The following is a 112957-nucleotide window of genomic DNA, read 5'->3' as shown; positions in this document are numbered from 1 at the left end:
CGCTGGCGTGGCCACCGACCGGCCGGTGCGCGAGGTGGCCACCGCCAACCCGCTGACGATCGGGCTCGAGGCGCTGACCTTCGAGGCGTTGCTGCTGATGGCGCGCAACAACGTGCACCACGTTCCGGTGATGGACGGCCAGCGCGTGGCGGGCATGATCACCTCGAGCGACCTGACCGAGCACCGCAGCGCATCGCCGGTCTTCCTCGTCAGCGAGATCCACGAGCAGCGGGACTTCGAGGGCCTGGCCCGCGTAAGCGCAAGAGTGCGCGACCTGCAGCGAAACCTCGCCGCCGCGGACGCCACCGCGCATGCCACCGGGCAGGTGATCACCGCGATCACCGACGCGGTCACGGTCCGGCTGCTGCAGCTCGGCGAGCAGCGGCTCGGCCCGCCGCCCGTCGGCTATGCCTGGGTTGCCGCGGGCTCGCAGGCGCGCTGCGAACAGACCGCGAAGACCGACCAGGACAATTTCATGATCCTGGACGACGCCTACGACGCGGCCCGCCATGGCGAGTACTTCGAGGCGCTGGCGCGCTTCGTCTGCACCGGCCTGGACGCCTGCGGCTACGTGTTCTGCCCGGGCGGAATCATGGGGATGACCGACACCTGGCGCCAGCCGCTGCGCATCTGGAAGCAGTACTTCCGGCAGTGGATCGGCGAGCCGGAGCCCAAGGCGCTGATGCTGACCTGCGTGTTCTTCGACCTTCGCCACATCCATGGCAGCACCGGGCTTGCGGACGCGCTGCAGGAGGACTTCCTCGCACGTGCGAAGGGCAACGGGATCTTCCTTGCCTTCATGGTCGGCAACGCGCTCGGCTTCCGGCCGCCGCTGAACCTGTTCGGCAACATCGCCCCCGCCCGCAAGGGCGAGCATCGCGGAACGATCGATCTCAAGCACCAGGGCATCGTGCCGGTGGTCCAGCTTGCCCGGGTCTCCGCGCTCGCCGAAGGCCAGCCCCAGGCGAACACCCAGGAACGGCTGGAGCTCGCGACCGCCGGCGGCGAGATCAGCGAACAGAGCGCGCGCGACCTGCGCGACGCGTTCGAGTTCCTGTCGGTGACGCGGATCCGCCACCAGGCGCGGCAGATCGCCGCCGGGCAGCCGCCCGACAACTACATGGCGCCCCGGGATCTGTCCAACTTCGAGCGCATCCAGCTGCGCCAGGCGTTCGCGGTGGTGCAGTCGATGCAGAGCGTGCTCGGGCAGCGGCACCAGTCTGGGCGATTCTGACCCCGGCGGCGGGGCCCGCGGGCCAGGTGGAGGGACTCGCTACTCAGCCTGCCGTCACCGGCAGCCCGTGCGCGTGCCACAGCCCGATGCCGCCTGCCAGGTTGGTCACGCGCGAGTAGCCGTGGTGGATCAGGTACTGCACCGCCTGGAAGCTGCGTCCGCCGCTGGCGCAGGCGAGGATCAGGTCCTGGTCGCGCGGCAGTTCGTCGCGGCGGCGCTCGAACTCGGACAGCGGGATCACGACAACGTTGGGGGCGTCGAAGGCGGCGCGCGCGATCTCCGCGCGCTCGCGCACGTCCACCAGCCAGGCGGTGCCGGCGTTCAGGCGCTCCAGCGCGCTGGGCGGATCCAGCTGCAGCGGTGCATGGCTCATCTCGATGCTTCCTTGTTCGGGGACTGGCGCAGCGCCGGGCGGCGCGGCGCCCGGCGGCTCAGGCCGTCCCTCAGGCCTTCTTCTCGCGGGGCACGCGCCCCATCAGGTAGAACTCGGCGTTGGGCATCATGCCGCTGAAATTTGCCATCCGGTTCGACAGCGCGAAGAAGGCGGCAATCGCGCCCACGTCCCAGATGTCCTCGTCGTCCAGGCCGTGCGCGGCCAGGCGCTCGAAATCGGCCTCGTCGACGGTGGCCGACGCGGTGGCAACCTTCATCGCGAAGTCGAGGATGGCGCGCTGGCGCGGCGATAGCTGGGCCTTGCGGTAGTTGGTGGCGAGCTGGTCGGCGATCAGCGGGTTCTTCTCGTAGATGCGCAGGATGGCGCCGTGCGCGACCACGCAGTAAAGGCAGCCGTTGGCGCCGCTGGTGGCCACCACGATCATCTCCTTCTCGCCCTTGGTGAGCGCGCCCTGGCGCAGCATCAGCGCGTCGTGGTACGCGAAGAAGGCGCGGAACTCGGCCGGCCGGCGCGCGAGCTTGAGGAACACGTTGGGCACGAAGCCCGACTTCTCCTGCACCGCCAGCAGCTGGCTGCGGATGTCCTCGGGCAGGTCGTCGAGCGGGGGAAGCGGATAGCGGTCGGCGGTGGCGCTCATGCTCGGTCTCTCGTGGAATCGGCGGCGCCAGTGCGCTCGCCAGGGTTGGCCGCCGGCGCGGGCATGCCCGCGAGCCGGTAGCGAAGGAAGGTGCCGCGCGCGTTCAGCGCCGCGATGGTCAGGCCGGCGCGGCCGTCGAGGAAGCCCAGCCGCAGCAGGTAGCCGCGCAGGAAGGTCCAGGCGCCATGCACCAGCGCCGAGACCGGCCCGCCGCGGCCGCGCGCGCGCAGCTTCTCGGCGCCGAGCCGCGCGTAGCGCTCGGTCTTCTCGACGGCGTCCTGCATCGAATCGACGCTGTCGTGCAGCAGCAGGCCGGCGAGCTCGCCGTGCGGCGGCGGGCAGTCCACCCGCTCATGGACCGCATCGTCGGTGAAGCGCGCATGCGCGCGCCTGAACAGGCGCAGCACCCGGTCGTTGCGCCAGTCGCCGTGGCGGATCTCGCGGCCGCAGAACGAGGAGCTGCGCGTGACCCAGTAGGCGTGCGGACCAGCGGGAGCCCGCACCGCGGCGAGGACGGCGTCGCGCAGCGCAGGGGTGACCTCCTCGTCGGCATCGATCGAGAAGACCCACTCGCCCCTGGCGAAATCCAGCGCGCGGTTCTTCTGCGGACCGAAGCCCGGCCAGTCGGAACTTGTCTCGACGCGCGCGCCGAGCCGGCGCGCGATCTCGACCGTGGCGTCGGTGCTGCCCGAGTCGAGCACGATGCGTTCGTCGGCGAACTCGACCGAGCGCAGGCAGCGCTCGATGCGATGCGCTTCGTTCTTCGTGATGACCGTGACCGACAGGAGAGGCGATGGCACGTTCGCAAGCCGCGGGATGGCGCGCAGGGCGCGGGCGGCGCTCTGCTATGCTTTTCATTTTAGCGTTTTCCCCAATGGGCCCTACCGTCCTGGTCACCGGCGCCGCCGGGTTCATCGGCATGCACGTCAGCCGCCGCCTGCTCGCGGACGGCCATCGCGTCGTCGGTGTCGACAACCTCAACGACTACTACGATCCCGCGCTCAAGAAGGCGCGGCTGGCGCAGCTCGAGTCGGCCGCGGGCTTTCGCTTCGTGCGTCTGGACATCGCCGACGCCGCCGCCGTCGACGCCCTGTTCCGCGAGGAGCGGCCCGGCCACGTCGTGCACCTGGCCGCGCAGGCCGGGGTGCGCTACGCGCTGACCAGGCCCTTCGCCTACGTCGACAGCAACCTGATGGGCAGCACCGTCATTCTCGAGGCCTGCCGGCACCATGACGTGCGCCACCTGGTGTTCGCCAGCAGCTCCAGCGTCTACGGCGGCAACTTCAAGGTGCCCTTCTCGGAGGCAGACCCGGTCGACCACCCGGTGAGCTTCTACGCGGCCACCAAGCGCGCCAACGAACTGATGGCGCACAGCTATGCGCATCTGTTCGGGCTGCCGGTGACCATGCTGCGCTACTTCACCGTGTACGGCCCCTGGGGCCGCCCGGACATGGCGATCTGGAAGTTCACCGAGGGCCTGCTCGCCGGCACCCCGATCGACGTCTACGCCGGCGGCGGACTGTCGCGCGACTTCACCTTCGTCGAGGACGCCGCCGATGCCACGGTGCGACTGCTCTGGCAGCCCCCCGTGCGTAATGGGCACCCCGGGGACGGCAGCCCCCGCGAAGGCGAAGCCGGCTCGACCGGCGCCCAGGCGGGAACCGACCCGGATCCGGCACGGGCAGGCCGCCCGGACACCAGCTGGGCGCCCTTCGAGGTCTACAACATCGGGCGCTCCGACCCGAGCACGGTCAACGAACTGCTGGCGCTTCTCGAGCAGCGCACCGGGGCGCGGGCACGGCGGCGCGAACTGCCGATGCAGCCTGGCGACGTGGTACGCACCTGCGCGGATCCGTCGAAGCTTCGCGCAGCCGCCGGATTCGAACCGAAGGTGCCGCTTGCCGAGGGGCTCGGCGCCTTCGTCGACTGGTATCGGGGCTGGCGGGAGCGGCGGGCTTGAACGCTGCCGGCGGGGCGCCTGCGCTCCGCGGGCTCGCAAGCCTGCTGGTCGTGGCGGCGCTGCCCGCCGCGGTGATCGAGTCCAGCCTGGGGGGCGCGGCCTTCTACCTGCTCGCCCTGCTGGGCCTGGGCCTGGCCCTGCGCGATCCGGCCGGTGCCCTCGCCAGGCTGCGCGCGATGCCCGAACTGGCGATCGCGGCGCTGCTGCTGGCCGGACTCAACCTCTCCTCGGTGCTGGCCTTCGGGCTCCCGGCCCGGGCCTTCTCCTGGACACCGCTGCTGCTGATGCCGCTGCTGGCGCTGGTGGCCGGCCACGGCCTGGTGGGCCCGCGCGCCCTGTTCGCCGGCGGGGCGCTTGGCGCGGCGGCGGCCCTCGGGGTGTCGGTCGTGGACCTGCTCGCGATCGGGCAGGAGCGCCCCACGGGCACGCTCAACGCCATCGTCTTCGGGCAGATCTCGGTGCTGTGTGCGATGTACGCGCTGGCCGGCCTGCTGCGCGACCCCGGCCGGCTGCGCAGCCTGGCCTACCTGGCGGCGGTCGGCGCCGGCATCGCCGCCACGGTGGCCTCCGGGACCCGCGGCGCCCTGCTCGCGCTGCCGCTGCTCGCTGCGCTGGCCTGGCGGGCGCCGGCGCTTGCCGGTGCAGCGCACCCGCCGCCGGGCGGAGGCCACCGCCGCGCGCTCGTCGCGGTCGCGCTGTGCCTGTCGCTGGGCGTCGCCGCGCTCGGCCATCGCCTCGACCTGTGGGACCGGCTGACCCTGATCGACGACGAGGTCGCTGCCTACCAGGAGGGCGAGGTCGGCGCCCGGTCGGTCGCGCTGCGGCTGGCGATGTGGCAGGCCACGCTCGACATCGTCGCCGAGCACCCGCTGTTCGGCGCCGGAGCGCACCGCTTCAAGCCCGAGGTGGAACGGCTGCAGGCGCAGGGGCGCTACCCGGCCGATGCGGTGGTCTACTCGCATCCGCACAGCCTGCCGATGTCGATCCTCGCCCAGTACGGGGCGATCGGCCTCGCGGTGGCGGCGCTCGCGGCCTGGCTGGCCTGGCGCGGCCTGGCGCGCAGTCCCCCCGCGCTGCGTCGGGTCGGACGCGTGAGCCTGGCGATGTGGCTGGTGCTGGGGCTCACCAACGACGTCTTCGCGCACCAGAACACGCTGCGCGTGCTGGCCTTCGGCCTTGCGCTGTGCGCGGCGATGCGCGAACACCGGCCGGAGCGGCCGGGACTGCCGGCCTGAACGCGCTGTCGCAGCGCCGAAGCCTGCGGCGCCGCAGCCCGCGGCCCGCCCAAGCTCAGCCCGGCTTGACGAACCGGAAGCCGATGTTGCGCGCGAACAGGCGCGGAAAGCGGGAGCGGAAGGAACCCCCGCCCTCGATCACCCGGATCTCCTCGAGCTTCAGCCCGTAGCGGGTCATCCGCGCGATGAAGTCGTCATAGGCGAGGAATTTCACGTGGGTGGGATCCTTGGCCGACAGCAGCGGGCGCCCTCGGAGGACTCGCCAACGATCGTTCAGGTGATAGGCGAGCGGGATGGTGCCCAGGAACAGGCCGCCGGGGCGCAGCACCCTGGCCATCTCGCGCACGCTGATGTCCCAGTAGGGCAGGTGCTCGAGCACCTCGCATGCGACCACCACGTCGAATTCGCCGTCGGCGAAGTCCAGCGGCTGGTTCAGGTCGGTGGACCGGGCGTCGATGCCCCGCTCGCGCGCCCGCGCGATCGCCTCGGGGTCGATCTCGCAGCCGACCACCTCGTTGCCCGGCAGGTAGTGGCGCGTGAGCTGTCCGTCGCGGCAGCCGAAATCGCACAGGCGCCGCCCCTGCCCGATCCATCGGCTGAGCAGTTGCGCGCGCTCCTCCTCGCGAACGGCGAAATCGGGGCGGCGGTTCGCGGCGTGGTGGCTGCGGTAGAGCTTCTCGAGGGATTCGTTCTGCATGACTGGCATTGTCCCGGAAAGCGTCAGCGAACGGCGCGCGCAGCGGCCGCCCGGCGAAAGACGTCCTCCATCCGGTCGAGCATCGACTCTCGGGTGAAGCCATCCAGGCAGTGCGCGCGCGCAGCGGCGCCCAGCGAAGCGCGCAGCGCAGGGTCGGCGCGCAGCCGCAGGATGGCCGCGGCCAGCGCGGCGCTGTCCTGCTGTGCCACCACCAGCGCGGTGCGTCCGTCCAGGGCGATCTCGCCGATCGCCCCGGCCGTCGTGGTGATGCTCGGCAGGCCGCACAGCATCGCCTGGATCAGCGCCTGAGGCACGCCCTCGTTGGCGTAGGACGGCAATGCGAAGACGTCGAAGGCCTGCAGCCAGGCTGGCACGTCGGTGCGCTGGCCGACCAGCCTCACGCGGCCCTCGAGGCCGCCGTCGGCCACCTGCCGCGCAAGCGCCTCCTGCTGCGGCCCGTCGCCAACGATCACCAGCAGCAGCTCCGGGTCGGCGAGCGGCGCGACCGCGTCGACCAGGAAGCGATGCCCCTTCCAGCTGCGCAGCGTGGCCACGATGCCCACGATGAAGCGGTCGGCGGGCAGCCCGAGCGCGGCGCGCGCGCTGGCGCGGTCGGCGGGCGCGAAGCGTTCGTGATCGATGCCGGTGGGAATCGAAACCACCCGCTGGGGATCGCTCCCGGTGCGCCGGATCACCTCCTCGCGCAGGCTCTCGCCCGTGGTCACGACGAAGGCGCTGGCGCGCGCGTAGAGCCAGCGGTTGGACGCCGTGCGCGCGATCGGCGCCGAGATGTGCCGGGTGCGCACCAGCGCGGGGGCGTCGCGCAGGCTGGCGCAGGCCAGCGCCGCCAGCCAGCTGTCGGTGGAGCTGTGGGTGTTCACCACGTCGAAGCGGCGCTCCGAGAGCAGCCGGCGCAGCGCGCGCAGGCCGGGCAGGCGCTTCCTGCCGATCGGCAGCGGAATCAGCTCGAGACCGTGCGCCGGCGCCTCCCGCGCGATCGGCGCCTCCGGAGGGCAGGCGAGCGCGACCCGGTGGCCGCGCGCGATCATCCCCGCGGATTCGCTGAGGATGCGGATCTCCTGCCCGCCCCAGCCGCAGGACGCTTCGGTGTGGAGGATGTCCATCTGCGATTCCCTTGAAGCGCCCGCGCTGCCGATGCGCGTCAGGCCTGGCCGGCGGAGGCGTACTGGATGCGGTGCAGCTGCGCGTAGATGCCGCCGCGCGCGATCAGCTCGGCGTGCCGTCCCTGCTCGACGATGCGCCCGCCCTCGAGCACCACGATGCGGTCGGCGCGCTCGATCGTCGACAGCCGGTGCGCGATGACCAGCGTGGTGCGCCCGGCCGTCGTGCGCTCCAGCGCGTTCTGCACCTCCCGCTCGGTGTGCGAATCCAGCGCGGAAGTCGCCTCGTCCAGCAGCAGCACCGGGGCGTCCTTGAGCAGCGCCCGCGCGATCGCGAGCCGCTGCCGCTGGCCGCCGGAGAAGCGCGCGCCGCGCTCACCCGCCGGCGCATCCAGCCCCTGCGGCAGCGCCCGGACGACCTCGTCGAGCGCGGCGGCCCGCAGCGCCTCCCAGATCGCCTCGTCGCTCACGTCCCGCGTCACGCCGAAAGCGACGTTGGCCCGCACGGTGTCGTTGAAGAGCACGATGTCCTGGCTCACCAGCGCGAGCTGGTCGCGCAGGCTTCCAAGCGCCAGCTCCGAAAGCGGCACCCCATCGAGCAGCACGCGTCCCGAGGTGGGCGAGAAGAAGCGCGGCACGAGGTTCACCAGCGTGGTCTTGCCGCCGCCGGAGCTGCCCACCAGCGCGACCAGCTCGCCGGGCTCGATGTCCAGGTCGATCTCCGAGAGCGCGTCCCGGTCGGCGCCCGGATAGCGGAAGCTCACCTTCTCGAAGCGCAGGGCGCCGCGCGCGCGCTCCAGCGTGCGGGTGCCTTCGTCCGGCTCCGCCGCCTGGTCGAGCAGGTGGAACACGCTCTCGGCGGCGGCCAGCCCGCGCTGCAGCGGACCGTTGATGTCGGCCAGGTGCTTGAGCGGCGCCAGCAGCATCAGCATCGCGGTGATGAACGACACGAAGCCGCCCACCGTGGTCTGGTTGTCCATCGACTGCATCAGCGCGATCGACACGACGATGGCCACGGCGATCGCCGCGAAGATCTGCGTGATCGGCACCGTGGCCCCGGCGGCGACCTGGTGGCGCATCGCGAACCCGCGCAGCCGTTCCACGGTGCGCCCGAAGAGCTCGGTCTCGCGGCCGTACGCACCGAAGACCTTGATCGGCTTGTAGCCGTGGACCGCCTCCTCGACCACCCGGGTGAGCTCGCCGGTGTGCTCGAGGCTCTGGCGGTTGAGCCGCCGCATCCGCCTGCTGAAGGACGCCACCACGACGGCGATCACGGGAATCAGCACCAGCGCGACCAGGGTCAGCTGCCAGTTCAGGTAGAACAGCCAGCCCAGCAGCCCGAGGATGACCAGGCTGTCGCGCACGATGGTGGTGAGCACCCGCGTGGCCGCTGCGGTGACGTTGTTGACCTCGAACACGATGCGGGAGATCAGCAGGCCCGAGGCCTCGCGCTCGAACTCCGAGGCCGGCAGCCTGAGCATGTGGCCGAACATCTCGCGGCGCATGTCGGCCAGCACCTTGTTCGCGACCCAGGTGAGCGCGTAGTTGCTGGTGAAGGTGGCGATGCCCCGCACCACGAAGATGCCGATGATGGCGGCAGGCACGTACCACAGCGCGAGCCCCGACTTCCCGACGAAGCCCTCGTCGAGCAGCGGCTTCATCAGCGCCGGGAACAGGGGTTCGGTCGCTGCTGCGATCACCATGCCGGTCAGCGCCAGCGCGAAACCCTTGATGTAGGGCTTCGTGTAGGCCATCAGCCGGCGATAGATGGCGAGACTCTGCTTCACGGAGCCGGTGATTCTATCAGCCGCCGATAGAGGGCGATCAGCTGGGCGCCCAGCGCATCCAGCGACAGCGGCGCGACGCTGGCGCGCGCGGCGGCTGCCCGCGCGCCGCGGCCCTGCGGATCGGCCAGCGCGTCCAGCGCCCGCGCGATGCCGCCGATGTCCAGCGCATCGACCACGAAGCCGTTCTCGCCCGCGCGGATGAACTCGGCCGCGCCGCTCCTGGTGCTGGTCACCGCGGGCAATCCGCAGGCGAGCGCCTCGAGCACCGCGTTCGGGAAGGGGTCGTAGAGCGTGGGCAGCACGAAGGCGTCCGCCGCCCACAGCACCGGGCGCACGTCGTCGACGCCGCCTAGGAAGCGCACCTGCCCGGCGACGCCCAGCCGGCCAGCGAGGGCGCGATGCGCCGCCAGCTTGCGGTCGGCGCCGGCCACGAGAAGCACCGGCGGCAGGGGCTTCGGCGCCGCGGCGATTGCGGCCTCCGCAGCCGCCCTGCCGATGCCGGCGCAGGTCCGAGGGATGGCACCCGCCCCGGCCCCGGCCCCGGCCACGGCCGGATGGCCGACGCCCCGCGCGCCCGGCATCGCCGCCAGCGCGCGGATCGACGCCGCCAGGCCCTTGCGGGCGAAGCCCGAGCCCACGTACGCGAACACGGTGCGCCCTGGCTCGAGGCCCAGGCCCTCGCGGGCCGCGCTGCGCTCGGCCAGCGTCGGTGGCCGGAAGCGCTCGAGGTCCACGCCGTTGCGCACCAGGTGCAGCTTGTCCATCGGCACGCCGAAGCGCGAGTGGATCTCGCCGCGCACCATCTCCGAGTTGCAGATGACCGCGCGCAGCGCCGGGTGCGTGAACATCGCCCGCTCGGCGGCGAGCACGTAGCGGTGGTAGGGGCTCGCCGCGGTGAGCGCGGCGCGCCAGCCCGGCTCGGCGCGCCGGCGCTGCGCGAGGTACTCCGCATGCACGCCGTCGCCCGCCCGGTAGAGCGGCAGCCCGGCGATCCGTTCATGGCTCTGGACGATGTCGAAGCTGCGCCCGGCCAGCACGCGGCGCACGCCGCGCGCGAAGGACCAGTCGCGCCAGAGGCTGCCCAGGTGGAAGGGATCGACGCGCAGCAGCCGCATCGGCACCGCGGCCTCGCCGTCGCGCGGCGGCGTCCAGCGCCGCGCGATCACGGTGACCTCGGCGCCGCCCGAGGCGAGCGCAGCGAGCGCGCGCTGGACGAAGCGCTCCGCACCGCCGTAGGGGTTGTAGCGTGCGCGCACGATGGCCACCTGCAGCGGCCGGGCGTCCATCGATCAGTACTCGACCGAGACGTCCTGCGCGTGCAGCCGGCTGCGCGCCTCGACGATCAGGTCCTCCTGCGGGCGCACCCGCCAGTCGGCGCCGAGCTCCACCGAGCAGCGGGCGTCGGCATTGCCGTATTCGACGACCACCGGCATCGCGGGCGCGTCGCCGGCGCCCTGCGGCCGGTACGGGTGGATCACCTCGCGCAGCAGCCCGGCCTCGGCGAGACCGTTCAAGCGGATCGTCAGCCGCTTGCCGAATTCCTGGCGCGCCTCGGTCAGGCCCAGCACCCGCTCGGCGATCACGCGCTGTCCGCCGCTGTAGTCGTCGCGGCTCACCTTGGCCTGGATCACCAGCAGCTCGTCCTCGCGGATCAGCGTGCGGAAGCGCTCGAAGGTCTCGTTGTAGAGCGTGACCTCGAGCGCACCGGTGCCATCGTCCAGCATCACGATGCTCATCTTTCCGCGCCGGCTCATCTGCGTGCGCTGCGAGGCCACGATGCCGGCGATCCACTGCGGCTGCTGCGCGGGCTGCAGGTCGGCGAGCTTCGTTCGCGCGAAGCGGCGCACCTCGGCCTCGAAGCCGTGGAACAGGTGGCCGGTTAGGAAGAAGCCCAGCGCGCTCTTCTCCTCCTGCAGCCGCTGGCGCTCGCTCCAGGGCGCGACGTTCTCCCAGTCGATGGGCGCGCCGCCCTCGGCGTCGCCGGCGTCGAACAGGCTCACCTGGTCGACCGAGGCGGCCGCGGCGTCGGCCGCCTCCATCGCCTTGCCCACGTTGGCGAGCACCCGGGCACGATCGGGCTCCAGCGAATCGAAGGCGCCGGCGCGCGCCAGCGCCTCGATGGTGCGGCGGTTGACGAGCTTGCGGTCGATGCGGGTGCAGAACTCGAAGAGGTCGGTGAAGGGGCCGGCCTCGCGCGCCTTCAGCACGTTCAGCACCGCGTTCTCGCCGGAGCCCTTTACCGCGCCGAGCCCGTAGCGGATGGCGCGCTCGGACACCGGCTGGAACCGGTAGCCGGAGGCGTTGATGTCGGGCGGCAGCACCTGCACGCCGTTGGCCTTGCAGTCGGCGACGAAGAACTGCAGCTTGTCGGTGTCGTCCATCTCCGACGACAGCGTCGCGGCGAGGAACTCCGACGGGTAGTAGGCCTTCAGCCAGGCGGTGTGATAGGTGACCACCGCATACGCGGCGGTGTGCGACTTGTTGAAGCCGTACTCCGCGAACATCGCCATCAGGTCGAAGAGGCGGTTGGCGAGGTCGACCTCGTAGCCCTTCGTCTTCGCGCCCTCGACGAACAGCCCGCGGTGCTCGGCCATCTCCTCGGGCTTCTTCTTGCCCATCGCACGCCGCAGCAGGTCGGCGCCACCCAGCGTGTAGCCGCCGATGGTCTGCGCGATCTGCATCACCTGTTCCTGGTAGACGATCACCCCGTAGGTGGGCTCCAGGCAGGCCTTCAGGTCCGGGTGGAAGTAGTCGATCCGCTGCTCGCCCTTCTTGCGCAGGATGAAGTCGTCGACCATTCCGGAGCCCAGCGGGCCCGGCCGGTAGAGCGCCAGCGCGGCGATGATGTCCTCGAAGCGGTCGGGCTGCAGCTTCTTCAGCAGCTTCTTCATCCCGTCGCTTTCCACCTGGAAGATCGCGGTGGTGTTCGCGTCCTTCAGCACCTGGTAGGCCCTGGGATCGGTGAAAGCAAGCGTGGAGAGGTCGAGCGGCTTCTCGGGGTGGCGGGCGTTGATGTAATCGACCGCCATCTGCAGGATGGTCAGGTTGCGCAGGCCGAGGAAGTCGAACTTCACCAGGCCCACCGCCTCGACGTCGTCCTTGTCGTACTGGCTGACGACGGAATCGGTGCCCGGCGCCTTGTACAGCGGACAGAAGTCGGTGAGCCTGCCGGGCGCGATCAGCACGCCGCCGGCATGCATGCCGACGTTGCGGGCGAGGTCCTCCAGCGGCTCGGCCAGCGCCAGCAGTTCGCGCACCTCGTCCTCGCGCTCCTCGCGCTCGCGCAGCAGCGGCTCGGCCTCGCGCGCCTTGGCCAGCGACACCGGCTTGTTCTGCACCACCGGGATCAGCTTGGAGAGCTGGTCGCAGAAGTTGTAGCCCATGTCGAGCACGCGGCCGACATCGCGGATCACGGCCTTGGATGCCATGGTGCCGAAGGTGGCGATCTGCGACACCGCCTGCTCGCCGTACTTGCCGCGCACGTACTCGATGACCTTCCAGCGGTTCTCCTGGCAGAAGTCGATGTCGAAGTCGGGCATCGACACCCGTTCCGGGTTCAGGAAGCGCTCGAACAGCAGCGCGTAGGGGATGGGGTCGAGGTCGGTGATGCCCAGCACGTAGGCCACCAGCGAGCCCGCGCCCGAGCCCCGGCCCGGGCCCACCGGCACGCCGTTGGCCTTGGCCCAGTTGATGAAGTCGGCAACGATCAGGAAGTAGCCCGGGAAGCCCATCTGCACGATGGTGTCGCACTCGTACTCGAGCCGGCCCTCGTACTGCTCGCGCTTCGCTTCGCGCTGCGCCTCGTCGGGGAACAGCTTCACCATCCGCTCGCGCAGGCCTTCGCGGGCCTGCTGGCGCATGAAGTCGTCGAGCGTGACGCCCTCGGGGGTGGGGAACTGCGGCAGGCTGGGCTTGCCCAGCGTCATCGGCAGGCTGCAGCGGCGCGCGATCTCCACGCTGTTGGCCAGCGCCGCGGGCAGGTCGGCGAACAGCGCCTCCATCTCGGCCTGGCTCTTGAAGTACTGTTCCTCGGTGAAGCGGCGCTGGCGGCGCGGGTTGGCGAGGATCTCGCCCTCGGCGATGCAGACCCGCGCCTCGTGCGCGCGGAAGCCGTCGCGCTCGATGAACTGAACGGGGTGCGTGGCCACCACCGGCAGCCCCAGCTGCGCGGCCAGCCGCGCAGCCGCCCGGGTGTGGGTTTCGTCCTCGGGGGCGCCGGCGCGCTGCACTTCCAGGTAGTAGCTGCCGGGAAAGCGCGCGGACCAGCGCTGCGCCAGTTCCGCGGCGGCCTCGTCCTGGCCGCCCAGCAGCGCCTGGCCCACGTCGCCCTGGCGCGCGCCCGAGAGCAGGATCAGGCCGTCGTTGCCGCCCTCGTCGAACCAGGCTGGGGAAAGCTCGGCGCGGCCCCGGTACTCGTTCTCGAGCCAGGCGCGGCTGATCAGCTCGCACAGGCGCAGGTAGCCCTGCGGGTTGAGCGCCAGCAGCAGCATGCGCGCGGGCCGGTCGCGATCGGCCTCGTTGGCCAGCCAGCAGTCGGCGCCGAGGACGGGCTTGACGCCCTTGCCGCGCGCCGCCTTGTAGAACTTGATCCAGCCGAAGAGGTTGACCAGGTCGGTGATCGCCACCGCGGGCTGGGCGTCGGCCACAGCGGCATCGACCAGCGCATCCACCCGGACGGTGGAGTCGGTGATCGAGTATTCGGTGTGGACGCGAAGATGGACGAAACCGGGCTGCCGCATCGGTAGAATTCTACCGCCCCGGGCTCCCGGCGCCTGCCCGGGACCGCCCCGCCAGGACCCGAGCCGGCCCCCGCGGACAGAACACGAGGACCGCCGATGATCCTGAACCTCAGCGCCTACCGCTTCGTCGACCTCGACGACCTGCCTGCCCGCCGCGCGCGCCTGCGCCGCGCCGGGGAGGAACTCGGCCTGCGTGGCACGGTGCTGCTCGCGCCCGAGGGCATCAACCTGTTCGCCAGCGGCCCCGAGGACGCGGTCGAAGCCTTCATGCGCCTGCTCGAGGAGGACCCGCCGCTGGCAGGGCTGCAGCCCCGGCGGACCTGGTCGGAGGCGATCGCCTTCGACCGCTGGCGGGTGCGCCTCAAGCGCGAGATCATCACGCTGCGCCAGCCCGCCGTGCGGCCCCGCGCCGGGCGCGCGCCCGCGGTCTCGCCGGCCACGCTGGAGCGCTGGCTGCAGGCAGGCCACGACGACGAAGGCCGCGAGATCGCGCTGGTCGACACCCGCAATCGCTACGAAGTCGAAGCGGGCAGCTTCGCCGGCGCGATCGACCCCGGGCTGAACAACTTCGGCGAGTTCCCTGCCGCGATCGATGCGCTGCGGCCCCGGCTGGCCGGCAGGCGCGTGGTCACCTTCTGCACCGGCGGAATCCGCTGCGAGAAGGCCGCGCTCTGGATGGACGAGGCCGGCTTCGAGCACGTGGTCCAGCTCGACGGCGGCGTGCTCGGCTACTTCGAGGCCGTGGGCGGGCGGCACTGGGAAGGCGGGCTCTTCGTGTTCGACAAGCGCGAAACCGTGGTTCCGGTCGCCTGATGGACGGCCCGGATCGCCGCACCCACCGGCGCGCGGTCGCGCTGCTGTGCTTCTGCTCGCTGTGCTGGAGCATCGCCGGCGTCTTCACCCGGCACCTGGAGCAGGCGCAGGGCTTCGAGATCACCTTCTGGCGCAGCCTGTTCTGCGCCATCGGTGTGCTGCTGGCGCTCACCTGGCAGCAGCGCGGCAACCCGCTGCGGCCGGTCGTCGCGATGGGCCTGCCCGGCCTGCTCGCCGGCACGATGTGGGGCGCGATGTTCGTCTGCTTCATTCTCGCGATCACCCGCACCAGCGTGGCCAACACGCTGCTGGTCAGCAGCATCACGCCGCTGCTCGCCGCGCCGCTGGGCTGGCTGGTGCTGCGCGAGCGGGTCGCCGCGCGGACCTGGCTGGCCATCGGCGCTGCCCTGGGCGGCATCTGGTGGATGGTGCGCGACGGGGTGTCGGCCGAAGGCCTGTCCGGGATGCTGATCGCGCTGGGGGTGCCCACCGCCGCCGCAATCAACATCGTGCTGCTGCGCCGGATGCACGCGACGGTGGATCTGGCGCCGGCCGCGCTGATCGGCGCCGCGCTGTCCTGCCTGGTCACGCTGCCGCTGGCCCTGCCCTTCCAGGCCAACCTGAACGACATCGCGATCCTGGCGCTGCTGGGCTTCGTCCAGCTGGCGCTGCCCTGCATGCTGTTCGTGCGGGCCGCGAAGCACCTGTCCGCGCAGGAAATGGCCCTGATCGCCCTGCTCGAAGTGGTGCTCGGTCCGCTATGGGCCTGGCTGTTCGCCGGCGAGGCAATGGGGGTTGCCACCCTCCAGGGCGGCCTGATGGTGCTGGCGGCCCTGGTGATGAACGAGCTGGCGGGACGGCGCTGGGCGGCGCCCCGGCCGGCCTGATCGACGCTGCGCCCTGCCTGCCAGCTCCTCCGCCCGCCCGATCAGCTCCGCCGCCCGCCCGATCAGCTCCGCCGCCTGCCCGGTCAGCCCCGCCGCCTGCCCGGTCAGCTCCGCCGCCTGCCCGGTCAGCCCCGCAGCCGCCTCGCGAAGCCCGCGATCCGCCGCCCGTAGGCCAGCGCGGAATCGATGTCGCCCCTGGGCGGGCTGATCTCGGGCGGGACGTTGTCCGCCTGCGCCATCACGCCGTACCAGCCGCCCAGCCGGTTGATCTCGTCCGGCGCCCCGGGCCGCTGCGCCGGCATGGTGCCGGTGCCCACCCAGACCATGCCGTGCTGCATCGCCAGCGTGGCCAGGTAGGTCAGCGTCGAGAACTTGTCGCCGCTCATCGACAGCGAGCAGGTGAAGCCGCCGGCGATCTTGTCGCGCCAGAGACCGCTGAACCAGGCATTCGCGGAGGCGTCCGCGAAGGTCTTGAACTGCGCTGACGGGCCGCCCATGTAGGTCGGCGCGCCGAACACGATGGCGTCGGCGGCCTCGAGCGCCAGCCAGCCCTGCGCGTCGATCTCCTCCACCGCCAGCAGCTGCGCTGACGCGCCGGGCACGCCGGCCGCGCCCTCGCCCACCGCCTCAGCGAGCTTCCGTGTGTGGCCGTAGCCGGAGTGGTAGGCGATGACGATCCGGGTCATCGGAGGCGGCTCACGGCAGATCGAAGACCAGGACCTCGGCCTCACGCCCGCCCTCGAGCACCAGCCGCTCCTCGCCCGCTAGCTTCAGTGCGTCGCCGGCCTCCAGCCGCTGGCCGTTGACCATGAGCGCACCGCGTGCCATGTGGACGTAGATGCGGCGCCCCGGCGCGATCGGCAGCTCCGCCCGTTCGTCGCCATCGAACAGCCCCGCATGGACGCTCGCATCCTGGTGGATGGTCACCGATCCATCGCGACCGTCGGACGAGGCGATCAGCGCGAGCCTGCCGCGCTTGGCGTCGGCGTCGAAGCGGCGGTCCTCGTAACCGGGTTCGATGCCGCGCGCCGAGGGCTCGATCCAGATCTGCAGGAAGTGGGTCTGGCCGAGCTTGTCGTGGTTGAACTCCGAATGCTGAACGCCCCGGCCAGCGCTCATGCGCTGCACGTCGCCGGGCCGGATCACCGAGCCGTTGCCCATGTTGTCGCGGTGCGCCAGCGCGCCGTCGAGCACGTAGCTGATGATCTCCATGTCGCGGTGGCCGTGCGCGCCGAAGCCGGTGCCCGGGGCCACGCGGTCCTCGTTGATCACCCGCAGCGGACCGAAGCCCATGTGCCGCGGATCGTGGTAACCGGCGAAGGAAAAACTGTGGAAGGACTGCAGCCAGCCATGGTCGGCATAGCCGCGCTCCTCGCTCCTGCGGATCTCGATCATCGAATTCTCCCTTTCTGCGTTCGTCGTCCGGCAGGGTCCGGCAACGCCGGCCCTTCCGGTGCATGGCCTCCATCTTCGGACATCCATGGGGCCTTGCGGGCGGTATGATTCGCAGACTTCGTTCAAATTAATTGAACATGAGCCTGACGCTGGAAGCCATCTCCGTGGTCGACGCGATCGCCCGGCGCGGCAGCTTCGCTGCGGCGGCGGCCGAGCTCGGCAAGGTCCCCTCGGCGCTCACCTACACGGTGCGCCGCATCGAGGAGGAGCTGGACGTGCTGCTCTTCGACCGCCGGGGCCGCCGCGCCCGGCTCACCCCCGCCGGCGAGGAACTGCTCGGACAGGGCCGCCTGCTGCTGCGCGCCGCCGACGACCTCGCCTGCCGGGTCCGCGAGGTGGCCAGCGGCTGGGAGGTGGAGCTGCGCATCTCGCTCGACGCGCTGGTCTGCTTCGACCGGGTGCGGCCGATGCTCGACGACTTCTACCGGCTCGGCGCACCCACCCGGCTGCGCTTCGGCCAGGAGGTGCTCGACGGCGGCTGGGACGCACTGCTGACCGACCGCGCGGAGCTCGCGATCGGCGTGGTTCACGACGCGCCCGCCGAAGTGCTGGCCGGCGGCCGCTTCGCGATGCGCCCGCTTGGCGAAGTCCCCTTCGTCTGGTGCGTGGCGCCGCACCACCCGCTGGCCGGCGCCGACGAGCCCATTCCCGCCGACACCCTGATCCGGCATCGCGCGGTGGCTGTCGGCAGCACCGCGCGCCACCTGCCGCCGCGCTCCTCTGGCCTGCTGTCGGGACAGGACCTGCTCACCGTCGCCAGCTTCGAGCAGAAGATCGCGGTGCAGGTGGCGGGGCTGGGCGTGGGCTGGGTGCCCGAGCCCTTCGCGCGGCCCTGGCTGGCCTCGGGGCGGCTTGTGGCGAAGGAGGTGGAGCAGCCCCGGCCGACCACCGCGCTGCGCTACGCCTGGCGCAGCGGAGACCGCGGCAAGGCGCTGGCCTGGTGGCTGGAGCGTCTCGAGGTGGCCCGGGTGCGCGAACGCCTGCTGGCGGGGCCGGTGTCGGCGCTGGACGCCGAGCCGACGCCCGGGCGTCGCCGCGTCGATCCGAAGCCTCGAACCAAGGCGGGCGCGCGATGACGCGGGCGCGCTGCTCCTACGTCGGCCGCTTCGCCCCCTCGCCCACCGGCCCGCTGCATGCGGGATCGCTGGTCGCGGCGCTGGCAAGCTGCCTCGACTCCCGCGCCCATGGCGGCCGCTGGCTGCTGCGCATCGAGGACCTCGACCCGCCGCGCGAGCAGCCCGGCGCCGCGCAGTCCATCATCGACACGCTGGCCGCCTACGGCTTCGAGCACGACGGCGCGATCGAATACCAGAGCCGCCGCAATGCGCACTACCAGGCGGCCTTCGATCGACTGCTGGCCGCCGGCCTGGTCTATCCCTGCGCCTGCACGCGCCGCGAGATCGCCGACTCCGTGGCCCGGCAGGGGCAGGACCCGGGGCGCCACGCCGAACTGGTCTACCCCGGCACCTGCCGCAACGGCATTGCCGGCGGCCGTGCGCCGCGTGCCTGGCGGGTGCGGGTCGACGACGCGGTGATCGACTGGACCGACCGCAGCGGAGCCGCCTTCCACGAGCGCCTCGCCAAAGAGGTGGGCGACTTCGTGCTCAGGCGCGCCGACGGGCTGTGGGCCTACCAGCTGGCGGTGGTGGTGGACGACGCGGGCCAGGGCGTGACCGACGTGGTGCGCGGCGCCGACCTGATCGGCTCCACCGCGCGGCAGATCCACCTGCAGCGGCTGCTCGGCCATCCGACCCCACGCTACCTGCATGTGCCGGTGGTCACCGACGCGCACGGCGAGAAGCTGTCGAAGCAGACGGGGGCGGCAGCGCTGGCCCTGCACGATCCACTGCCCGAGCTGGAGCGGGCGCTGGGCCATCTCGGGCTGCGCGGGACCGGAGCGGTCACGCTTGGCGGCTTCTGGCGAGCGGCGGTGTGCCTGTGGCGGGCCGCCTGGGTGGACCCGGCGGCATCGCCCGAGTCGGTGCGCGGCTGAGACGAAATCGACCGCTGGCAGCACCCAGGCGCGCGAGCGCATGCCGCGCTCGCGAAGGCCAGTCGAACGCGCTGGCCTCAGCCCTTCTTGCCGCCCAGCAGCGCCGCCACCGGCCTGGAAGAGCGCTTGCGTCCGGAGGCGGGGGCCGCAGCCGCATCGCCCTCGGCCGGCTGCTTCTCGTCCTCGGGGGACTCGTAGGGCTTGAAGAAGAAGGGGTCGTTGGAATAGCCGGCCAGCGGCGGGCCGGATGGCCGGGGCGTGCGTCGGGCGCCGCCACGGTCCTCGGTGCGCCGGGGGGCGCGCGCTTCTTCGCTCTCGCCGCGCGGACGCTCAGTGCGTTCAGGACGCTCGCCGCGCGGCCGTTCGCTTCGTTCGCTGCGCTCGGGCCGGGCGCCGCGTTCGCGCGGCGGGGTCACCACGGCCAGCGACTCGACCGGGATCTGCCGCTTGATCAGCTTCTCGATCTCGGCGAGGTAGCGCTCCTCGGCAGGCGTCATCAGCGACAGCGCGATGCCGCTCGCGCCCGCCCGGCCGGTGCGGCCGATGCGGTGCACGTAGTCTTCCGGCGAGTACGGCAGGTCGTAGTTGATGACCGCCGGCAGCTCGGCGATGTCCAGGCCGCGGGCGGCGACGTCGGTGGCCACCAGCACGACGATCTCGCCGCGCTTGAAGGAATCCAGCGTGGCCAGGCGCTCCTGCTGGCTCTTGTCACCGTGGATCGCGGCGGCGTTCAGGCCGTCCTGCACCAGCTGGCGGGCAAGCCGCCCGGCGCCGATCTTGGTGTTGCTGAACACGATGACCTGTGAGAGCCCGTTGTCGCGCACCAGCTTGGCCACCGCGGCGCGCTTGGCTTCGGTGCTGTCGACCTTGTACGCCTTCTGCTCGACGTTCTCGGCCGTGGCATTGCGCCTGGCGACCTCGACCGACACCGGGTTCTGCAGGAAGCTCTCGGCGAGCTTGCGGATGTCGCCCGAGAAGGTGGCCGAGAACATGAGGTTCTGGCGCTTCTTCGGCAGCAGGTTGATGATGCGCTGGATGTCAGGCAGGAAGCCCATGTCGAGCATGCGATCGGCCTCGTCCATGACGAAGATCTCGACCTGCGACAGGTTGACCGTCTTCTGCTCGACGTGGTCCAGCAGGCGGCCAGGCGTGCCCACCAGCACCTCGACGCCCTGGCGCACCGCGGCGATCTGCGGCTTGATGTCCACCCCGCCGAACACCACTGCGGAGCGCAGCTGCGAATGTTTGGCGTAGGCAGCCACGTTGACGTGGATCTGGTCGGCGAGCTCGCGCGTGGGCGCGATGATCAGCGCGCGCACCGGATGGCGCAGCGGCGAGGCGCTGGAGCTGGCCTTGGGCAGCAGCAGCTGCAGGATGGGCAGCGCGAAGCCGGCGGTCTTGCCGGTACCGGTCTGGGCGGCGCCCATGACGTCGCGGCCCTGCAGCACCAGGGGGATGGCCTGTGCCTGGATCGGGGTGGGCTCGGTGTAGCCCATCTCGGTGACTGCGCGCAGGATGGGCTCTGCGAGCCCGAAGTCGGCGAAGGCTTTGATTTCTGTAGTCAAATTTGCTCGTTGGCCGGCAGGACGCCGGCAGGGGTGTTCGGACAGGAGGACTCTTGCCAGGAATCCGCCAGAATCCGCTATTGTCCCCTTTTACCGGGCTGCTGAAAACCCTGACCTTCGGCCGGCCCCTGGCCCCGTCCGACGCACCGCCCCCGCGGGCCCCATAATCGCGCCAATGAAGACCGCAAGACCCGTTCCCCGCCTGCGCCGATACGCAGCGGCCGCCGCCCTGAGTGCGCTCCTCGGCCTTGCCGCCGGCTGCCAGTCCCTGCTGCCCGATGCCGCCACCCACACCGACGTCGAATGGCGGAGCTACGAGGAGGCGCAGCGGGCCATCGAGAGCATCGAACCCTACCGGACCACGAAGCAGGATCTCCTCGCGATGGGACTGGACCCCGGCAAGAACGCCGCGATCACCATCCTCAGCTACTCCGAGATCCTGCAGCGCTTCGCCGCCGGCTCGGCGCTGCGCCCGGAGGACTACGACCGCGGCATCCGCGACTGCCTGCTCGCCGGCAAGGCCTGCGTTGCCTACTCGCTGCAGATTCGCCGGGTGCGCAAGGAGCGGGTGGGCAACTTCTGGCTCGACTCGCTGAACTTCCGCCGCGAGACCGACATCACCGGCTGGAGCTTCAACGCGCTGCTCATCCTGGTCAACGACACGGTGGTGTTCACGCTGCACGGAGGCCAGCCGCGCATCCACGAGCAGGAGCGGGTGCGCAATCCGCTCGGCCCGCTGCAGGGCTGGGGCGACCAGGTGCCGAACTTCGTGCGCTGATCCGCAATCCCCGGAACGCCGGCGCCGTCCCGCGAGGTCGCACCGCCGCGCCACAGGCTAGACTCGTCGCACTCCCGGCGCTGCCCGCCCGGCGGCCCGTGCCGCCGGCATCGGCGCCTGCCTTCGACGAACCCCGGGCGGGCCCGCCGCGGCCCGCCCACAGCCCCCGAGCATCCCCATGAGCCTGTCCGCCCCGGCCGCGCGCCGTCACCTGCACACCCGCAGCATCGTCTGCGAAGGCTTCCGCCGCGACGATGGCCTCTGGGACATCGAAGCCCAGATCGTCGACACCAAGACCTACGGCTACGAAGAGCCCGACCGCGGCCTGCGCAATCCCGGCGACCCGGTCCACCACATGGCGGTCCGCCTCACCCTGGACGACCGGATGGTGGTCCAGGGCGTCGAGGTCAGCATGCCGGCCACGCCCTACACCACCTGCCTGACCGCGGCGCCGGCCTATCAGGGACTGATCGGCCGGCAGGTCGGCCTGGGCTGGCGGCGCGCGGTGAACGAGTGCGTCGGCGGAACCCGCGGCTGCACCCATGTGCGCGAGCTGCTGTTCCCGATGGCCACGGTGGCCTTCCAGACCATGGGCGGCTGGAAGGAAAAGGAGACCGGCACTGAGAACCTGGATGACGTGCCGGCCAACGCCAGCGGCCGACCCTACTTCCTCGACGGCTGCAAGTCCTGGGCAGTGGACGGTCCGGTGGTCGCGCGGCTGCACCCGCAGTTCGCGGTGCGCCGCGCGCCGGCTGCCGAGGAGCGCTGAGATGGAGCTCGCTCCCGGCCAGATCCCGATGGGCCTGCTGCCGGCGCACCATGCGCAGGCCGGCCCCGACCGCCCCGCAGTGACGATGGGCGAGGACAGCCTCAGCTGGTCGCAGCTCGAGGCCCGCGCCAACCAGCGGGCCCGCGCCTACCAGTCGCTGGGCGTGCGCGCCGGCGACTTCGTCACCATCGCGCTGCCCAACGGCTTCGAGTTCTACGAAACCGCCTTCGCGATCTGGAAGCTGGGCGCGACGCCGAACGTGGTGTCCTCGAAGCTGCCCCGCGCGGAACTGGACGCCATCCTCGAGCTTGTCCGCCCGAGCCTGCTGGTGGCCGACCTGCCGGAGGCGCCCGCTGGCATCACCATGTACGCGAAGGACTCGCAGGCGCACCTGTCACACCCCGCGGATCCGGTCCGCGTGCAGGTGGCCGCGCACTGGAAGGCGATGACCAGCGGCGGCAGCACCGGCCGCCCCAAGGTCATCGTCGACCACAACCCGGCGGCCTGGGACCCCACGGCCGGCGCGCTGCTGCAGCAACCCGGCAACACGGTGCTCAACCCGGGCCCGCTGTACCACAACGCCCCGTTCAGCGTGATGCATGCCGCGCTGTTCGTCGGCGGGCACGTGGTGGAGATGGGGCGCTTCGACCCGCTGCGCGCGCTGGAACTGATCGAGCGCCACCGGGTCGAGTGGGTGAACCTGGTGCCCACGATGATGAACCGGATCTGGCGGCTTCCCGAGGACCAGCGCAAGGCCTTCGACCTGTCCTCGCTGCGCACCGTATTCCACATGGCGTCGGCCTGCCCGCCCTGGCTCAAGGAGCGCTGGATCGAGTGGCTCGGCCCGGAGCGCATCTGGGAGCTCTACGGCGGCACCGAGCGCCAGGGCAGCACCGTGATCGGCGGCGCCGAGTGGCTGACCCACCGCGGCTCGGTGGGCCGGGTGCAGCCCGGCTCGCGGATGCAGGTGATGAACGAGGCCGGCGAGCCCTGCGCCCCCGGCGAGGTCGGCGAGGTGTTCTTCCTGCCGGACCTGGGCGCGGGCGCAACTTATCACTACGTCGGCGCCGACCCGAAGCGTCAGGGCGAATGGGAATCGATCGGCGACCTGGGCTACCTCGACGAGGAGGGCTACCTCTACCTGGTCGACCGCCGCACCGACATGATCGTCAGCGGCGGCGCCAACGTCTATCCGGCCGAGGTCGAGGCGGCGCTGGACGCGCACCCCGGAATCGCGAGCAGCGCGGTCATCGGCCTGCCCGACGACGACCTGGGCCAGCGGGTGCATGCGATCGTCCAGGCCAGCCCGACGACGGGAGCCCCGGACCTGGAGGAGCTCCGTTCCTTCCTGGCGGAGCGGCTGGTCCGCTACAAGATCCCGCGCAGCTTCGAAATCGTCGAGGAACCGTTGCGCGACGACGCCGGCAAGACGCGGCGGTCGGCGCTGCGCGAGGTGAGGCTGGCCGGCAGCCCCCGGGGCTGATCGATCCGCGGATGGCCGGCCCGGCCTGACCGGCGCACGGCCGATCGTCGGCGCTCGCTGGTCAGCGCCCGATGCGGGTCGGCGCTGCCCGCCCGGTCTGGGCCGCCTACCTCCTCAGCGCCGCGCGAGCGGGTCCGCGATGCAGCGAGTGACCTTGGGTGGCTCGGCACCCAGGTGGAAGGCCAGGCGCCGCTCGCGCAGCGCCTCGTCCGCGGCGGTCAGGCGCCCGAAGCGGCGCCGCTGCTCGAGCCAGGACTCGTCGACCACGTATTCGACGAAGCGCGCGGGATCGGCGGAATCGCGGAACAGCTCCCAGGACAGCGCGCCCTGGGCGAGCCGCCTGCGGCGGGTCTCGCGCATCACCTCGCGGAACTCGCCGGCACGCTCCGGGTCGATACGGTACTCGATCATGACCAGCACCGGCCCGTCGTCCTGCGCCACCGGCCAGGCGGCCTCGGGCGGGCTGCGCGGATGCACCGGGGTGAGGTCCTCGTCCACCGCGTCGTCGAGCAGGCGCTTGCGGGTCAGCCAGAGGATCGCCGTGCCGCTGAGCGCCGCGAGCACGAGGCTGCTGCGCAGGTCGGTGAGCGTGGCCACCTGCCCCCAGAGGGCGGCGCCCAGCGCGCCGCCGCCCATCAGCGACATCTGGTACATCGACATCCCCCGCGCCCGCACCCAGTTGGGCAGCGAGAGCTGCGCGGACACGCCCAGCGTGTTGGCGACGGTGAGCCAGGAGACGCCGCAGATCACCATGAAGGGCACCGCCACCCACAGGTTCGGCGAGAAGCCGACCGCCACCATCATGCCGGCCTGCACCAGGCTGCCGCGCCGCACCAGTTGGTCGCTCGAGAAGCGCTTGCGCCAACCCGGCAGGAACAGCGCCGACATGATCGCGCCGGTGCCCATCGACGCGAGCAGCAGGGTGTAGGTGCCCGCGCCGCCGCCGGGCATCTGCCGCGCGATCAGGGGCAGCAGCGCCAGCAGCGCGGTGGAGTGGGCGAAGAACATCGCGATCCGGAACAGCACGGTGCGCATCCGCGCCGACTGCCGCACGTACTGCACGCCCACGCGCATCGCGCCGATGAAGCGCTCGCCCGGCAGCGCGTTCGCCTTGGGCTCGCGGCGCCAGCGCCAGATGACGAGCACGGCCACCAGCGACAGGACGGCATTCAGCACGAAGACCCATATCGTTCCCGCGCCGGCGATCAGCATGCCGGCGACGATGGGGCCGATGATCCGCGAGCCGTTCATCGCCACGCCGTTGAGCGCCAGCGCCGCCGGCATCTGCGCGCGGGGCACCAGCTCCGGGATCAGCGCTGAGTACACCGGCCAGCGCATCGCGAGCCCGATGCCGTTGACGAAGGTGAGCGCGAGCAGCAGCGGCGCGCTGACCAGTCCCGAGGCGATCGCCAGGCACAGCAGCGTCGCGTTGCCCGCGATCCACAGCTGGGTCGTCATCAGGTAGCGGCGCCGGTCGACGATGTCGGCCAGCGCCCCGCTGGGCAGGCCGAGCAGGAAGACCGGCAGGGTCGATGCGGTCTGCACCAGCGCCACCATCACCGGCGAGGTAGTGAGCGAGGTCATCAGCCAGGCGGCCGCGACGTCGTTCATCCACATGCAGGTGTTGGCGATCAGCCAGACCGACCAGAGCATGCGGAACACCGGCGCCGACAGCGGCGCGAAGGCCGACGTGGACGCCGCCGCGGCGGCGGCTCCGCCGCCGGGCGGAGAAGGAGTGTGCTCGATCAAGCCGGGCCCCGCTGCGCGCGCCTCATTGCCCCAGTGCGTCCCTGAGCACCCGCTTGAGCAGCTTGCCGTTGGCGTTGCGCGGCAGGGGCTTGTCGGTGAGCGTCACCGACTCGGGAACCTTGTAGTCGGCGAGGTGCTTGGCGCACCAGGCGCGCAGCGTGTGTTCGTTGATGCCCGGATCGCTCACGCAGGCGAAGGCATGCACCCGCTCGCCCAGGACCGGGCAGGGCTTGCCGACCACCGCTGCCTCGAGCACCCCCGGGTAGGCCATCAGCAGGTTCTCGACCTCGACGCTGTAGATCTTGAAGCCGCCGCGATTGAGCATGTCCTTCTTGCGGTCGAACACGCGCACGAAGCCCTCCGCATCCACCGAGCCCAGGTCGCCGGAATGCCACCAGCCGGCGGTGAACTCGCTGGCGGTGGCCTCGGGGTTGTTCCAGTAGCCGCGGACCACCATCGGGCCGCCGATCCAGAGTTCGCCCACCTCCCCAGGCGGCAGCTCGAGACCGTCGTCGTCCATCACGACGACGTCGGCGCAGGGCAGCCGGAAGCCCACGCTGTCGCCATGCTCGCGGGTGAAGCGGGAAGGCATCATCGTGACCGGCGAGGTGGTCTCGGTGGCGCCGTAGGCGTTCATCAGCTGCAGGCCGGGCAGCTTGCGCAGCATCGCGTCGATGGTGGCAACCGGCATCGGCGCGCCGCCATAGCCGCCGATCCGCCAGGAAGACAGGTCGGCACGCCCGAAGCCGGCGTGCAGCAGGCACAGGTTGTACATCGCCGGCACGAGGATGGTGGAGGTGGCGCGTTCGCGCTCGACCAGTTCGAGGAAGCTGCCGGCCTTGAACGCCGCCATCAGGATGTTGGCGCCGCCCACCGCCACGGTGGACGCCAGGTTGGCGATCAGCCCGGTGACGTGGCTCGCGGGCACCGCGAGGATGGAGCGGGTGCGCTCGTCCAGCCCCATGCAGTGGACGAAGTGCAGCACCGAGTGCGCGATGCCCAGGTGGGTGAGCATCGCGCCCTTCGGGCGGCCGGTGGTGCCGGAGGTGTAGAGGATCACCGCGCAGTCCTCCTCGGCCACCGGGGCCGCCTGGCCGAGGAAATCGGCGCCCGCCAGGGTCTCCCAGCCGGCGGCGGGCATCGGCGGCGGCGGCGCACCCTCGTCGGCCGGGGCGGCCGCCGAGTGCGACGAGGCCGGCGCGCCGGGGTTGACCGGCAGCCGCACCCAGAGCCTGCAGCCCGGCACCGCGGAGGGATCGGGCAGGCGCTCCTCGAGGTCTGCGTCGAAGAACACCACCTTCGCCCCGCAGTCCCCGAAGATGTACTCGAGCCCGGGCCGCTGCTCCCGGATGCTCACCGGCACTGCGATCGCGCCCAGCCGCTGCGCCGCGTAGAGCGCCACCAGGAACTCGGGACGGTTCGACAGCAGCAGCGCGACCCGGTCGCCTGCCGCCACGCCCGCGGCCTCGAGCCCGCCGGCCAGCCTGCCGACGCGCTCGTCGAGCTCCCGGTACGACCAGCGCAGGCCCTCGAACACCACCGCATCCTCGTCGGGACGCGCGCGCACCGAGCGCTCGAGCATCGCGTGCAGGCTCGGCGGCCGCTCGGCGAAGCAGCGCACGATCCGGTCGCCGAAGTGCACTTCGTGACGTTGCAGGGGCAGGCGGCAGTCCGCCCAGGTGTCCTCGTTCATTCCATCACCTCGTCTGGCCGGCGTCCGCGGGCCGCGCGCCCCGGCGGGGCAGCGCTCCAGCGTCGTCGCCGCATCTCCGGATTGTTCAGGACTTCTTTGCGTAGCGCTCGACCAGCAGGAACTTCTGCACCTTCCCGGTGGGCGTGCGCGGCAGCGGCTCGGACTGGACGATGATCTCCTTGGGAGTCTTGAACCCCGCCAGATGGCTGCGGCAGGCGCGGATCACCGCATCGCCGTCCACCGCGGCGCCCTCGGCAGCGACCACCACCGCCGCGACCCGCTCGCCCCAGAAATCGTCCGGCAGCCCGATCACCGCGCAATCGGCGACCCCCTCGCAGCCCAGCACCGCGCCCTCCACCTCCGAAGCGTGCACGTTCTGGCCGCCGGTGATGATCATGTCCTTCTTGCGGCCGCTGATGAACAGGTAGCCCTCGTCGTCGATGCGGCCGAGGTCGCCGGTGTGGATCCACCCGTCGCGGAAGGTCTCGGCCGATTTCTCCGGGTTCTGCCAGTAGGCAGTGACGCTGTTCGGGCTGCGTCCGATCACCTCGCCGAGCTCGCCGGCGGGCAGCGGCCGCCCGGCGTCGTCGACGACGCGCACCTCCGCGAACAGGATGGCGCGGCCGACCGAGTCGGGCCGGCGGGCGCGGTCCTCGGGCGTGCTGACCGCCAGCGCTCCGGTCTCCTGCATCCCGTAGTACTCGTAGAGGTTCGGGCAGATGCGCTGAATGGTCTCGTTGCGGATCCGCTCGGGCAGCGCCGAGCCGACGAAGGTCGTGCCGCGCAGCGACGAGAGGTCGGTGGCCGCGAGCCGGTCGCAGGACAGCAGCATCGCGGACATCGTCGCGACCAGGTTGACGATGCTCACGCGCTCGGTCTCGATCAGCCGCAGCACCGCTGCCGGCTCGAAGTTCGCGAGCACGTTTCGCACGCCGTACATCGCCGTTGCCATCGCCCAGCCGAAGCCCACGCGCCCGAACATCGGGAACACCGTGAGCGCGACGTCCTTCTCGGTCAGCCCGTGGGCGTGGAACATCGGGAACATGGTGCTCATGTTGTACTGCGTCATCACGTAGGATTTCGGCAGCCCGGTGGTCCCCGAGGTGAGGTTGAAGTAGAAGGGATCGCCCTCGCCGATCTCGACCTGCGGCTCGGCCTCGTGGCTGCCGGCCAGCAGGCGCTCGTAGCCCAGCCCGTGGGCCGGCTCGTCGTCTCCGATCACCACCGTGTGCAGGATTCCCGGCGCGTCCCTGCGCAGCTGCGCCGCGGCCTCGTCGTGGCCCTGCTCGATCAGGATGCCGGTGGCGCCCATGCTGGTGGCGAGTTCCACCATCTCGACCGGGGCAAGCCGGTAGTTCAGCGGCAGGCCGACGATGCCGGTCTTGGCCAGCGCGAAGTAGATCTCGACGACCTCGACGCGGTTGGTGCTCAGGAAGGCGACGACGTCGCCCTTGACCAGCCCGAGCGCGGTCAGCGCATTGGCGAGCCGGTTGACCCGCTCGTTGGTCTGCCGGAAGGTGAAGCGCCGGCCGGTGCCGGAGCAGAAATACGATTCCCGGTCGGGATGGCGCAGCGCCGCCGTCGCCAGGATGTTGCCGACGAGCATTCCGCTCAGCCCGCGTTGTGCCATGGAAATTCCTGCCAGGTGTGATCGGTACGACGAAACGATGACCCCGCGCGGCACGCGCCGCGCGGCGCCCGCGACCCAGACCGCGATGTTACAGACCCGCGACGGGCGCCGCGGAGCCCGCGCGCTTCAGTCGAACAGGATGCCGCCGTTGACCTGGAGGTTCTCGCCGGTGACGAAGCCGGCCAGCGGGGAGCACAGGAAGGCGATCGCACCGGCGACGTCGTCGCCGGTGCCGAAGCGGCCCATCGGCGTGGAGGCCAGCAGCCGCGCGCCGCGGGTCTCCCTGAGCGCTTCGGTCATCCCCGTGGCGATGATCCCCGGCGACACGGTGTTGACCCGGGTGCGGGGCGCCAGCGCCAGCGCCAGGCTGCGCGTGAAACTGAGCACCGCGCCCTTCGATGCGCAGTAGTGCGCGTTGACCGCGCTGCCGCGGCTCGCGGCGATCGACGCGATGGTGACGATCGAACTGTCGTCGCGCAGGTGGGGGAGCACCGCGCGGCAGGCGAGGAAGGTGCCGTCGGAGTTGACGCGCATCAGCTGCTGCCACTGGTCGAGCGTCATCCGCTCGATCGGCACCTCCGGGAACACGCCGGCGGCATGCACCAGGTGGTCGATGCCTCCGAACCGGTCCGAGGCGGCCTGCGCCATCGCGCTGCAGGAGGCCTCGTCGGCGACGTCGACCGTCACGCAGTGCAGGCGCGCCGTGTCGCCGCCCGGAGAGCCGCAGAGGGTGTCGCGCAGGGCCTCGAGCGGCGCAGCCTGCGCGTCCGCGAGCACCAGGCAGGCGCCGTGCGAATGCATCAGGCGGGCCGTGGCGGCGCCGATGCCGCCCGCGGCGCCGGTGATCACCACTGTCTTTCCGGAAAAGGAGATCATCGCGTCCTCGATTGCAGGCTGTCGGCGAAGACTGCCCGAGCGCCGCGCGCGCGGCAATCCACGCGCGCGATCTTCGGAATGCGGCGGGCCGCGTGCCGGTTTTGCGGGCGGCGGGAAATGCCGGACACTTTGCGCCTATCCGCCGCGAGTGGTGCGCATGCCAGGGCGGCCCGCCACGCGCGCGCGCCTCGTGCGCCCGCCCGCCGCTCGCCGGCAGCCAATCCGGCCGCCCGCCCACCACCCGTCCCTGAGTGCCGATGACCAGCCAGAGCTCGCCCCAGTCCACGCCGTCCCGCCCCGCATCCGCTGCCTGGCCGCGCATAGCGGTCTACGGGGCCGGCGCGGTCGGCTGCTTCCATGGCGCCAAGCTGGCCGAGGCCGGCGCCCCGGTGGTGCTGATCGGCCGGCCGGCGCACGTCGAGGCGATCCGCTCGGGCGGCCTGCTCTTCGAGGATGCGGGCACGGGCGCGCAGCGAAGGATCCCGATCGAGGCCACCACCGACCCCGGCGCCGTCGCGGACGCCGATCTCGTCCTGCTTTGCGTCAAGACCGGGGACACCGCGACCGCCGCGGCCGATCTCGCCGGGCGCATGCGCCAGGGGGCGCAGCTGGTGAGCCTGCAGAACGGCGTCGAGAACGTCGCGCTGATCCGCGCGGCCGGCGACCTGGATCCGCTTGCGGCAGTGGTCTACGTGGCGGTGTCGATGCCGGCGCCCGGGCACCTGCGCTACGCCGGGCGGGGCGACCTGGTGCTCGGCGAGTTCGGCCCGCCGCCGCCGGGCGCGCGCCGCAGCGGCAACCGCGCGCTCGAGGTGGCGGCGCTCTTCGAGCGCGCAGGCGTGCCCTGCCCGGTCTCGGAAGACGTGCGGCAGGACCTCTGGGTGAAGCTGGTGGTGAACTGCGCGATGAACCCGGTGTCCGCGCTGGGCGGATCGCGCTACGGCCGGATGATCGACGACGCGCCGACGTGCGAACTGCTGCTGGCGATCGTCCGGGAATGCGTGGAGGTGGCCCGGGCGGATGGAGTCGCCCTGCCGCCGGCCGAGGACCTGCATGGATCGGTGCTGAGGCTCGGCGCCGCGATGCGCGAGGCGAGCTCGTCGACCGACCAGGACATCAGGGCAGGCCGCCAGACCGAGATCGACGCGATCAACGGCTACGTTGCCCGCCGGGCCGACGCGCTCGGGCTTGCAGCGCCGGTCAACCGGACGCTTCACACCCTGGTGAAACTGCTCGAGGCCGGCGCCGCGGCCCGCTGAAGCGGAACGCGGCCCGGCCCCGACAGGCGGCGGACGCCGCCCGGTTCAGGCCCCGTGGATCAGGCCTTCTTCTTGGCGCCGGCAGTCATCGTGGACTCGGCCTTCTCGGCGAACTGGCGCGTGGCGTTGTTCACCTGCTCGTAGGCCTTGGCGGAGGCGGCCAGGGCCTGGCGCACGAAGGCGACCGCGCCCTCGGAGCCTGCCGGCGCGTTCTTCGCCAGTTCCTCGATCGCTGCGGCGAGCTGCGCGTTGCTTTCCTCGACCTGCTTCTCGACCATCGCGCTGAGGTCGGACCCGGTGTCCTTGGAGATCGCCAGCACGGCCTTCGCGTAGGCGGTGAACTTCTCCGGCGAAGGCCGGGTGTAGCTGGTGACCAGCTCGGTCAGCGTCTTGGCGTCCTTGGCGGCCAGCAGCGCGCGGATCTGTTCGGTCGACTGCTCGAGCGAGCTCTTCGCGGTCTCCATGTTCAGCGCGGCCAGCTTCTGGAAACCTTCGAGCGCCTTGGCGGCGGCCTCGCCGGTGATGCGGAAGGCTTCGACCTGCATCTTCATCAGGTCCTGCGGATTGGTCTTCATCATGTTCATGCTCCTGGAATCGGTTCGTCGAATCGCAGCGCTGAACAAGTTCCCGACCGGGATTTGCTGCACTGCACAAATCAATGATGCGCCTCGATCGAGCCCTTGTCAAGAGGTTTTGTTGCAGTGCACCAAATCTTCGTTCCCCGGCGGCTTCATACGAGGCCGCGACGCGCCGCCTCGAGCGCCGCCTCCGCCCGCGAGGAGATGTTGAGCTTCCTGTAGAGCGTCTTCACGTAGCCGGCCACCGTCTGCTCGGCCAGCCCGAGCACCCCCGCGGTCTCGCCCACGCGCAGCCCGCGGCCGATGCACGAGAGCACCTCGGTCTCGCGGGGGGTCAGCGCGGTCTCGGGGGCCCTGGCCACCAGGGGCGCGCTGCGCTGGCGCAGGTGCGCAAGCATGCGCCTGGCGATCGAAGGAGACAGCGGCGGCAGCCCCTCGTCGATCCGGCGCAGGTGGCGCACCAGCGTCTCCTGGTCCTGCTCCTTGAGCAGGTAGCCCTGCGCGCCCGCCTCGATCGCGGGAAACAGGTGCAGGTCGTCGTCGTAGATCGTGGCCACCACCGGCAGCGCCTGCGGAAATTCGTCGGCCACCTGCCGCACCAGCTCCACGCCGGAGCCGTCGGGCAGACCCAGGTCGATCAGTGCGATGCGGAACGCCGCCTGGCGCGGCGGATCGCGCCGCAGCCGCAGCAGCCATTCGCGCCCCTCCGCGACGCTCGACGCCTGCCCCACCTCGATCCCATCGAAGGCAAGTTCCAGCGCACCCGCGAGCCCGCTGCGCACCGCCGCATGATCCTCGACCACCAGCGCAAGCCGGTCCGCGGCGCTCATGCGGCCCTCCCCGACTGGCCGCCCACTGGAACGTCGATCTCCACGACGCAGCCCGGCGCGCCTTCCCGGATCGAGAGCCGGCCGCCCAGCTCCTCGATCCTCATCCGGAGGTTGCGCAGGCCGTGTCCCTGGCCCTGCACCTTTCCCTGCGGCCCGGCATCGGCCAGGCACGGGCCGCCGCCATCGTCGCGCAGCATCATCCGCAGCCAGCCCGCCTTCGCCGCCACGCCCACCGTCATCCGGGCGGCACCCGAGTGCCGGATCACGTTGGACACGATCTCCCGGTGCGCCGAAGCCAGGTGTTTTGCTGTCCTGTAGTCGATCTCCATCTCCTCAACGTCGTCCACCAATGGCCAGTCGAGCTCGATCCCCGTGGCCTCCAGGCGCGAGGCGGTCTCGTGCCTCAGGTTCGCCAGCAGCGGGCCCAGGCCGGCACGGCCGCCGGTCAGCCCCGCGACCACGCCGCGCATTTCCGCAATGGCATCACGGATCGACCCGCGCGTTTCGTCGAGCGTGGGCCGGTTCAGCGCGGTCAGCAGCTGGGCGCCGAGATCGTCATGCAGGTCGCGCGCCACGCGGCGGCGCTCCTCGGCCACGCCGCGCTCGTAGGCAGCCCGGCCCGCGTCCGCCTGCCGCATCAGCTCGACCATCTGCCGTGCCAGCCGCATGTGCGCCGTACCGAAGAGCTCGCGGCCCTGCCAGGGATACCGGACCAGCAGCGCCGGCGAGGAGGCCACCGCCGGCAGCCGCATCTCCAGTCCGTCCGGGGCCAGGTCCGGCGTCGCAGGCAGCTGGCCGCCCTCCGCGGCCGCCGCATCGGCTCCCTCGCCGCGCGCCGGCAGCTCCTCGAGCTCCAGCGGATCGAACACGCGGCGCACGAGCTGCTGCCAGGCGCTCACCCGCTCGCCCTCGGTCGCCTGGAAGGCCACCTCCATGACGGACTGGAACAGCTCGTGGTCAGGAATCCGCCGGCGCTCGACCACCTTGCGCCAGAGCGCGCTCCGCGCCGGCAGGTAGACGAAGCCGGCGATCACGAGCGCGATGCCCAGCGACTCGAAGGGCTCGAGCCGCAGCGCCAGCACCAGCAGGCCGTCGAGCAGCACGAGGCCCACCGCGCCGCCCACCCAGAGGAGGATGCGGTACGCCCACTCGTCGAGCTCGAACAGCCGGTAGCGGCGCAGGCCCAGCGCCAGTCCGCCGTACATGATCAGGAAGAAGCCGAAGGCGTAGCCCTGGCGCAGCGGCGGCAGCCAGCCGAACAGGCTGGACGCAACCGTGGACAGCACGAACAGTCCGCAGCCGAGGATCACCGAGAGGCTCAGCCAGGTGAGCGCGGCACGGGCGCGGGGATCGTCGATCGTCAGCCGCCACTGCATCCAGGCGAACACGATCACCATCAGGATCGCGGCCACGATCGGCAGCCGCACGCCCCAGTTCTGATTCGGCGCCAGCTGCAGCAGGTCGATCGCGAGCCAGGGCAGGAACACCAGCGGCACCAGCAGCATGTAGCGCGGCCGCACGATCCGCCTGGGGTAGCAGAGGAACAGTTCGATCAGGGCGATGCCGAACATCAGCGCGCCGACGTGGTTCAGCGAAGACAGTGCCCGGAAGACCTCGCCGTCGATCGCCAGCTCCCGGCTGCTGTAGACGGCAGCGCTGAACGCCGACAGCGGAAACATCGCCCCGGTCAGCGCGAACATCCCGGTGGCGAGATCGGTGGGCCGCAGCACCCAAACCCATGCCCCCACCAGCAGGCAGGCGCTGCCCGCGAAGAGCTGGAACCAGAAGACCGGCGGCAGGTCCGACACCGGGCGCGTGGCCGCGGGCGTGACTTCATGCACCGTCCGGCGCCCGTCCGGATGACCGACCTCGATCCGGACCGCGTCGGCAGCCAGCAGCGCGGCCAGCCGGCTCTGCCGGTCGAGCATCGCGCACATCTCGTCGTAGGAGTCGATGAAGTCCGGCTCCTCGATGACGTCGTGCGGGACCAGCCCGAGGCCACCGACCGAAAGCAGCCGAAGCCCGGCGCCGCCCGCGCGCTCGAGCTCCCCGGCAAGCGCGGCGGCCGGCCCTGCCGGCGCCACTTCCACGATGCGCACCCCGTCGCCATCGGGCGCCAGGCCCAGCCCGAGCCAGGGCTGGCGCGCAAGGAAGAACACGGCCGCGACGCACGCCCCCAGGCAGAGCAGGGCCACGGCCAGCAGCGCATGCCCGGGCGAGAAGCGTCCGTTGGGGAACAGCATGCGGGGTCGGGATCCTCGGCGATGTCCTGTCGGCGTCCGCCGGCATGGCGGATCGCCCGCATTATCCGTCCCTGGCGGGCGCGGCGCGATACCATCGGTCGCAGAAAACAGGACGGAGAAGGCGATGCTCAGCTACGAAGTGGTCGAACACGGCAAGCCCCTGCAGGCGAAGCTGCGCGAAACTCCGGTGCCCGGCGGAACCGAGGTGCTCGTGCGCATCACCCGCTCCGGCGTCTGCCATTCCGACCTCCACCTGCAGGAAGGCTTCTTCGACCTGGGCGGCGGCAAGCGCGCCAGCATCCGCGACCGCGGCGTGGTGCCGCCCTTCACCGTGGGGCACGAGCCCTACGGCGTGGTCGAGGCCGTCGGTCCGGAGGCCAGCGGCGTGAAGCCGGGCGACCGTCGCCTCGTCTATCCCTGGATCGGCTGCGGAAGCTGCCCGGTCTGCGCCGACGGCAACGACCACTACTGCCTGAGCCCCCGGACAATCGGGGTGGTGCGCCCCGGCGCCTACGCCACCCACGTGCTGGTGCCCGACGCCCGCTACCTGGTCGACGTCGAGGGCATCGACCCGGCCTGGGCGGCGACGCTGGCCTGCTCGGGGCTGACCGCCTGGAGCGCGATCGGCAAGCTGCCGGTGCTCGCGGCGCGCGAGTGGGTGGCGGTGCTGGGCTGCGGCGGCCTTGGAATGGCGGCGATCTCGATGCTGCGGGCCCGGGGCGTCAGCAACGTCGTCGCCTGCGACGTCGAAACCGGCAAGCTCGCCCAGGCCATGGAACAGGGCGCAGCGGCGACCGTCGACAGCGGCGCGCCGGATGCCCTCGCGCGCCTGCAGTCGATCGCCGGCAACGCGGTCGCCGGCGCACTCGATTTCGTCGGCATGCCGGCCACCGCCACGCTGGGCATCGCAGCGCTCGCCAAGGGCGGTCACTACGTGCTGTGCGGCCTGTTCGGCGGCGAGATCACGCTGCCGCTGCCGCCGATCGCGCAGCGGGCGATCGCAGTGCGCGGTTCCTACGTGGGCAGCCTGCGAGAGTTGCGCGAGGTGGTCGAGCTCGCCCGCTCCGGCCGGCTCAGGCCCTCGCCAATCGACCTGCGCCCCGCCGCGGACGTCAACCGCTGCCTCGACGACCTTCGCGCGGGCCGGGTCCTGGGCCGTGCCGTCCTCGATTTCGACGGCGTCGACCCCGACCGTCTCGCCTGAGAGTCTCCGCGGGACCCGAGAACCTGAGAACGGATCCCGCACAAGCGCTCGCCGGATTCATTCGCAGATTCCATGGTCCGGCCCGCATCCTCCGGAGTCCGCCATGAAACGCCTTGCCGCCCTCCTGCTTCCCCTCGCACTCTCGGGCTGTGCCGCCCTTGCCGCCAGCGTCGCCGACGCCCAGGCCGACCAGGCGCTCTGCGAGCGCGCGCGAACGCAGGCGCGCCAGGGCGACCTGGCCGGCGCCGAGGCCAGCATCAGCCGGATGCGTGACCTGCGCGAGGCCTGGTACTGCAGGAACGACCTGATCGAGCAGGACCGGGGCCTGTACCCGCGCGCGACCTGAGTCCGCCTGTGCGTCCGCCTGTGCGTCCGCCTGTGCGTCGGCTTGCCGCTGCCTGCCGGCGCAAGTAGGATCGAAGAACCCAGCCCCCGCCCTGTTTCGCGGGCCAGCCGCTTCGTTGCCGCGAGGCCCCGATGACTGCGCGCAGCAACACCCGCACTCTGACGATCCTGGCCCAGGACCCCGCGGTCCGCCTCGGCGGCCGGCTGGCCTTCGCGCAGGTCGAGGTTCCCTACGAAGACCTCGCTCCCGGCCCCACGGGCCATCGGGTCAAGGTGGTGGACTTCGACGCCAGCGCCGGTGTGCTCTACACAGCGCTCGAGCAGGAACTCGACGCGGACGGCGAGCCGCGCGACGCCTACGTGCCACCGGAGGGGGCAGGCGCCGCGCAGCTGCGCGCCTGGGAGGCGCGCCTGCTCGCCGACCCGCGCTTCCACCAGCAGAACGTCTACGCGATCGTGATGCGCACGCTGGCCCGCTTCGAGCATGCGCTGGGCAGGCGCGTGGCCTGGGCTTTCGACGGCCACCAGCTGCACGTCGCGCCGCACGCCTTCAACGACGCGAATGCCTACTACTCGGAGGCGGACCGCGCGCTGTTCTTCGGCTGGTTCCGCTCCGCGCGGACCGGCCGGCCGGTCTTCACCTGCCTGTCGCATGACATCGTCGCCCACGAGACCACGCATGCGCTGCTCGACGGGCTGCGCGACAGCTTCACCGAGCCCTCGTCGCCCGACCAGGCGGCCTTCCACGAGGGCTTCGCCGACGTGGTCGCGCTGCTCTCGGTGTTCTCGCTTGCGCCGATCGTCGAGGCAGCGCTGGTCAAGGGAGGGCGTCCTGCGCGCGGCCGCGACGGGATGCGGCTGGTCGGCGCTGCGGCGCTCGACGAGCGCGCGCTGGCGGCGTCGATCCTGTTCGGGCTCGGCAAGGAGTTCGGCAGCGAGCTCGAGGGTGCGCGCGCCAACTGTCTGAGGCGCTCCATCTCCCTGCCGCCGGGGCGCCACCTGCAGGAGCCCGGCCGCGAGGAGCCGCACGACCGCGGCGAGGTGTTCGCGGCGGCGATGCTGCGCAGCTTCCTGACGATCTGGACCCGCAGGATCCGCGCGCTCGGCACCTTCGGCCGGGGCCGCTACAACCTCGACATGGTCGTCGAGGAAGGCGCCACTGCCGCCGCCCACCTGCTGACGATGGCGATCCGGGCGCTCGACTACTGCCCGCCCGTCGACCTGGAATTCGGCGACTTCCTCGCCGCGTTGCTCACGGTCGACACCGAGACCGTGCCGGACGACTCGAAGTACGGCTACCGGCCGGTGGTCCGCAGCACCTTCCAGGCCTACGGCATCGACGTCCCCGCCGCCGGCACCGATCCTGCCACCGGCTGCTGGCTGCCCTTCGCGGGCAACGAGGCCATCGTCTACACGCGGACCAACTACGAATCGATGCTGCACGATCCCCAGGAGGTGTTCCGCTTCCTGTGGGAGAACCGGCGGGTGCTGCGGATCGACGACCGCGGCTACATGCGGATCGCCTCGGTTCGGCGCAGCAGCCGCCAGGGACCGGACGGGTTCCAGCTGCGCGAGACGATCTGCGAGTACGTCCAGGTGGCCTCCATCTTCGGCGCCGAGGCGCGCACTGCGCTCGGCATCGAGCGCCCGGAGGGCATGCCCAGCACGCAGCGGATCACCGCCTACGGCGGGGGCACGCTGGTGTTCGACCAGTACGGCCGCATCAAATACCACGTCGAGCATCGGCTGGACGACGGGCCGCGGCAGTCGGCGCGCCTGGCCTGGCTGTGGGAGAACGGCCTGCTGGACCAGCCCAGGGATGCGCGCGGGCAGTTCGCGGCAATCCACCGCCGGCGCGCCGGCGGCTGAGGAGGGACGATGGCGACCAGGCGGGCCCCCGTCGCGGTGACGATCTTCGCCTACCAGGTCGGCTTCGGCGACTGCTTCCTGCTGCGCTTCGAGTACCCGGGCAGCAACCGCCATGTCCTGATCGACTTCGGCACCACGGGCCTGCCGAAGCAGGCTGCCGCCAGCCGCCTGTCGGCGATCGCCAGCGACATCGCCGAGAAGTGCTCGGGGCGCCTCGATGCGGTGGTCGCCACCCACCGGCACGCCGACCACATCAGCGGCTTTGCCACGCGCAGCGACGGCAAGGGCCCGGGCGACCTGATCCGCAGCCTGCAGCCGCGCGTGGTGATCCAGCCCTGGACGGAGCAGCTGGACCTCGATCCCGGCGCGCTGAGCCCGACGCTCGGCTCGCGCAGCGCACTGCAGGCGCGCGCCAGGTCCTTGCGGGACATGCAGGAGGTCGCCAGGCACGCCGTGGAGCTGCTGGACCGGCGGCCCGGGGACTTCCCGAAGGCGGTGGCCGCGCAGCTGCGCTTCATCGGCGAGGACAACCTGGCGAACGCATCCGCGGTGCGTAACCTCGCCACGATGGCGCCCAGGCTGGTCCACACGTGGCACGGCGGCCCGTCCGGGCTGGGAGCGATCCTGCCGGGCGTCCGGACGCACGTGCTGGGCCCGCCCACGCTGCGGCAGACCGAGGCGATCCGCCGCCAGCGCTCGCGCGACCCCGAGGAGTACTGGCAGCTGGATTCCGGCCCGTCCGCCTGGTGGCGGCTGCAGCTGCGCCGCTTCTCAGACCAGGCCCTGGCGCCCGGCGAACGCGAACCGCTGTTTCCCGAATTCGTGGCGCGCCGCGCGAGCAAGCTGCCGATGTCGGCGCGCTGGCTCGCGTGGCGGCTGCAGAACGCCGAGGCGGAACAGACGCTCGAGATCGTCCGCACTCTCGACCGGCAGATGAACAACACCAGCCTGATCCTGCTGTTCGAGACGCCCGCGGGGAAGCTGCTGTTTCCGGGCGACGCGCAGATCGAGAGCTGGCAGTACGCGCTGTCCAACCCGAAGTACCGGGCGCTGCTCGAGGATGTCGGCCTGTACAAGGTCGGCCACCACGGCAGCCTGAACGCCACCCCGCGCAGCCTCTACGCGCAGTTCGCGAGAAGGGGAAACCGGAAGACGCCCGGCCGCCTGAAGACGCTGCTCTCGACGCTGCCCGGAAAGCATGGCAGCGTGGGGGCGCGCACCGAGGTTCCGCGCGCAACGCTGCTGTCGGAACTCTCGGCGAGCAGCGAGCTGCACAGCACCCACACGCTGCCGCCGGATCGCCTCTACGAGGAGATCCGGCTGGAAGCCTGACCGCGCCGCCGCGTGGCGCGCCCAAGCGCACCCAAAGCGCACCCAAAGCGCACCCAAGCGCACCCCATGCGCAACCTGGACGAGGAGACCATCATGCCCTTCGGATCCGAACCACGTCAGCCCGGCGTCGGCCTCGCCCTGTCGGGCGGAGGCTTCCGTGCGGTGCTGTTCCATTGCGGCACGCTGATCCGCCTGAACCAGCTCGGCATCCTGTCGAAGCTGGCGCGCGTCTCCAGCGTGTCCGGCGGCTCGATCGTGGCAGGGGTCCTCGCCACGCGCTGGCCGTCGCTGCAGATCGACCCGCACGACGGCTTCATCGGCAACCTGGAGGACGCGGTGATCGAGCCGCTGCGCGCCTTCACCAGCGAGACGGTCGATGTCGGCGTCGTGCTCGGCGGCGCGATCAACCCGTTCCGCACCGCTGGCGAGGAGCTGATCCGCTGCTACCGCAAGCGCCTCGCGCTGGGCGTGAAGCTGCGCGAGCTCGGCGACCAGGGCCCGCGCTTCGTCTTCAACTCGACCAACTACGCAACCGGCGTGACTTTTCGCTTCTCCAAGCCCTACTGCGGCGACTACCGGATCGGGCTCATGGAGGAGCACGACTTCGACGTCGCGTTCGCAGTGGGATGCTCGAGCGCCTTTCCGCCGGTGCTCGCCCCGATCGTCGTCGAATCCGATCCGTCCCGGTTCAAGAAGACGAAGGGGGCGAACCTCTGGGACGACGAGGACTACCGCCGGCGCCAGCATCTCGCCGACGGCGGCGTCTACGACAACCTCGGCCTGGAGACCGTGTGGGGCCGCTACGAGACCGTGCTGGCGAGCGACGCGGGCAAGCCCTTCGATTTCGACCCCGCCGCCGGCGGCTACCTGGCCGACCAGCTCGGCCGCATTCGCGACATCGGCCTGAACCAGGCACTGGCGCTGCGCAAGCGCATGCTGATCGATGCCTTCCAGCACCAGCACGGCGACGCGAAAGGCGCCTACTGGGGCATCGACACCGAGATCGCGAACTACGGCCTGGCCGACGCGATTCCGGTCAGCGCCCGCACCAGCCACGAGATGGCGCAGATCCGCACGCGCCTGAACCGCTTCAGCGACGCGGAGCAGGACCGCCTGATCAACTGGGGGTATGCGGTCTGCGACGCGGCGATCCGCAAACACGTGCCGCAGCTGGTGACCCGGCCGGGCGCGCCGAAGCAGCCTCGCGAACGCCATCCGGTATCTTGAGACGATTCAGACGAGACGATGACAACGGAGAGACGATGAACCCGACGACGGTCCACGAGGCCTTCGAGGCCTCGGTACGGCGCTGGCCGGACCAGCCGATGATGATGGTGCCGCGCTCGGCCGAGCGGGCCTGGCTGCCCGACGGTCTGACGCTCTCTTATCGCGAGGTGGCCGAGCGGGTCGGCGCGCTGCAGGCGCTCTACGCGCAGGCCGGCTACGGCCATGGCCACCGCGTGGCGATGCTGCTGGAGAACCGTCCCGACCACTTCCTGCACTTGCTCGCGCTCAATGCGCTGGGCGCGTCGATCGTGCCGATCAACCCCGATTACCGGGCCGACGAGGTCCTCTACCTGCTCGACCATTCCGAGGCGCAACTGGTGGTGGCGGTGGCGTCCCGGGTGCGCGATCTCGGCGAGGTGGCGCGCCAGGCCGCCAAGACGCCGCCGGTGGCCTGCGTGGAGCCGCTGCCCGCGCAGCTGCCGCCTGCGCGCTCCGCCGCGATGCCGGGCCGGCCTGGCCGGGCCGCCGAGGCCGCGCTGCTCTACACCTCCGGCACCACCGCGCGGCCCAAGGGCTGCATGCTGAGCAACGACTACCACTTCGCGGTGGGCGAGACCTACCTGAACTACGGGGCGATGGCCGCGATCCGCGAGGCCCGGGAGCGCACCTACAACCCCCTGCCTCTGTTCCACATGAACGCAGGCATCTTTTCGTTCATGGGGATGATGCTGTCCGGCAACTGCGTGGTGATGCCCGACCGCTTCCATCCGCGGACCTTCTGGTCCGAACTCGTCGAAACCGGCACCACCATCGTCCACTACCTTGGCGTCATCCCGCCGATCCTGCTCAAGCAGCCAGCCCATCCCGACGAGCGCCGCCACGGCGTGCGCTTCGCGGTGGGCGCAGGCGTCGAGCCCCAGCTGCACGGAGCCTTCGAGGAACGCTTCGGCTTTCCCCTGCTCGAGCTGTGGGGCATGACCGAGACCGGCGGCGGCTTCATTGCCGCCGAGGAGCCGCGTCACATCGACACGCGGGCCTTCGGCCGGCCGACCGGCGACATGCTGGCCCGGGTGGTCGACGACCAGGATCGCGAGCTTCCCCGCGACACCGAGGGCGAGCTGACGGTGCGCCGGCATCATGACGACCCGCGCCGCGGCTTTTTCTCCGGCTACCTGAAGAACCCCGAGGCCACCGAAGAGGCCTGGCGCGGAGGATGGTTCCACACCGGCGACGTGGTGCGCCAGGACGCTTCCGGGATGCTGTACTTCGTCGATCGCAAGAAGAACATCATCCGGCGCTCCGGCGAGAACATCGCGGCCGCCGAGATCGAGGCGGTGCTCCAGGCGCACGAGCGGGTGGCGCAGGTGGCGGTGATCGCCGTGCCCGATGCGCTGCGCGACGAGGAGGTGATGGCCTGCGTGGTGCCGATGCCGGGCGTCGAGGCCGACGCCGCGCTGGCCCGCGAGCTCTTCGACTGGTGCATGCAGCGGCTCGCCTACTTCAAGGCGCCGGGATGGGTGGTGTTCCTCGACGCGCTGCCCACCACCGGCACGCAGAAGGTTCAGAAGAGCAAGATCTTCCCCGAGGGCGAGGATCCGACCCGGCGGCCGGACGCCTGCGACCTGCGCGAGCTCAAGAAGCGCGACGCGGTCACGGCTCCACGACGTTGAAATTCGGGTCGAATTCCTCCAGCACCCCGAGGAAGGCCTCGAAGCGCTCGCGCGCGCCCTCCACCGGCAGCAGCCCCTCGGCCAGACCCTGCGCCAGGCTCCTGCCCTCGTGGAGCATGCGCACCAGCGTCGAACGATCGACCCGCACCGTGGCGTCGGCCCGTGCGCCATGGCTGCCCCTGGAGTGGTTGAGCACGCCATTGACCAGCGTCAGGCGCCAGGCCTCCCCCACGTCCGGCATCACCCAGTCCAGGCGCACCACGAGATCCTGCGCGCGGATGCCGTCGACGCGGATCGCCAGGAAGTCGAAGAACATCTCCATCGGCAGCACCGACACGACGTTGGCGTTCAGCGCTCCGCCCCCGCCGCTCTGCAGGCGGCGAACCCCCTCGCGCAGCTCGCGCGCGCCGAGCAGGTAGGCGTTGCGCCAGGTCGCAGATTCGCTCTGGTAGCCGAGCTGCTCCATCGCGTCGGCCGCCAGCGACCGCGCCTCGCGATGATCGGGCTGCGCGAAGACCAGATGGTCGAGCACCTGGACCACCCACCGGTAGTCGCCGCGCGCGAAGTCCGCCCGCGCGCGCTCCATGATCGCCGCGGCGCCGCCCATGTACTCGACGTACTTCAGGCCGGCGGGCTGCGGCGGCAGCGGGTTGAGCGAGGCCGGGTTGCCGTCGTACCAGCCGAGGTAGCGCTGATAGATCGCCTTGACGTTGTGCCCGACCGCTCCGTAATAGCCCCGCGCGTGCCAGCGCTTCGACAGCCCGGTGGGCATGAACAGCGTCTCGGCGATCTCGCGCGGCGTGAGGCCGTGCGACATCAGCCGCAGCGTCTGGTCGTGCAGGAAGCGGTACAGATCGCGCTGCTCGGACACGTAGCGCTCGATGCGCTCGCGTCCCCATACCGGCCAGTGATGCTGCGCGAACACCACGTCCGACTGAGGCACGAACTCCTCGAGCGCCTCGTTCAGGTACTTGGACCACGCCAGCGCGTCACGCGCCTGCGCCCCGCGCAGCGGGCAGAGATTGTGCATGTTGTGGGTGGCGTTCTCGGCGAGGTTCAGCGCCCTCAACTGCGGGAAGAAGAAATGCATCTCCGCAGGCGCCTCGCTGTCGGGCGTGAGCTGGAAGACGATCTCGACGCCGTCGATGACGTGCCGCTCGCGCGGCGCGTCGATGGTGCGGGTGGGCGGCACCAGCGAGGTGGTGCCGCGCCCGATGCCCTTGCCCAGGCCGGAGTCCACGTGCGACTGCACGCCCGGCGCCAGCGTGTTGCCGAACTGGAACTGCGCGCGCCTGCGCATCGGCACGCCGGCCAGCACGTTCTCGGAGACCGCCGCCTGCATGAAGCCGCAGGGCGCGATCACCTCGACCTCCCCGGCGGCCACCTGCGCTTCGCTGATCACGCCGAGCACGCCGCCGTAGTGGTCGGTGTGGCTGTGGCTGTAGATCACCGCGACCACCGGTCGGCGCGGGCGATGCGCGTGGTACAGCTCCAGCGCAGCCTGCGCCGACTCCACGAAGGTCAGCGGATCGATCACGATCAGCCCAGAGTCGCCCTCGATGAACGTGACGTTGGCGAGGTCCAGGCCGCGCACCTGCCAGATGCGGTCGCAGACCTGGAACAGCCCGTGCAGCCGGTTCAGGCGCGCCTGCCGCCACAGGCTGGGGTTGACGCTGGCAGGCGCACCCTCGCCCTCCAGGAAGTCGTAGGGCTCCATCGACCAGACCGGCCTGCCCTTCGCGTTGAGCACCTCGCCCCGCGGCACCGTGCCCGCGAAGCCGCGCATCGCGTCCTCGAAGTCTTCGGTGTCGCTGAAGTCCAGCGACCCGAGCACGTCCTGATTGATCCGCCTGGTGAGGTGGGTTGCGTCGGGCATGGCGGCCAGGGCCTTCAGTCGAAGACGATCACGTTCCGCGCGATGCCGCCCTTCTTCATCTCCTCGAAGCCCTCGTTGATGCGCTCGAGCGGCATGCGGCCGGAGACCATCCGGTCGAGATGGAGCTTGCCCTGCAGGTAGAAATCCACCAGCCGCGGCATGTCGACACGGAAGCGGTTCGAGCCCATCGCCGAACCCTGGATGCGCCGTTCGCGCAGGAAGTCGGCCCCGTGCAGTTCCACCTTGGTGCCGAAGGGCACCATGCCGATGATGGTGGCGGTGCCGCCGGGACGGAGCATGCCGAAGGACTGCTCCACCGTCTGCTTGAGCCCCACGCACTCGAATGCGTAGTGGACCCCGCCCGAAGTGAGCTCCAGCACCTGGGCCGCGGGGTCGCCCGCGGAGGCGTCGACCACGTCGGTGGCGCCGAAGGCCCTGGCCATCTCGAGCTTCACCGGATCGCGGTCCACCGCGATGATGCGACCCGCGCCGGCGATCGCCGCGCCGTTGATTGCCGACAGCCCGATACCGCCGCAGCCGATCACGGCCACGGTCTCGCCCGGCGACACCTTGGCGGTGTGCACCACCGCGCCGTAGCCGGTGATGACCCCGCAACCGATCAGCGCCGCGAGGTCCATCGGCATGTCCTCGCGCACCTTCACCAGCGCGTGCTCGTGCACCAGCATCTGCTCGGCGAAGGACGACAGGTTCAGGAACTGGTTGAGCTTCTGCCCCTTCCAGTGCAGGCGCTCGGCCTGCCCCGGCGGCTGCTTGACCTCGGGGGTCTGGCAGATCGACATGTGGCCGGTGAGGCAGTGCTCGCAGTGACCGCAGAACACCGACAGGCAGGTGATGACATGGTCGCCGGGCTTGACGTAGGTGACGTCCGAGCCCACCGCCTCCACCACTCCCGCGGACTCGTGGCCCAGCACCGCGGGCACCGGCCAGGGATACTTCCCCTCGATGAAGTGCAGGTCGCTGTGACAGAGCCCGGCGACGGCCGTGCGGATGAGCACCTCGCGCGGGCCGGGCTTGTCGATCTGGACGTCCTCGATCGTGAGCGGCTGGTTGGGGGCGTGCAGGACGGCTGCCTTCATTCGTGTCTCCTCGTGCTTGTGATGGTGGTGGTGCCGGACGATTCTGCCACCTTGACCGGACGGCGGAGCTTTCCCCGGGTCCGCGCCATCGCGCCCGGGTTCCGTTAAGCCAGGATCATCGAGCACGCGAGCACCGCGCAGCGGGCGATGCGGTCCGCGCCGCCGGGAAGCGCGGCGGGAAGCGGCCTCGGCAAGTAACATCGCTTCACGCGACTAGAATCGCTGACCCGGCACCGCCTCGCCGGGAGCCGGCACATCGGTGCTCCGGCCCCCGCCCGAATCAAGGACATGATGAGGAAGCTCGAGAATCTCGCCGCCCCCCTGGCGATCCTCCTGGTCTCCATCCTGCTCGCGATCGATATCGCAAGCTGGAGCGCGGGCGAAACCCTCGACCGTTACGCGCGCGGCCAGCCGGTGCGGGTGGGCTACGCGCTCGAATCGCCCTTCACCGGACTGGATGCCGGCCGGGTCGTCACCGGCACCGAGCCGGAGCTGCTGCGGCTCGCCCTGGAATCAGCCGGAATCGACCACATCGAGTGGGTGCATGCCGACTTCGCGTCGTTGCTGAACGAGCTTCGCACCGGCCGCATCGACATCATCTGCGCAGGGATGCTCGACACGAAGGAGCGCCGGCAGCTCGCGGCATTCTCTCTCCCCACGTTGCGTGTCTCGGGCGGCCTCGCGATCCGTCCGGGCCTCGAGGTTGGCGCACGTTCGCTGCACGGAATCGCCGCGGACCCGGCTCTCCGGCTGGGCGTTGTGGCCGGGTCGGTCGAACACGATTCGGCGCTGCGCGCGGGCGTCCCCGAACATCGCATCATGATTTTTCCCGACGTGACGAGTGCCGGTTCGGCCCTGAACCGAGGCGAAATCGACACCCTGGCGCTGAGCTACCTGACGCTCGAGCGGTTGCAGCGCGCCGGGACGATCCAGGAGGCCGAACTGGTCGCCGTTCCCCGAGACCCAGAGGGCGGCCTGGAAACCTACACGGCCTTCGCGGTACGGCTTGGCGATGACGAGCTTCTCGCGACGCTGAACCGCTCCCTGGAGGCCATCGTCGGGACCGGGCAGCACCGCGAACTGCTGAAGCGTTTCGGCGTGCCCGACCATAATGTGCCTGAGGAGAGACCATCCCGATGAAGCGATGGTGGCCCCGTTGGCTGGAAGATGGCTTCACCGTCAGGGTTGCGGTGGTGGCGTTTGCCGTTGCGGTGATGTCGATCATGTCGTACTCGGCACACCGCTGGGACGATGCACTGCGCGACGCGATCACCGCCCAGGACCGCCTCCAGGAGTCGCGACGGATGATGGCGGTGGCGGCGATGCACCTGGAGCGCTACCGGAGCGCACCGTCCGACCACAGCATCGCCCTCTTCGAGGCCAGCCTGCAGCGAGCCCTGAACGCGAGCCGGGGCCTGCGGGACGGGTACGGCGCCATCGGCGGCTTCGAAGCCACGCCTTGGCTGGCGCCGTCGGCGAACGGCGACCTGGCCGCATACAACGACGAGATGGAACTGGCCGCGGCCACCTTGCGCCGCTGGCTGAGCGCGCCCGATGCGCTGAGCCACGTCTGGGTCAGGCGCGCTGTCCAGGAGGTGGACCGATCCGCCTCCACCGTCGAACTCCTGCTGTTCGAAGAACTCGGGCGCCGGATCAGGAACCAGCGCCTCCTCGCGGCAGCGATGGTGCTGGTGGCCGGAGGGCTCTCGATAGCGATCCACAGCCTGCTCGTTGCTGTCCGCGCACGGCGCGAGGCGGGAGTGGCTGCCCTGCAGGAGAGCGAAGCGCGCCTGGCAGCTTTTGCGAAGAGCCTCCCTGGCCTGGGCTTCATGTGCAGCCGGGATGGACGCTACCTCGCCATCTATGGGCAGGCGGAGGCCAACCTCCTGATCCCTCGGAGCGAGATCGTCGGCAGACGAATCGACGAGATCCTGCCTGGTCCGGCTGCCGCGCGGATCCTCGATGCGATCGACGAAGCCGTCGAGCTGAACGAGCCCGTCGTGACCAGCTATCGCCTTGCGGTTGGTGGCGGGGAGCGGACCTTCGAAGCTCGGATCGTGGCATTGGGGGACGCCGAGCGTCTGGTGTGCCTGATCTTCGACGTGACCGCAGAGGTGGCGGCGCAGCAGCGCAGCTCGCTTCTCGCGGCAGCGATGGAGAACTCGAGCGAAGGCATCCTGGTCACGGACCCGGAAGGTCGCATCCTCATCGCAAACCGCGCCTTCACCGACATGACCGGCTACGAAGAGCGCGAGCTCGTCGGCCGAACAGCGGAGGAGCTTGGCTTCGCCCATGAAGGAGAGGCCTTCTACCCGATGCTGTCCTCTCGTCTGGATGCCGAGGGCGGCTGGCGGGGCGAGATGCGCCACACGAGCAAGCCCGGCGTAACGCTGCCAGTGTTCATGTCCATCAACCGGGTGCCTGACGCCGCAGGCAGAACCGCGCATTTCGTGGTGGCGGTGAGCGACCTGAGCCGGGTGAAGGAGGCCGAGGAAAGCATCGACCACATGTTGCGGATCGACCGGCTCACGGGTCTTCCGAATGCAACGTCGGTGAGCCGTGCGATCGACGCCGCCCTCGAGAAGGACCGGGGACGAACGCACGCTGTGGCCGTGCTCCTTCTCGACATCGACCGCTTCCAGAGGATCAACGATGCACTCGGCCGCAAGCAGGGCGACGAGCTCCTGCGCCAGGTCGCGGCGCGCCTTCAGTTCGCGCTGCCCCAGCACGCCGGGCACGGACGGATCGGCCACCTCAGCGGCGACGAATTCGTGGTGGTCGAAATGGAGCCCGTCGACGAGATGCAGCTGGCGCGCCTCGCGACCGACATCGGCGACGCCTTCCGGGCCCCGTTCCAGCTGGGCGATGACCAGGTCTCCCTGCAGGTCAAGATAGGCATCGCGATCGGATCGCTTGACGGCAACAGCGCCGTAGAACTGCTGCGCGGCGCCGACATCGGGATCCGCGAGGTCAAGCGTTCTGGCCTGCCAGGATTCGCGTTCAGTTCGCAGGAGCTCTACTCGCTAGCCGCCAGGCGGGTTTCCCTGGAGCGCCGCCTCGCCCGCGCCCTGGAGACGGAGGGATTCACTTTGCACTATCAGCCGCTCGTGGAGTTGTCGAGCGGCCAGGTCATCGGCGCGGAAGCGCTGGTCCGGCTCGCGCCCGACGGCCGCGAACCGATCGGGCCTGCGGAGTTCATCCCGGTGATGGAGGAAAACGGCATGATCCTCGATCTCGGCAGGCTGGTGCAGGCGAAGGCCTGCCGCCAGCTTCGCGCCTGGCTCGACGCCGGCTTGGATCCGGGCTTCGTTGCAGTCAACCTTTCGCCCGCGGAGCTGCGCCAGGAGGGAATCGTCGAGCAGTTGCTGACCTGCCTCGAGGAGAGCGGCATCCTGCCCGACAGGCTGGAGCTGGAGGTGACCGAATCGGGCCTGATGGAACAGGGAGCTGCAGCGAAGGACCTCCTCGATCGGCTGCGCGACCATGGCATGCGGATCGCAATTGACGACTTCGGCACCGGTTACTCGTCGCTCGCGCGCCTGAAGAGCCTGCCCATCACGAAACTGAAGATCGATCGCAGCTTCGTGCGCGACCTTCCGGAGGACCAGGCCGACCGCCAGCTGACGACGACCATCGTCGGCCTGGCCCACAGTCTCGGACTGCGCGTGGTCGCCGAAGGCGTGGAGAACGAGGCGCAACGCGCCTTCCTCGAGCAACTGGGCTGCGATGCAATCCAGGGATACCTGGTCAGCCCGCCGCTTGCCGCGGCCGAGTACGAGGCGAAGTTCCTCTCTGCCGCTCGCGCCGTGCCGACCTCCTCACGGCTCGACGCCGCGCAGGCGGGCGCCCCGCACTGACACCAACGCGCTGCGATCCAGCGCCACACGGAGACCATGAGCATGCGCCGCAAGTTCGTCATCGCCTCGATGCTGCACGAGACCAACACCTTCTCCCCGCTGCCCACCCCGATCACCTCCTTCGGCCCGGGCGGTCCGCTGCGCGGCGAGCAGGCAGTCGCCGAGCTCGCAGACACCAACTACGGAATCGGCGGCTTCATCGGCGTCGCGAGAGAGGCTGGCGCCGAGTTCAGCGTGCCGCTGGCCGCCAATGCGAACCCCTCCGGGCTGGTGACGCGGGAGGCCTACGAGGCGATGGCCGGGGCGATCCTCGACGAGGTGCGCAAGGGCTGCGATGCGGTGATGCTCGACCTGCACGGCGCCATGGTCTGCGAGCACCTGGACGACGGCGAGGGCGAGCTGCTCGCCCGCATCCGCGCGCTGGCGCCCGGACTGCCGGTGGCGGTGGCGCTGGACTTCCACGCGCAGATGACGAACCGGATGGTGGACAACGCCACGGTCATCACCGGCTACCGCACCTATCCGCACATCGACATGCGGCTGACCGGCGAGCGCGCCGGCCGCACGCTGCTGCGCGCGCTCGACGGCCCGTCCAGGCCCGCGATGACCTGGGGCCGCATCCCGATCCTCAGCAGCACCCTCTCGCACACCCCCTCGCGCAATCCGATGAAGGACGTCATGGACCGCGCGATCCTCGCCGAAGCCGGCGGCGAGGTGCTCAATGCCTCGGTGTTCGGCGGCTTCCCGCAGGCGGACATCCCGCACCTCGGGCTGTCCGGGGTGATCGTCTACAACGCCGCGCGCGACGGTGCGCGAGAGCAGGCCCAGGGCCTTCTCGACAGCCTGCTGGACCAGGCCTGGGAGCGGCGCGCCGACTTCATGTACCGCGGCGAGCCGCTGGCGGACTCGATCGCCCGCGCCCGTGCAATGACCGAGGGGCCGGTCATCCTCGTCGACCACGGCGACAACACCGCCTCCGGAGGCACCCAGGACGTGATGAGCGTGCTCGAGGAGGTGGTGCGCCAGCAGCTCGACGACGTCGTCGCCGGCCCCTTCTGCGATCCGCAGGCGGTGGCAAAGATGATCGAGGCCGGCATCGGCGCGAACGTCAGCATCGACGTCGGCGGTCGCATCGACATGCCGGCGCTGAACCTGAAGGGCCGGCCGATGGCGCTTTCCGGGAAGGTGCGAGCGATCACCGACGGCGAGTTCGTCGTCACCGGGCCGATGGCCACCGGGGCGCGCATCCGCATGGGCCGAACCGCGGTGCTCGACACCGGGCGCGTGCAGGTGGTGGTGTCGGAGGGCCGCGTCGAGCCGCACGACCTCGGCGTGTTCACCCATTGCGGCATCGACCCGCGCCGAAAGCGCTACGTGCTGATCAAGTCCCGCCAGCACTTCCGGGCCGGCTTCGAGCCGATCGCGCGGCACATCGTCGAATGCCAGGGGCTCGGCGTGACCGCCTCGGACATCGCGCTGTTCGACTACCGGCGCAGGCCCAAGCCGCTGTATCCCTTCGAGAAGGACACGCGGCCGACGGACTCGCCGCCGGCCTGAGGGCGCCCGGATCGCCGCGGGTCGGCGGTCAGCCCGCCGGGGCCCGGCGACGGCCCCGGCGCTGCAAGCCTCAGCCCGCCTGCAGGAACTCCACCCAGTTGCCGTCCGGGTCGGTGACCATGCCGATGCGCACGCCGGGGCGCACTTCCTTGTCGGCGATGATCACCTTGGCGCCGGCCTTGGCGCAGGCCTCCACCACCTCGGTCAGGTTGCTCACGGTGATCGTCCAGTAGCGATAGCCGTTGGCGCCGGGAATGCCGCCGGGCGCCGCGGGCGCGGCCACCTTGGGAACGACCACCAGCTTGATCAGGCTGTCGCCGCAGAGCATGCGGTGCATGGTGCCGCTGCCGCCAGGCATCGGCGTCGCCTCCTGGTAGCTGAGCCCGACGACGTCGCGGTAGAACGCGAGCATCGCGTCGCCGTTGGTGGTGACGATACCCAGGTCGATCGCCTTCTTCGTGACTGCAACACCCATGCCGTTCTCCTCGTTTGTGGGAGCGTGGATTCTAGCGGCCGCCTCGCAGCAGCCGCCCGAACGCGAGCGCGAAAACGGCCAGCCCACCGCCGACGATGCCGAAGCTGGCGCCGGAATGCCCTGTCTGACCCTGCAGCCAGCCGATCAGCGTGGCGCCCAGCACCACGCCCAGCAGCCGCGTCACGTTGACCAGGCTGCCGGCCACGCCGCGCTCCTCGACCGGCAGCATCGAGGTGGTCGCATCCATGTAGCCCACGCCGAAGACCCCCTGGCCGATGCCGCTCGCCAGCATCCCGACGACCATCAGCGAGGGAAGCGGCCACCAGCTCAGCAGCCCCGCAAGGAGCAGCAGCCCGCCCGACGCCACCCCCAGCCCGATGGCCATCGCGCGGTGGGCCGGCCAGCGGCGCGCCACGCGCCCGAAGAGCAGGCTCCCGACCACCGATCCTGCCGGATAGGCGGACAGCAGCAGCCCGGTCACCGCGATCGACAGGCCTGCCTCGCGCGTCAGCACGTAGGGCAGCAGCAGCAGGTTGGCGAAGCACGCGAAGCTCACCGCCACGGACGCCGCCTGCAGGCCGGAGAAACGCAGCGATCGGAACGGCGCCATGCGCAGTACCGGGTGGGCGGCGCGGGATTCGTGGCGCGCGAAGAGGACGCCGCCCGCGAGGCCCAGCAGCAGCAGCAGCGGTCCGCTCGCGCCGGCGCCCGGCCGGGTCGACTCGGCGATCCCGAGCGCGAGGCAGGCGAACACCGCGGGCAGCCCCAGGGCTCCCGGCCAGTCGAAGGCGGCTCGCCCCGCCGTTCGCTGCGGCATCAGCGACCCCTGCGGCATCAGCGGCATCAGCGCCAGCGCAAGCAGCGAAAGGGGCACGCGGAACCAGAACACCGCCGGCCAGCCGGCCGCCAGCAGCAGGCCGCCCAGCCAGGGGCCCAGCGCCATCCCCAGGCTGAACACCGCGGCGTACAGCGCCAGCACCGCGGCCTTGCGCTCCGCGGGGAAGAGCAGCGTGGCCAGCGCCGGCGCGCAGGCCACGGCAATGCCCACCGCGGCGCCCTGCAGCCCGCGCATCGCCACCAGCGTCGGATAGTCCGGCGCCATCGCCGCCGCCGCGTGCGCGAGCGCGCTGGCCGCCAGCCCGAGGGCGAAGACCCGGCGATGGCCCAGGCGGTCCCCGAGGTGGCCGAAAACCAGCGAGGCGGCCGACTGCGCCACCACGAAGGGGATCACCACCCACTGGATGTCGCGCAGCGGCAGCGAGAAGGCCTCGGTGATGACCGGGAAGGCGGTATTGACGGTGGTGTCCAGCGGCCCGACCAGCACGCCGAGGAAGACGATCGCCAGGCCGAGCCGCGCCCGGTCAGCAGGCGTCATGGAACGGAGCGGCGGAGCGGCCGGAGATCATGCGTTCAATCCTATCCCCGGGCACGCCGCGCGTCCTCGCAGGATCGCGGGATTCCGGACGCCGGCGCGGTTTATCTTTGGCCGGAACTTGCTCAGACTAGGGCGCAGACGGGAAGCACTCGCCCGCGCCCACAAGGAGACCCGACCCGATGACCCCCAGCGCCTCCCCTCGAGCCTACGACGCCATCGTGATCGGCGCCGGCTTCGCCGGCATGTACCAGCTGCTGCGGCTGCGCGACACGCTCGGGCTGTCGGTCAGGGTGCTGGAGGCCGGCTCGGGCGTGGGCGGCACGTGGTTCTGGAACCGCTACCCCGGGGCGCGCTGCGATTCCGAGAGCCACTCGTACATGTACTACTTCTCGAAGGAGCTGGTGCAGGAGTGGGAGTGGACCGAGCGCTACCCGCAGCAGCCCGAGATCCTGCGCTACCTGAACCACGTCGCCGACCGCTTCGACCTGCGCCGCGACATCCAGCTCGACACCCGCATCAACGAAGCGCACTACCACGACACCGACGACCTCTGGCACGTGCGCACGGAATCCGGCGAAACCTTCGTCGCGCGCTGGCTGATCACCGCAGTCGGCTGCCTGTCGGCTGCGAACATCCCTCGGATTCCCGGCCTCGAGGACTTCCGCGGCGCCTGGTATCACACCGGCCAGTGGCCGCACGAAGGCGTCGACTTCGCCGGCAAGCGCGTCGGCGTGATCGGCACCGGCTCCACCGGCATCCAGGCCATCCCCGTGATCGCGGAGCAGGCGGCGCACCTGACGGTGTTCCAGCGCACTGCCAACTACAGCATCCCGGCGCGCAACGGCCCGCTCACTCCAGAGTTCAAGCGGTACGCGAAGGCCCGCGCGGACGACATCCGCTACGTGATGAACACCAATGCGAACGGTCATCCGTTCCGGGTGGCGGACCGCTCCGCGCTGTCGGTCGGCGAGGACGAGCGGCACGCCCTGTACGAGGCGGCCTGGGCCAAGGGGGGCCTCGAATTCCGGGCGGTGTTCCGCGACCTGCTCCAGGACAGGGCGGCCAACGACACCGCCGCGGAGTTCATCCGTGCAAAGATCCTGGAGATCGTGAAGGACCCCGGGAAGGCGCGCATCCTCTCCGACATCGACCACCCCTTCGCGTCGAAGCGGCCGCCGGTGGACTCGGGCTACTTCGAGACCTTCAACCGCGACAACGTCGAGCTCGTCAACCTGCGCGCCACGCCGATCGAGCGCATCACCCCGACCGGGATCCGCACCGCCGCGGGCGAGCACGAACTCGACATCATCGTCTTCGCCACCGGTTTCGACGCGATGACCGGCTCGCTGCTGAAGATGGACATCCGCGGCCGCGGCGGACGCTCGCTGCGCGAGGACTGGAGCGCGGGCCCGCGCACCTACCTCGGCCTCCAGGTGCCGGGCTATCCGAACCTGTTCACGATCACCGGGCCCGGCAGTCCCTCGGTGCTGTGCAACCTGCCGCCGCAGATCGAGCAGCACGTGGACTGGATCACCGCCTGCATCCGCCACATGCACGAGCAGGGCATCGCCCGCATCGAGCCCACCGAGGAGGCGGCCGGGCGCTGGCAGCTCGAGGTGGAGGCCGCAGCGAAGGCCACGCTGCTGGCGGACGTGAAGCACTCCTGGTACCTGGGCGCCAACGTGCCCGGCAAGCCGCGCGCCTTCATGCCTTACGCCGGCGGCTTCGGCCGTTACCGCGACCGCTGCGACGAGGTCGCCCGCACCGGCTATCCGGGATTCCGGCTCGAACGATGACCTCCCGCCCGCCCGCCGGCCCGGCCTACCGGCCGCTGATGGGCATTCTCTTCATGTGCATGGCGGGCAGCCTCCTGCCGATGATGAACGGCCTGGCCAAGCTGATGAGCCAGGACTACGCATCGGAGCAGGTGGTGTGGGCCCGCACCTTGAGCCACCTGGTCTTCGTGCTGGCGCTGTTCGTGCCGCAGCGCGGCTGGCGCATCCTGCGCACCCGCCGCCCGGGCGTGCAGTTCCTGCGCTCCTGCATGCTGATCACCTCCACCTTCCTGTTCTTTTCCGCCATCAAGTTCGTGCCGATCGCGAAGGCGGCATCGATCTCGTTCACCGCGCCGCTGATCGTGGTCCTGCTGTCGGGCCCCATGCTCGGCGAGAAGGTCACGCTGTCGCGCATCCTCGCGGTGCTGGTCGGCTTCGGCGGCGTGCTGGTGGTGATCCGCCCGGGCTTCGAAGTCTTCCAGTGGGCATCGCTGCTGATCCTGGGCAGCGCCAGCTGCTATGCGGTCTACCAGGTGCTCACCCGCCGGGTCGCGGGCTTCGACGCCCCGGAGACCTCGGTGGTCTACTCGGTGCTGGTCGGCGCGGTGCTGATGAGCCTGCTCGTGCCCTTCTCCTGGAAGACCCCGGAGTCATTGACCGACGCGCTGCTGCTGGCCAGCCTGGGCGTGTTCGGCGGGCTCGGCCACTACTGCGTGGCCCGCGCGATGACCTACGCGCCGGCCAACTTCGTCTCGCCCTTTCAGTACTGGCAGATGATCGGCTCGGTGGCGATCGGCTACCTGCTGTTCGCCGAGATCCCCGATGCCTACACCTGGCTCGGCGCCGCGCTGATCATCGGCGCCGGCATCTATGTCGGGATCTGGGGCGGCGGCCGAGCGCCCGCCAGCCCCGAGCCGCCCCCTTCAAGAGAATCGACATGATGCGGATCGTGCTCGTGGCGATTGCCGTTGGTGAACCATTCAAAGCGAGGAAATTTCAGTGGATGAAGGACAACGGCCGTTCGACGGCCTGAAGGTGATCGACTGCGCGAGCTTCATCGCCGCGCCGGCGGCAGCGACGATCTTTGCCGACTTCGGCGCCGACGTGATCAAGGTGGAACCGCCCGAAGGCGATCCCTATCGGGAGCTGTTCCGCCCCGCGGGCTTCGGACCTGACGACCGCAACTACGGCTGGGAGCTGGACTCCCGCAACAAGCGCAGCCTTGCGGTCGACCTGAAGCGCCCGGAAGGCCTCGCGGTGCTGCATCGGCTCGTCGCCGGCGCCGACGTGTTCCTCACCAACCTGCCGCTGGCGGTGCGCCGCCGGCTGGGGATCGACGATGTGACCGTCTGCGCGCTGAACCCGCGGCTGGTCTACGGCTCCTTCACCGCCTACGGAGAGGCGGGCGACGAGGCCGACAAGACCGGCTTCGACTCCACCGCGTACTGGGCCCGCTCCGGCCTGATGGACCTGGTGAAGCCGGACCACGCGGCGCCGCCGGCGCGCTCGGCGGCCGGCATGGGCGACCATCCCAGCGCAATGACGCTGTTCGCCGCGATCACCGCAGCGCTGTACCGGCGCGAGCGCACCGGGCTCGGCGGGGTCGTTCGCTCGTCGCTGCTGGCCAACGGACTGTGGGCCAACGCCTGCCTGGTGCAGGCGAGGCTGTTCGGGGCGCCGGTGCCGCCGCGGGCGCCGCGCGAGCAGTGCCCCAATGCAATGACCAATACCTACCGCTGCGGCGACGGGAAGTGGCTGAACCTGGTGTCGATCAACGAGGTGCGGCAGTTCGGGCCCCTGCTCGAGTTGCTCGGCTGCACCGAGGCCGCGGATGACCCCCGCTTCGCCACGCCCGAATCCCGGCGCGCCAACAGCGTGGCGCTCGTTGCGCTGCTCGACGCCCGCTTCGCGCTGCGTCCGCGCGCCGAGTGGAGCCCGCTGCTCGACGCAGCGGGCGTGACCTTCAGCGAGATCAGCACGCTCGACGACATCCCGAACGACCCGCAGCTGCGCGCAGCCGGCGCACTGGTGCCGTTCGCCGAAGGCCCCGGCCTGACGGTGTCGAGCCCGTTCACGATGGATGGCGCGCAGAAGGTCGGACCGATGCTCGCGCCGGCGCTCGGCGCGCACACCGCTGCGGTGCTGCGCGAGGCAGGCTACGACGAGGCCGGCATCCAGGCGCTGCGTGAGCGGGGGGTCGTGAGCGGCTGAGCGGCTGAGCGTCCTGGGCGGGCGCGCCTCAGCCGCTCAGCGCGCCGGCGACCACGCGCAGGACTGCAGCTGGGCCAGCGTCAGGTGCTCCAGCGCGCTCGCATGCGTGCACTCCAGGATCACCGGCGGTGCGACGCCCGCCTCGAAGGCTTCCTTCCAGCGCAGCGCGCACAGGCACCAGCGGTCTCCCGGTTTCAGCCCGGCAAAGCGGTAGGCCAGCCGGGGCGTGACCAGGTCGTTCCCGCGCTCCAGCGAGAACTCGAGGAACTCGCGCGTCACCCGCGCGCAGACCACATGCGTGCCGTGATCGTGCTCGTCGGTACTGCAGCAGCCGTCGCGGAGGTATCCGGTCAGGGGGTCGTAGGAACAGGGCACCAGCTCGGTGCCGAGCACGTTCAGCGCAGTCATTCCGGGGCCGGTCTCAGTGTCGGTGGAAAGGGATCTTGCAGTTCAGCGTCGCCACGCCGTCGCCGCGGCGAGGACGGCAGCCGCCAGTATCGCCCATGCCTGCGGCGAACCCATCGTCGCGAGAGTGATTGCGCTCAGGACGCACCACGCCAGCGGCAGCAGCCAGAGCCCGCGAAGCCATCGGCGGGCGGCCATGGATTCGCCGCGCACCGCCAGCAGGAAGGCCAGGGTGCCGATCGCCGTCGGGTCGGGCGCCAGGCCGAAGACCTCGGCCTGCGTCCACGGCCGGCCATCGGCCGCCGCCAGCAAGGGATGAACCGCGAGCGCCCAGAGCCCGAGCATGAGCGCAGCCCCGCGACGCAGGCGATCCGCTGCCAGGCGCAGGCTTCCGGCAACTGCCGGTACCAGCAGGGCCGCGGCCTGCAACAGGAACAGCGCGGCATACCCGCGGGCCGGCCAGTTCACCGGCACGAAGCGCTCCAGCATGAAGACCCAGCCGGCCAGCGCCCAGCAGCCGGCGAGGAGACCGGCGCTCACGCGCAGCGCAGTGCCGGCGCCCCCGGGACCCGGTCGTCCCAACGCCAAGAGGCAGCCCGCGCCCAGGGCCAGGACGATCGGCTGCGCAGGCCACCAGGCCTCGTTCATCGATTCGAACAGCCGCCAGTAGACGCGCGGCGAGAACATCAGGAAGTCGGACGGCCGGTAGCTCAGCCAATCGTCCACGCCGGTCTCACATTGCCGCGACGTCGGCCGCCATCCGCGCGCGCAGCGCCGCATCCGGCATGCGCCCGCGCGCGACAGCCATGTTCTGCCGCAGGTGGTCCACCCGGGTCGTGGCCGGAATCGCGCAGGTCACCGCCGGATGCGTGACGATGAACTTGAGCGCCGCCTGCGCCCAATGCGTGCAGCCGATCTCCGCGGCCCAGCCGGGCAGACGCTGGCGCGAGAGCCGGCGCAGCAGCGCCCCCTCGCGGAAGGGGCGGTTCGCGATCACCGCAATGCCCCGGTCCGCTGCCAGCGGCAGGATGCGCCGCTCGACCTCGCGATCCAGCAGGTTGTAGCTGACCTGTACGAAGTCGATGGGCCGCGTTTGCATCACCCGTTCGATCTCGTCGTGACGCCGCCCTTCCGAAGTGGTGACGCCGACGTAGCGAAGCCGGCCCGCCGCCTTCATCTCGAACAGCCGCGGCAGGTGATCTTCCCATGACCAGAGGTTGTGCACCTGCATCAGGTCGAAGCGCTTCACGCCCCACAGCTTCGCCGAGGCTTCGATCTGCGGCGCGCCGCGCGCGGCGTCGCCGATCCACACCTTGTCGGCCGAGAACAGCGGCGAGGGCATGCCCAGCCGCGCCAGCGCATGTCCAATGGTCGCCTGCGCCGATCCGTACATGGGCGAGGAGTCGATCAGCCGGCCGCCCTCGTCGAAGAACGCGCGCACCACCTCGGTACACGCCGCGAGCGCCCCGGGATCGGCGCCGACGTTGAAGGTGATCCAGCAGCCCAGGCCCACGACGGGCAGCGCCTCGCCGCTCGATGGGACGGGCCGCGTCGCCATCGGTTCAGCGGACACGCCACGGGCGTGCCAGCCGCCCAGCGCGAGCGCGCAGGCTCCCGCCGGCAGCAGGGCGAGGCTGATGCGCCGGCGCATCAGCCAGCGCGCGGCCCGATCGCCTGCGCGAACTCGCGACGCAACTGCTCGTTGTCGCCGAAGCAGCCGGCGAAGGCCTGCGTGTAAACACGTTCGTCGCCGCGGCGGTCCTCGCCGAGCAGCAGGCACAACTGCTCTGCGTCGATCACGCAGGCCGCCCCTTTCGCCATCCCGTGCGTCACCAGCGCCTCCGCGATGTCGCGGGTCATCCACTCCTGGTAGGTGAAGCGATGGCCGATCGCGTCCACCATGCGCGCAATGCGCCCGAAGCCGTGCAGCCGCCCGCCGGGGATGTACGCCACGTGGGCCACGCCGCGGAAGGGGACCAGGTGGTGCGGACAGACGCCATGCACCGCGATGCCGCGGATCACCACCATGTCCTCGCGCGGATCGGCGAAGCCTTCGCCCAGCGCAGCTGCGGGATCGATCGCGTAGCCGCCCAGCAGACGGCGCTCCCAAAGCTCGCGCACGCGCCGCGCGGTGCTGCCGGTGTGCACTGATTCGGGCGAGATCCCGCAGGCGCGCAGCAGGCTTTCGACGGCCGCCTCGAACGCCGCCGGGTCGAAGGCGCCGACGCGCGGGATGCCGATGCTGCCGGCGGCGGTCGGCCGGGGGTGGTCGTGGTCGTGATGATGGTCGTGGTCGCAGCGCTCTGACATGCCCTTGTGCCCCGAGGTGGATGAGGAGTAGGTTAACCGCAGTCGTCATCGAGGTTTCACGCGACCATGGGAGCGTGAACGGGCAACCGGATCATTCAAGGATCTCACCATGTCCCACTCCCTTCCGCGCCGCGAATTCATCATCCGGCTGGCCTCGGTTTCCGCCGTGCTTGCCGCAGGCGCCAGCCTGTCGGCCTGCGGCTCCGGCGACGGCCCCTCGGTCGACTTCGCCTACGGCGTGGCCAGCGGCGATCCGCTGGCCGACCGCGTCATCCTCTGGACCCACGCGCGGCTCGGCGACCGCGACGACCCCGTCGAGCTCGCCTGGGAGGTCGCCACCGACCCGGGCTTCACCGCGCTCGTGAGCTCCGGCACCGTGATCGCGGACGCCTCCACCGGCTTCACCGCGAAGGTCGACGCCACCGGGCTCGCGCAGGGACAGAGCTACTACTACCGCTTCCGGCGCAACGCCTCGGTCTCGCCAGTCGGGCAGACCCGCACGCTGCCCGCCTCCGGCGCCACCGAAGTCCGCTTCGCGGTGTTCAGCTGCCCGAACTACCCGAATGGCTTTTTCAACGCCTACGCCGAAGCGGCGCGCAGCGACGCCCAGTACGCGATCCACCTCGGCGACTACATCTACGAATACGAGGCCGGCGGGTACGCCTCGCAGAACGCCGCCGCACTAGGCCGGGTTTCGGATCCCCCGCAGGAGCTGCTGTCGCTCGACGACTACCGGCGACGTCACGCCCAGTACAAGTCGGACATCGACGCGAAGCTGCTGCACGCGCGCATGCCGATGATCGCGGTGTGGGACGACCACGAAATCGCCAACGACGCGTGGAGGGACGGCGCCGAAAACCATCACCCGGCCACCGAAGGCAGCTACGCCGCGCGCCGTGCCGCCGCGCTGCAGGCCTACCACGAGTGGATGCCGATCCGCACCGGCGCCGACCGTGCCCGCATCTACCGCAGCTTCGATTTCGGCAGCCTGCTCTCGCTGCACATGCTGGACACGCGCCACCTCGCACGCGACCTCCAGGTGGACCAGCTCGCGCTCGGCGGCCTCAAGGGCCCCCAGGCTCAGGCGGCCGCCTACGCGGACTTCACCTCGCCCACCCGCCAGATGCTCGGCCTCGAGCAGCAGGCCTGGCTGCAGGGCCGCATGGCAGCGTCCACCGCCACCTGGCAGGTGCTCGGCCAGCAGGTGCTGATGGGACGCATGGAGTTCCCGGCCTCGGTGCTGGTGGCACTCAACCCCGCCGACACCTCGCCCGAGGCACAGGCCGCCGGGCAGGCGGCCATCGCGGCCTACCTGACGGCGAAGGCCACGCCGCCCGCGCAGCGCACGCCGCAGCAGAACGCGCTGATGGACCCTGCGCAGAACCCGCTGCTCGGCTACAACCTGGACGCCTGGGACGGCTACATCGTGGCGCGCGAGACCCTGCTCGCCACGGCGCTCCAGCTTGGCAAGAAGCTCGTCTGCCTGTCCGGCGACACCCACAATGCCTGGCACAACGACCTGACGCTGATGGGGCTGGCCAACCCCGCGCTGGCCAGCGTGAAGGTGGGCGAGGAGTTCGCCACACCCGCCGTGAGTTCGCCCGGGCTCGAGTCCTACCTGGCGATCCCGCCCGCGCAGATCGAGGCCATCTTCGGCAGCATCGTGAACGACCTGAACTGGATGGACTCCTCGCGGCGCGGCTTCCTGAAGATGAGCTTCACCGCCACCGAAGCGCGCGGCGACTGGGTCTTCGTCGACACGATCGCGAGCCGCAGCTACACGGCGACGGTGGGGCACTCCGCCGTGTACCAGCCGAGCTAGCGGGCTCGATCGCGACCGCCTTCCCGCTGCAGGTTCCAGCTCGGCGCCCCGACGCGGAGGCTCGGAAAGGCGCGCCCCGTCAGTTCCGCGGCTCGACCGGCAGCCCGTAGGTCACCTGCCCCACGTCATGCCACTGCGGCCCGTTGAACCACGGGTCGCCGTCCAGGTAGGCGCGCAGCATCGGCAGGCTGTCCGCGCCCCAGAACACGCGGCCGTCGACCACGAAGCTGGGCGTGCCGAACACGCCCAGCCCGATCGCCTCGGCGGTGTGCGCGCGCAGCAGCGCCCTGGCCTCGGGACCGCGGGGATCGAGCACCGGCGACAGGCGCTGCTCCAGCGCCTCGAGCCGCGCAGCCTCCAGCGGCTCCCGCCCGCCTTCCCAGATGTGGCGGAACAGGGCTTCGCAGGCCGCGGCATCCGGCGTTCCCTGCGGATGCGTGGCCACGGCGAGCAGCAGCAGCTGCAGCGGGTTGAACGGCTGCCGCGCGGGGAGGTCCAGCGCCAGCCCCTGCCCGCGGGCGAGCCACAGCACGTGGCGGTAGGTCCAGTCGCGCTTGGGCGGAATCTCCGCGGGCCCGCGGTTGCCATGGTGGCGCAGCACGCCGCCCAGCAGCACCGGCCTGTACACCACCTCGCAGGCACTGCCCTGCAGTGCCCGCGGCAGCGCGTCGAAAGCAAGCCATGCGTAGGGGGAGATGAAGTCGACGTAGAAGGTGACGGTCTTCCGCATATGCCCCCCCGCCCGGCCCGGAGGACGGTCAGAACACTTCGAACAGTCCCGCTGCGCCCATGCCGCCGCCGATGCACATCGACACCACGACGTTCTTCGCACCGCGGCGCTTGCCCTCCATCAGCACGTGGCCGGTGAGCCGCGCGCCGGTCATGCCGAAAGGGTGGCCGATGGCGATCGAGCCGCCGTTGACGTTGTACTTCGCCGGGTCGATGCCCAGCTTGTCACGGCTGTAGAGGCACTGGCTGGCGAAGGCCTCGTTCAGTTCCCAGAGGTCGATGTCGTCGACCTTCAGACCGTGCCGCGCCAGCAGGCGCGGAATGGCGAAGACCGGACCGATGCCCATCTCGTCCGGTTCGCAGCCGGCCACCGCCCAGCCCTTGAACGCGCCCAGCGGCTGCAGTCCGCGGCGCTCGGCTTCCTTGGCTTCCATCACCACCACCGCTGCGGCGCCGTCGGAGAGCTGGCTGGCGTTGCCGGCGGTGATGAACTTGCCCGGCCCCATGACCGGCTGCAGCTTGGCCAGGCCCTCGAGCGTGGTTTCGGGGCGGTTGCACTCGTCGCGATCGACGGTGACGTCGACCAGCGACTCGGCCTTGGTCTCCTTGTCGACCACCTTCATCCGGGTCTTGACCGGGATGATCTCGTCCTTGAACTTGCCCGCCTGCTGCGCCGCCGCCATCCGCTGCTGCGACTGCAGCGAATACTCGTCCTGGTACTCGCGGCTGATGTTGTAGCGCTGGGCCACGATGTCGGCGGTGTCGATCATCGGCATCCAGTAGGCCGGGTACATCTCGGCGATGCGCGGCTCGGTGCCGCCGCCGCCGCCGCCCTGGAAGGTGATCGAGTCGACGCCGCTGCCCACGGCGATCTGCGCACCCTCGTGGACCACGTAGTGCGCGGCGTGCGCGATCGCATTCAGGCCCGAGGAGCAGGCACGGTGCATGGTCATTCCCGAGGTGGTGATCGGCAGGCCGGCCATCAGCGCCGCGCCGCGCGCCACGTTGCCGGAGGCGGCCACGCAGCCGGCGATCACGTCCTCGATTTCCGCAGGGGCCGCCCCGGAGCGCTTGACCGCCTGCTCGATCGCCGCGGACAGCAGCGCCATGTTCGAGGTGTTGTTGAAGCCGCCGCGGCCGGACTTGGCCAGGCCGGTACGGGCGTAGGAAACGATGACTGCCTGTCGCATGAAGAGCTCCCCCTTTGGATGTTTGGCCGCCCCGGCCGGGCTCCGGAACCGCATGGCCGGGACTCGGAGGACGTCGGAGGATTATGCACGGGGGGCGCCCTCGGGGGTTCCGCAAAGCGGACGGGAGGACGCGTCCGGCCGCGGCGGGCCGCAACCCTCGGGAGCGGCGCGAAGCCCCGCTCGGGCCTGACATGAAGACCCTGTAGCGCGTGCCGTATATTCGCCGCCGCCCGGCCGTTTCCAGGGCCGATCGGATAAAATCGCACCCATGAATACCACCTACCGCACCCCCTTGCCCGGCACCACGCTCGACCACTTCGACGCCCGCGCGGCCGTCGAGGCCATCCAGCCCGGCGCCTACGACAAACTGCCCTACACCTCGCGTGTGCTGGCCGAGAATCTGGTCCGCCGCTGCGATCCGGCCGCGCTCACCGATTCGCTTAAGCAGCTGATCGAGCGCAGGCGCGACCTGGACTTCCCCTGGTTCCCGGCCCGCGTCGTCTGCCACGACATCCTCGGCCAGACCGCGCTGGTCGATCTCGCCGGCCTGCGCGACGCCATCGCCGACCAGGGCGGCGACCCGGCCAAGGTCAACCCGGTGGTGCCGGTGCAACTGATCGTCGACCATTCGCTGGCGGTGGAGTGCGGCGGTTTCGACCCCGACGCGTTCGCGAAGAACCGCGCGATCGAGGATCGCCGCAACGAGGACCGTTTCCACTTCATCGACTGGACCAAAGAGGCCTTCGAGAACGTCGACGTGATCCCCCCTGGCAACGGGATCATGCACCAGATCAACCTGGAGAAGATGTCGCCGGTGATCCAGGTGCGCGAGGGTGTGGCCTTCCCCGACACCTGCGTCGGCACCGACAGCCACACGCCCCACGTCGATGCGCTGGGCGTGATCGCCATCGGCGTCGGCGGCCTGGAAGCCGAGAACGTGATGCTGGGCCGCGCCTCCTGGATGCGCCTGCCCGACATCGTCGGCGTCGAGCTGACCGGCAAGCCGCAGCCGGGCATCACCGCCACCGACGTCGTGCTCGCGCTCACGGAGTTCCTGCGCAAGGAGAAGGTGGTCGGCGCCTATCTCGAGTTCCGCGGCGAAGGCGCAGCGGCGCTGACGCTGGGCGACCGCGCCACCATCTCCAACATGGCCCCGGAGTACGGCGCCACTGCGGCGATGTTCTACATCGACCAGCAGACCATCGACTACCTGAAGCTCACCGGCCGCGAAGACGCGCAGGTGAAGCTGGTCGAAACCTATGCGAAGTACACGGGACTGTGGGCCGACAGCCTGAAGAACGCCGAGTACGAGCGCACTCTGCGCTTCGACCTGTCCAGCGTCGGTCGCAACATGGCCGGCCCGTCCAACCCGCATGCCCGCGTCGCCACCGCCGACCTCGCCGCCCGCGGCATCGCCGGCAAGTGGGAAGAAGTGCCGGGCCAGATGCCCGACGGCGCGGTGATCATCGCCGCCATCACCAGTTGCACCAACACCAGCAACCCGCGCAACGTGATCGCGGCTGCGCTGCTGGCGCGCAACGCCAACCGGTACGGCCTGACGCGCAAGCCCTGGGTGAAAACTTCGCTGGCCCCCGGCTCGCGGGTGGTGGCCCAGTACCTCGACGAGGCCGGCCTCACCGAAGATCTCGAGAAGCTCGGCTTCGGCATCGTGGCCTTCGCCTGCACCACCTGCAACGGCATGTCCGGCGCGCTCGACCCCGTGATCCAGAAGGAAATCGTCGATCGCGACCTCTATGCCGTGGCGGTGCTGTCGGGCAACCGCAACTTCGACGGCCGCATCCACCCCTATGCGAAGCAGGCCTTCCTGGCCTCGCCGCCGCTGGTGGTCGCCTACGCCATCGCCGGCACGATCCGTTTCGACATCGAGAAGGATGTGCTCGCGGTGGTCGACGGCAAGGAGATCCGCCTGAAGGACCTCTGGCCCAGCGACGAGGAAATCGACGCGGTCGTGAAGGCCTCGGTGAAGCCGGAGATGTTCCGCAACATCTACGCGCCGATGTTCGACATCCGGCGCAAGGCCGGCGCCAAGGTCAGCCCGCTGTACGACTGGCGCCCGCAGAGCACCTACATCCGCCGCCCGCCCTATTGGGAAGGCGCGCTGGCCGGCGAGCGCACGCTCAAGGGGCTGCGTCCGCTGGCGGTGCTGGGCGACAACATCACCACCGACCACCTGTCGCCGTCCAACGCCATCATGCTGGACAGCGCGGCAGGCGAGTACCTGGCCAAGATGGGCCTGCCGGAGGAGGACTTCAACTCCTACGCCACCCACCGCGGCGACCACCTCACCGCGCTGCGCGCCACCTTCGCCAACCCCACGCTGACGAACGAGATGGCGGTGGTCGACGGCAAGGTGAAGAAGGGTTCGCTGGCGCGCGTCGAGCCGGACGGCAAGGTGATGCGCATGTGGGAGGCCATCGAGACCTACATGAACCGCAAGCAGCCGCTGATCATCGTGGCCGGGGCCGACTACGGCCAGGGTTCCTCGCGCGACTGGGCGGCCAAGGGCGTGCGCCTGGCGGGCGTCGAGGTCATCGTCGCCGAGGGCTTCGAGCGCATCCACCGCACCAACCTGATCGGCATGGGCGTGCTGCCGCTGGAGTTCCAGCCGGGCACCACGCGCAAGACGCTGGGGCTGGACGGCACCGAGGTCTATGACGTGGTCGGCGAGCGCACCCCGCGCGCCACCCTGACCCTGCTCATCCAGCGCAAGAACGGCGAGAAGCTCGAGGTGCCGGTCACCTGCCGCCTGGACACCGCCGAGGAGGTGTCCATCTACGAGGCCGGCGGCGTGCTGCAGCGCTTCGCGCAGGACTTCCTGGCCTCCGAGACCAAGGCCGCCTGAGGACGACCATGGCCCACGTACCGCAAGTGAAAGTCCCCGCCACCTACCTGCGCGGGGGTACCAGCAAGGGCGTCTTCTTCCGCCTGCAGGATCTCCCCGAGCGCGCGCAGGTTCCGGGCGAGGCCCGCGACCGCCTGCTGATGCGCGTGATCGGCAGCCCGGACCCCTACGGCAAGCAGATCGACGGCATGGGCGGCGCCACCTCGAGCACCAGCAAGACGGTGATCGTCGGCAAGAGCAGCCGGCCAGACCATGACGTCGACTACCTGTTCGGCCAGGTGTCCATCGACTCCGCCTTCGTCGACTGGAGCGGCAACTGCGGCAACCTGTCGGCGGCCGTGGGCCCGTTCGCGATCAGCGGCGGGCTGGTGGACGCCAGCCGGGTGCCCAGGGACGGCGTGGCCGTCGTGCGCATCTGGCAGGCCAACATCGGCAAGACCATCATCGCGCACGTGCCGGTCACCAACGGCCAGGTCCAGGAGACCGGCGACTTCGAGCTCGACGGCGTCACCTTTCCCGCCGCCGAGGTCCAGCTGGAGTTCATGGATCCGGCCGCCGAGGAGGAAGGCGCGGGCGGTTCGATGTTCCCCACCGGCAACCTGGTCGACGACCTGGAAGTGCCCGGCGTCGGAACGCTGAAGGCCACCATGATCAACGCCGGCATCCCGACCATCTTCGTCAATGCCGAGGCCATCGGCTACACCGGCACCGAGCTCCAGGACGCGATCAACGGCGACGCCAAGGCGCTGGCCATGTTCGAGACCATCCGGGCGCACGGCGCGATCCGGATGGGGCTGATCAAGGACGTCTCCGAGGCCGCCAAGCGCCAGCACACGCCCAAGGTGGCCTTCGTGGCCAGGCCCGCAGACTACGTCTCGTCCAGCGGCAAGAAGGTCGGCGCCGGCGACGTCGACCTGCTGGTGCGCGCGCTGTCGATGGGCAAGCTGCACCACGCGATGATGGGCACGGCCGCCGTGGCCATCGGCACCGCCGCAGCCATTCCCGGCACGCTGGTGAACCTGGCTGCCGGCGGCGGCAACCGCAACGCGGTGCGCTTCGGTCACCCGTCGGGCACGCTGCGCGTCGGCGCCGAGGCCAGCCAGGAGAACGGCGAGTGGGTGGTCAGGAAGGCCATCATGAGCCGCAGCGCGCGGGTGCTGATGGAAGGCTGGGTGCGCGTGCCGGGCGACGCGTTCTGAGCTGAGCGGCCGGCCGCGCGTTCAGCCCTCGGCGCGCGGCGCGGCCCCGAACAATTCCTCCGCGATCAGCCCCGCCACCAGCGCGGGATCCTCCATCGGCATCAGGTGGCTCTTGTCCGGCAGGTGCAGGTCGCGCCCGTCCCGGAACTCGGCGGCGAGCCCGGGCCAGGTCGGCGAACCCAGCGTGTCGAAGGGCCGGATCGATTCGTCCAGCGCGCGCGCCCGCACCACGGTGACCGGGATGCGCAGCGCGCGGACGCTGGCGTAGATGCCCGCGTCGCGCCGCACCGTGTCGTAGACCCGGCCTTCGGTGGCCGGTGCGCAGGCCAGCTCGAAGCCTTCGCCGTCGGCCGCGGGGCGCAGGCCATGCACACAATAGTCGCGCAGCGCCTGCGGATCCCAGGTCGAGTAGGGTGGCCGCTGCGCCAGGCGATCGAACATCGCCTGCGGCGACTCGAAGCGGTTCTTCCTGCCCACCGCCGGATGCGGCTCGCCGGACAGCGGCGGCCGGTTCAGGTAGGACTCCGGCGCGAACATCGGCGGATCGATCAGCATCAGCCGCGCGAAACGCCTCGGCTGGGCTGCGGCAGCCGCCACCAGCGCATGCCCGCCCATGCTGTGTCCCACGCCCACTGCACCCTCCAGGTCCAGCGCGATGGCGGCCTGCGCGAGGTCACGACCGAAGTCCTCCCATCCTGCGAAGGGCAGCGCCTGGCTGCGGCCGTGGCCGCGCAGTTCGATCGCAAGCACGTGCACGGGCGGCAGCCGGCGCACCATCTGGTCCCATACCCGCGCATGGAAGCCGGTGGCATGCACCAGCAGCAGCGTGGGCGCGCTGCCGCGCAGCGCCGCGTTCCACTCGAAGGCCGCGAGCGAGAGGCCTTCGAGCTGCACCTGGCGTAGCTTCGGCACGGCCTCAACCCATGCAGTAGACGACCAGCTTGTTGCCGTCCAGATCGCGGAAGTAGCCGCCGTAGAAGCGATCTCCGCGCAGGCCGGCCGCGCCCTCGTCCTGCGCGCCGAGCTCGAGCGCGAGCTTGTGGACGGCGTCGACCTTTTCGCGGCTGTCGGTGGCCAGCGCCACCATCGTTCCGTTGCCAACCGTGGCGGGCTTGCCGTCCCAGGGCTGCATCACCGACAGCATCGGGCCGCGTCCGGCGCCCCAGCCGATGCCGCGCTCGTTCGCGAAGACGCGCTTGCCGCCAAGCGCCGCGGCCAGCTTGTCGTAGAAGTCCGCCGCGCGCTGCAGGTCGTTGGTGCCGAGGGTGGTGTAGCCGATCATTTTCTGGTCTCCTGGGGTGGCGGTCTGTTTTCGTTCGGCGAGGCCGCACTCGACGGCCCGGAATCGAGTGTAGACGCGGGCCGGCCGCCGCCGCCCGGGCGGTCATTTCAATCCCTGCACAGGCGCCTTGCGCCCCGGCGCGGATTCGTGATCTCTGTGCATCCGAACCCCACGACAGGAGCCCCCAATGACCCCAACCGCCGCGAACCCGCGCCGCACCTTCTCGCCCGAAGCCTTCGCCGGCCGGGTCGCCCTCGTCACCGGCGCCGCGTCCGGAATCGGCCTGGCCACCGCGAAGGCCTTCGCCGCAAGCGGCGCGCGCGTCGCCCTGGCGGACCTGCCGGGGAGCGCCGGCGAGGCGCAGGCCCGCGCGCTGCGCGAGGCCGGTGCACAGGCGATCTTCGTTGCCGTGGACGTCGCCGACGCAGCTTCGGCAGCAGACATGGTCGCAAGCACCGTCGCTGCCTTCGGGCGGCTGGACTGCGCGGTCAACAACGCCGGCGTGGGCGGCGGCGAGGGCCAGCGCCGCGCCACCGCCGACTACGACCTCGAGCGCTGGCGCAGCATCCTGTCGATCAACCTGGACGGCGTCTTCCACTGCGTGCGCGCCGAGCTGCCTGCGATGCTGGCGAACGGCGGCGGCGCGATCGTCAACATGGCGTCGATCCTCGGCAGCGTGGGCTTCGCCAACGCCTCGGCCTACACCGCCTCCAAGCACGGCGTGGTCGGCCTGACGCGCGTGGCAGCGATCGAGTACGCGCAGCGCGGCATCCGGGTCAACGCAATCGGCCCCGGCTTCATCGAAACTCCGATGACCGCCCCGGTGCGCGCCACCGACGAAGGGCTGGCTGCGATCACCGCGCAGCACCCGATCGGGCGCCTGGGCCAGCCGGAGGAGATCGCGGGCCTGGCGCTGTTCCTGTGCTCGGATGCAGCCTCGTTCATCACGGGCGCGTACTACCTGGACGACGGGGGCTACACCGCACGCTGAGATCCGGGCTCGCGCGGGTTTCCGGAACCGTCAGGCGCCCGGCAGCGCCTGCGCGGTCGACACCGGCTGTCCCCGTGGATATCGTCGTCGCTTCGACAGGAGAACGCCCCACGATGTCCGCAGCCGCCCTCGACGCCCGCCCCTTCGACTTCTCGTCCGCCCACGCCGCGATGCGGCAGGCGGTGGACGCCGACCTCCTCGCCGGCGTGTCCTCGGCCGTGCTGCACGGGCGCGACCTGGTCGACCTGCACTGCGTCGGCATGGCCGACCGGGAAGCGGGCACGCCGCTCGCGCCCGACCACCTGTTCCGCATCTTCTCCAACACCAAGCTCGTCACGTCGTGCGCGGTGATGCTGCTCTGGGAAGAAGGCCGCATCGACCTCGACGACCCGATCGAGCAGTACATCCCGCAATTGGGCGCGCGCCGCGTGCTGCGCCCCGGGGCCACCTCGATCGACGACACCGAGCCGGCGCGCGGCCCGATCACCATCCGCCACCTGCTCAGCCACAGCTCGGGCCTCAGCTACGGCCTGCTGGACCCCGGCACCACGATGTACGCGGCCTACACCGGGCGCAAGGTGCTGGCGCCGACCAGCACGCTGGCCGACATGATGGACACGCTGGCCGACCTGCCTTTGTCCTTCCACCCGGGCACTGCCTGGGAGTACTCGGTGGCCACCGACGTGCTCTCGCGCCTGGTCGAGGTGGCGAGCGGGCAGCGCTTCGACGAGTTCCTGCAGGCGCGCATCTTCGGGCCGCTGGGGATGAAGGACACCGGCTTCGTCGTCCCCGAGGACCAGCAGCACCGGCTGGTCGCCTATTACGCGGGCGCGAGCCTGACCGATCCGATGAAGCCCGGGCTGACCCGCACCGACGATTCGCCCTGGCCCGGCGCCTACCGCAAGCCGGTGCCGCGCCTGTCGGGCGGCGGCGGCCTGGTGTCCAGCCTGCCGGACATGATCACGCTGATCCGCAGCCTGATCCCGGGCGGGCCCATGCTGCTGCAGCCGGAGACCATCGAGCTGATGATGAGCAACCAGCTGCCCGAGGGCACCTTCATCCGCTTCCCGACCGTGGGCGAAGCGAAGGGCAAGGCCTTCGGCCTGGGCGGCGCGGTGACGCTCGGCACCTCCTCGATCGACCCGCCGGACTCGGTCGGCGAGTTCCAGTGGGGCGGCATCGCCGGCACCCACTGGTGGATCAACCCCCGCCGAGGGCTGGCGGGCATCGTGATGGCGCAGCGCCAGATGGCGTTCTGGCACCCGTTCTCGTTCGCGATCAAGCGGGAGGTGTACGGCGCAGCATCGAGCGCGCGCTGAGAGCGCGCCCTCGATCTCCGAATGGCAGTCGAACCGATGGACGCGAGGCTCAGTTCTTCGGAATGTTGGCCTGCTTGATCAGCCGTGCCCACATCTGCAGGTCGGTCCCCAGCATCCTGCCGAACTCCTGGCGGTCCATTCCGCCGGGCTGGTAGGACAGGGTGTTCAGGCGCGACTGATACTCAGGCTCGCTCATCAGCCTGGTGAACTCCCTGGCCAGCACTTCGACGATCGGCTTCGGCGTACCTGCCGGCACGAACGCGCCGGCCCAGCCGAATACTTCGAAGTCCTTGAAGCCCTGGCCGTTCAGGGTCTGCAACTCAGGCATCTGCGCCAGCGGGGATGGCCCCGTGACGCCGAGATACTTGAGCCGACCGGACTTCACATGCGGAAGGGTGGTGAGATCGACGAAGCCGCCGGCGATCTGTCCGCCGAGCAGATCCTGGATCAGCGGCGGAATGCCTTTGTAGGAAACATGCGTGGCGTCCAGCCCCGCCTGGCTGGTCAGCATCGACGCCATGATGTGTGACAGGGTGCCGGTGCCGTAGTTGCCCAGCGGGTATTTCTGCGGATCGGCCTTGGCGAGATGGACGAACTCCTTGACGTCCTTCGCTGGGAGGTCACTTCGCACAGCAAACACCAGCGGAACCCGGGCCATCAGGGCGATCGGGACAAAGTCCTTGATCGGATCGAACGGAACGGTCGTGTAGATGCTGGGTGCCTGGATCAGCGAGGTGATGGTGATCAGGATGGTGTGACCGTCAGGAGCCGATTTGGCGACATGGTCCGCCCCGATCAGGCCCCCGGCACCGGGCTTGTTCTCGACGACCACGCTCGTCTTCAGCGCGCTGGCGAGTTGCGGCGCAAGGGTGCGCGCGAGGGTATCGGTACCGCCCCCGGGAGCATAGGGCGTGACGATTCGAACCGGTACGTTGCCTTTCGGATACGAGACCGCAGTCTCTGCGAAGGCGGCATTGGAGGAAATGACCGACAGCGCGAGCGCACACTGCAGCAACCGACGTTTCGAGCTCCGGAGAAGCATCATGTAATGGGGTCCTGACGGAAACGGATTGGAGAAGGCCCTCGTTCGGCACAGGACATTGCCGACCTTGCAGGGGAGATGCATTCTTCACGCCGAAGCGTGAAACGGCGCCAGGGCCGCACTGAATCCGGAACACGCCCGGACGGGCCATTTCGAAGATCTTGATTCGTGGTCGACGACCGGGCTGGCGCCGGCTGCAGACCGGTTTGAAATGGCAGCGGCTTGTCAGCGCGCCCGCACCGCCAGGCTCTGCGTCGCGCGGCCCACGAAGCCCAGCTCGTCATAGAGCGCAGACTCCGCGAGGCCGCCGCCGTCACTGCCCAGGCAGGTGCGCGCATCCAGGCAGATCCATTCGCCCACCGGCCGCCGCAGCAGGTTGATGGTGAGGTCGGAATTGACGAAGAGGTAGCGCTCGTAGTCGAGGATGGCGCTCACTCCGTTGCCGGAATCCGCCGCCACCGCCACCCGCTGGTAGGGGCTCGGCTCCTCCCCCTCGACCAGCGGATGGCGCAGGCGGAACCACACCGCGCAGGGGCCGTTCCAGAACTTTCCGCGCGCCAGCCGGGTTTCGACCAGGTCCGCGTACCCCACCTGCCGGCCCGCGAAGGGGAAGCTCGCCGCCGGGGACTCATCGGGCGCGAGCGGCGCCATCGGCAGCGGATGGCCGGCAAGTTCCTGCGGCAGTTCGAGCGGCGTCTCGCGCTGCGCCAGCGCGGTGAACCTGGCCACGTCCTTGTCGCCCGCCATCAGGTGCGCGGAGAAGTGCCCGGCGTTGCGGCCCACGTAGTCGGTCATCACCTCGACGATCAGCTTGCCGATCGGCACCGGACGCAGCAGGTTGGCGGTGAGCCGCGCGATGTGCGTGAGGCCGTGCTGGTGCGCGGCCTGCTCCACGGCCCGGCACACCAGAGCGATCGGTGGTCCGGCATGCTGGTGGGCGGGATCCCAGGGCCCCCTCGTGAGCGTGCTGGAGAGATAGTCGCCCGCGTCGAGCGCGGTGTAGGCGGCGGTGGGTGCGGCAGATGCGGTCAAAGTGGGGCTCCGGGCTTCAGGATCGCGCGTCACTTCACGGCGAAGCAGTAGAAGAGGCCGGCGCCGCCGGTACTGCGCAGCCCTTCGGGATGGCAGCCGCGCGTTGGATGCGAAGAGTTCCACGAAGTTGCCCACGAGGCCGCGATCGGACCGGCGCGATCGTGATGGCCGGTCATCGCCGAACCGTCCGGGCCGCTCTTCGTCCAGTTGCCGCAGCTCATGTCGGCGAAGGGCGCGCCCGGAAAGGCGGTGCCATCCGGACGCGAGCCGGTGAGGATGTCGTGCTCCATGGGCTGGTCGGTGCGACCCTTCACGGGCCGGCCCCGCTCGTCGAGCGCCGTGTCCTTGGTCAGGTTGCTGGAGGGCGAGTGGAGATCCTCGACGCTGTTCGCGACGAGCACCCCCATCGCATTGCGCCAGGGCCCCGGGCCGATCCGGTCGCGCGCATTGACGAAGCCGGGGTCGGCGAGGCCCGTCGCCTGCGTGCTCAGGTAGGCGCGCCAGACGCGTTCGCCGGCGCCTGCGGGCCCGGCCCGGTGGGACCGGTGGCGCAGCCGGCCAACGCCATGCCGACCGCGGCCAAGGCAGTGGTTCCAATCGTCCTCTTCATCGTGCTCTCCTGTTTTCGCTCGGGGTCCGCTTGCCTCGCCGCTGCGGAACCCAGCGTGCGGATTCTGCTGCTCAGTCAAGTACATGCCACGTGCGGTCATTCTTGCTGCCGTCACGCGGCACGTCAACGAAGCGCGCAGCGCTGCCCGACACCACGCGCAGGCAGCGCTCCGCGCTTACCGACGGAACCGTCCGAAGCGCCGCTCCTCTGCTAGATTGCAATCTCGACGACCCAAGTTGTCGATACTGCGGGGCCCCGAAGGCATTCGAGCTTCGATGCTTCAACCTGGCAAAATGAGGAGCACCTTATGGCAGTCGGTACGGCATACACCAGCACCAATATGGAGAACGCGCAGGTCTGGTACGGGACGATCACCATTGCCACGTCGAACCACATCCAGGTGGCCAGCGGAGGCTCCGTCCAGAACTACTACGGCTACGGATTCACCTACAGCCCCTATGCGGTGATCGGTGGGACGGTCACCTCCACGAACTACTACGAATTCGGCACGAAGATCTACGAGATCGGCGGCACGAGCCTTAGCGCCGTGACAGTGGCCAGCTACGTCCAGTCGGGGAATATGCAGGGGGTTCTAGCGTACGCACTTTCTGGAGCCGATACCCTGAACGGCTCCCCGCAGCACGACGTCATCAAGGGCTACACGGGCAGCGACATCCTCCATGGAAACGCCGGCAACGACGTCCTCTATGGAAACTCCGGCGACGACGTATTAATCGGGGGGGCCGGCAACGACCTGATCGACGGAGGCGCCGGCACCGACACGGCGGCCTGGACCGGCATTGCTGCCAACTACCAGGTGAGCCGCCCCGGCAGTGATTGGATCGTCTCCGCCCGCACCGGCAGCGATGGAACCGACGTCGCAGTGAACGTCGAGCGCCTGCAGTTCGCCGACCGCACCGTGCCAGTGGAGTCGCGTGAACACGGCAGCTACGCTGACCTGCCCGAGGCGCTCTGGCATTTCTTCATCGTGGCCTTCGATGCGGCGCCGGGCGTCACCTACATGGACCAGCTGGCCGACGCCTCGCGCTTCGGCATGAGCGTGCGGCAGATCGTCGACGTCTTCACCAGCAAGTCGCAGTTCACCGAGGTCTATCCCGCAACGCTGAGCAACGCGCAGCTGGGCGTGGCGCTGGCCGAGAACATCATCAAGGACAGCGCCAGCCCGCAGGCCCGGGCCGAGGCCGCCGCCGACATCCAGGGAGCGTTGGACATCGGCTGGACCATGGGCCAGATGATCCACACGGTGTTCGGCAACCTGGGAGCCAAGGCCTACGACGACCCCGTCTGGGGCGGCACTGCGCTGCAGTTCCACAACCAGATCCAGGTGTCGAAGTACTACACCGAGGTGCTGAACCAGAGCACCACCGACCTGCCCACGCTGCGTGCGGTGCTCGATCCGGTCACCCAGTTCAGCGATGTGTCCAGCGAGCAGGCGCTGGACACATTGGTGGGGGTAGCGCTCTTCGAGGGTTGACGCTCCGGGATCCGCCTCATTTCGAAACGTCGTCCCTGCGCGCACCATCGGCAGGACGGCGGTCCACGGGTTAGCGTTCGCTTGAATCCACTTGCCGCCCAGGAGCCCGCCATGCCCTACGCGAACGACCGCCTCATCCACGACGCCGACAGCCACCTGATGGAGCTCGACGACTGCCTGGATCCGTACTTCGACAGACGCCTGCTGGAACGCTTCCACGCGCTGCCGGCCTACCAGGCAGTGAAACGGCGCGGCCTGCGCCCGGGCCGCTCGGCCGAGGCGCACGCCGACCCGGAGTTCCGCGCGGGCGTGGCGGCCAACCTGCTGCTGCGGAAGAACTTCGAGGCTCATGGCGCCTTCCTGCGCGAAGACCGCCCGGAAGCGCTGGACCTGCTCGGCTTCGCCAGCCAGCTGGTGTTCACCACCTTCTGCCTGGGGAACTTCGGCCTGGACCAGGGCGAGGACATGGAGCTCTGCTACGGCGCGGCCAGCGCGCACAATCGGATGATGACCGACTTCTGCTCGGCGGACCGGCGCCTGCTCGCCACCGCCTACGTGCCGCTGGAGGACATCGAACGCTCGATCGAAAGCGCCCGCGACGCGATCCGGTTCGGCGCCAAGGCGCTGATGATCCCGTCGCTGTGCCCGCGCCACCATGCGCCGAGCCACGTCGGCCTCGACCCGGTCTGGGCGATGGCCCAGGAGGCCGGGATCCCGGTGGTCCTTCACGTGGGCGGCGAGGAGAAACTGAACCCGGTCTACAAGGAGAACGGCCTGCCGCCGGTGCCCGATTTCCACGGCGGCGACGACAACTTCACCTCGGTCAGCTACATGCCGATTCCCAACGCAGCCATGCAGACGCTGGCCACGCTGATCTTCGACGGGGTGCTCGACCGCTTCCCGCGGCTCAAATGGGGCGCGATCGAGCTGGGCGCCTCCTGGGTGCCCGGCTGGATGCGCTCGATGGACTCCGCTGCGCACGCCTTCATGAAGAACGAGGAGCGCCTGCGCAGGCTGTCGGCGAAACCCTCGGAAATCGTGCGGCGCCAGTTCCGCGTGGCGCCCTACCCGCACGAGGACGCCGGCTGGATCATCGCCAACGCCGGCGACGAGGTCTGCATGTTCTCGTCCGACTATCCCCACGTGGAAGGCGGACGCCATCCGATCAAGCGCTTCGACGAGGTGCTCGCCGACTGCACCGCGGAGCAGCGCCGGCGCTTCTACAGCGAAAACTTCATCGACATGATGGGGCCGGCGCTGGCGCCCGAACTGCGGCGCCCGGCGCACCTGACGGCGGCGGCCTGAAGCATCAGTCCGCCACGAAGCCCTTCCACCCGGTCGCCATGTAGTCGACGAAGGCCGGTCCCAGCCCCTCGTTGCGCAGGTGCTCGCGGGTGACCGGGCGCTCGACCGAGCGAAACGCCGAGTCGGCGATCGCACGCTTGGGAAAGTCGTGGTGCAGGATCGCGCCGCGGCCGATCAGCACGAAGTCGGCGCCGTGCTCCAGGCACTTCTGCGCGGTGGCGGCGTCCATGATCTTGCCGGCCACGCCCAGCGGCGTGCCGCCACGCTCGAGTTCGGTGAACAGGTCGATCAGCGGCCGGCCCTGGTAGGCCGGATCCATCGGCTCCTTGAAGCAGTCCCACAGCGACATGTCGAGGTAGTCGATCTTTCCGCAGGTCATCAGCTGACGCGCGAACACGAGCGCCTCGCCGATATCGATGTCGAAGCGCTCCGGCGAGATCCGCACGCCCACCTGGAAGTCCTTGCCGGCGCGGGCACGAATGCCGTCGATGATCTCCCAGAAGACGCGCGTGCGGTTCTCGAACGAGCCGCCGTAACGGTCAGTGCGCAGGTTGTGCTGCGGATCGAGGAATTCGCACAGCAGGTAGCCATGCGCGCCGTGCAGCTCGACGCCGTCGAAACCCGCCCGCTCCGCGCGCAGCGAGGCTGCGATGAAGTCCTCGACGAGCTGCTCCACCTCGCCTGTGCTGAGCGCGCGCGCGCCGCTCTCGGCGTCGTCCCAGGGCGCCACCCGCGGCAGGCCCGAAAGCTTGGGATCGGCGCGCAAACCCGAGTGCTGAACCTGGACCGAGCTCACGCTGCCTTCGGCGCGGATGCCCTTGGCGAGGCGCTCGAGCCCCGGCAGGTGCTTGTCCGACCAGATGCCCAGCTGGCCGGGAAAGCCCTGGCCGCTGGCCTGCACGTGCGCCGCGCAGGTCATCGTCAGGCCGAAGCCGCCGGTGGCGCGCTTGACCAGCCAGTTGTACTCGTCATCGCTGAGCGTGCCGTCGGCGTTGCTCTGGAAGTTGGTCAGCGGCGCCAGCATGAAGCGGTTCTTGATCGCCGGGCCGCGGCGGAGGGTGACGGCATCCGAGAGGTTCTGGGTCATGAAAGTATCCTGGCCTGATGAGGTTGCCGGTGTCCGGGCCCGATTCCAGGCCCGCGGTGCTGGCGGATTTTAGGGTGACGGCGCATCGAGTGCCGGCCCCGGCCCGCGGCGGCAGACCGTTTTTCGCCTCCACGGCAGCCCGTGCGCCGGACGGCTCGGAACCTCGGCAAGCGCTGGTGCACTATCGGCCATCCGAACGACGAATCACGAGAAGGACAGAACGATGACCGACCTGACCCGCCGCAACCTCAGCCTGGCCCTGCTGGGCGCACTCGCCTCGACGCCCGCCTTGGCCGCGCCCAAGTACGGCCCCGGCGCGAGCGACAAGGAGATCGTCCTCGGCCAGACCCAGCCCTACTCCGGCGGCGCCTCCGCCTACGGCACGATCGGCCGCGCCGAGGTGGCCTACTTCGACATGGTCAACGCCAACGGCGGAATCAAGGGCCGGAAGGTCCGGCTGATCAGCCTTGACGACGGCTACACGCCGCCGAAGACGGTGGAGATGATTCGCCGGCTGGTCGAGCAGGACGAGGTGATGGCGGTGTTCGGCCTGCTCGGCACCGCGGGAAATTCGGCGGTGGCGCGCTACCTCAACCAGAACAAGGTACCGCAGCTGCTGATCTCCAGCGGCGCGAGCAAGTGGCTGGATACCGCCGCCTATCCGATGACGGTGACCGCCCTCCCCACCTACGACACCGAGGCTTCGATCTACGCCAAATACATCCTGGCGCAGAACCCGAACGCGAAGATCGGCGTGCTCTACCAGAACGACGACCTGGGCCGGGACTACCTGAAGGGCCTGCACCAGGGCCTCGGCGCGGCCGGCAAGAAGCACATCGCAGCCGAGGTGTCATACGAGGTCACCGACCCCACCGTCAACGCGCAGATCCTGCAACTTCAATCGTCAGGGGCGAACGTGCTGATCGTCGCGGCAGTGCCCAAGTTCGCCGCGCAGGCAGTGCGCCGGATGGGCGAGCTCGCCTGGAAGCCGCTGCTGGTGCTGACCAACATCGCCAACTCGATCGGCACGGTGATCCAGCCGGCAGGTCCTGAATACGCGGTGGGCGCGATCAGCGCCGCCTACATGAAGGACCCGACCGATCCGACCTGGGCCAAGGACGAAGGCATGCTGCGCTGGCACGCCTTCATGGACAAGTACTACCCGGCCGGCAACAAGACCGACGTGTTCAACGTCACCGGGTATTACATCGCCAGCTTCATGCACCGCCTGCTCGAGGCCTGCGGCGACGATCTCACCCGGCCCGGCCTGATGCGCGCGGCGGAGAGCGCGAAGGACTGGCAGTTCGACTCGCTGGTGCCCGGCATCCGGATCAGCACTTCGCCCACCGACCACGGCACCATCGAGCAGATGCAGCTGATGCGCTTCGACGGCAAGCGCTGGGTGCTGTTCGGGAACCTGATGTCGTCCTGAGCGCACCGCGGCGCGCTCGCGCGGGCGCCGCCGACCGGCGGGCGCCCGCGTCATGCACCCCGGCCAGGGCCGGGGCGCGACGCCATCACTTCGGCAGCATGTCCAGCTCTTCGAGGATCTTGCGCTCGTCGACCCACATCTTCTGGGCCAGCGCATACCAGTCAGCGCCGCTCAGGTAGGCGTCCTCGAGGTCGTAGGTCTCGAGGTAGCGGCGGTAGGTGGGGTCCGACAGCGCGCCCTTGAAGGCGTCGTGGATCGTCTTGACCACCGCGGGGTCCATGCCCTTCGGCCCCACCAGCCCGATCGGGCTGCGGGCGACGTGCTGGATGCCCAGCTCGATTGCGGTCGGCACGTCCGGCAGGCGCGGCATGCGCTTGGCAGTGAAGGCCAGCAGCACTCGTCCCTTGCCCTGCTTCTCCACCTGCGCCCAGCCGCCGTCCAGCACCGCGTTGATGTGGCCGCCGATGAAGGCCTGAAGCACCTCGGAGCCGCCCTTGAAGGGGATGTGGTTCAGGTCGGCCCCGGTCCTCTGCGCCAGGCGCATGGTGGCCGCGTGGCCGGTGCTGGCCGCGCCGCTGGTGCCGACGTTGATCTTGCCCGGGTTGGCCTTCGCATAGGCGATGAACTCCTGGAAGGTTTTCCAGGGCGACGACTCCGGCACCACCAGCGCAAAGGTGTAGCCGGAGAAGCCCATGATGTAGGTCAGGTCCTTCAGCGGCTCGTAGGGCACCTTCTGCATATGCGGCACCTTGAACACGGTGGCCGGCGCGATCGCGATCTGGTAGCCGTCCGGGGTCTTGGACTGCGCGACGATGCCGGTGGCCATCGTGCCGGCAGCGCCAGGCCGGTTCTCGACCACCAGCTGCTGGCCAAGGGCCTTGGACACCTGCGGCGCGAGCGCGCGGGCGATCGCGTCGGTGGCGCTGCCGGGCGGGAACGGCACCAGCAGCGACACCGGCCGGGTCGGGTAAGCGGCCTGCGCGAAGACCGACGCGCCAGGGGTGGCGCCTACGGCAGCTGCCGCGAGCGCACCGCCGAGCAGGCGGCGGCGCGTGAGCGCGGGCGGGATGAAAAGGGAAGCGTGATCGTGGCGGGGCATGGAAGTCTCCTCGTGTCGTGGTCTGGCCCGATTCTAGGGCGATTCCACACCCCGCGACGTCCGTTTACTGCTGCAGCATCCCCAGCGACTCGAGCGTCTTGCGCTCCTCGACCCACATGCGCTGGGCGAGCGCATACCAGTCCTGGCCGCTCAGGTAGGCATCGTTCAGGTCGAAGGTCTCGAGATAGCGCCGGTACGAGGCGTCCGACAGCGCGCCCTTGAACGCGTCGTGGATCACCCTGACCACCGCCGGGTCCATGCCCTTGGGGCCGACCAGACCGATCGGGCTGCGCGCGACGTGATCGACGCCCACCTCCAGCGCGGTCGGCACGTCCTTCAGGCGCGGCAGGCGCTTCTCGGTGAACATCAGCAGCACGCGGCCCTTGCCCTGCTTCTCCGCCTGCGCCCAGCCGCCGTCCAGCACCGCATTGATGTGGCCGCCGACGAAGGCCTGCAGCACTTCGGAACCGCCCTTGAACGGGACGTAGTTCAGGTCGGCGCCGGTCTTCTCGGCGAGCTTGAGCGTGGCCGCGTGGCCGGTGCTGCCCGCGCCGCTGGCGCCGACGTTGATCTTGCCGGGGTTCGCCTTGGCGTAGGCGATGAACTCCTGGTAGGTCTTCCAGGGCGACGACTCCGGCACCACCAGCCCGAAGGTGTAGCCGGAGAAGCCCATGATGTAGGTGAGGTCCTTCAGCGGGTCGTAAGGCACCTTCTGCATGTGCGGCACCTTGAAGAGCGTCGCCGGCGCGATCGCGATCTGGTAGCCGTCCGGCTTCTTCGACTGCGCGACGATGCCGGAGGCCAGCGTGCCGGCGGCGCCGGGGCGGTTCTCGACGATCATCTGCTGGCCCAGCGTGGCGGACACCTGGGTGGCAAGCGCGCGGGCGACCGCGTCGGTCGCGCTGCCGGGCGGGAACGGCACCAGCAGCGACACCGGCCGGGTCGGATACGCGGCCTTGGCGAATACGGACGAGGCCGGAGCGACGCCCACGGCGGCGGCGGCGAGCGCGCCGCCGAGCAGCTTGCGACGGGAAACCGCGGGAACGGACGAGGGGAAGGAGGGCTTGCGGAGGGACATGGAGGATCCTTGTGATTGCGTTGCCTGGCTCTGTGGCCGGGGGCGATTTTACCCGGGAGGCCTCCCGGGTTTACCCGGGCCTGCCGAGCCGGCCCCGGGAAGCTCAGGGCGCGCCCCTTCGAGCAATGCGATCTCCTTCGAGCGACGCGATCCCCTTCGATCGTTACGCCCCCCTCGCGACGGATCCCCCCACCCTCAGATCCTGCGCTGCGCCCCCTGCCAGTAGGCGTCGCGCAGCAGGCGCTTCTGCAGCTTGCCGGTCTCGGTGCGCGGCATCTCGTCGCGGAAATCGAAGGAGCGCGGCACCTTGTAGCCGGCCAGCGCCGCGCGGCAATGACGCTCGAGCGCTTCGGCCAATGCGGGGCCGGCCTCCGTGCCCGGGACTGGCTGCACCACCGCCTTGACCTCCTCGCCAAACTCGGCGTGCGGCACGCCGATCACCGCCACGTCCTGCACCTGGGGGTGCGAGGCCAGCGCCGCCTCGATTTCCGCCGGGTAGATGTTCACCCCGCCAGAGATGATCATGTCGATCTTGCGGTCGGTCAGGTACAGGTAGCCCTCGGCGTCGATCCAGCCGACGTCGCCGGTGGTGAAGAGGCCGGCGCCGCGATGCGCCTCCGCGGTCTTGTCCGGGTCGTTGTGATACGCGACGTCGATGCCGCGCCGGCTGCGCATGTAGATGGTGCCCTGCTCGCCCGGCGCGGCCTCGCTGCCGTCGTCGCGCAGGATGATCGCGTCGGTCTGGAAGGTCGCCCGCCCCACCGATGCCGGCCGCTCCAGCCATTCCTGCGACGAGATCCCGGTCACCACCGAGCCCTCGGTGGAGCCGTAATACTCGTGGATGCACGGCCCCCACCAGTCGATCATCTCGCGCTTGACCTGCGGCGGGCAGGGCGCGGCGCCGTGCCAGACGCGCACGAGCGAGCTGCCATCGAAGCGCGACTTCACCTCGGGCGGCAGCCGCAGCTGCCGGATGAACTGGGTCGGCACGAGGTGCACGTTGGTGACCCGGTGCGCGTCGATCAGCTCCAGCGTCTGCTGCGCGTCGAAGCGCTGGGACATCACCACCGTGGAGCCCATCAGCATCGGGTAGAAGGACCAGCCGAACTGCGCCGAGTGGTAGTAGGGCCCGCACAGCAGCGTGGTGCCGTCGGGCGGCAGCTCCAGGCTGCCCATCAGGCCCTCGGCCAGCAGGCGCAGGCCCTCGGCCGGCTGCAGCCCCGCGCCGGGGCGCACCACGCCCTTGGGCCGCCCGGTGGTGCCGGACGTGTAGAACATCGGCCCGCCCTGCATCTGGTCCGGCGGATCGGAATCGTCCGCCTGCGACGCGACCAGCGCCTCGAAGTCCTGGAAGCCCGCCGGCGCCGGCTGCCCCGGCCCGATGGCCGCGCACACCGCCAAACGGCTGCCCGCGGCCGGCACCCGCGCCAGCGCCTGCGCCGCGACCCCCGCGAAGCGCGTGTCGGTGAACAGACCCAGCGCACCGGAGTCCGCCAGCACGTGGGCGAGCTCGTCCACCGTGAGATGCCAGTTGACGGGCACGTAGCTGATGCCAGCGTGCGAGGCCGCCGCCGCCAGCTCGAACACCGCGCGGCTGTTGCCCGCGAACAGCGCGATCCGGTCGCCGGGCGCGAGGCCCGCAGCCCGCAGCGCACGAACGAGCCGGTTGGCGCGCGACTCCAGCTCGGCCCAGCTGCGCTGGCCCTGCTCGTCGATCAGCGCAGGTGCGTCACCGCGGCGGCGCGCGATCGGGGCAATCATCAGGGTCATCTGGACTCCCTTGGGCTATGGGCTCAGGCGACGCGCCTGAACAGCTGCGCGCGCGCCGCCTCGTACTCCGCTTCGAACCGGTCGACCAGTTCGCCGGCGCTCTGCACTTCGTTCAGCACGCCGATCCCCTGGCCGCAGCCCCAGATTTCCTTCCAGGCCTTGGGCTTCTGGCGGTTCGAGCCGAAGTCCATCTTGGAAGGGTCGCTGGTCGGCAGCCTGTCGGGGTCGAGACCCGCGGCGACCAGCGAGGGCTTCAGGTAATTGCCATGCACGCCGGTGATCAGGTTGGTGTGGACGATGTCGCCCGCGCCGCACTCGGTGATCATCTTCTTGTAGCCCTCGACCGCGTTGGCTTCCCGGGTCGCGATGAAGGCCGAGCCAATGTAGGCCATGTCGGCACCCATCGCCAGCGCCGCGAGGATCGATCGGCCCGACGCGATTGCGCCGGACAGCAGAAGCGGACCGTCGAACCACTGGCGAATCTCCTGGATCAGCGCCAGCGGCGACTGGAAGCCGGCGTGGCCGCCCGCGCCCGCCGCTACCGCGATCAGGCCGTCAGCGCCCTTCTCGATCGCCTTCTTCGCGAAGGCGTTGTCGATGACGTCGTGCAGCACGATGCCGCCGTAGCTGTGGATCGCGTCGTTGACCTCGCGGCGCGCACCCAGCGAGGTGATCACGATCGGCACCTTGTGGTGCACGCAGGCTTCCAGGTCGTGATCCAGCCGGTCGTTCGACTTGTGCACGATCTGGTTCACCGCGAACGGCGCGGACGGCCGCTCCGGGTGCAGGCGGTCATGCTCGGCGAGCTCGGCCTTGATGCGGTGCAGCCACTCGTCGAGCAGCTCTGCCGGGCGCGCGTTCAAGGCGGGGAAGGAACCCACGATGCCGGCCTTGCACTGCGCAATGACCAGGTCGGGATTGGAGATGATGAACAGCGGCGACGCCACGACGGGCAGGCGCAGGCGCTCGGTGAGGATCGGAGGCAGGGACATCGGTTTCTCCCGGAGGTTGGGCGGCGACCGTCGGCTGGCGCCGGGACTGGATATGCAACTGGTTGCAATAAAATAACGCAGCGACGAACAGGATGCAACTGGTTGCAATTCGAGCAATGCGGCAAGATGCCGACTGCCCCATCGCGCAGCCGATCCCCATCCGATGTCCCTGCCCCACGCGATCCTGACCGCACTCACCGAACGTCCCGCCACCGGCGCCGGACTGGCACGCCGTTTCGACCGGTCGATCGGCTACTTCTGGCAGGCCACGCACCAGCAGATCTACCGGGAACTCGGCCGCCTCGAAGAGGCAGGCTGGGTCGCCTCGCAACCGGTCGAGCAAGGTCCGGGGCGGCAACGCGCCTGGCGTGTGCTTCCCGCGGGCAAGCGTGAACTGCGGCGCTGGACAGGATCGGACCTGGGCTCGCGCACAGTGCGCGACGAGTTCTTCGTGCGCATGCGCGCCGAGGCCGCGCTCGGCCAGAGCGGGCTGGACGCGCAGGTCCGCGAGAAGCTGGAGGAGGAGAAACGGATGCTCGCCCTCTACCGGGAGATCGAGGCGCGCGACTTTTCCGACGAGCAGATGACGCGCGAGCGCAGGCTGCAGCACCTGGTTCTCAGATCCGGAATCCGGATGGCGACGCAGCGGATCGAGCTGTACCGCGAGGCGCTGGAGATCCTGGCGATGCCGGCACAGCGCTGAGACGGGCCTCAGCGCGGCGAGGCCGTCTCCGGAATCTCTCCCCGGATCATCACCAGCAGCATCTTGAAAGGCGTCACGGGATCTACGGAATGCGGAGCCGTCGCAGGGATCAGCACGGTCTGCCCCTCGCCGAGGCGGTGCGTGACCCCTGCGATGCGCACGTCCGCCTCGCCCTCGACCCCCACCAGCAGTGCGTCGTAGGGCGCGGTGTGCTCGCTCAGGCCTTCGCCCTTGTCGAAGGCGAACATGGTCACGCTGCCGCCGGTGTTCTTCACCAGCATGCGGCTGACCACCGCCTTCTGCTGGCACTGCAGGAGATCCTTGAGAATCTCGACCCGGGTTTCCCGCTGCGCTGGCGTGCTCATTTCGGTCCCGGCCTGAAGAACTCCGCCGGCGTCATCAGCCGGTTCTCCTGGGCCTCCAGCGCGCCCAGCTTCGCGCTCTCGACGGTGTAGGCCAGCCACTCCGGATCCGTCCACAGGGCGGCGCGGCGCTGCTCGCGGTCGGCAGCGTTCGCGTAGGCCCAGATGTGGATGTACTGGTTGACGTTGCCGGTCTCGGTGACCAGGAAGGCGAAGGGCTCGCCGAGATTGCGCGACTGCGGCGCGAGCCCCAGCTGCTGGTAGAGCGCCAGGTGGCGCTTGATCATTCCGGGCTTGCAGGTGTAGGTGCGGACGTCGAAAAGCATGAGGTCTCCAGGGTTGTGGCGTCTGCCGCATCGGCCTTCCGAAAGCGACCCGCCGGACGATGCCAGACTGCGCCGATCCAGTACAGTTTGCGGCATGCGAAACGCCCCCGCCCACCCCGATCTGATCGACTCCCGCCAGGCCGCCTGGCGCCTGCTGTTCACGCTCGGCCTGGTGGTGCTGGGCAACAGCAGCATGTACGTGGTGTCGGTGGTGCTGCCCGCGGTGCAGACCGAGTTCGGCGTGGGCCGCGGCGATGCCTCGCTGCCCTACACGCTGATGATGATCAGCCTGGGGGTTGGCGGACTGCTCACCGGGCGGCTGGCCGACCGCTACGGCCTGATGCCGGTGCTGTGGGTGGGCGCGCTCGCCACCTGCGCAGGTTACGTGCTGGCCGCCATGTCCGGCAGCATCTGGGCCTTCGGCCTGGCCCACGCCCTGCTGGGCTTCATCGGCGCGTCGTCCACCTTCGCGCCGCTGATGGCGGACACCGCGCTGTGGTGGAGCCGCCGCCGCGGCATCGCGGTGGCGATCTGCGCCGGCGGCAACTACATCGCGGGGGCCATGTGGCCGCCCATCGTCCAGCACGGCATCGAGGCCATCGGCTGGCGCGAGACCTACATGCTGATGGGCGTCGTCTGCGGGCTGGGGATGTTCGCGCTGTCGCTGCGCATGCGCCAGCGCCCGCCGGTGGCGGTGGCCGCCCCGGCGAGCGCGGGAGTGGCTGCGCGCGACGGGAGCCGCCCCTTCGGCCTGCGTCCGGCGCAGGCCCAGACACTGCTGTTCATCGCCGCCATCGGCTGCTGCGTCGCGATGGCCATGCCGCAGGTGCACATCGTGGCCTACTGCGGCGACCTGGGCTTCGGCCCCGCGCGCGGCGCCGAGATGCTCTCGCTGATGCTCGCCTGCGGCATCGTCAGCCGGCTGGTCTCCGGGGTGATCTGCGACCGCATCGGCGGCATCCGCACGCTGCTGCTGGGTTCGGCGCTGCAGGGCGTCGCGCTGCTGTTGTTCCTGCCCTTCGACGGGCTGGTGTCGCTCTACGTGGTGTCGGCGATGTTCGGGCTGTTCCAGGGCGGCATCGTCCCCGCCTACGCCATCATCATCCGCGAGCATTTCGCTCCTCAGGAGGCCGGCGCACGCGTCGGCGCGGTGATGCTGGCTTCGCTGCTCGGCATGGCGCTGGGCGGCTGGATGTCGGGCTGGATCTTCGACCTCACCGGCAGCTACCAGGCGGCCTTCCTCAACGGCATGGGCTGGAACCTGCTCAACCTGTCGATCGCCGGCTGGCTGTACTGGCGGGTGCGCAGGCTGGCGGGCGGCAGCGCGGCGGTGCCGGCGGCCGCGTCCTGAAGGACGGGGCCGCCGCTGGCCGGCTTCAGCGGTCCAGGATCTCGCAGGCCTTCGCGGCCAGGTGCTTCGTGTTGGAGTTGTCCGACGAGGCCGGCGCGTTGCCGATGCCGATCAGGTTGCGCTTGTAGACGCCCTGCCCGATCGAGGCCAGCCGGAACATCGAGAACGCCAGGTAGACGTTGAAGCCGGGGATGGAGTCGCGGCCGGTGCGCCTGCAGTAGGCCGCCACGTACTCCGCCTCGCTGGGGATGCCCGCCGCCTTCAGGTCGTCGATTCCCTTGAGCGTGCCCCAGCTCTCCGAGTCAGAGTGGTAGAGGATGCAGCCGTAGGCGATGTCGGCCAGCGGATGGCCCAGCGTGGCGAGCTCCCAGTCGAGCACCGCGACGATGCGCGGCTCGGTGGGGTGGAACATCACGTTCTCCAGGCGGTAGTCGCCGTGCGCGATGCTCACCTCGTCGCTTGCCGGGATCCGGCCGGGCAGCTCGGCGATCAGCCGCTCCATCTCCGGGATGTGCTCGGTCTCCGCGCCGCGGTACTGCTTGATCCAGCGGTCGATCTGGCGCTGGAAGTAGTTGCCCGGGCGGCCGAAATCGGCCAGGCCGATCGCGGCGAAGTCCACCTGGTGCAGCCGCGCCAGCGTCTCGTTGAGGTTGTCGTAGATCGCCGCGCGCTCGGCCGGCGACATGCCCGGCAGGCGCGCATCGCGGAAGATGCGTCCCTCCAGGAAATCCATCACGTAGAAGGACGTGCCGATCACCGACGCATCCTCGCAGAGCGCGCGCATCCGCGGCACCGGGAAGCCGATCGACCCCAGCGCGGCCATCGCGCGGTATTCGCGGTCCACCTGGTGCGCGCTGGGCAGCAGCTCGCCCGGCGGCTTCTTGCGCAGCACCCAGCGGCGCTGGCCGGCCGTGATCAGGTAGGTGGGGTTGGAGGCGCCGCGGTTGAACTGGCTCAGCACCAGCGGCTCGGCCGGATTCTCAACGTTGGCGCGGAACCACTTGTCCAGCGCGGCTTCGTCCAGCCGCTGGTTGTCGCGCACCGCGCCAATGGAGGGCTTGCCGGGATCGGCGATCGCTTGGCTCATGGGTCCGTTCTCTTCTGGGGTCTGACGACTGGGGTCTGACGACTTTGGAGGGCGATTCTACGGGCGCCCGCGAGCGGGCGGATCTCATAAAGCGGCGTCGGCGCCGGCCCTCAGTCCACGAACAGCAGCGCCGGGCATTCCAGGAAGCCGCGCACCGACTGGATGAAGCGCGCAGCATCCATTCCGTCGATGACTCGATGATCGAAGGACGACGAAAGGTTCATCGTCTTGCGCGCCACGACTGCGCCGCCGTGGATCGCCGCCCGCTCGACGATCCGGTTCACGCCGACGATCGCCACCTCGGGACGATTGATCACCGGTGTCGACGCGATGCCGCCCAGCGCGCCCAGGCTGGTGACGGTGATCGTCGAGCCGGTCAGCTCGTCGCGGCTCGCCCGTCCGGCACGCGCCTCGCCGGCCAACCGGGCAAGCTCGGCCGCCATCGACCAGAGGTCGCGGGCCTCGGCGTGACGCAGCACCGGCACCAACAGCCCCGCCTCGGTATGGGTGGCGATGCCGGCATGCACTGCAGCATGCTGGGCGACCAGGCCGGCCTCATCGTCGAAGCGTGCGTTGACCCGCGGATGCTCCCGCACCGCGAGCACGATCGCGCGCAGCACGAACGGCAGCAGCGTGAGCCGGCCGCGTGCCGCGGCATGCCTTGCGTTGAGCGCCTCGCGCAGCGCCTCGAGCTCGGTGACGTCGACCTCCTCGATGTAGCTGAAATGCGGGATGCGACGCCACGCCTCCTGCGTCGCCTCGGCGATCCGCCGGCGCAAGCCCAGCATCCGCAGGGTTTGCACCGCGTCGCTGCCCGCCCCGCTGGCCGCGTCGCTGCCCGCCGCGCTGCCCGCCGCGCCGGCCGCCCCGGCGTCCCGCGTCACGGACCTGCGCCGCGCCGCAAAGCCATCGACGTCCTCGTGCCGCACGCGGCCTTCGGGTCCGCTGCCCGGCACCTCGCGGAGGTCCACGCCGAGTTCACGGGCATGCCGTCGCACCGACGGCGAGGCCAGAGGCCTGGCGGCTGGCGGGACGGCGCCCGCCCCGCCAGCCCGCAGCACGCGTTCCACCGGCGGCACTTCGATGCCGTCATGCCGCGACGCGCCCGTGGTCGACAGCGCACCCGGGACCGACGGCGCACCCAGGCCCGACGGCACACCTGGCGCGGGCGTCGATCCGGCTCCGGCGGCCATCGCCTGCGTATCGATCGCCACCAGCTCCGCACCGACCGCGAGCAACTGCCCGACTTCGCCGCCAAGCCTCGCCACCCTGCCCGCCACCGGGGACGGGATCTCCACGTTCGCCTTGTCGGTCATGACGATCGCGAGCGGCTGATCCTCGGCCACGGTGTCGCCGGCGGTCACCAGCCACTCGACCAGCTCCACCTCGGCGACGCCCTCGCCGATGTCGGGCACCTTCATGACGTGCAGGCTCACCTCAGGCCTCCATCGCCCTGCGCATTGCGGCCGCCACCCGCGCCGGGCCCGGGAAATAGGCCCACTCCTGGGCATGCGGGTAGGGCGTGTCCCAACCGGTGACGCGTTCGATCGGCGCCTCGAGGTGGAAGAAGCAGTGCTCCTGCACCAGCGCGGCCAGCTCGGCGCCGAAGCCGCTGGTGCGCGTGGCCTCGTGAACCACCACGCAGCGGCCGGTCCTGCGCACCGACGCGACGATGGTGTCGAGGTCGAGCGGCCAGAGGCTGCGCAGGTCGACGATCTCGGCATCGATGCCGGCCTCGGCCGCGCCCGCCTCGGCCACGTGCACCATGGTGCCGTAGGCGAGCACCGTCAGGTCCGCGCCGGGCCGGCGCACCACGGCCGAGTCCAGCGGCACCGTGTAGTAGCCCTCGGGAACCTCGCCCAGCGGATGCTTCGACCAGGGCACGATCGGCCGGTCGTGACGGCCGTCGAAAGGGCCGTTGTAGAGCCGCTTCGGCTCGAGGAAGATCACCGGGTCATCGCACTCGATCGCGGCGATCAGCAGGCCCTTGGCATCGTAGGGGTTGGACGGCATCACGGTGCGCAGCCCGCAGACGTGGGTGAACAGGGCCTCGGGACTCTGGCTGTGCGTCTGTCCGCCGTAGATGCCGCCGCCGCAGGGCATGCGGATGGTGAGCGGCGCGGTGAAGTCGCCCGCCGACCGGTAGCGCAGCCGCGCAGCTTCCGAGACGATCTGGTCGTAGGCCGGGTAGGAGTAGTCGGCGAACTGGATCTCCACCACCGGCCGCAGCCCATACGCGGCCATGCCGATCGCGGTGCCGACGATGCCGCCCTCGGAGATCGGCGCATCGAACACCCGCGTGCGACCATGCTTCTCCTGCAGCCCCTCGGTGACGCGAAACACCCCGCCGAAGTAGCCGACGTCCTGTCCGTAGACGACCACGCCCGGATCGCGCTCCAGCATCACGTCCATCGCCGAGCGCAGCGCCTGCACCATCGTCATCGGGACCGCGGCACTGATCGCGGGAAGCCCGGCGCCGCTCATGATCCGCTCCCGCGGCCGGCCGCCAGCTCTTCCCGCAGCTGCGCGCGCTGGCGCACCAGGTGCGCGGGCATCTCGGCGTACACATCCTCGAAGATCGAATCGGCCGGCGCCACGCGCCCGTCCACCAGCGAACCGTGGCGTTCCGCCGCCTTCTGCGCGGCAATCACCTCGGCCTCGATGTCCCGCCGCAGCGCCTCCCTCTGCTCCGCGGACCACTCGCCGAGCGCGATCAGGTGGCGCTCCAGGCGATCGACCGGGTCGCCGAGCGGAAACCGTTGCCAGTCGTCCGCCGGCCGATACTTCGTCGGATCGTCCGACGTGGAGTGCGCGCCGCCACGGTAGCTGACCCACTCGATGAGCGTCGGCCCGAGGTTGTGCCGCGCGCGCTCCGCCGCCCACTGCGAAACCGCGTACACCGCCAGGAAATCGTTGCCGTCCACCCGCAGCGATGCAATGCCGGCGCCGACCCCGCGCGATGCGAAGGTGGCGCGCTCGCCGCCCGCAATCGCCTGGAAGGTGGAGATCGCCCATTGGTTGTTGACCACGTTGAGGATCACCGGCGCCCGGTAGACGTGGGCGAAGGTGAGCGCATTGTGGAAATCCGGCTCGGCGGTCGAACCGTCGCCGATCCAGCCGGAGGCGATCTTCGTGTCGCCCCTGATCGCCGACGCCATCGCCCAGCCCACGGCCTGGACGAACTGCGTCGCCAGGTTCCCGGAAACCGAGAAGAAGCCGTCGCGACGTCGCGAGTACAGCACCGGCAGCTGCCGCCCCTTCAGCGGATCGCATTCGTTCGACAGCAGCTGGCAGATCAGCTCGTCCAGGGGCACGTTGCGGGCGACCAGCAGGCCCGGCTGCCGATAGGAGGGAAAGCACATGTCGCCATCGCGCAGCGCCATCGCGTGAGCGACCGCGATCGCCTCCTCGCCGAGGCACTGCATGTAGAAGGAGATCTTCTTCTGGCGCTGCGCGAGCAGCATCCGCGCATCGAAGATCCGGGTCACCAGCATCGCGCGCAGGCCGGCGCGCAGCCGCTCCGGAGCCAGCTCGGGCGCCCACGGTCCGAGCGCCCTGCCCTCGTCGTCGAGCACGCGCACCAGCGAAGCCGCGAGGTCGGCCGTATCCTCAGGCCGCACCTGCAACTGCGGCCGACGTGCCGCCCCGGCCGGCGCTAGACGCAGGTAGGAGAAGTCGGTGGCATGCCCGGGCCGGCCGCTGGGCTCCGGCACATGCAGGCGAAGAGGCTTCTCGCGATCGCTCATGGGCACCTCGGCGTGCCCGCCCGATCGGGCGAGCGATGCGAGCAAGCTTAGTCCTCGACGCCGCGCCAGAGCCGCATCTCATCGATGGCGGAATGGCGATCAGTCCCCAAGCAGCCCGTCGACGATGAAACGCCACTCCTCATCGGTCACCGGCATGATCGACAGCCGGTTGCCCTTGCGCAGCACCTGCATCTGCGCGAGCTCCGGGTGGCTGCGCATCTCGGCGAGCGTGAGCAGCCGCGTCTTGCGCAACGCGCGCACGTCGACGTTGAGCCAGCGCGGGCTGTCCTGCGTGGACGCCGGGTCGAAGTATGGCGAAGCCGGATCGAACTGCGTGGCATCCGGGCAGGCCTGCGAGGCCACCTCGGCAATCCCCGCGACGCCGGGCTGCGCGCAGCCCGAGTGGTAGAAGAGCACGCCGTCGCCGACGCGCATCGCGTCGCGCATGAAATTGCGCGCCTGGTAGTTGCGCACGCCTGTCCACGGCACCGTGGCGCCCGGCGCCGCGAGCGCGTCGTCGATCGAGCACTCGTCGGGCTCGGACTTCATCAGCCAGTGGCGCGGTCGCGGGGTCGGGCTGGGCATCGGGTCGTCTCCATCCGCCGTTGGAACGGTCCGCTCGGGCGGATCCACCGGCGATGCTACCCGCCCGATGCGCCACCGTCAGCGCCCCGCCGCCTCGCCTGCGCGGCAAGCCTCGGTACTGTCCGCATTCCGCAGGTAGGCGATCAGGTCGGCGCGGTCCTGCCGCTCGGGCACGCCGTCGTAGGTCATGGTGGTGCCGGGGACGACCTTCATCGGGGCGGCCAGGAAGCGATCCAGGGTCTGCGCGTTCCAGGTGAGCCCGGACTGCCTCATCGCGGGCGAGTACTCGAAGCCCGCTGCCGCGCCGGCCTTGCGGCCCAGCAGTCCGCAATGGCGCGGCCCCACGCGGTGATACGCGAGCGCGTGGCAGGCAAGGCACCGGGCGTAGATCCGCTCGCCGCGAGCAGGGTCGGCAGCCGCATGGGCTGGCCAGGCGGACAGCAGCGCGCCGCCGCCCAGCCCAAGCGCACCGGCGATCGCCAGTGCAAGCCGCTTCATGACACGAAAGCCCCCGGCACCGGCACGAGGCCGACCGCCTGGCGCAGGATGGCCCAGTGCATCGCCTCGTCACCCAGGATGCTCGCCGCGGCCTTTGCCAGGTTTCGGTCGCCGAACAGCGGAACGGCGCCCAGGTAGGCGCTCACCGCGCCCTGCTCGAGACCGGCTGCGAAGCGAAGCACGTCGGCCTGCGACTTCAGCTGATCGACCGGGAACATGTACTTCGATTTTGGCTGGACAGGCTTGCCACCGAGCTTCTCGACGGTCCTGGCCAGGAGGGCGGCGTGCTCCTTGTGGTGCCCCTGGAAACCGAGCGCCAGCTTCAGCACATCGGCCTCCAGCAACTTGCTCTCCGCACCGACCTGGTACGCGGCAACGGCCTCGAGCTCGGCGCCCAGCGCGGTGTTGAGGATCTGCACGTCACCGGCGCCCGCAGGGCCGGCGCTCGCCGCCAGCGATTCGTTCCCCGCCAGCAGCGCAACCGCAGCCCCCGACAGGACCAACCCCGAGCGACCGAGGAACATGCGGCGCGCAACTGCGGGGGAAGACATCTGGAAGAACGACATGACGGACTCCTCGATCGTTGGATGAGCCCATTGGATGTCGCCGGCGCCCGCCGCGTTCCCGCGCCCAGCGCACCTCAGCCGACGGCAGCGCCCCCGCCGTCCGCCAGCCGCGCAATCACCTGCCTCACAATGCGGTCGCAACGCGCTCCATCGAAGGAGTAGGCGTCGGCCATGGTCATGTCGATATCACGCTCGAGGCCCTCGCGAAGCAAGGCCCTGGCGCGGAAGAAACGCGTGCGGACCGTCGCCTCCCTGAGCCCGAGGGCGGCCGAGACCTCCTCCACGCTCATCTCCTCGACCGCCCGGAGCATGAACACCGTCCGGAACGCTTCCGGCAGCGCGTCGATGCGCGCCTCCATCTGCGCGCGCAACTCGGATCGCATCGCGGCGCGATCGGGCCGTTCGTCAGGGTTGCCTTCCATCCCGGTCTCCGTCCATGCGTCACCGGATTCCATCGGCGAATCGAGGGCGATCACCTGCGCGCCACGGCGCCGCAGGCGTCCCAGGGCTTCATTGATGACGATGCGGACCAGCCAGGTGGAAAGCCTGGCGTCCGCCCTGAAGCCGCCGATGGCCCGCCAGACATGCAGGTAGGCCTCCTGGAGCGCGTCCTCGGCCTCGGCATCCGCCTTCAGGATGCTGCGCGCCGTGCGGAACAGCAGGCGGTTGTGGCGCCGCATGATCTGCTCGAACGCAGCGGCATCGCCCGCAGCCGCGCGCGCAGCGATCTCGGCATCGGTGGCCGGCACCGCCGGCATCGCATTCACGGCCGAACTTGCAACTTGCATGGGAAGCTCCCCGAGGTCTGAACGGAGGGTTGAACGGAGCGCCGACCGGAGCGCACTTGCCGTTGGATGCGCGCCGGGCCGGTTCCGTTCCCGGCCTGCCCGCCAGCGGAGCGCGCGGCCTTCCTCCTCCGCCTGCCAGCATGCCCGGCGGCGCGTGAAACGAAAACGGGTGGACGGCCCGTCGGACCGCCCACCCGTTTCAGGAGACCCGCTGGATCAGCGCGGCGTCATGCGGATGGCACCGTCCAGACGCACGCACTGGCCGTTGAAGTACGAGTTGCGCGCGATCTCGAGCGCCAGGCTGCCGAACTCCTCCGGCTTGCCCAGGCGCTTCGGGAAGGGCACCGAGGCGCTCAGGCTCTCGAGCACCTTGGGCGTGGCGCCCAGCATCAGCGGCGTGGCGAAGATGCCCGGCATGATCGAGTTCACGCGGATGCCGATGTCGGACAGGTCGCGCGCCATCGGCAGCACCAGGCCATTGACGCCGGCCTTGGCCGAACCGTAGATCACCTGGCCGATCTGGCCGTCCTGGGCCGCCACCGACGCGGTGAGGATGATGACGCCGCGCTCGCCGTCCTCGAGCGGCTCCAGCGTGGCCATGCCCTCGGCCGCGTGCGCCGCAAGGCGGTAGCTGGCCACCAGCACGCCCTGCACGCCCGCCTCGTAGTCCTCGGTGGACAGGCGCTTGAGCTTGTTCGACGCCTTGTCGAAGGCCAGGGTCTTGCCGCGGCGCGAGGTCATCGCGCAATGCACCAGGATGCGCTCCTGGCCGTGGGCGGCGCGCGCCTTGGCGTAGCCGTCGACCACGCTCTGCTCGCTGTTGATGTCGACCTTGCAGAAGATGCCGCCGATGGCCTTGGCCACCGCGGTGCCTTTTTCCTCGTTGATGTCGAAGATCGCGACCTTGGCGCCGGCGGCGGCCAGGGCCTCCGCGGAAGCCTGGCCCAGGCCCGAGGCGCCGCCGGTGACGACTGCGCTGGTGGTTGCGTCGAATTTCATTTGGTGTGCTCCTGCCGAGTCGGCGATGGTGATTGGAAACGGATCGCCCGGCCTGGGCCGGGCGGCGTGGGGGATTTTACCGGGGCTGTGGATCCGCCCGTTGGCGGGGACGGCCGCTTATGGACCGGGCTGGCCGCGCTCGCGGGTCGCGGGTCGCGGGGTCAGCCCTCCCCGGCCGCCCCGCCATTCGAGGCGCGGATGCGCTGCGCCGCCAGAACCGGTTGAACAGGCCCCCGCCCCTTCATTGCGAGGGCGCCACCACCGGCGTCATCGTTGGAGCGGCCTGCGCCTCGGCGCGGACGACGTCGGTCGACGCCGGGGCGGGGGCGGGGGCGTTGGCCACGGCGCCCTTGCACTTCTTCTGGATCGAGGCCTGATGCAGGGCGTCGTACTCGCCCTTCAGACGGCCGTACTCAGCCTCCTGCTGCTTGGTACCGCCGAGCGCGAAAAGGGCGGGCCAGAACAGGACCAGCCCGACCCCCATGATCGCCTTGTCGTTGCTAGCGGCCTCATCGAGCCGGCCCCCAAGTTGCGTGACACGTCCATGGACGCGCTGCACCTCGGCTGTGAGCTGCTCACAATCGTAGGACTGATACTGCATGGGCGAGACATATGCGCTCGAGATGTCTTTGGACGCCGTGGCGCAGCCAGCGGACAGTATCGAGATTGCGAGGGCGAGGCAAACGGGACGTTTGAGAAACATCTGAAGCTCCAGAACTGATTGAAATGAGACGAACCGGCAGCCAGGGGCGGCTAACGAAGGGCAACTCCGTCGATTCGCAATGCCATGAGCTCATCGATGAGGCGGGCGATGTTCGTCCTGATGGCGCCCTCGTTCGCGAGCTTCAGTCGCTCGACGGCCAGGAACGCGTCGCCCGCCTTCGCCGTGTACGGCGTGGCTATCGTTCTGGCGAACACATCCTTTCCGCTTGCCCTCTCGGTGAGCGTGTAGTTGACCGTCGCCGTAACGGTCAGGTTGAAGCCGACCAGCGGCTGGTCGAGCTTCTCGAGATGCACGGTGAGGAAGTAGCGCCCGGCCTGGCGGTTCTCGGAGTACATGCCCGCGGCTCGCAGGGATCCTGCAAGGGCTCCCTCGAACTCGGAACTGCCGACGCTGCTCACCCACATCGGGTTGGTTTCGCGGCCACCCGTCACGTCCCTCAGGGCCACGTTTTCCTTCAGCACAGCCGGGGCGGCGATCCGCTTCGCGATGCCCGGTTCGGAGATCATCTGGTCGACACGTGCCGGCGTCGCACAGCCAGCGGCCAGCACAGAGGCGGCGACCGCCATCGAAACAGCAAGGCTTCTACCCATTTTTCTTCTTTCTCCTTTGATGAGGCCTGCAATCCAGGATGACGGTTCGGCCAACCCGCATCGGCGCCGGAGAGTCGCTCCCAAGGACCGAACGAGCGGTGATTCCCTGGTGACCATGCAGCGAGACAAACGTTCGGCGTGACGCGATGCTATTGAGAGCGGGGCTCATAGGACGAGCCCGGCGAGACTGTCGATTCAGGTGGCGCGAGTCCTGACGAGTCGAGCGAATGGCCATGAGGGCGAATCGCTCGCAGCCATGCCCCTGCCATTGACAGACGCCGCGCCCGGGTGTCCGATGAGGGAGGGCAAGACACAGGAGGCCATGCCATGTCGGATCACACCTACAAGTCGATCGAACTCACGGGGTCTTCGTCGGTCAGCAGCGACGACGCCGTGCGCAACGCGCTGGCGAAGGCGCACGAAACGATCCGGAACATCCACTGGTTCTCCGTCATCGAAACCCGCGGCAACGTCGCGAGCGGCAAGGTTTCGCACTGGCAGGTGACGCTCAAGGTGGGCTTCACCCTCGAGTGACTGGGGCTGCCTCCTCGGGGACCCGCCCGGAAGCCGGGCGGGATTGATCAGCGGCGCCTCGGCGTCCGGACTTGAAGCCGACCACTGAGCTGGCCGATGTTCCAGTACGCCCTCAAGGTCGCGCTCTCCGCCGTCGTCATCGTGGCCGTCGCGGAGATCGCCAAGCGCTCCAGCCTCTGGGCGGCTGCGCTCGCATCGCTTCCGCTCACCTCCATCCTGGCCTTCGTCTGGATGCAGTTGGATGGCGAGCCGCCGAGCCGCATCGCTTCGCTGGCCAACGACATCCTCTGGCTGGTGATCCCCTCGCTGCTGCTGTTCATCGTGCTGCCGGTGTTGCTGCGTGCGGGATGGGCCTTCTGGCCGAGCCTGCTGCTTGCCTGCCTCGCAACGGTTGCGGGGTATGGGACAGTGATGTGGCTGCTGGCGCGGTCTGGATCCGGCCCGTAGCAGTCAGGCAGCCAGCCTGCGCGTGCAGCCAGGAAGCCCCCACGGCACGAGCAAGGCTGCAGTCGCTGCCAACGGGCGGCGAACGAATGCCTCGTTCAGCATTCGTTCAGGATGGATTCCTCACAATGCCGCTCGAGCCCGTCGCGCCTGCACCTCGAATCCTCTGTCATGCGCAAGCCCGCTGGAAAGGAGCCCCAGATGAGTCACAGGTCCTCTCTGCGCCGCAGTCTGCTGGCTCTGTCACTGGGGCTGTTCGCGCTGCCGACGTTTGCCGGGAACGATTGCGAGGCGCCGGTGGAGCGCTGGCAGTCGCGCGAGGCGGTGCGCGAGATGGCGGCCCGGCAATCCTGGCAGATCGAGCGGCTGAAGATCGACGACGGCTGCTACGAGCTTCGCGGCACGGACGCCCAGGGTCGTGCCTTCAAGGCCAAGATCGACCCGGAAACCCTCCGGGTGGTGAAGATGAAGCAAGGGTACCGCCAGCGCGATCGGGAACGTGATCGTGACGGAGAGCTGGCCGCGCCGCGCGGCCAGCGCAATTGACCCCACACTGGAGGATCCACATGTCCAAACGTCTGTTGACCACGATTGCCACCATCTGCACGCTGGCCCTGCCCACCCTAGCGCACAGCCGCCAGGTCACGCTGACCGCCCAGCTCAAGAACTACGGCGGTGACGGCGCCTATCTGGCCGCATACCTGATCGACGCCAAGGGCGCCTATGCCCGCACGCTCTGGGTGGCCGGCGGCAAGGCCAAGTACTACAAGCACCTGTCCGACTGGAACCGCCTGTCGGCCAGCGACACCAAGCGCCTCGCCGGCGTGACCGGCGCAAGCGTGGGCGCAGGGCGAACACTCAAGGTCACGGCCGACCTGGCCGAGGCGCTCATTGACGCCGGCTACGAGATCCGCATCGATGCCGCCGCTGAAGACATGCGCGACAGCCCGTCGGAGATCCGCGTGCCGCTGGCCACCGGCAACGCCGGCAAGCCACAGGCCGGCAAGCAATACATCCAGTCGCTGACCTTTCAGCTGCAGTAAAGGCCGCGCGTGGGCTGGAAGGCAATCCACCGCTGGCTGGGCCTGACGGCCGGTAGCTTTGCCCTGCTGCTGGGAATCACTGGCGCCCTCCTGGCATTCGATCCGGTGCAGCAGGCCTGGCAGGCACCCGCGGCGCCGGACGATCTGCGGGTGGCCACGCTGGTGGACCGTGTGGCGCACACCGTCCAAGGGACGCAGGAAATCCGCCGCCTGCCCTCGGGCGCCATCGTGGTGTTCAGCTTTCGCGGCGACCAGGCGCAGGCGTCCTACGTGCATCCTGATGACGGTCGGGTGCTGGGCGCCTGGCAGCCCTCGGCGCTGCCGCGCTGGCTGAAGAACCTGCACCGCTCGCTGCTGCTGGGCGACCCCGGGCGCTGGGGTGCAGCCAGCATTGCGTTGGCCATGGCGGCGCTTTCCCTCTCGGGCCTCGTGCTGCTGCTGCGCCGCATGGGCGGCTGGCGGCGGCTGGCGGGGCGGGTGCGTGGATCGCTTGCGCAACGCCTTCACGTGCTGGTGGGCCGGGTCGTGCTCGCGGTGCTGTGCCTGACATCGCTCACGGCGCTGTACATGAGCGCCACGACCATGGGGCTGGTGGCGCTGGACGCAGCAAGCGAGCCCGAGGTGGTCTCGGTGGTCACCGGCCAGACCGCATTGCCCGGCGCGCAATTGTCCATCCTGCAGAACCTTGCGGTGCGCGACTTGCGCCGACTGAATTTCCCGGACGCCGCCGACCCGGAGGACGTCTGGAAAGTGTCCACGCGCCAGGGCGAAGGCTGGATCGACCGGTACTCGGGTCAGACGCTCGCCTGGCAGGACACCACCCTTGCGCAGCGGATCTACGACTGGGCAGTGGTGCTTCACACCGGCGAAGGAGCCTGGCTCTGGGCCGTGGTGCTCGCGGTCGCGGGCGCCAGCGTGCTGCTGTTCTGGCTGACGGGAATCGTCATCTGGTGGCAGGCGCGCCGCCAGACGCCCCGCATCGCCGGCAACAGCCCCATGGCGCGGGCCGATGCACTGATCTTCGTCGCCAGCGAGGGCGGCAGCACCTGGGGCTTTGCCCAGGCGCTGCACGACGCGCTGGGCCAGGTCGGCCACCGTGTGCACACCAGCGCCCTGGAACATTTTCAGACCACTCCCGCCACGCGTCAAGTGTTCGTGCTCGCAGCAACCTACGGCGAGGGCCAGGCGCCGGCCCTCGCCAGCCACGCCCTCGAGCGCATCGCAAGGCTCAGCTCTGGCGCCGTGCCGGTGACGGTGCTGGGATTTGGCGATCGCCAGTACCCCGCCTTTTGCGGCTTCGCCGAAGCGCTGGAGCGGACCCTGCGCGCGCAAGGCTGGCCCGCGCTGCTGCCGCTGGAGCGCATCCACCACCAATCGAGCCAGCAGTTCGCGCGCTGGGGCGAAGCCCTGTCGCAGGCGCTGGGCGAACCCCTGATGCTGGAGCATGTGCCGCGCGTGCCGCCCACCACCGCCCTCACGCTCGTGGCGCGGCAGGACTACCCTGGGCGCACCGACCAACCCACGGCGATCCTGCGCTTTTCGTGGCCCGCCCAGGGCTGGCTCGCGCGCCTGCGCGGACTCGGCCTGGCGCGCTTTGCGGCCGGCGACCTGGTGGGAATCGTGCCGCCGGGGCAGGCCGTGCCGCGCTACTACTCGCTGGCATCGGGCTCGGCGGACGGATTCCTGGAGATCTGCGTGCGCCAGATGCCCGGCGGCCTGTGCTCCACGCACCTGCTGGGCCTCCAGCCCGGGGATCGAATCACGGCCTTCATCCGCTCCAACGACGGCTTTGCGCTGCCGCGCACGCGGCGACCCGTGGTGCTGATCGGGGCGGGCACGGGCGTGGCGCCACTGGCCGGCTTCATCCGCCGCAACGACAGGCACATCCCCATGCATCTGTACTTTGGCGGGCGCGACCCTTCGCGAGACTTCTACTTCGGCCCCGAGATCCAGCGCTGGCTCGGCGAAGGGCGTCTCGCGAGCGTGCAGACTGCGTTCTCGCGCGTACCCGACGGCGGTGGCTACGTGCAGGATGCCTTGCGCCGCGATGCCGAGCGCGTGCGCGGTCTGCTGGGCAGCGGAGCCATCGTGCGCGTCTGCGGCAGCCGCGCCATGGCGCACGACGTGGCCGAGACGCTGGACGCCCTGCTCGCACCGCTGCACCTGAGCGTGCGCCAGCTCAAAGCGAAGGAACGCTATGCCGAAGACGTCTTCTGACCGCCTTGCGCCCGGCACCCACACAACCCTGCAGGGCCCGGCCATGGGCACGCGCTGGTCGGCAGGCGTGTACGCAGACGACACGCTGGACCTGACGGCCCTGCGGCAGGACCTCGCCGCAGCGGTGCAGCAGGTGGACGAGCAGATGTCCCCCTGGAAGCCCGACAGCGACCTCATTCGCCTGAACCGCGCGCCCGTGGGCGCATGGGTGGACCTGCCCGCCGAGATGCTGGAAGTGCTGGCCTGCGCGCTGGACATCCACCGCCTGAGCGCGGGCGCATTCGACCCGGGCGTCGGGGCGCTCGTCGATGCCTGGGGCTTTGGTGCGATGCGCGATGCGCCCGACGCCGCGGCGATTCACGCCGCGCGCCAGGCTGCGCCATTCACGACGCACGAGAGCCTCGAGCTGGAACTGCCCGCAGGCCGCGCCCGCAAGCGTGCTCCGCTGCAGCTTGACCTGTGCGGCATAGCCAAAGGCTACGCGGTCGACCGAATGGCCGCGGTCTTGCATCAGCACGGGGCGCGGCACGCACTCGCGGCGCTTGATGGCGAGCTGCGCGCCGTGGGCAGCCAGGCCAGCGGCGCGCCCTGGGCCGTGGCGCTCGAGCGCCCCGAGCCCGGGCACCGTGCGGTGCACGGGGTCATCGAACTGCAGGACCTGGCCGTGGCCACATCGGGCGACTACCGACGTTATCTGGAGGTGGGCAATGCGCGCCTCTCGCACACCATGGACGCGCGCCGCGCCGCGCCCGTGAACAACTCCGTCGCATCGGTCACCGTGCTCGCACGCACTTGCATGCGTGCGGACGCCTGGGCCACCGCCCTGCTGGTGGCCGGGCCCGCCGAAGGCCTGGCAATGGCGCAGCGCATGGGGCTGGAAGCGCTGTTCCTGATGCGCCGGGCCGAAGGGCTGGTGGAGATGGGACTGGGGCGGTTCGCGTCGCCAGGGGAGTCCTGATAGCCGATCGTCTCGTGTTCGGACTGGTCGAGTAGCGGCAGGGGCGCGGATCGATATGGGCCCGGAAGCTGGACATCCACGGAGGATGGCGGACGCCGGGCGCAGGATGTGCGCCCGGGGCGACTAACCGGCGCGCGGCCCGGCGTCGAACACCTCCAATGGCGGCACCCGCATTGGCGGGCTGCGCCGGCCGATTTCGAAGAACTGCTCGATGTCGGCCTGCTCGGGGCTGACGTATCGGTTGCACTTGCGCCCTCCCGGCGGGCCGCCTTGGCTGCCACCCTGGAGCTCGCGCCGGGGCACCGCTGCGCGGCACTGCGGGCGCGGGCGCGCCGCGCAACCAAGCCGCGTGGAGCCGGCCGCGGTCAACAACACCTACAGAACACCTACAAGCCAAAAACCGCCGAGCGGCCGGGGTCCGAATCAGGCCCTAAGCTATTGGTTTTCCTGGTGGGCCCCCCGGGAGTCGAACCCGGCACCAACGGATTATGAGTCGCCCCCAGGCCCGCAGTTCACAACAATGCACAACGAACTAACGCAACAACATCAACAACTTAGCAGCTTTCGACAGTTGCGGCGAGTTGTCGGAAGCCGCTGCTCATTTTCAGGGAGTGTCCCACCAGTGTCCCATGGGACGCTGGTGGGACTGACGCCCTGCCCTACTTCATCACCGTCACCCGTACCTCCTGCCGCGCAGCGCCCCGATACCGCTCCAGGTCGACTCCGGCCAACTCGGGCACCTTCTTGTAGTCCACCGACCCGGTCTTCAGGTAGCGGCTGACCGTCACGCCGAAGCCCTGCTCGGAGGTGTGCGTCGTCAGCGCCACCAGCCGCTGCTTCGCCGCCTCCAGTTCACCGGCCACGGCCTCCGCGGCGCTCTTCAGCGCCATGTACTCCCGCGCGGCCGTCTCCCACTCCGGATCAGTCCGCAAGACCACGTCTCGCTCGGACAGCGGCGGCGGGGTGTCATCACGCACATGCGCCATGAAGGCCTCCCAGCCCTGGCGGATCGTCTCCCAGCAATCGGGCTCGGCCGCCTGCTCGATCAGGATGCCGGTCTTGCCGTCGAAGACGTAGAGGTGGGCGAGGCGCGCACCGCTCACCAGCAACTGGTGCTGCATCTGCCAGTAGACATGCACTGGCACCCGGCCGGCGCGAGCCTCCTGCAGCAGTGACGAGGTCTTGCTCTTCGGGCACTTGATCTCGACGATGACATCGCCGTCGAGCGTGATGCCGTCCAGGCTCGCGGAGTACTCCCCGTCGACGAGCACCAGCGGCTGCATGACGTTGCCCGTGAGGGTCTCGTACATGGCCCGTGCCTCCGGCTCGGTGGCCGTGCCGTGGGCCATCGCGGCGGTCGTCTCGACGGTGACGCGCCCCGTGCGCTGCTGCCACAGCTGCAGTGGCGTGGTGTACGGCGACAAGCCGAGGACGGCGGGCGTCTCCGACGCGTTGCGATGGGCCAGCCGGTGGGCGTGCCACTCGGGGCTGCCCTGCAGGAGCTTGACGATGGTGGCCATCATGCAGCCCTCCGCTTGGACTCGAGGCTTCGGATCGCCCGGCTCGCGGCCTGGGAGGTCAGCTCGTCGAGCTCGTCGACCCCGAAGAACTCCAGCAGCCGCTCCAGGTCGCTGCCGGTCTCGTCGAGCAGCCGGCCGATGTAGCGCAGCTGCGCGGGGCTGGCCCGGCCTGCAGAGGGCAGGCTCGACACCGGCGCCTTGGGCCGCGCCGGCTGGGGTTCGGCCGGTCTTGCCGGTGCCTCCCCCGCGTCGGCCTCGGGGAGATCCTCGCCGGCGTAGATGTACAGGCCCAGGCCGTGCAGCGCGATCGCCTTGACCAGCGCCCGCTGGATCGAGGCGTTGATGTCGAACGAGGTCGGCTCGAAGATCGGCCGGTTCTTGCCGTCGAGCACCGGGTGGATCTGGCTCAGGGTGACGCCCTGGACGCTGACGGCGACCTCGACGTAGTAGCCGGTCTCGGTGCGCAGGAAGGGCAGGCCCTCGAAGCGGCGCACCTCCCAGGTGGCCGTGGGGTCGGCCTGGCGCAGCTGGGCGACGGCGAAGGGCCAGCTCAGGTAGGTGAACTGGCCCTTCTTCTCGACGTGGTCGTTGACGTTGATGCGGCTGAGACGCAGGAAGTAGTTGTCGTTGGCGGACATGGTGCTCTCCAGTGGGGGAAGCGAAAACGCCCCGGTGAGCACGGGGCTCGACCGGGGCGCGTGGGGATGCCGGCGCAAGGCCGGCAGGGGACAGCGGGCTAGAGGTAGCCCTTCTCGGCGAGGCTCACGGTCTCGCGGCGGGTGACGATGAAGTGATCCAGCACCCGCACGTCGACCAGCTCCAGCGCCCGGATGAGCGCCTGGGTCAGCAGCCGGTCGGCCGTTGAGGGTTCGGCCACGCCGCTGGGGTGGTTGTGGCAGAGGATCACCGCCGCCGCATTGCGCCGCAGCGCCTCGACCACCACCTCGCGCGGGTACACCGAGGTTTGCGTGAGCGTGCCGCGAAAGAGCTCGACGCTCTCCAGCACGCGGTTCTGGGCGTCGAGAAACAAGACCGCGAACACCTCGTGCGGACGATCCCCGAGCGACAGGCGCAGGTAGTCGCGCACGGCGGCGGGCGAGGACAGGACGTCGCCCTCGGCCATTTCGCTGGCGAGCAGGCGCAGCGCACGGGTAACGGTGGGATGGCGGGTGGCGTTCATGCGGCCACCTCCGCGGCTTCGGCCGCCTGGGGGGACGCCAGCCCGAGTACGTAGTCGGCTGCGGCCTGCGCACGGCTGGCAGCCGTGAAGATCAGCCGCTTGTCGCTGCGCATCGCCCTCAGCCAGCTCTCGATGTAGCTGGCGTGCTCGAGCCGGCCGGGAATGCCGACGTGGGCGCACAGGAAGGCTGCGCCCATCTCGGCGACCAGCTCCTCGAAGGCATAGGCCTCGATCGTCTGGCGGGGCATCAGCGGCCGGTTGCAGCGGCTCGGATGCCCCGTCCAGTGGGTCAGCTCGTGGAGCGCGACCGCGTAGTAGTCGCGGGCCTCGGGAAAGGCGCTGCGCGCCGGCAGCTGGATGCGATCCTGGCTGGGCGCGTAGAACGCCTTGGAGCCGCCGTGCTGGATCTCCGCTCCGGAGGCCCACAGGACGTCCTCTGCGGCCTCCAGCGGGCTCCAGGCGGGCGCCGAAGGCCCCTGGGGCAGCAGCTCGGGCGGCAGGCCCTCGATCTGCGCCGCGTTGAAGACGGTGAAGGTGCGCAGCAGCGGGACGACCCGCACGTCGCCTCCGGCCTCGGAGACCTCGGATTCGCCCCGAACCTCCTTCAGCTTGAAGAAGACGATCGGGGTGCCCGTTTCGCCCCTGCGCACGCGCGCCCCCAGCGCCTGGGCGCCGCGGAACGTGAGCCAGCGGTTGCGCTCATAGCCGCAGGCGGCAGCCTGCAGGTTGAGCAGCAGGACGTTGACGCCCCGGTAGGGGCGCCGGGTGGCGAGGTTGCAGGGGGCGGCATCGGCCGGGTCGGTCGACCAGGGGCGGATCCACGGTGGGGTGCCGGCTTCGAGCGCGGCGACGATGCGGGCCGTGACGGCCTCGTAGAGGTCGGACATGACGAACTCCTCAGAATGACGAACGCCCCGCCGGCAGGGGCCGGACGGGGCGTGGATTGGAAGATTGGAAGGTGGAGCTAGCGGCGGCGGCGGCCGATGAAGCTCAGCGCGTAGACCGTGGCCGTGCAGAGCACGGTGATCACCAGTTCGACGATGAAGGCGAGCGCGGCGTTCATGCGCGCCCGCTCACGTCGAGGGTGAGCCAGCCGGGAAAGTAGAGGTTGCCCTGGATGTGGCCGAAGGCGCGCTTGGCGGCGCTGGTGGCCAGGCTGGTGAGCAGCCCGGCGAAGGTGGCGGCCATCACGCCGCTGAAGGTGCCGAAGTGGAGCGCCAGCACGATCGCCGACACGGCGAGGTCGACGGCGAGGCTGTAGTGCAGCAGGCGCAGCAGCCAGCGACGCGGCAACTTCGCCAGCACCAGCACGGCCGAGAGAAAGACAACGATGCCCGAAGTGAACATGAACGGCTCCTTGCGTCTGCCGGGGTCGGGATGACCACCAGGGACGACAGACACAGGAGCGGGCCGTTCGAGCGGCGCGGGGTTCAGCGCCGCTCGGGCGCCGACGGCGCTGGACGTGGAGAAACGCGCGCCTCCCCCAGGGGGAAAGAGACTCCTTTTCCTCGACCTGAACCCGAAACCCGAACAGGGTGGGGGTTCAGCAGGACGGGGGAGGGAGTGTCTGTGCGGGCGTTTGGATCGACGCTTGCTCAGCGACCGGCTGCGTCGTGCCTTCGGACGCGATCGAACAACTCGAAGACGTCCATGCCGAATGCGTTGGCGATGACCTCGATGGCGTTCAGCGTGTGGGTTCGCCTGGCCGTTCGATTGCCGTGCTGATGGCATTGCAGACTTCGGCGGTCGCGAAGATCACCTTTGCAGCGATACCATGAGGTTGCGATCCAGTGTCGGCGCATGGGAAGCACTTGCATGCAGGGCTTTCAAGGAATCGGCTGGCGAGCCGCAGCGTGCACGCCGTCCAGCGCTTCTGCCAATGCCAGGACTCTGGTGGTGAAATCTGGAGTGGGTTTGCGGTCTTCGCGCAGCCAGCTGATAACCGCGAACCCTTGGGTTGATGAGGGTCTAACGCTCTACCAAAATCTGAGCTCGAAGTACGGTAGGCCGCGCCGGAGAGTGACTTCTTCCCCGCAGTAGGTTCTTCAAGCAAATAAACTGGGCAGCGTTGACCGATACATAGGGATGATCGTGCGCCAGAGCGTTTCAGTGCGCCGGATGTCGAGATGAGTTGCGCGCTTGTTGAAGGATTGAACGCAGGCGATCGCCATCAGCGCGCGTTGGGTTTTCGCCCGTGACCGCGTCTGGTGTCGCTGACTCTTGGTCTCTTAGCCAATTGCTTCGCATGGCCGTTGTGGCAGGTGTTGAAAGCGCCGTGCGACTCCACATCGCGAGAGGCGACGACCTCAACGCACGCGACGTCAACGGCATGACGCCACTAATGCTGTCCGCGGCCCGGAACAGGTCCGACATCTGCAGCCTGCTCCTGGCTGCGGGGGCTGATCCGCGTCTGCTCGCCCCCTCCGGCCAGACTGCCCACGAGATTGCGGTCGCCGCAGGGGCGCACGAGACAGCTGAAATTCTCAGCATGGTGCAGGCATCGCCTCCGATTTCTGGTGGCGGATCGAAAGCCTTCACCATCGAGCCAGGCAGCCGACCTGGCGTCGAGGTACGTCCAGCCGATGCTCGGCCAGCGCACTTGGCGCTTGGAACGCTCCCGGCGGCGGGGATCCCCCTGGGTAAGCCTCCCGTCTTGCACGCAGCAGACGTAACTGTTGATCTGGATGGTCCATCCGAGTTCGACTTGTCTGGTTGGGAGGCGGAGGAGGAGAGCAGCCCACCAGAGACTGACCTGTCGATCGTACGTGACTCTACTGCGATCCAAGTTGCCATCTCCAAGCATGAGACGGTGGATTCCTCAGCGGAATGGAGCGACATCGACGTCGATTTGCCAATACAGGCCTCGCCGTTCGCGCGCGCCGGAAATGTTGAGGCCCGCGCGCGGCTGCGCCCTCTGCTTCTCCGTGCGATCCGCGAGGGGAGCGTTCCTAGCCGGGCTCTTGCGGAGTTGTCGACTAGCTACGACGACCAATCGCTCAACCTCGAAGCGGTGGCGAGGCTACGTAGAGTGATCAACGATCTGGGGGCCGACGTGGACGAGCGACTGGAGTACCTCGCCGCCGCCGACAGCTTCGAGGTCATCCTGAATCCCGAGGAGACACCCGAGGAAGAGGATGCCGTTGATGAGGCGCTCGCCGCCATCGAAAGCGCGGAGTCTTCCCGCAATGAGCCGCTGCAGATCTATCTGCGGGAGCTCCGGCGCTTTCGGCTCATGTCGGCGCTAGACGAGGTAGCTCTTAGTCAAGCCATGGAGATGGCTTTGCAGGCGGCCCTCGATGCGTTGGCTGCCTGGCCAGGAGGCGTTGCATGGACGCTGGCTGTGGGGGCAGAAATCAAAGCAGGGGTTCGCCCGTTAGCTTGGATGTCGCTCGGGAGTAGGTCAGCCGAACTCGTCATCTCAGAGGATCCCCGTGCAGAAGCGTTAGCTGCTGGAGAGGAAGAAGAGCCCCTGGCGGGCGATCTTGTACCCCGTTCTGATGCGCAGTTTCATCTAGTCGATAGCGGTTTTACGGATGCGCTTCGCCAGCTCGGCGCCTCGTCTGTCGACTCCGAGCTGCACACTCCGGCATGGAGAGCAGTGCGCGAAGCGCTCGCGGCTCTCCGGCTCAGCCGCCGCTTCATGCTGGAGTTGAGCGACATTGAGTGCCCAGATTCTTCCTCGGCCCGCGCACGATACGTTCAGGCGATGTCCTCGTATCGGCAGGAACGCGATCGCATGGCGGCCGCGAACCTAAGGCTGGTGTTTCATCTCGCCAAGAAATATCTCTACAGCGGAGAGCCGCTCGATGACTTGATCCAGGCGGGGAATATCGGGCTGCTCAAAGCGGTTGAACGCTTCGATTGGCGGCGCGGTTTCAGGTTCACTACTTATGCAACATGGTGGATTCGGCAGCAAATCGGTCGTCATATCGCAGACAAGGGCAGGACAATCCGCATTCCTGTACACGTTTACGAGAAATACCAGCGCCTAAGCCGAGAGACTGAGGTGTTCGAGTCCCGATTCGGTCGCGCACCGTCTCCCGAAGAGCTTGCAGCGGGTGTCGGCATACCTGCCGAGAAGGTGGCCGCCCTCCGGCGCGTTACGTCCGAGATACTCTCAATTGAGGCTCTGTCAACCGACGAACTTGCTACCATAGAAGCGCTGGATATCTTCAGAATTCCGGATCCAGTCGAGATAGTTACCAGTGCCGAGCTCCATCGATTGCTCGACGATCTCTTGTCGGTATTGTCGCCTAGAGATCGGATGATTCTTCGCCTTCGCTATGGTTTTGGGGTGCGGGATTCCTTGACACTGGACGAGATCGGACAACGTTTTGCATTCACCCGCGAACGCATCCGTCAAATTGAAGCAAGCGCCCTCAAGAAGCTGAGGGTCCGTGTCTCGACGAATACTCGCGAACGCACTAAGCCTCTTATTCAGACGGCAAGGAATGGTCGGCAGAGGGGTGGGCGCTGTGGAGAGGAGCGGGGCGAACGCGAGCGCATCGAAGTTCACGACAGGTCCGAAAAATCTCGACCGCAGGGCCTGCCTGTGTCCGCATCAGCGGTTTCCAACGTTGCGGCCCGCGCCCGGTCTTCGCGCCTTGACCAATTGCTGGCCCATGCCGCCGCACTTGGCGTTGCCGTTGACGACGAAAGGGGTGGGCACTCAGGCCGGATCTGGGTGCGAGTGCGAAATATAGAGGACTCTCGGTACCGCCACTTGGTACGTAGACTGATTGACTTCGGCTTCGCCCCTTGGCCGGGGGAAGGCTACTGGAAATGAAGCAAAGGACCAGAAAGGCACCTCCGCGCCCCATGGCAATGCTCGAAGCGCTGCGGGGCTTGGGCTATTCGACTGCCGCGGCCGTTGCGGATATCGTGGACAACAGTATCTCCGCGGGAGCAGGCGAAGTACGCATTGAAGCCAGATGGGATGGGGCTGGCACCCGCATCGCGATCCTCGATGACGGCGTAGGAATGAGCGACGCGGAGCTCGAAAGTGCGATGCGAATGGGCGACAAAAACCCGTTGGCTGAGCGTGATGCGCATGATCTTGGCCGCTTCGGTATGGGTTTGAAGACGGCCTCGTTCTCTCAATGCCGTCGGCTGACGGTCGCCAGCGTCAAACATGGCGCCAAGAGCTGCCTGCGATGGGACCTCGACGAACTCGCTGCGCTTCCCGACGACGAATGGCTACTGTTTGAAGGCCCTGCCGCGGGCTCTGAGGTGCATCTCGCCAGCCTTGACGGCGAGCATTCTGGGACTCTCGTCCTCTGGGAGGCGCTCGACCGCATCGTCACCGACGGCTACACCGCAGACAACTTCAACGATCTAATCGACAACGTCGAGTCCCACTTGGCGATGGTCTTCCACCGGTTGATTCAAGGACCCCGTGCCCGGCTCAAGTTGCTGCTAAATGGTCGGCCTGTCTCTGCTTGGGACCCCTTCATGACAGGGCATCCGGCGAAGCCTTGGACATCACCGGTCACCAATCACCAGACCGCTTACGGAATCGTCTCGGTGCAGTGTCACGTCTTGCCTCACCGCGACAGGTTGACCAATTCCGAGTTCGAGGAGAACGCCGGGCCTGCCGGATGGACCGCGCAGCAGGGCTTCTACGTCTACCGGAATGAGCGCCTATTGGTCGCGGGTGGATGGCTCGGGCTGGGCAGCGCCCGCGCCTGGAACCGGGAAGAGGCACATCGCCTAGCCCGCATCCGCCTGGATATCCCGAATACGGCCGATGCCGACTGGAAGATCGATGTCCGTAAGTCGGTGGCTCGGCCTCCGGTGTCGCTGCGCCCCTGGCTCACCCTGCTGGCCGAGAACACTCGGGACCGCGCCCGGCGCGTATTCGCCTATCGTGGGTCGCCGGCTCCAGCTGCTGGCAACGAGCCTATCGAACAGGCATGGCGCGTGGAGAGGCTCAAGTCTGGCTTGCGATATCGGATCGACGAAGCGCACCCGTCGGTTGCAGCCGTCATGGAAAGCGCTGGCTCGCTGAAGCCGCTCGTGAAGTCGATGCTCCGGGTGATTGAAGAAACAGTCCCGGTGCAGCGCGTCTGGCTTGATACCGCCGAGAACAAGGAGACGCCGCGAACTGGCTTCGAGGGCGAGCCCAACGAGGCCGTGATCGAGGTTGCAAACGTGTTGTTCATGGATCTCATCGCACGAAAGGGCCTGAGCGTCGAGGAGGCCCGCAGGTCGATGCTCAGGACTGAACCATTCCAGAAATACCCGCAGCTCGTCGAAAGACTGGGGAGGAACGATTGACCGCAGTAGAAGATGTGGCCGCGCAAGCGGAGCTGCTTGAAAACGTCATTGCCACCGCGCAGCGACTAGTTAAGGCCGAGAAGGACAAATCCAAGGTTACTCCCGCCTTTATCGTAGAGAAGGTGCAGATGGCCGCGGCTGCTTTCGCAGGGAGCTCGCCGCTCCCCGTGGACCAGGAAACGGCAGTTGCCATTCTGATTCAGCGCTTCAGCCATTGGATTGGAAAAGCCACCACGCTCAAGGATGACAGTGGGCACCGCGATTGGCTCACGGCCGCCCGAAAGCGCGACTGGCATTACTGGCGACGCTACCGGGACTTCCTGGAATCCAAACTCTCCGACACCGTAGTCGAAGGCCTCAACGAAGCAACCGATGACATCCTCAGCCTTCTCGAGGACCCGCAGCGAACCGACCCTTGGGATCGCCGCGGCCTTGTCGTCGGCCATGTGCAGTCCGGCAAGACCAGCAATTATTCCGGGTTGATATGTAAGGCCGCCGATGCGGGCTACAAGATCATCATCGTACTGGCGGGCATGCACAACAATCTTCGCTCGCAGACCCAAATGAGGCTTGAGGAGAGCTTTCTGGGCTACGAGACGACGAACGATCGCGACCCCGGCATACCGATCGGCGTCGCTGAATTCGGGGACGACTTGAAGACCAACTCCGCGACCACGCGCGCGGAGAATGGTGATTTCAACAAGTCCATCGCGAGGCACTTCCATGGCATCTCACCAGAGGAACGCCCTTGGCTGTTCGTCGTCAAGAAGCAGAAGACGGTCCTAACTGCCCTGCTGAACTGGATACAAACGCGCGTTGCCGATACCTCGGATACGAGCGGCGCCCGGAAGCTCGTGACGAAGCTGCCGCTGCTGATGATCGACGACGAGGCGGACAACGCTTCCGTGGATACGGGCGAGCAGATGTTCAAGGACGACGGGACGCCGGATGAAGAGCATCAACCCAAGACCATTAACAGCCTCATCCGGCAAGTGCTACACGCCTTTACTCGCAAGGCCTACGTGGGCTACACGGCCACGCCGTTCGCCAACATTTTCATCCACCACAAAGGCGCCACGGCCAAGGAGGGCCCGGATCTGTTCCCACGTTCCTTCATCATCAACCTCGCCGCGCCGTCGAACTACGTTGGCCCTGCGCGAATGTTCGGGAGGATGACGGAAGATGGGCGCCAAGGAGCACTCCCCCTCTCTCGAGATGTCTTGGACCACTACGATCCGGGGACGGTTTCAGGCTGGATGCCGCCCAAGCACAGAAAGACTCACGTTCCAACCTACAAGGGGCGAGAAGTCATTCCGCCTTCGCTGCAAGAAGCCATCGGCTCCTTCGTCTTGGCATGCGTCGCACGTGAGTTGCGAGGGCAAGGGAACGAGCACTGCTCCATGTTGATCCACGTCACCCGATACGTTGACGTTCAGAAGCATGTACGCGAGCAGGTCGCGGAGGCGGTGCGCCGAATGCGCCAGAAGATAACTCGCGGCAACGAGGCGGGCGAGCTGCTTAGCCAATTGCGCAAGCTTTGGGAGGATGATTTCATCCCGATCCGCGACCAAGTTGCCGAGCTCTCGCCTGCGGAGGATCGCCCCCCGGAAATGCCTGGTTGGGAAAGGGTGCTTGCCACGCTGCCGGATGTCCTCGACGACATCGACGTTCGCTCTATCAACGGTACTGCGAAGGACGCACTTGACTACGCGACGCCAGGTGCGGCCCTCAGGGTTATTGCCATTGGCGGTGACAAGCTCGCTCGAGGTCTTACCCTCGAAGGTTTGTGCGTAAGCTACTTCGTGCGGACCACGAAGATGTATGACACGCTGATGCAGATGGGACGATGGTTTGGGTATCGTCCCGGCTATCTTGATCTCTGCCGTCTCTATACCTCACCCGATCTCGTGAAGTGGTTCGGCCATATCGCTGACGCGTCAGAAGAGCTGCGCGACGAGTTTGACTTCATGGCCAACGCCAATTTGACGCCGGAACAGTACGGTCTCAAGGTGAAGTCGCATGAGGTGCTCACTGTCACCTCGCCGCTGAAGATGCGCAACGCGCAGACTCTATCCCTTACCTACAGCGGCTCCCGTCCACAAACCATTCTCTTCCATCGTGACTCCAATGTTCAAAGGCAGAATTTGGACGCGGCGGATGCCCTGCTCGCTTCGCTCGGCAAGCCGTGGGTGGAGTCGCTAAGATACACCCGCGATGGCGCGGCCGATTCGTGGCCGAACGCTCGCCTCTGGAAGAACGTCGATGTGTCACAGGTGCTCGTGTTCCTCGGAGCCTATGCGACCCATCCGAACGCGACCAGCGCCAAGGCCGCGGTGCTTGCTGAGTTCATCTCCAAGATGGTCGGGACTGGCCAGTTGACCCAGTGGAGCGTCGCATTGCTTGGCGGCGGCGATGGCGTTGGCGATTCACACACGTTCCCCGGCGTAGATCCGGCTGAATCGTTCATTGCTCGCAAGACCGAGGACCCGGAGGACCTGGAGAAGAGGGATCCGACCAGCTTCGCCATCGGCGTGCTTACAGACCCCAAGGACGAAGGCATCGACCTCAACGACGACGCGTGGCGCCGGGCGCTGGCGCTCACGCAAGAAGCCTGGAAGCCCGATCCCGCGCGAGGTCGCGTCACCCTACCCAGCAGGCCTAGCGGTAAGGGCATGAGAGAGGCGCGGGCGAAGCTTGGGGGTGAGGTGGATTGCGGACTCCTGCTGCTGTACCCGCTCGCTCCCTACGTGGGCAAGGTCAAGGATCCCTCGAAGCTGATCGTTCCGGGATGGGGCAAGCCCATCATGGCTTTCGCCATTTCGTTCCCTGCCAGCGACAAGCCGATCAGCGTTGCGTACGAAGTAAACCTCCTCTACTGGATGCAGGAATATGGCCCGTCCGAATGAGGAGCTACTGCTGGCCTGGTCGTCGCTGTCTGGTAGTGCCCCTGCAGTTGGTTGGCGGACTATTGCCATGCCTCCTGCAGGCTCAGTGGAGCTGCGCGCCGGGCGCCACTCCCCGGACAACGCAGAGGCGATCCTGAACCGCCCCGGCTTTCGCGGAGGCTCTTTGGGTTAAGTCAGGCCACCACCTCGGTGATCTGACGGGTGATTTTCCGGTAATAGTTTGCCTC

97 protein-coding genes and 1 pseudogene (1 of these 98 cut by a window edge) are annotated in these 112957 nt (G+C 69.6%); 42 read left to right on the top strand and 56 right to left on the bottom strand.

Annotation, left to right across the window (positions count from 1 at the left end; translation table 11 throughout):
- Nucleotides 1–1234, top strand: partial view of a putative nucleotidyltransferase substrate binding domain-containing protein gene (locus tag HNQ70_RS09985; protein ID WP_183966974.1) — the 3' portion only. The gene continues 308 nt to the left of window position 1, outside the view; the window shows 1234 of its 1542 coding nt (coding positions 309–1542); the start codon falls outside the window, past its left edge; it ends in the stop codon at nt 1232–1234.
- 43 nt (nt 1235–1277) lie between these two features.
- Here HNQ70_RS09985 and HNQ70_RS09980 read toward each other — a convergent pair whose 3' ends face one another.
- The 3 genes from HNQ70_RS09980 to HNQ70_RS09970 all read right to left on the bottom strand — a co-directional run bounded on the left by HNQ70_RS09980 (nt 1278) and on the right by HNQ70_RS09970 (nt 3065).
- Nucleotides 1278–1607, bottom strand: coding sequence for a rhodanese-like domain-containing protein (locus HNQ70_RS09980; protein ID WP_183966965.1), 330 nt, complete (start codon nt 1605–1607; stop codon nt 1278–1280).
- 70 nt (nt 1608–1677) lie between these two features.
- The gene (locus HNQ70_RS09975; protein WP_183966963.1) at nt 1678–2265 is read right to left on the bottom strand and encodes a peroxidase-related enzyme; all 588 of its coding nucleotides are present in this window, start codon (nt 2263–2265) and stop codon (nt 1678–1680) included.
- Nucleotides 2262–3065, bottom strand: coding sequence for a glycosyltransferase family 2 protein (locus HNQ70_RS09970; RefSeq protein ID WP_343060727.1), 804 nt, complete (start codon nt 3063–3065; stop codon nt 2262–2264). The genes HNQ70_RS09975 and HNQ70_RS09970 overlap by 4 nt, the downstream gene beginning before the upstream one ends.
- Before the next feature lie 74 nt (nt 3066–3139).
- Between HNQ70_RS09970 and HNQ70_RS09965 the strand changes: the two genes are divergently transcribed.
- Together HNQ70_RS09965 and HNQ70_RS09960 are read left to right on the top strand one after the other, a co-directional pair.
- Nucleotides 3140–4225, top strand: a complete 1086-nt coding sequence (locus HNQ70_RS09965; protein ID WP_183966961.1) for an SDR family NAD(P)-dependent oxidoreductase — start codon at nt 3140–3142, stop codon at nt 4223–4225.
- Entirely contained in the window at nt 4222–5460 is a 1239-nt protein-coding gene (locus HNQ70_RS09960; protein ID WP_183966959.1) for an O-antigen ligase family protein, read from the top strand. The genes HNQ70_RS09965 and HNQ70_RS09960 overlap by 4 nt, the downstream gene beginning before the upstream one ends.
- A gap of 55 nt (nt 5461–5515) precedes the next feature.
- Here the strand turns inward: HNQ70_RS09960 and HNQ70_RS09955 are convergent, their stop codons facing one another.
- From HNQ70_RS09955 to dnaE, 5 genes are read right to left on the bottom strand one after another with little or no spacing between them, the layout of a single operon-like run.
- On the bottom strand, nt 5516–6157 hold the full coding sequence (locus tag HNQ70_RS09955; RefSeq protein WP_183966957.1) for a class I SAM-dependent methyltransferase: 642 nt from the start codon (nt 6155–6157) through the stop codon (nt 5516–5518).
- Nucleotides 6158–6180: 23 nt separating this feature from the next.
- Nucleotides 6181–7281, bottom strand: coding sequence for a glycosyltransferase family 4 protein (locus HNQ70_RS09950; RefSeq protein ID WP_183966955.1), 1101 nt, complete (start codon nt 7279–7281; stop codon nt 6181–6183).
- 38 nt (nt 7282–7319) lie between these two features.
- Nucleotides 7320–9065, bottom strand: a complete 1746-nt coding sequence (gene msbA / locus HNQ70_RS09945; protein ID WP_343060726.1) for a lipid A export permease/ATP-binding protein MsbA — start codon at nt 9063–9065, stop codon at nt 7320–7322.
- Complete coding sequence (locus HNQ70_RS09940) at nt 9062–10351, bottom strand: glycosyltransferase family 4 protein (RefSeq protein ID WP_183966953.1); 1290 nt, start codon at nt 10349–10351, stop codon at nt 9062–9064. The genes msbA and HNQ70_RS09940 overlap by 4 nt, the downstream gene beginning before the upstream one ends.
- A 3-nt stretch (nt 10352–10354) precedes the next feature.
- Nucleotides 10355–13804 carry a DNA polymerase III subunit alpha gene (dnaE, locus tag HNQ70_RS09935; RefSeq protein WP_183966951.1) on the bottom strand — a complete coding sequence of 1150 codons (3450 nt, stop codon included), beginning with the start codon at nt 13802–13804 and terminating at the stop codon, nt 10355–10357.
- A 96-nt stretch (nt 13805–13900) separates the two neighbouring features.
- Here dnaE and trhO point away from each other — a divergent pair, with 96 nt between their 5' ends.
- Together trhO and HNQ70_RS09925 are read left to right on the top strand one after the other, a co-directional pair.
- The gene (gene trhO / locus HNQ70_RS09930) at nt 13901–14617 is read left to right on the top strand and encodes an oxygen-dependent tRNA uridine(34) hydroxylase TrhO (RefSeq protein ID WP_183966949.1); all 717 of its coding nucleotides are present in this window, start codon (nt 13901–13903) and stop codon (nt 14615–14617) included.
- A complete protein-coding gene (locus HNQ70_RS09925; RefSeq protein ID WP_183966947.1) occupies nt 14617–15504 on the top strand; it encodes a DMT family transporter in 888 nt (295 codons plus the stop codon). The genes trhO and HNQ70_RS09925 overlap by 1 nt, the downstream gene beginning before the upstream one ends.
- Before the next feature lie 125 nt (nt 15505–15629).
- Here the strand turns inward: HNQ70_RS09925 and HNQ70_RS09920 are convergent, their stop codons facing one another.
- A complete protein-coding gene (locus tag HNQ70_RS09920) occupies nt 15630–16190 on the bottom strand; it encodes a flavodoxin family protein (RefSeq protein ID WP_183966945.1) in 561 nt (186 codons plus the stop codon).
- Between the two features lie 10 nt (nt 16191–16200).
- Nucleotides 16201–16899, bottom strand: a complete 699-nt coding sequence (locus HNQ70_RS09915) for a pirin family protein (protein ID WP_183966943.1) — start codon at nt 16897–16899, stop codon at nt 16201–16203.
- 137 nt (nt 16900–17036) lie between these two features.
- Here HNQ70_RS09915 and HNQ70_RS09910 point away from each other — a divergent pair, with 137 nt between their 5' ends.
- The gene (locus HNQ70_RS09910; protein WP_183966941.1) at nt 17037–18035 is read left to right on the top strand and encodes a LysR family transcriptional regulator; all 999 of its coding nucleotides are present in this window, start codon (nt 17037–17039) and stop codon (nt 18033–18035) included.
- Nucleotides 18032–18952 carry a tRNA glutamyl-Q(34) synthetase GluQRS gene (gluQRS, locus tag HNQ70_RS09905; protein ID WP_183966939.1) on the top strand — a complete coding sequence of 307 codons (921 nt, stop codon included), beginning with the start codon at nt 18032–18034 and terminating at the stop codon, nt 18950–18952. Before HNQ70_RS09910 ends, gluQRS begins: the two co-directional genes overlap by 4 nt.
- 77 nt (nt 18953–19029) lie before the next feature.
- Here the strand turns inward: gluQRS and HNQ70_RS09900 are convergent, their stop codons facing one another.
- On the bottom strand, nt 19030–20517 hold the full coding sequence (locus tag HNQ70_RS09900; RefSeq protein WP_246434897.1) for a DEAD/DEAH box helicase: 1488 nt from the start codon (nt 20515–20517) through the stop codon (nt 19030–19032).
- Nucleotides 20518–20692: 175 nt separating this feature from the next.
- On the opposite strand from HNQ70_RS09900, the gene HNQ70_RS09895 reads away from it, so the two are divergent.
- The 3 genes from HNQ70_RS09895 (at nt 20693) to HNQ70_RS09885 (ending at nt 23547) form a co-directional block, all read left to right on the top strand.
- Nucleotides 20693–21295 carry a hypothetical protein gene (locus HNQ70_RS09895; RefSeq protein WP_183966937.1) on the top strand — a complete coding sequence of 201 codons (603 nt, stop codon included), beginning with the start codon at nt 20693–20695 and terminating at the stop codon, nt 21293–21295.
- A 178-nt stretch (nt 21296–21473) separates the two neighbouring features.
- Complete coding sequence (locus tag HNQ70_RS09890) at nt 21474–22064, top strand: DUF2889 domain-containing protein (RefSeq protein ID WP_183966935.1); 591 nt, start codon at nt 21474–21476, stop codon at nt 22062–22064.
- A 1-nt stretch (nt 22065) separates the two neighbouring features.
- Nucleotides 22066–23547, top strand: a complete 1482-nt coding sequence (locus HNQ70_RS09885) for an AMP-binding protein (RefSeq protein WP_221302754.1) — start codon at nt 22066–22068, stop codon at nt 23545–23547.
- A 114-nt stretch (nt 23548–23661) separates the two neighbouring features.
- Here HNQ70_RS09885 and HNQ70_RS09880 read toward each other — a convergent pair whose 3' ends face one another.
- From HNQ70_RS09880 to HNQ70_RS09865, 4 genes are all read right to left on the bottom strand, one after another.
- Complete coding sequence (locus HNQ70_RS09880; RefSeq protein WP_281381607.1) at nt 23662–25296, bottom strand: MFS transporter; 1635 nt, start codon at nt 25294–25296, stop codon at nt 23662–23664.
- Nucleotides 25297–25318: 22 nt separating this feature from the next.
- Nucleotides 25319–26989 carry a class I adenylate-forming enzyme family protein gene (locus HNQ70_RS09875; RefSeq protein ID WP_183966933.1) on the bottom strand — a complete coding sequence of 557 codons (1671 nt, stop codon included), beginning with the start codon at nt 26987–26989 and terminating at the stop codon, nt 25319–25321.
- A gap of 85 nt (nt 26990–27074) precedes the next feature.
- Nucleotides 27075–28619 carry an AMP-binding protein gene (locus tag HNQ70_RS09870; RefSeq protein WP_183966931.1) on the bottom strand — a complete coding sequence of 515 codons (1545 nt, stop codon included), beginning with the start codon at nt 28617–28619 and terminating at the stop codon, nt 27075–27077.
- A gap of 126 nt (nt 28620–28745) precedes the next feature.
- Nucleotides 28746–29495 (bottom strand): SDR family NAD(P)-dependent oxidoreductase, encoded by a 750-nt coding sequence (locus HNQ70_RS09865; protein WP_183966929.1) that lies wholly within the window; start codon nt 29493–29495, stop codon nt 28746–28748.
- 257 nt (nt 29496–29752) lie between these two features.
- Between HNQ70_RS09865 and HNQ70_RS09860 the strand changes: the two genes are divergently transcribed.
- Nucleotides 29753–30754 carry a ketopantoate reductase family protein gene (locus tag HNQ70_RS09860; RefSeq protein WP_183966927.1) on the top strand — a complete coding sequence of 334 codons (1002 nt, stop codon included), beginning with the start codon at nt 29753–29755 and terminating at the stop codon, nt 30752–30754.
- 59 nt (nt 30755–30813) lie between these two features.
- Here the strand turns inward: HNQ70_RS09860 and HNQ70_RS09855 are convergent, their stop codons facing one another.
- The 3 genes from HNQ70_RS09855 to HNQ70_RS09845 form a co-directional block, all read right to left on the bottom strand.
- Nucleotides 30814–31332 carry a phasin family protein gene (locus tag HNQ70_RS09855; RefSeq protein WP_183966925.1) on the bottom strand — a complete coding sequence of 173 codons (519 nt, stop codon included), beginning with the start codon at nt 31330–31332 and terminating at the stop codon, nt 30814–30816.
- A gap of 152 nt (nt 31333–31484) precedes the next feature.
- The gene (locus HNQ70_RS09850) at nt 31485–32162 is read right to left on the bottom strand and encodes a response regulator (protein WP_183966923.1); all 678 of its coding nucleotides are present in this window, start codon (nt 32160–32162) and stop codon (nt 31485–31487) included.
- Nucleotides 32159–34405: a sensor histidine kinase gene (locus HNQ70_RS09845; RefSeq protein ID WP_183966921.1), complete on the bottom strand. Its 2247-nt coding sequence runs from the start codon at nt 34403–34405 to the stop codon at nt 32159–32161. Before HNQ70_RS09845 ends, HNQ70_RS09850 begins: the two co-directional genes overlap by 4 nt.
- Before the next feature lie 124 nt (nt 34406–34529).
- Between HNQ70_RS09845 and HNQ70_RS09840 the strand changes: the two genes are divergently transcribed.
- The 6 genes from HNQ70_RS09840 (at nt 34530) to HNQ70_RS09815 (ending at nt 42052) form a co-directional block, all read left to right on the top strand.
- Entirely contained in the window at nt 34530–35609 is a 1080-nt protein-coding gene (locus HNQ70_RS09840; protein WP_183966919.1) for an alcohol dehydrogenase, read from the top strand.
- 103 nt (nt 35610–35712) lie between these two features.
- Nucleotides 35713–35955: a hypothetical protein gene (locus tag HNQ70_RS09835; protein ID WP_183966917.1), complete on the top strand. Its 243-nt coding sequence runs from the start codon at nt 35713–35715 to the stop codon at nt 35953–35955.
- Nucleotides 35956–36086: 131 nt separating this feature from the next.
- Entirely contained in the window at nt 36087–37823 is a 1737-nt protein-coding gene (locus tag HNQ70_RS09830; protein WP_183966915.1) for a gluzincin family metallopeptidase, read from the top strand.
- Between the two features lie 9 nt (nt 37824–37832).
- A complete protein-coding gene (locus HNQ70_RS09825) occupies nt 37833–39155 on the top strand; it encodes an MBL fold metallo-hydrolase (RefSeq protein WP_183966913.1) in 1323 nt (440 codons plus the stop codon).
- Between the two features lie 93 nt (nt 39156–39248).
- On the top strand, nt 39249–40382 hold the full coding sequence (locus HNQ70_RS09820) for a patatin-like phospholipase family protein (RefSeq protein ID WP_183966911.1): 1134 nt from the start codon (nt 39249–39251) through the stop codon (nt 40380–40382).
- A 35-nt stretch (nt 40383–40417) separates the two neighbouring features.
- A complete protein-coding gene (locus tag HNQ70_RS09815; RefSeq protein WP_183966909.1) occupies nt 40418–42052 on the top strand; it encodes an AMP-binding protein in 1635 nt (544 codons plus the stop codon).
- Here the strand turns inward: HNQ70_RS09815 and HNQ70_RS09810 are convergent.
- Both HNQ70_RS09810 and HNQ70_RS09805 read right to left on the bottom strand, forming a co-directional pair.
- Entirely contained in the window at nt 42033–43928 is a 1896-nt protein-coding gene (locus HNQ70_RS09810) for an alkyl/aryl-sulfatase (protein ID WP_183966907.1), read from the bottom strand. The two genes, HNQ70_RS09815 and HNQ70_RS09810, sit on opposite strands and share 20 nt — an antisense overlap.
- Before the next feature lie 14 nt (nt 43929–43942).
- Complete coding sequence (locus tag HNQ70_RS09805) at nt 43943–45025, bottom strand: Zn-dependent alcohol dehydrogenase (protein WP_183966905.1); 1083 nt, start codon at nt 45023–45025, stop codon at nt 43943–43945.
- Between the two features lie 288 nt (nt 45026–45313).
- On the opposite strand from HNQ70_RS09805, the gene HNQ70_RS09800 reads away from it, so the two are divergent.
- The 3 genes from HNQ70_RS09800 to HNQ70_RS09790 all read left to right on the top strand — a co-directional run bounded on the left by HNQ70_RS09800 (nt 45314) and on the right by HNQ70_RS09790 (nt 50439).
- Nucleotides 45314–46165 carry a transporter substrate-binding domain-containing protein gene (locus tag HNQ70_RS09800; protein WP_183966903.1) on the top strand — a complete coding sequence of 284 codons (852 nt, stop codon included), beginning with the start codon at nt 45314–45316 and terminating at the stop codon, nt 46163–46165.
- Between the two features lie 164 nt (nt 46166–46329).
- The gene (locus tag HNQ70_RS09795; RefSeq protein ID WP_183966901.1) at nt 46330–48882 is read left to right on the top strand and encodes a putative bifunctional diguanylate cyclase/phosphodiesterase; all 2553 of its coding nucleotides are present in this window, start codon (nt 46330–46332) and stop codon (nt 48880–48882) included.
- Between the two features lie 36 nt (nt 48883–48918).
- Entirely contained in the window at nt 48919–50439 is a 1521-nt protein-coding gene (locus tag HNQ70_RS09790) for a M81 family metallopeptidase (RefSeq protein WP_246434896.1), read from the top strand.
- A gap of 70 nt (nt 50440–50509) precedes the next feature.
- Here HNQ70_RS09790 and HNQ70_RS09785 read toward each other — a convergent pair whose 3' ends face one another.
- Complete coding sequence (locus HNQ70_RS09785; protein WP_183966900.1) at nt 50510–50914, bottom strand: VOC family protein; 405 nt, start codon at nt 50912–50914, stop codon at nt 50510–50512.
- Between the two features lie 31 nt (nt 50915–50945).
- Complete coding sequence (locus HNQ70_RS09780) at nt 50946–52289, bottom strand: MFS transporter (protein WP_183966898.1); 1344 nt, start codon at nt 52287–52289, stop codon at nt 50946–50948.
- A 179-nt stretch (nt 52290–52468) separates the two neighbouring features.
- Between HNQ70_RS09780 and HNQ70_RS09775 the strand changes: the two genes are divergently transcribed.
- The 3 genes from HNQ70_RS09775 to HNQ70_RS09765 are packed head-to-tail and all read left to right on the top strand — an operon-like array spanning nt 52469 to nt 56275.
- On the top strand, nt 52469–54085 hold the full coding sequence (locus HNQ70_RS09775) for a flavin-containing monooxygenase (RefSeq protein ID WP_183966896.1): 1617 nt from the start codon (nt 52469–52471) through the stop codon (nt 54083–54085).
- Nucleotides 54082–55005, top strand: coding sequence for a DMT family transporter (locus HNQ70_RS09770; protein WP_183966894.1), 924 nt, complete (start codon nt 54082–54084; stop codon nt 55003–55005). Before HNQ70_RS09775 ends, HNQ70_RS09770 begins: the two co-directional genes overlap by 4 nt.
- Nucleotides 55006–55063: 58 nt before the next feature.
- Entirely contained in the window at nt 55064–56275 is a 1212-nt protein-coding gene (locus tag HNQ70_RS09765) for a CoA transferase (protein ID WP_183966892.1), read from the top strand.
- Between the two features lie 36 nt (nt 56276–56311).
- Here the strand turns inward: HNQ70_RS09765 and HNQ70_RS09760 are convergent, their stop codons facing one another.
- Genes HNQ70_RS09760 through folE form a run of 4 tightly spaced genes read right to left on the bottom strand, consistent with a single transcriptional unit; the run spans nt 56312 to nt 58990 of the window.
- Complete coding sequence (locus tag HNQ70_RS09760; protein WP_183966890.1) at nt 56312–56683, bottom strand: DUF2237 family protein; 372 nt, start codon at nt 56681–56683, stop codon at nt 56312–56314.
- A gap of 42 nt (nt 56684–56725) precedes the next feature.
- Nucleotides 56726–57406 (bottom strand): DUF6064 family protein, encoded by a 681-nt coding sequence (locus HNQ70_RS09755; protein WP_183966888.1) that lies wholly within the window; start codon nt 57404–57406, stop codon nt 56726–56728.
- Between the two features lie 7 nt (nt 57407–57413).
- Nucleotides 57414–58331, bottom strand: coding sequence for an aldo/keto reductase (locus HNQ70_RS09750; protein ID WP_183966886.1), 918 nt, complete (start codon nt 58329–58331; stop codon nt 57414–57416).
- Nucleotides 58331–58990: a GTP cyclohydrolase I FolE gene (folE, locus tag HNQ70_RS09745; protein WP_183966884.1), complete on the bottom strand. Its 660-nt coding sequence runs from the start codon at nt 58988–58990 to the stop codon at nt 58331–58333. Before folE ends, HNQ70_RS09750 begins: the two co-directional genes overlap by 1 nt.
- Before the next feature lie 109 nt (nt 58991–59099).
- Between folE and HNQ70_RS09740 the strand changes: the two genes are divergently transcribed.
- The gene (locus HNQ70_RS09740; RefSeq protein ID WP_183966882.1) at nt 59100–60812 is read left to right on the top strand and encodes an alkaline phosphatase D family protein; all 1713 of its coding nucleotides are present in this window, start codon (nt 59100–59102) and stop codon (nt 60810–60812) included.
- A gap of 79 nt (nt 60813–60891) precedes the next feature.
- Here HNQ70_RS09740 and HNQ70_RS09735 read toward each other — a convergent pair whose 3' ends face one another.
- Nucleotides 60892–61542, bottom strand: coding sequence for a 2-hydroxychromene-2-carboxylate isomerase (locus HNQ70_RS09735; RefSeq protein ID WP_183966880.1), 651 nt, complete (start codon nt 61540–61542; stop codon nt 60892–60894).
- Nucleotides 61543–61570: 28 nt separating this feature from the next.
- Complete coding sequence (locus tag HNQ70_RS09730) at nt 61571–62731, bottom strand: acetyl-CoA C-acyltransferase (RefSeq protein ID WP_183966878.1); 1161 nt, start codon at nt 62729–62731, stop codon at nt 61571–61573.
- A 268-nt stretch (nt 62732–62999) separates the two neighbouring features.
- Between HNQ70_RS09730 and acnD the strand changes: the two genes are divergently transcribed.
- The gene (gene acnD, locus HNQ70_RS09725; protein ID WP_183966876.1) at nt 63000–65594 is read left to right on the top strand and encodes a Fe/S-dependent 2-methylisocitrate dehydratase AcnD; all 2595 of its coding nucleotides are present in this window, start codon (nt 63000–63002) and stop codon (nt 65592–65594) included.
- Between the two features lie 8 nt (nt 65595–65602).
- Nucleotides 65603–66793: a 2-methylaconitate cis-trans isomerase PrpF gene (gene prpF / locus HNQ70_RS09720; RefSeq protein ID WP_183966874.1), complete on the top strand. Its 1191-nt coding sequence runs from the start codon at nt 65603–65605 to the stop codon at nt 66791–66793.
- 21 nt (nt 66794–66814) lie between these two features.
- On the opposite strand, the gene HNQ70_RS09715 is transcribed toward prpF, so the two are convergent.
- Nucleotides 66815–67705: an alpha/beta fold hydrolase gene (locus tag HNQ70_RS09715; protein ID WP_183966872.1), complete on the bottom strand. Its 891-nt coding sequence runs from the start codon at nt 67703–67705 to the stop codon at nt 66815–66817.
- Nucleotides 67706–67709: 4 nt separating this feature from the next.
- Complete coding sequence (locus tag HNQ70_RS09710) at nt 67710–68075, bottom strand: VOC family protein (protein ID WP_183966870.1); 366 nt, start codon at nt 68073–68075, stop codon at nt 67710–67712.
- A 187-nt stretch (nt 68076–68262) separates the two neighbouring features.
- On the opposite strand from HNQ70_RS09710, the gene HNQ70_RS09705 reads away from it, so the two are divergent.
- A complete protein-coding gene (locus tag HNQ70_RS09705) occupies nt 68263–69066 on the top strand; it encodes an SDR family NAD(P)-dependent oxidoreductase (RefSeq protein WP_183966868.1) in 804 nt (267 codons plus the stop codon).
- Between the two features lie 113 nt (nt 69067–69179).
- Complete coding sequence (locus HNQ70_RS09700; RefSeq protein ID WP_221302753.1) at nt 69180–70385, top strand: serine hydrolase domain-containing protein; 1206 nt, start codon at nt 69180–69182, stop codon at nt 70383–70385.
- Nucleotides 70386–70434: 49 nt separating this feature from the next.
- On the opposite strand, the gene HNQ70_RS09695 is transcribed toward HNQ70_RS09700, so the two are convergent.
- From HNQ70_RS09695 to HNQ70_RS09685, 3 genes are all read right to left on the bottom strand, one after another.
- Entirely contained in the window at nt 70435–71430 is a 996-nt protein-coding gene (locus tag HNQ70_RS09695; RefSeq protein ID WP_183966865.1) for a Bug family tripartite tricarboxylate transporter substrate binding protein, read from the bottom strand.
- A 222-nt stretch (nt 71431–71652) separates the two neighbouring features.
- Entirely contained in the window at nt 71653–72459 is an 807-nt protein-coding gene (locus HNQ70_RS09690) for a thioesterase family protein (RefSeq protein WP_221302752.1), read from the bottom strand.
- A 29-nt stretch (nt 72460–72488) separates the two neighbouring features.
- The gene (locus tag HNQ70_RS09685; protein ID WP_183966860.1) at nt 72489–73169 is read right to left on the bottom strand and encodes a hypothetical protein; all 681 of its coding nucleotides are present in this window, start codon (nt 73167–73169) and stop codon (nt 72489–72491) included.
- Nucleotides 73170–73376: 207 nt separating this feature from the next.
- Between HNQ70_RS09685 and HNQ70_RS09680 the strand changes: the two genes are divergently transcribed.
- Nucleotides 73377–74564, top strand: a complete 1188-nt coding sequence (locus tag HNQ70_RS09680; RefSeq protein ID WP_183966859.1) for a calcium-binding protein — start codon at nt 73377–73379, stop codon at nt 74562–74564.
- 111 nt (nt 74565–74675) lie between these two features.
- Nucleotides 74676–75869 carry an amidohydrolase family protein gene (locus HNQ70_RS09675; protein ID WP_183966857.1) on the top strand — a complete coding sequence of 398 codons (1194 nt, stop codon included), beginning with the start codon at nt 74676–74678 and terminating at the stop codon, nt 75867–75869.
- A 4-nt stretch (nt 75870–75873) separates the two neighbouring features.
- Here the strand turns inward: HNQ70_RS09675 and HNQ70_RS09670 are convergent, their stop codons facing one another.
- A complete protein-coding gene (locus HNQ70_RS09670; protein ID WP_183966855.1) occupies nt 75874–76956 on the bottom strand; it encodes an NADH:flavin oxidoreductase in 1083 nt (360 codons plus the stop codon).
- Nucleotides 76957–77179: 223 nt separating this feature from the next.
- Between HNQ70_RS09670 and HNQ70_RS09665 the strand changes: the two genes are divergently transcribed.
- Entirely contained in the window at nt 77180–78388 is a 1209-nt protein-coding gene (locus HNQ70_RS09665) for an ABC transporter substrate-binding protein (RefSeq protein WP_183966853.1), read from the top strand.
- Between the two features lie 85 nt (nt 78389–78473).
- Here the strand turns inward: HNQ70_RS09665 and HNQ70_RS09660 are convergent, their stop codons facing one another.
- The 4 genes from HNQ70_RS09660 to HNQ70_RS09645 all read right to left on the bottom strand — a co-directional run bounded on the left by HNQ70_RS09660 (nt 78474) and on the right by HNQ70_RS09645 (nt 83327).
- Nucleotides 78474–79487, bottom strand: a complete 1014-nt coding sequence (locus tag HNQ70_RS09660) for a tripartite tricarboxylate transporter substrate binding protein (protein ID WP_183966851.1) — start codon at nt 79485–79487, stop codon at nt 78474–78476.
- A gap of 64 nt (nt 79488–79551) precedes the next feature.
- Nucleotides 79552–80565 (bottom strand): tripartite tricarboxylate transporter substrate binding protein, encoded by a 1014-nt coding sequence (locus HNQ70_RS09655; protein WP_183966849.1) that lies wholly within the window; start codon nt 80563–80565, stop codon nt 79552–79554.
- Nucleotides 80566–80760: 195 nt separating this feature from the next.
- A complete protein-coding gene (locus HNQ70_RS09650) occupies nt 80761–82335 on the bottom strand; it encodes an AMP-binding protein (RefSeq protein ID WP_183966847.1) in 1575 nt (524 codons plus the stop codon).
- 23 nt (nt 82336–82358) lie between these two features.
- Nucleotides 82359–83327 carry an NAD(P)H-dependent flavin oxidoreductase gene (locus HNQ70_RS09645; protein WP_183966845.1) on the bottom strand — a complete coding sequence of 323 codons (969 nt, stop codon included), beginning with the start codon at nt 83325–83327 and terminating at the stop codon, nt 82359–82361.
- Nucleotides 83328–83490: 163 nt separating this feature from the next.
- On the opposite strand from HNQ70_RS09645, the gene HNQ70_RS09640 reads away from it, so the two are divergent.
- Complete coding sequence (locus HNQ70_RS09640; protein WP_183966843.1) at nt 83491–84030, top strand: PadR family transcriptional regulator; 540 nt, start codon at nt 83491–83493, stop codon at nt 84028–84030.
- 8 nt (nt 84031–84038) lie between these two features.
- Here HNQ70_RS09640 and HNQ70_RS09635 read toward each other — a convergent pair whose 3' ends face one another.
- Nucleotides 84039–84395 carry a cupin domain-containing protein gene (locus tag HNQ70_RS09635; RefSeq protein ID WP_183966841.1) on the bottom strand — a complete coding sequence of 119 codons (357 nt, stop codon included), beginning with the start codon at nt 84393–84395 and terminating at the stop codon, nt 84039–84041.
- Complete coding sequence (locus tag HNQ70_RS09630; RefSeq protein WP_183966839.1) at nt 84392–84718, bottom strand: NIPSNAP family protein; 327 nt, start codon at nt 84716–84718, stop codon at nt 84392–84394. The genes HNQ70_RS09635 and HNQ70_RS09630 overlap by 4 nt, the downstream gene beginning before the upstream one ends.
- A gap of 94 nt (nt 84719–84812) precedes the next feature.
- Between HNQ70_RS09630 and HNQ70_RS09625 the strand changes: the two genes are divergently transcribed.
- Nucleotides 84813–86069 (top strand): MFS transporter, encoded by a 1257-nt coding sequence (locus tag HNQ70_RS09625; RefSeq protein ID WP_183966837.1) that lies wholly within the window; start codon nt 84813–84815, stop codon nt 86067–86069.
- Nucleotides 86070–86094: 25 nt separating this feature from the next.
- Here HNQ70_RS09625 and HNQ70_RS09620 read toward each other — a convergent pair whose 3' ends face one another.
- The 11 genes from HNQ70_RS09620 to HNQ70_RS09570 all read right to left on the bottom strand — a co-directional run bounded on the left by HNQ70_RS09620 (nt 86095) and on the right by HNQ70_RS09570 (nt 95652).
- Nucleotides 86095–87156 (bottom strand): phosphotransferase family protein, encoded by a 1062-nt coding sequence (locus HNQ70_RS09620; RefSeq protein ID WP_183966835.1) that lies wholly within the window; start codon nt 87154–87156, stop codon nt 86095–86097.
- 110 nt (nt 87157–87266) lie between these two features.
- A complete protein-coding gene (locus HNQ70_RS09615; protein WP_183966833.1) occupies nt 87267–88592 on the bottom strand; it encodes a 2-oxo acid dehydrogenase subunit E2 in 1326 nt (441 codons plus the stop codon).
- Between the two features lies 1 nt (nt 88593).
- Entirely contained in the window at nt 88594–89640 is a 1047-nt protein-coding gene (locus HNQ70_RS09610; RefSeq protein WP_246434895.1) for an alpha-ketoacid dehydrogenase subunit beta, read from the bottom strand.
- On the bottom strand, nt 89637–90902 hold the full coding sequence (locus HNQ70_RS09605; protein ID WP_183966831.1) for a 3-methyl-2-oxobutanoate dehydrogenase (2-methylpropanoyl-transferring) subunit alpha: 1266 nt from the start codon (nt 90900–90902) through the stop codon (nt 89637–89639). The genes HNQ70_RS09610 and HNQ70_RS09605 overlap by 4 nt, the downstream gene beginning before the upstream one ends.
- 99 nt (nt 90903–91001) lie before the next feature.
- Nucleotides 91002–91487 carry an EVE domain-containing protein gene (locus tag HNQ70_RS09600; RefSeq protein WP_183966829.1) on the bottom strand — a complete coding sequence of 162 codons (486 nt, stop codon included), beginning with the start codon at nt 91485–91487 and terminating at the stop codon, nt 91002–91004.
- Nucleotides 91488–91565: 78 nt separating this feature from the next.
- Complete coding sequence (locus tag HNQ70_RS09595; protein WP_183966821.1) at nt 91566–91985, bottom strand: c-type cytochrome; 420 nt, start codon at nt 91983–91985, stop codon at nt 91566–91568.
- The gene (locus HNQ70_RS09590; RefSeq protein WP_183966820.1) at nt 91982–92551 is read right to left on the bottom strand and encodes a ferritin-like domain-containing protein; all 570 of its coding nucleotides are present in this window, start codon (nt 92549–92551) and stop codon (nt 91982–91984) included. Before HNQ70_RS09590 ends, HNQ70_RS09595 begins: the two co-directional genes overlap by 4 nt.
- 74 nt (nt 92552–92625) lie before the next feature.
- A complete protein-coding gene (locus HNQ70_RS09585; protein WP_183966819.1) occupies nt 92626–93339 on the bottom strand; it encodes an RNA polymerase sigma factor in 714 nt (237 codons plus the stop codon).
- A gap of 216 nt (nt 93340–93555) precedes the next feature.
- Nucleotides 93556–94338, bottom strand: a complete 783-nt coding sequence (locus HNQ70_RS09580; protein ID WP_183966818.1) for an SDR family NAD(P)-dependent oxidoreductase — start codon at nt 94336–94338, stop codon at nt 93556–93558.
- 241 nt (nt 94339–94579) lie between these two features.
- On the bottom strand, nt 94580–95041 hold the full coding sequence (locus tag HNQ70_RS09575; RefSeq protein WP_221302750.1) for a hypothetical protein: 462 nt from the start codon (nt 95039–95041) through the stop codon (nt 94580–94582).
- Between the two features lie 50 nt (nt 95042–95091).
- Nucleotides 95092–95652 carry a hypothetical protein gene (locus HNQ70_RS09570; protein ID WP_183966817.1) on the bottom strand — a complete coding sequence of 187 codons (561 nt, stop codon included), beginning with the start codon at nt 95650–95652 and terminating at the stop codon, nt 95092–95094.
- A gap of 327 nt (nt 95653–95979) precedes the next feature.
- Between HNQ70_RS09570 and HNQ70_RS09565 the strand changes: the two genes are divergently transcribed.
- From HNQ70_RS09565 to HNQ70_RS09540, 6 genes are all read left to right on the top strand, one after another.
- Complete coding sequence (locus HNQ70_RS09565) at nt 95980–96186, top strand: dodecin (RefSeq protein ID WP_183966816.1); 207 nt, start codon at nt 95980–95982, stop codon at nt 96184–96186.
- A gap of 96 nt (nt 96187–96282) precedes the next feature.
- On the top strand, nt 96283–96633 hold the full coding sequence (locus HNQ70_RS09560) for a DUF3147 family protein (RefSeq protein WP_183966815.1): 351 nt from the start codon (nt 96283–96285) through the stop codon (nt 96631–96633).
- A gap of 198 nt (nt 96634–96831) precedes the next feature.
- Nucleotides 96832–97176: a PepSY domain-containing protein gene (locus HNQ70_RS09555; RefSeq protein ID WP_183966813.1), complete on the top strand. Its 345-nt coding sequence runs from the start codon at nt 96832–96834 to the stop codon at nt 97174–97176.
- Between the two features lie 20 nt (nt 97177–97196).
- A complete protein-coding gene (locus HNQ70_RS09550; protein WP_183966811.1) occupies nt 97197–97673 on the top strand; it encodes a DUF2271 domain-containing protein in 477 nt (158 codons plus the stop codon).
- 9 nt (nt 97674–97682) lie between these two features.
- Complete coding sequence (locus HNQ70_RS09545; RefSeq protein ID WP_183966809.1) at nt 97683–99890, top strand: PepSY domain-containing protein; 2208 nt, start codon at nt 97683–97685, stop codon at nt 99888–99890.
- A complete protein-coding gene (locus HNQ70_RS09540; protein WP_183966807.1) occupies nt 99871–100848 on the top strand; it encodes an FAD:protein FMN transferase in 978 nt (325 codons plus the stop codon). The genes HNQ70_RS09545 and HNQ70_RS09540 overlap by 20 nt, the downstream gene beginning before the upstream one ends.
- A gap of 659 nt (nt 100849–101507) precedes the next feature.
- Here HNQ70_RS09540 and HNQ70_RS09535 read toward each other — a convergent pair.
- The 5 genes and pseudogenes from HNQ70_RS09535 to HNQ70_RS09515 all read right to left on the bottom strand — a co-directional run bounded on the left by HNQ70_RS09535 (nt 101508) and on the right by HNQ70_RS09515 (nt 104895).
- Nucleotides 101508–102371, bottom strand: coding sequence for a lambda-exonuclease family protein (locus HNQ70_RS09535; RefSeq protein WP_183966805.1), 864 nt, complete (start codon nt 102369–102371; stop codon nt 101508–101510).
- Nucleotides 102368–103006 carry a Sak single strand annealing protein gene (locus HNQ70_RS09530; RefSeq protein ID WP_183966803.1) on the bottom strand — a complete coding sequence of 213 codons (639 nt, stop codon included), beginning with the start codon at nt 103004–103006 and terminating at the stop codon, nt 102368–102370. The genes HNQ70_RS09535 and HNQ70_RS09530 overlap by 4 nt, the downstream gene beginning before the upstream one ends.
- 98 nt (nt 103007–103104) lie before the next feature.
- The gene (radC, locus tag HNQ70_RS20640) at nt 103105–103728 is read right to left on the bottom strand and encodes a RadC family protein (RefSeq protein WP_425504350.1); all 624 of its coding nucleotides are present in this window, start codon (nt 103726–103728) and stop codon (nt 103105–103107) included.
- Nucleotides 103683–104435: pseudogene (locus HNQ70_RS09520) on the bottom strand (ArdC family protein); the annotation flags it as partial. The gene radC and the pseudogene HNQ70_RS09520, both read right to left, overlap by 46 nt.
- 172 nt (nt 104436–104607) lie before the next feature.
- Nucleotides 104608–104895, bottom strand: a complete 288-nt coding sequence (locus HNQ70_RS09515; RefSeq protein WP_183966797.1) for a hypothetical protein — start codon at nt 104893–104895, stop codon at nt 104608–104610.
- Nucleotides 104896–105793: 898 nt separating this feature from the next.
- Here HNQ70_RS09515 and HNQ70_RS09510 point away from each other — a divergent pair.
- From HNQ70_RS09510 to HNQ70_RS09500, 3 genes are read left to right on the top strand one after another with little or no spacing between them, the layout of a single operon-like run.
- Nucleotides 105794–108334 (top strand): sigma-70 family RNA polymerase sigma factor, encoded by a 2541-nt coding sequence (locus tag HNQ70_RS09510; protein ID WP_246434894.1) that lies wholly within the window; start codon nt 105794–105796, stop codon nt 108332–108334.
- A gap of 32 nt (nt 108335–108366) precedes the next feature.
- The gene (locus HNQ70_RS09505) at nt 108367–109824 is read left to right on the top strand and encodes an ATP-binding protein (RefSeq protein WP_246434893.1); all 1458 of its coding nucleotides are present in this window, start codon (nt 108367–108369) and stop codon (nt 109822–109824) included.
- Entirely contained in the window at nt 109821–112730 is a 2910-nt protein-coding gene (locus tag HNQ70_RS09500) for a Z1 domain-containing protein (RefSeq protein ID WP_183966793.1), read from the top strand. Before HNQ70_RS09505 ends, HNQ70_RS09500 begins: the two co-directional genes overlap by 4 nt.
- The last annotated feature ends 227 nt before the right edge of the window (nt 112731–112957 follow it).

The organism is Quisquiliibacterium transsilvanicum, assembly GCF_014202215.1.
Lineage (GTDB): Bacteria > Pseudomonadota > Gammaproteobacteria > Burkholderiales > Burkholderiaceae_E > Quisquiliibacterium > Quisquiliibacterium transsilvanicum.
This window is presented reverse-complemented; position numbering and strand designations above follow the sequence as displayed.

Coding starts and splice junctions, on each gene's coding strand:
- HNQ70_RS09980 (WP_183966965.1), bottom strand. CDS start 1,607: ATGAGCCATGCACCGCTGCAGCTGGATCCGCCCAGCGCGCTGGAGCGC.
- HNQ70_RS09975 (WP_183966963.1), bottom strand. CDS start 2,265: ATGAGCGCCACCGCCGACCGCTATCCGCTTCCCCCGCTCGACGACCTG.
- HNQ70_RS09965 (WP_183966961.1), top strand. CDS start 3,140: ATGGGCCCTACCGTCCTGGTCACCGGCGCCGCCGGGTTCATCGGCATG.
- HNQ70_RS09955 (WP_183966957.1), bottom strand. CDS start 6,157: ATGCAGAACGAATCCCTCGAGAAGCTCTACCGCAGCCACCACGCCGCG.
- HNQ70_RS09950 (WP_183966955.1), bottom strand. CDS start 7,281: ATGGACATCCTCCACACCGAAGCGTCCTGCGGCTGGGGCGGGCAGGAG.
- HNQ70_RS09940 (WP_183966953.1), bottom strand. CDS start 10,351: ATGGACGCCCGGCCGCTGCAGGTGGCCATCGTGCGCGCACGCTACAAC.
- dnaE (WP_183966951.1), bottom strand. CDS start 13,804: ATGCGGCAGCCCGGTTTCGTCCATCTTCGCGTCCACACCGAATACTCG.
- trhO (WP_183966949.1), top strand. CDS start 13,901: ATGATCCTGAACCTCAGCGCCTACCGCTTCGTCGACCTCGACGACCTG.
- HNQ70_RS09925 (WP_183966947.1), top strand. CDS start 14,617: ATGGACGGCCCGGATCGCCGCACCCACCGGCGCGCGGTCGCGCTGCTG.
- HNQ70_RS09920 (WP_183966945.1), bottom strand. CDS start 16,190: ATGACCCGGATCGTCATCGCCTACCACTCCGGCTACGGCCACACACGG.
- HNQ70_RS09915 (WP_183966943.1), bottom strand. CDS start 16,899: ATGATCGAGATCCGCAGGAGCGAGGAGCGCGGCTATGCCGACCATGGC.
- HNQ70_RS09910 (WP_183966941.1), top strand. CDS start 17,037: ATGAGCCTGACGCTGGAAGCCATCTCCGTGGTCGACGCGATCGCCCGG.
- gluQRS (WP_183966939.1), top strand. CDS start 18,032: ATGACGCGGGCGCGCTGCTCCTACGTCGGCCGCTTCGCCCCCTCGCCC.
- HNQ70_RS09895 (WP_183966937.1), top strand. CDS start 20,693: ATGAAGACCGCAAGACCCGTTCCCCGCCTGCGCCGATACGCAGCGGCC.
- HNQ70_RS09890 (WP_183966935.1), top strand. CDS start 21,474: ATGAGCCTGTCCGCCCCGGCCGCGCGCCGTCACCTGCACACCCGCAGC.
- HNQ70_RS09885 (WP_221302754.1), top strand. CDS start 22,066: ATGGAGCTCGCTCCCGGCCAGATCCCGATGGGCCTGCTGCCGGCGCAC.
- HNQ70_RS09875 (WP_183966933.1), bottom strand. CDS start 26,989: ATGAACGAGGACACCTGGGCGGACTGCCGCCTGCCCCTGCAACGTCAC.
- HNQ70_RS09870 (WP_183966931.1), bottom strand. CDS start 28,619: ATGGCACAACGCGGGCTGAGCGGAATGCTCGTCGGCAACATCCTGGCG.
- HNQ70_RS09865 (WP_183966929.1), bottom strand. CDS start 29,495: ATGATCTCCTTTTCCGGAAAGACAGTGGTGATCACCGGCGCCGCGGGC.
- HNQ70_RS09860 (WP_183966927.1), top strand. CDS start 29,753: ATGACCAGCCAGAGCTCGCCCCAGTCCACGCCGTCCCGCCCCGCATCC.
- HNQ70_RS09855 (WP_183966925.1), bottom strand. CDS start 31,332: ATGATGAAGACCAATCCGCAGGACCTGATGAAGATGCAGGTCGAAGCC.
- HNQ70_RS09850 (WP_183966923.1), bottom strand. CDS start 32,162: ATGAGCGCCGCGGACCGGCTTGCGCTGGTGGTCGAGGATCATGCGGCG.
- HNQ70_RS09845 (WP_183966921.1), bottom strand. CDS start 34,405: ATGCTGTTCCCCAACGGACGCTTCTCGCCCGGGCATGCGCTGCTGGCC.
- HNQ70_RS09840 (WP_183966919.1), top strand. CDS start 34,530: ATGCTCAGCTACGAAGTGGTCGAACACGGCAAGCCCCTGCAGGCGAAG.
- HNQ70_RS09835 (WP_183966917.1), top strand. CDS start 35,713: ATGAAACGCCTTGCCGCCCTCCTGCTTCCCCTCGCACTCTCGGGCTGT.
- HNQ70_RS09830 (WP_183966915.1), top strand. CDS start 36,087: ATGACTGCGCGCAGCAACACCCGCACTCTGACGATCCTGGCCCAGGAC.
- HNQ70_RS09825 (WP_183966913.1), top strand. CDS start 37,833: ATGGCGACCAGGCGGGCCCCCGTCGCGGTGACGATCTTCGCCTACCAG.
- HNQ70_RS09820 (WP_183966911.1), top strand. CDS start 39,249: ATGCCCTTCGGATCCGAACCACGTCAGCCCGGCGTCGGCCTCGCCCTG.
- HNQ70_RS09815 (WP_183966909.1), top strand. CDS start 40,418: ATGAACCCGACGACGGTCCACGAGGCCTTCGAGGCCTCGGTACGGCGC.
- HNQ70_RS09810 (WP_183966907.1), bottom strand. CDS start 43,928: ATGCCCGACGCAACCCACCTCACCAGGCGGATCAATCAGGACGTGCTC.
- HNQ70_RS09805 (WP_183966905.1), bottom strand. CDS start 45,025: ATGAAGGCAGCCGTCCTGCACGCCCCCAACCAGCCGCTCACGATCGAG.
- HNQ70_RS09800 (WP_183966903.1), top strand. CDS start 45,314: ATGATGAGGAAGCTCGAGAATCTCGCCGCCCCCCTGGCGATCCTCCTG.
- HNQ70_RS09795 (WP_183966901.1), top strand. CDS start 46,330: ATGATGGCGGTGGCGGCGATGCACCTGGAGCGCTACCGGAGCGCACCG.
- HNQ70_RS09790 (WP_246434896.1), top strand. CDS start 48,919: ATGAGCATGCGCCGCAAGTTCGTCATCGCCTCGATGCTGCACGAGACC.
- HNQ70_RS09785 (WP_183966900.1), bottom strand. CDS start 50,914: ATGGGTGTTGCAGTCACGAAGAAGGCGATCGACCTGGGTATCGTCACC.
- HNQ70_RS09780 (WP_183966898.1), bottom strand. CDS start 52,289: ATGACGCCTGCTGACCGGGCGCGGCTCGGCCTGGCGATCGTCTTCCTC.
- HNQ70_RS09775 (WP_183966896.1), top strand. CDS start 52,469: ATGACCCCCAGCGCCTCCCCTCGAGCCTACGACGCCATCGTGATCGGC.
- HNQ70_RS09770 (WP_183966894.1), top strand. CDS start 54,082: ATGACCTCCCGCCCGCCCGCCGGCCCGGCCTACCGGCCGCTGATGGGC.
- HNQ70_RS09760 (WP_183966890.1), bottom strand. CDS start 56,683: ATGACTGCGCTGAACGTGCTCGGCACCGAGCTGGTGCCCTGTTCCTAC.
- HNQ70_RS09750 (WP_183966886.1), bottom strand. CDS start 58,331: ATGCGCCGGCGCATCAGCCTCGCCCTGCTGCCGGCGGGAGCCTGCGCG.
- folE (WP_183966884.1), bottom strand. CDS start 58,990: ATGTCAGAGCGCTGCGACCACGACCATCATCACGACCACGACCACCCC.
- HNQ70_RS09740 (WP_183966882.1), top strand. CDS start 59,100: ATGTCCCACTCCCTTCCGCGCCGCGAATTCATCATCCGGCTGGCCTCG.
- HNQ70_RS09735 (WP_183966880.1), bottom strand. CDS start 61,542: ATGCGGAAGACCGTCACCTTCTACGTCGACTTCATCTCCCCCTACGCA.
- HNQ70_RS09730 (WP_183966878.1), bottom strand. CDS start 62,731: ATGCGACAGGCAGTCATCGTTTCCTACGCCCGTACCGGCCTGGCCAAG.
- acnD (WP_183966876.1), top strand. CDS start 63,000: ATGAATACCACCTACCGCACCCCCTTGCCCGGCACCACGCTCGACCAC.
- prpF (WP_183966874.1), top strand. CDS start 65,603: ATGGCCCACGTACCGCAAGTGAAAGTCCCCGCCACCTACCTGCGCGGG.
- HNQ70_RS09710 (WP_183966870.1), bottom strand. CDS start 68,075: ATGATCGGCTACACCACCCTCGGCACCAACGACCTGCAGCGCGCGGCG.
- HNQ70_RS09705 (WP_183966868.1), top strand. CDS start 68,263: ATGACCCCAACCGCCGCGAACCCGCGCCGCACCTTCTCGCCCGAAGCC.
- HNQ70_RS09700 (WP_221302753.1), top strand. CDS start 69,180: ATGTCCGCAGCCGCCCTCGACGCCCGCCCCTTCGACTTCTCGTCCGCC.
- HNQ70_RS09695 (WP_183966865.1), bottom strand. CDS start 71,430: ATGATGCTTCTCCGGAGCTCGAAACGTCGGTTGCTGCAGTGTGCGCTC.
- HNQ70_RS09685 (WP_183966860.1), bottom strand. CDS start 73,169: ATGACCGCACGTGGCATGTACTTGACTGAGCAGCAGAATCCGCACGCT.
- HNQ70_RS09680 (WP_183966859.1), top strand. CDS start 73,377: ATGGCAGTCGGTACGGCATACACCAGCACCAATATGGAGAACGCGCAG.
- HNQ70_RS09675 (WP_183966857.1), top strand. CDS start 74,676: ATGCCCTACGCGAACGACCGCCTCATCCACGACGCCGACAGCCACCTG.
- HNQ70_RS09670 (WP_183966855.1), bottom strand. CDS start 76,956: ATGACCCAGAACCTCTCGGATGCCGTCACCCTCCGCCGCGGCCCGGCG.
- HNQ70_RS09665 (WP_183966853.1), top strand. CDS start 77,180: ATGACCGACCTGACCCGCCGCAACCTCAGCCTGGCCCTGCTGGGCGCA.
- HNQ70_RS09660 (WP_183966851.1), bottom strand. CDS start 79,487: ATGCCCCGCCACGATCACGCTTCCCTTTTCATCCCGCCCGCGCTCACG.
- HNQ70_RS09655 (WP_183966849.1), bottom strand. CDS start 80,565: ATGTCCCTCCGCAAGCCCTCCTTCCCCTCGTCCGTTCCCGCGGTTTCC.
- HNQ70_RS09650 (WP_183966847.1), bottom strand. CDS start 82,335: ATGACCCTGATGATTGCCCCGATCGCGCGCCGCCGCGGTGACGCACCT.
- HNQ70_RS09645 (WP_183966845.1), bottom strand. CDS start 83,327: ATGTCCCTGCCTCCGATCCTCACCGAGCGCCTGCGCCTGCCCGTCGTG.
- HNQ70_RS09640 (WP_183966843.1), top strand. CDS start 83,491: ATGTCCCTGCCCCACGCGATCCTGACCGCACTCACCGAACGTCCCGCC.
- HNQ70_RS09635 (WP_183966841.1), bottom strand. CDS start 84,395: ATGAGCACGCCAGCGCAGCGGGAAACCCGGGTCGAGATTCTCAAGGAT.
- HNQ70_RS09630 (WP_183966839.1), bottom strand. CDS start 84,718: ATGCTTTTCGACGTCCGCACCTACACCTGCAAGCCCGGAATGATCAAG.
- HNQ70_RS09625 (WP_183966837.1), top strand. CDS start 84,813: ATGCGAAACGCCCCCGCCCACCCCGATCTGATCGACTCCCGCCAGGCC.
- HNQ70_RS09620 (WP_183966835.1), bottom strand. CDS start 87,156: ATGAGCCAAGCGATCGCCGATCCCGGCAAGCCCTCCATTGGCGCGGTG.
- HNQ70_RS09610 (WP_246434895.1), bottom strand. CDS start 89,640: ATGAGCGGCGCCGGGCTTCCCGCGATCAGTGCCGCGGTCCCGATGACG.
- HNQ70_RS09605 (WP_183966831.1), bottom strand. CDS start 90,902: ATGAGCGATCGCGAGAAGCCTCTTCGCCTGCATGTGCCGGAGCCCAGC.
- HNQ70_RS09600 (WP_183966829.1), bottom strand. CDS start 91,487: ATGCCCAGCCCGACCCCGCGACCGCGCCACTGGCTGATGAAGTCCGAG.
- HNQ70_RS09595 (WP_183966821.1), bottom strand. CDS start 91,985: ATGAAGCGGCTTGCACTGGCGATCGCCGGTGCGCTTGGGCTGGGCGGC.
- HNQ70_RS09590 (WP_183966820.1), bottom strand. CDS start 92,551: ATGTCGTTCTTCCAGATGTCTTCCCCCGCAGTTGCGCGCCGCATGTTC.
- HNQ70_RS09585 (WP_183966819.1), bottom strand. CDS start 93,339: ATGCAAGTTGCAAGTTCGGCCGTGAATGCGATGCCGGCGGTGCCGGCC.
- HNQ70_RS09580 (WP_183966818.1), bottom strand. CDS start 94,338: ATGAAATTCGACGCAACCACCAGCGCAGTCGTCACCGGCGGCGCCTCG.
- HNQ70_RS09575 (WP_221302750.1), bottom strand. CDS start 95,041: ATGTTTCTCAAACGTCCCGTTTGCCTCGCCCTCGCAATCTCGATACTG.
- HNQ70_RS09570 (WP_183966817.1), bottom strand. CDS start 95,652: ATGGGTAGAAGCCTTGCTGTTTCGATGGCGGTCGCCGCCTCTGTGCTG.
- HNQ70_RS09565 (WP_183966816.1), top strand. CDS start 95,980: ATGTCGGATCACACCTACAAGTCGATCGAACTCACGGGGTCTTCGTCG.
- HNQ70_RS09560 (WP_183966815.1), top strand. CDS start 96,283: ATGTTCCAGTACGCCCTCAAGGTCGCGCTCTCCGCCGTCGTCATCGTG.
- HNQ70_RS09555 (WP_183966813.1), top strand. CDS start 96,832: ATGAGTCACAGGTCCTCTCTGCGCCGCAGTCTGCTGGCTCTGTCACTG.
- HNQ70_RS09550 (WP_183966811.1), top strand. CDS start 97,197: ATGTCCAAACGTCTGTTGACCACGATTGCCACCATCTGCACGCTGGCC.
- HNQ70_RS09540 (WP_183966807.1), top strand. CDS start 99,871: ATGCCGAAGACGTCTTCTGACCGCCTTGCGCCCGGCACCCACACAACC.
- HNQ70_RS09535 (WP_183966805.1), bottom strand. CDS start 102,371: ATGATGGCCACCATCGTCAAGCTCCTGCAGGGCAGCCCCGAGTGGCAC.
- HNQ70_RS09530 (WP_183966803.1), bottom strand. CDS start 103,006: ATGTCCGCCAACGACAACTACTTCCTGCGTCTCAGCCGCATCAACGTC.
- HNQ70_RS09515 (WP_183966797.1), bottom strand. CDS start 104,895: ATGTTCACTTCGGGCATCGTTGTCTTTCTCTCGGCCGTGCTGGTGCTG.
- HNQ70_RS09510 (WP_246434894.1), top strand. CDS start 105,794: ATGGCCGTTGTGGCAGGTGTTGAAAGCGCCGTGCGACTCCACATCGCG.
- HNQ70_RS09505 (WP_246434893.1), top strand. CDS start 108,367: ATGGCAATGCTCGAAGCGCTGCGGGGCTTGGGCTATTCGACTGCCGCG.